Raw genomic sequence first — 113,899 nt, forward strand, 5'->3', positions numbered from 1 at the left:
CGCTGGCGCTGGCCTCGAAGCTGGAGTTATCCACAGCTGCTTGGGCGGTGGCGGTGGTGCGCGCAGCAATCTGCAACAACGGCTCACCGATCTTGACCGTCTTCAGCGCCACGGGCGTCAGCTCAAAGCGGTCACTGTTGGTCAGGATGATCAGGCTCACCAGGCTCTTGCACTGGCGCGCGATGCGGTCCAGATCAAACTGCACTAACGGCTGACCCTCGCTCACCCGTGCGCCGTCCTTCACCAGCAAGGCAAAGCCTTCGCCATTGAGTTCCACGGTGTCGATGCCCACGTGCATCAATACTTCTGCACCGTTATCGGCGCGGATGGTCAGCGCATGGCCGGTGCGCGCGACGTGGATGATCACGCCGTCACAGGGCGCGTGCAGGCAGTCGTTCAACGGGTCGATAGCGAGACCGTCGCCCATGGCGCCGCTGGCGAACACTTCGTCGGGGACGCGGTTCAGGTCCAGCACCGGCCCACTCAAGGGGGCGCTAAGGGTCAATGGATTATTGTTGTTGGGCATGGGCACGGTACTCATCAGGAAAACGCCGCTTTAGTGCGTGCGGGTGACTTTGCTCAGGTGGCGCGGCTGGTCCGGGTCCATGCCCCGTGCCTCAGCAAGGCCTGCGGCCATCACGTAGAAGCTCTGGATAGCCAGGATCGGGTCCAGGCTCGGGTGTTCGGCGCGGCTCAGCGTCAGGTCGCGTTCGGCGATATCGTCCGGCGCAGCCAGCAGCACGCGTGCGCCGCGTTGGCGCATATCGGCGGCCAGGCTCAACAGGCCGGCCTGCTCGGCGCCGCGGGGGGCGAACACCAGTAGGGGGTAGTTCTCGTCGATCAAGGCCATCGGCCCGTGGCGCACTTCGGCGCTGCTGAAGGCTTCGGCCTGGATCGCCGAGGTTTCCTTGAGCTTGAGCGCGGCTTCCTGGGCGATGGCAAACCCGGCGCCACGGCCGATCACCATCAAGCGCTGGCTGCCTTTGAGGGCGTCGACGGCCAGGCGCCAATCCTGTCTGGCGGCGTCACGCAGGCCCTCGGGCAAGGCCTGACAGGCTTGCAGCAAGTCGGCTTCTTGATTCCAGTGGCCGATCAACTGTGCACTGGCGCTGAGGGTGGCGATAAAGCTCTTGGTGGCGGCCACGCTGAGTTCCGGCCCGGCGCACAGCGGCACGTGGAACTCGCAGGCGGCTTCCAGCGGTGAGTCTTCGGCATTGACCAGGGAGATGCTCAAGGCACCACGCTTGCGCAACAAGCGCAGACTGTTGACCAGGTCCGGGCTCTGCCCCGATTGGGAGAAACCAAACGCTACCTGGCCGCTGACTTTCATCGGCGCCTGCAACAGGGTCACCACCGACATCGGCAGCGACGCCACCGGAATGCCCACGTGTTGCATGGCCAGGTAGGCGAAGTAACTGGCGGCGTGGTCGGAGCTGCCGCGGGCGATGGTCATCGCCACTTGCGGCGGCTGGCGGCGCAGGCGGCCGGCGACTTCTTCCAGCATCGGGTCCAGGCGCTGCAGTTGGGCCGCGACGGCGTCGCAGGAGGCCAGGGCCTCTTCAAGCATTTTTGAAGTCAATGGTGTCTCCTTCGACCATTACGTCGGTGAGTGTCAGGGAGCGGTCCAGGCGCACGCAGTCGGCAAAGCTGCCCGGTTGCAGGCGGCCGCGTTCTTCCAGGCCCAGGTAGTCCGCAGGAAATTGCGACAGGCGTTGCGAGGCTTCACTGATGGGCAGGCCGATTTTCACCAGGTTGCGCAGCGCCTGATCCATGGTCAGCGTGCTGCCGGCCAGGGTGCCGTCGGCCAGGCGCACGCCGCCCAGGCATTTGGTCACGGTGTGGCTGCCCAGCTTGTACTCTCCGTCGGGCATGCCGGCGGCGGCGGTGGAGTCGGTGACGCAATACAGGCACGGGATCGAGCGCAGGGCCACGCGCATGGCGCCGGGGTGCACGTGCAGCAAGTCCGGGATCAGCTCGGCGTACTGGGCGTGGGCCAGCGCGGCGCCGACGATGCCGGGTTCGCGGTGATGCAGCGGGCTCATGGCGTTGTACAAATGGGTGAAACTGGTGGCGCCAGCGGCCAGGGCGGCAACGCCTTCTTCATAGCTGCCCAGGGTGTGGCCGATCTGCATGCGCACGCCGCGTTGGCTGAGGGCGCGAATCAGGCCGTCGTGGCCGGCGATTTCCGGGGCGATGGTGATCACCCGGATTGGCGCCAGGCGCAGGTAGGCTTCCACTTCTTGCATCAACGCGGTGTGGGCGAAGTTGGGTTGGGCGCCGAGTTTTCCCGGATTGATGTAGGGGCCTTCCAGGTGCACGCCGAGTACGCGGGCGCTGCCGGCTGGCCGCTGTTCGCAGAACGTGCCGAGCTCACCGAGCACGCGGGAAATTTCTTCCACCGGCGCCGTCATGGTGGTGGCCAGCAGCGAGGTGGTGCCAAAACGCACGTGGGTACGGGTAATGGTCTCGAAGGCGCTCGCACCTTCCATGATGTCGGCGCCGCCACCGCCATGCACATGCAGGTCGATAAAGCCCGGCAACAGGTAGGGCAGGTCGTTGTCGGCCGGGTCGCACGGCGTGCCGTCAATGGCGACAACCTTGCCGTGCTCATGCACCAAGCGACCACGCATCCAGCCGCTGGGCGTGAGGATATTGTCTTCAGTCATGGGCAGTTCTCTAAGTTCGCATTCAGGCGGAGTAGTCATGGCGGCGCAGCTCTGCGACAAAGTCGTAGTAGTCGTTGCGGCAGTAGGTGTCGGTGATCTCAATCGGCGTGTTGTCGGCGGTGTAGCCCACGCGGGTCATCAGCAGCATGGCGGTGCCGGGGGCGATGCCGACCAGCGCGGCGAACTCATCCGAGGCATTGATCGCCTGGATATGCTGCAAGGCGCGCACGATGGGCTTGCCGATGCTTTCCAAGTATTCGTACAACGAATTGCCGATGGCCTGGGGATGGGGCAGCACCGAGGCCGGCATGGCGGTCATTTCAATCGCCATCACCGTGTCGTCGGCTTTGCGCAGGCGCTTGAGGCGCGCCACTTTGTCGGTGGGCGACAGGCCCAGGCGGATCAGTTCTTCATGGGTCGGCGGGGTGATGTCGCGCTCCAGCCACTGAGACGTCGGCACAAACCCCTTGAGCCGCAGCATCTCGCTGAACCCCGACAGGCGCGACAAGGGTTGTTCCAGGCGCGGCGTGATGAAAGTGCCGGAGCCTTGGCTGCGACGGATCAGCCCTTGAGCCAGCAACACTTCCAGCGCTTTACGGGCGGTGACCCGCGAGATGCTCAATTGCTCGCTGAGGGCGCGTTCCGAAGGCAGGGCCTGTTCGGATTTCCACTGGCCGGCATGGATCGCTGCTTCAAGGCTGCGGGCCAGTTGCAGGTACAGCGGCGTGGATTGCTTGTCGTCGGGGCGCAGGGCCAGGATGGGATTCATCTGTCAGGTTTCCGATGCGTTATTGGAATGTTGTCGCCCGGTAATGGCCGAAAACTAATACCACTTAAATACCATGTCAATGCTGCCAAAACGGTGAAAATCCCGGTTTCAGGGCACTTTAATGGGGCTTGGTATCAAGTGGTATTAGAGAGGTCTTTGTGGCGCGCACAAGTGCAGGGTCCCGCGCGGTGAACTGGTATTCACCGGCAGGCGCTGCCTGGGGCAGGAATTATTTTCGAATTATTTTACGAACGGCACGCGATTACGGCCGAATCTCGATGAGGGTGCCGTCTTTGACCAGGTTCCACACTTCGCGCATATCCACATTGCGCATGCCGATGCAGCCGTCGGTCCAGTCCAGGGTGTGGAACCACTGTTCCGGGTAGTCTTCGGTGTCGGGGGTGCCGTGGATCATGATCATGCTGCCCGGCTTTACGCCTTCGCGGCGGGCGCGGGCGGCGTCGCTGATGTTCGGGTAGGAAATGTGCATGGCCAGGTTGAAGCGGTCGCTGGTCTTGCGCCAGTCGATCCAGTAGAGGCCTTCGGGCGTGCGGCGGTCACCTTCGATCAGCTTGTGGCCCTTGGGGTTCTTGCCCAGGGAGATGCGATAGGTCTTGAACGGCTTGCCGTCGTTGATCAGCTGCAGCTGGTGGGCGGACTTGAGCACCAGGACTTTCTCGACCGTTTTACCGCCAAGGGTTTGCACCGTGGAGGCCGGGGACAGCGTGGCGAACGACAGGCAGATCAGAGCAAGCAACCAACGCATTGAAACGGTATCCCTTTGGCGACATTGGCCGGCTTGTTATTGGGCGGGCTTGGACAGCGGTGGCACAGATTCGCTACGTACCGGGTATGCCTGTTGGCGACGGTCAGCGAAGAAGCATTCTAAGGTACGCCCGACCGTGCGGAAAGCCAGCTCGGACCAAGGGATATCGGCTTCGTCGAACAACCTCACTTCCAGGCTTTCCTGGCCAGCGGCAAAGTCCAGGTCGATCAGTTCGGCGCGGTAGAAGATATGCACCTGGCTGATGTGCGGCACATTGATCAGGGTATAGAGGCTCAGGTTGCGCACCCGGGCGCAGGCTTCTTCCAGGGTTTCACGCATGGCCGCCTGCTCGACGGTTTCGCCGTTTTCCATAAAGCCTGCGGGCAGGGTCCAGTAACCCAGGCGTGGCTCGATGGCGCGGCGGCACAACAGCACTTGGTCGCCCCACACCGGCACGGTACCGGCGACGATATTGGGGTTCTGGTAATGAATGGTCGAGCAGTGGTCGCATACATAGCGCAGGCGTGCGTCGCCTTCGGGAATGCGTTGGGTCACCGGTTTGCCGCACTGGCTGCAGAAATTCATGCTGGGGTTCCTGGACAATGGGCACATCTTGGCTTGGTGCCGGGCGTTCCTGCAAGTTGTCGTTTAGCGACAGCCCTGCGGTTTTGGGGTTGGGCGCGTGCACGCTTTGGTGCATGATGCAAGGTAGCCAACAGACCGAGATGACTCATGCTGGACGAGCTACTTCGCCGGGTAAGCAACCACACCCCCCATACCCTGGAAACCGACGGGCGTTTCCCCGAGGCTGCGGTGCTGGTGCCGATTACCCGCAGTGACGAACCCGAGCTGATCCTGACCCTGCGCGCCAGCGGCCTGTCGACCCACGGTGGCGAAGTGGCCTTTCCCGGCGGGCGCCGCGACCCTGAAGACCCGGACCTGATCTTTACCGCCTTGCGCGAAGCCGAAGAAGAAATCGGCCTGCCGCCGGGGCTGGTTGAGGTCATAGGCCCGTTGAGCCCGCTGATTTCCCTGCACGGCATCCGCGTAACGCCCTATGTAGGTGTGATCCCCGATTACGTCGAATACCTGGCCAACGACGCCGAGATTGCCGCCGTTTTCAGCGTGCCTTTGGATTTTTTCCGACAGGACCCACGCGAACATACCCACCGCATTGATTACCAGGGCCGTAGTTGGTACGTGCCAAGCTACAGGTTCGGCGAATACAAAATCTGGGGGCTGACAGCGATCATGATCGTCGAGCTGATCAACCTGCTCTATGACGATGCCAAGATCAGCCTGCACCAGCCGCCCAAGAGCTTCATCAATCTATAAGCCATCGTTCAAATGGCATGCCGTGAGGAAAAACCATGAAATACCGCCTGGGCGACGCCCGCGTCGAGACCCATCCCGACAGTTGGGTTGCACCGAATGCCACGCTGGTGGGCAAGGTCAAGCTGGAGGAGGGCGCCAACGTCTGGTTCAACGCGGTGTTGCGTGGCGATAACGAGCTGATCCTGATCGGCAAGAACAGCAACGTGCAGGACGGCAGCGTGATGCACACCGACATGGGCTACCCGCTGACCCTCGGCACCGGCGTGACCATTGGCCATAACGCCATGCTGCATGGCTGCACCGTTGACGACTACAGCCTGATCGGTATCAACGCAGTGATCCTCAATGGCGCCAAGATCGGCAAGCACTGCATCATCGGCGCCAACTCGCTGATCGGTGAGGGCAAGGAAATTCCTGACGGCTCGCTGGTCATGGGCTCGCCAGGCAAGGTGGTGCGTGAGCTGACCGAGGCGCAAAAGCGCATGCTCGAAGCCAGCGCCGCGCACTATGTGCATAACTCGCAGCGTTACGCGCGGGATCTGGTTGAGCAGGAAGAATGAGTACGGTTGAACGGCCTGTTGCCTCGCCGTGCGTGAGTATTTGCGCACTGGACGACGACGATATCTGCACCGGCTGTCAGCGCAATGTGGATGAGATTACGCGCTGGAGCCGCATGGACAACGCCGAGCGCCGGCTGGTGCTGGGGTTGTGCCATGAGCGGGCGGTGGCGAGTGGGATAGTGTGGATGACCCCTGGGAAATCTGGCGCCTGACAGGCCGCCATCGCAGGCAAGCCAGCTCCCACCCTTGATGTGTGAATACCTTCAAATGTGGGAGCTGGCTTGCCTGCGATGAGGCCCTGCCAGACGACATCCTTGTAATTGTGTACCCTGTGCGGCATTGCCCACAGGTCCATCCTCCATGTTTTTCCTGATCGCCTATATCAGCAGCGTCGTGCTGATCAACTTCGCCTTCTCCACCGCCCCACACCTGGACGTCATCTGGTCCGCCTGGGGTGGCCTGGTATTTATCCTGCGCGACATGGTGCAAACCCGCTTCGGCCATGGCGCAATCATCGCCATGCTCGCGGCGCTGGTGCTCTCCTATATCACCTCCGACCCGTCCATTGCCCTGGCCAGTGCCACGGCGTTTGCGGTGTCCGAGTGCATCGACTGGCTGGTGTTCAGCATCACCAAGCGCCCGCTGCATGACCGCCTGTGGATAAGTTCGGCGCTGAGCATTCCCCTCGATACCTTTATCTTTTTCGGCCTGATCGGCGCACTGACCCCAGCGGTGGCGGGCACGGCGTTGGTGTCCAAGTTCGCCGGTGTCACCGTGGTCTGGCTGATCATGGCCTGGCGCATCCGCCGGCGGGCTGTCGCCAACTGAGGCCAATTTTTACAGTTCATGTAAAATGCCCGCCTTTCTCCCCCATGATCCGCTCCCCTGAGGACCTGAGATGACCCGAATCGGAACTCCATTGTCGCCAACCGCGACCCGCGTTTTGCTGTGTGGCTGCGGTGAGCTGGGCAAGGAAGTGGTAATCGAACTGCAGCGCCTGGGCGTTGAAGTGATTGCCGTGGATCGCTACGCCAATGCGCCGGCCATGCAGGTGGCGCACCGTAGCCATGTGATCAACATGCTCGACGGGGCCGCATTGCGTGCGGTGATCGAGGCGGAGAAGCCGCATTTCATCGTGCCGGAAATCGAAGCCATCGCCACCGCCACTCTGGTGGAACTGGAGGCCGAAGGCTTTACCGTCATCCCGACCGCCCGTGCCACGTCGCTGACCATGAACCGTGAAGGCATCCGTCGCCTGGCCGCCGAAGAACTGGACCTGCCGACCTCGCCGTACCACTTCGCCGATACCTTCGAAGATTACAGCAAGGCCGTCCAGGACCTGGGCTTTCCGTGCGTGGTCAAGCCGGTGATGAGTTCGTCGGGCAAGGGCCAGAGCCTGTTGCGCAGCGCCGACGACGTGCAGAAAGCCTGGGACTACGCCCAAGAAGGCGGGCGTGCCGGCAAGGGTCGGGTGATCATCGAAGGCTTTATCGACTTCGACTACGAAATCACCCTGCTGACCGTGCGTCACATCGGCGGTACCACTTTCTGCGCGCCGGTGGGCCATCGCCAGGAGAAGGGCGACTATCAGGAGTCCTGGCAGCCGCAGGCCATGAGCCCGATTGCCCTGGCAGAGTCCGAGCGCGTTGCCAAAGCCGTGACCGAAGCCTTGGGCGGCCGTGGCTTGTTTGGCGTGGAATTGTTCATCAAGGGCGATCAGGTGTGGTTCAGCGAAGTGTCGCCGCGCCCCCATGACACCGGCCTGGTGACCCTGATTTCCCAAGACCTGTCGCAGTTTGCCTTGCACGCACGCGCCATCCTCGGCCTGCCGATCCCGTTGATCCGTCAATTCGGGCCTTCGGCGTCGGCGGTGATCCTGGTGGAAGGGCAGTCGACCCAGACGGCGTTTGCCAACCTCGGCGCTGCGTTGAGCGAGCCGGATACGGCGTTGCGTCTGTTTGGCAAGCCTGAAGTGAATGGCCAGCGCCGTATGGGCGTGGCGCTGGCGCGGGACGAGTCGATTGAAGCGGCTCGTGCCAAGGCGACACGTGCTTCCCAAGCAGTTGTTGTAGAGCTCTAAGCCGCCACGCTCGTTCCCACGCTTTGCGTGGGAATGCCTCTTGTGACGCGCTGCGTCGCGCTTGGGGACGCAGAGCGTCCCTAACTGCATTCCCACGCAGAGCGTGGGAACGAGCATGGGGTCAGGCGACCTTGTTCAAGTCGTTATCCCGCGTCTCTTTCAGGCACAGCACCGCAATCAAACTCAGCAACGCTGCTGCCGATACATATCCCCCGACATAACTCAAACCACCCATCGCCACCAGCTTGGTCGCGAAGAACGGCGCCGCCGAGGCCCCCACGATCCCACCCAGGTTATACGCTGCCGATGCACCGGTATAACGCACGCGGGTCGGGAACAGTTCTGGCAGCAGCGCGCCCATCGGTGCGAAGGTCACGCCCATCAAAAACAGCTCCAACGCCAGAAACAGCGCCACGGCCCAGGTCGAGCCATGGGTCAGCAGAGGCTCCATGGTAAAGCCCGACAGAATCGCCAGGACCGCGCCGACGATCAGCACCGGCTTGCGCCCGTAGCGATCACTGGCCAAGGCGGCCAATGGCGTTGCCAGTCCCATGAACAGCACCGCAAAGCACAGCAGGCCGAGGAAGGTTTCACGGCTGTAGCCCAAGGTGGAAACGCCGTAGCTCAACGAAAACGCGGTGGTGATATAGAACAGCGCATAGCACACCACCATCGACGCGGCGCCCAGCAGTACCGGCAGCCAATGCTGGCTGAACAGTTCTACCAGCGGCACTTTCACTGGTTTTTCCTTGGCCACTGCATTGGCGAACACCGGCGTCTCATGCAACTTGAGGCGTGCGTACAGGCCCACCATCACCAGTGCGGCGCTGAGGATGAACGGAATGCGCCAGCCCCAGCTGCGAAATTGCTCGTCATTCAGGCTCATGGCCAAAATCAGGAACAAACCGTTGGCCGCCAGGAAGCCTATCGACGGGCCCAGTTGCGGGAACATGCCGAACCAGGCGCGCTTGCCCTTGGGAGCATTCTCGGTCGCCAGCAAGGCCGCGCCGCCCCATTCTCCGCCAAGGCCCAGGCCCTGGCCGAAGCGCAATACGCACAAGAGGATCGGTGCCCAGGCACCGATGCTGTCGTAGCCCGGCAGCAAGCCGATCAGGGTAGTACATACACCCATCAGTAGCAGTGAAGCCACCAGGGTTGATTTACGGCCGATACGGTCACCGAAGTGACCGAACAACGCCGACCCCAGAGGGCGGGCGATAAAAGCGATACCGAAGGTCAGGAACGATGCCAGCATCTGCGCGGTGCCGGAGGTCTGTGGGAAGAACACCGGGCCAATCACCAGGGCGGCAGCCGTGGCGTAGATGTAGAAATCGTAGAACTCAATGGCGGTGCCGACGATGCTCGCGGTGGCGACGCGGGCGGTCGAGTTGGCAGGTGCGGCGCTCGCAGCCTCTTGGTAGGTGGTGCTCATGACGTTATCCCTGACGGTTATTGCGCGTTTGGACGCGGATTATTATTGGTCGAACACCCATGGATCAGGGCTGTGCGCGGGGCGGCTCGGGATGGGAGCAAACACCGGTCGGACATGGTAAGGCGGTGCCAGGACACGCTGGGTGCGGGTAGCACGCGGTCGGGCGGGGCTTGGGTAAGCCGCTGGGATTATAGGAAGGGGGCTAAGGATCCAACAAGGGGCTGGTGAGGATCTATGGCCTGGAACTGGATCAATGTGGGAGCTGGCTTGCCTGCGATAGCATCACCTCGGTTCAACTGAAGGACCGAGTCGCCTGCATCGCAGGCAAGCCAGCTCCCACATTGACCGGGTTGAGCCTGCTGAGGTCAGGCGGCCACCGGCACACGGCTGGTATGCCAGATCAACACCTTGCTCACCCGGTTGTCCTCGGTCTCGAGGATTTCCAGGCGATAGCGGCCGACTTTCAGGCATACCGCGCAATCGGGAATGGTTTCCAGCGCTTCGGTCACCAGGCCGTTGAGGGTCTTGGGGCCGTCGCTGGGCAGGTGCCAGCCCAGGCTTTTGTTCAGTTCGCGGATCGAGGCGGCGCCGTCGATGATGTAGCGACCATCGGGCTGGGCTTCGATATGCGGGTTATCCACCGCCTGATCGCTTTCGAATTCGCCGACGATCTCTTCCAGAATATCTTCCAGAGTGACAATGCCCAGCACTTCACCGTACTCGTCCACCACCATGCCCAGGCGCCGCTGCTGTTTGTGGAAATTCAGCAGTTGCAGCTGCAACGGCGTGCTTTCCGGCACGAAGTAAGGCTCGTGGCAGGCGGCGAGCAGGGCCTCTTTGGTCAGGCTGGCGTCGGGCAGCAGGTGTTGGACCTGCCGGGTATTGAGCACGGCCTGCACCTGGTTGATGTCGCTGTGGAACACGGGCAGGCGGGTGCGCGGCGAGGTGCGCAACTGTTCGATGATGTCTTCTATCGACTCATCAAGGTTGATGCCGTCCACTTCGCTGCGCGGCACCAGGATGTCGTTGACCGTGATGTTGTCCAGGGCATGGATACCGGGCAGGCCGGGAGTGCGGTCGGCGTCGGTGTCGGGCTCTGGGTCGTCATCATGGTCGGGCAGGGGCTCGTCGCTGTTTTTCACCATGCCGGCTTTGCGCGCAAACGGGCGCAATAACAGCTGGCTGATGCCATTGAGCAGCCAGGCCAGCGGGTAAAGGATTTTCAGCGGCACGCCCAGCAAGGTATTGCCAAAGCCCAGCACTGCTTGGGGGTGACGGGTAGCCAGGGTGCGGGGCAGGTAGTCGGCCAGCACCAGCAGCCCTGCGCAGGAAATCAGCCAGCCTAGCCAGGGCCCGTTCTCTGCCCAGGCATAGATCGCCAGCAGGGTGCAGAGAATCACCACGGCGGCGCGGCACAGGCTGTTGCACAGGATCAGGCTATGGCGCGGGAAGCTCAGGCGTGCGGCCGCCTTGTCGCCCTGGCGTGTGCCAGGGCGTAGGGCCAGCAGGTGTTGTTGCGCGGCTTCAATGGCGGTAAACAGTGCTGCCCATAGAATCAGCAGGGCAATTACGGCGAGCATCGGCCCTAAGGGCAAGTTGTCCATGATCACTGCCCGTCAGATATGCAGGATGTATTCGCGAACCAGCTTGCTGCCGAAATAGGCCAGCATCAACAGGCAGAAACCAGCCAGGGTCCAGCGGATGGCCTTGTGCCCACGCCAGCCGAGGCGGTTGCGCCCCCACAGCAGCACGCTGAACACGACCCAGGCCAGGCACGCCAGCAAGGTTTTATGCACCAGGTGCTGGGCAAACAGGTTTTCGACGAACAGCCAGCCTGAGATCAGCGACAGTGACAGCAGGGTCCAGCCGGCCCACAGGAACCCGAACAGCAGGCTTTCCATGGTTTGCAGCGGCGGGAAGTTCTTGATCAGCCCGGACGGGTGCTTGTGCTTGAGCTGGTGATCCTGCAGCAGCAGGAGCAGGGCCTGGAACACCGCGATGGTGAACATGCCGTAGGCGAGGATCGACAGCAGGATGTGGGCGAGGATGCCCGGCTCCTCGTCGATCACCTGTACGGTGCCGGTGGGGGTGAACTGCGCCAGCAGCACCGTGAGCATTCCCAGGGGGAATAGCAGCACCAGCAGGTTCTCCACCGGAATCCGGTAGCAGGCCAGCAGCGTCAGCGCGATGACGGCCGCGGCGATCAGGCTGGCGGCGCTGAAAAAGTCCAGGCCCAGGCCGACCGGGGTCATCAGGTGGGTGAACAGGCTGGCGGCATGGGCCAGCAGGGCCAGCACGCCAAGGCCGACGAGCAGACGTTTGTCCGCTTTGGTGCCTTGGGCCAGACGAGTGCCCTGATAGAGAGTCGCAGCGGCATACAAAATGGCGGCGGCGAGGCTGGGTAGCAAACTGGGTGACAAGGGGAGCATAAATCCTGGTAGGCAAGCCCGAAAGGCGTTGAGTTTGGCACACACCTGCGTTGCACGAAAGACTCCCGGGCCAGACAGCGGGTGTGCATGGGCGCAGTCTTCGCTATAATCCGCGACCTGCCCACGCCGCAGGCTCGGCGAACGCTGTTTTTAATAGCGATTTCCCCCAGCCTGGGCCGCCATTACCTCGGTCTACCTGCATTTCGATGAATAGGGCCTGAAAGGATCGCGCATGTTTGAAAACTTGACTGACCGTCTCTCGCAGACGCTGCGCCACGTTACCGGCAAGGCCAAGCTGACCGAGGACAATATTAAAGACACCCTGCGTGAAGTGCGCATGGCGTTGCTGGAAGCCGACGTGGCTTTGCCGGTGGTGAAGGACTTCGTCAACTCGGTCAAGGAGCGTGCGGTCGGCACCGAAGTGTCCCGCAGCCTGACCCCGGGCCAGGCCTTTGTGAAGATCGTCCAGGCCGAACTCGAAAGCCTGATGGGCGCGGCCAACGAAGACCTGAACCTCAGTGCCGTGCCGCCAGCCGTCGTGCTGATGGCGGGTCTGCAAGGTGCGGGTAAAACCACCACCGCCGGCAAACTGGCGCGCTTCCTCAAAGAGCGCAAGAAGAAATCCGTGATGGTGGTATCGGCCGACGTGTACCGTCCGGCGGCCATCAAGCAGTTGGAAATGCTCGCGGGCGAAGTGGGCGTGACCTTCTTCCCGTCCGACCTGAGCCAGAAGCCGGTCGACATCGCCAACGCGGCTATTAAAGAAGCCAAGCTCAAGTTCATCGACGTGGTTATCGTCGATACCGCCGGTCGCCTGCACATCGACGAAGAGATGATGGGCGAGATCAAGGCGCTGCATGCCGCGATCAACCCGGTCGAGACCCTGTTCGTGGTCGACGCCATGACCGGCCAGGATGCGGCCAACACCGCCAAGGCTTTTGGTGACGCACTGCCGCTGACCGGCGTGATCCTCACCAAGGTCGACGGCGACGCCCGTGGCGGTGCCGCGCTGTCGGTACGTGCCATTACTGGCAAGCCGATCAAGTTCATCGGCATGGGCGAGAAGAGCGAAGCGCTCGAGCCGTTCCACCCTGAGCGTATCGCCTCGCGCATCCTCGGCATGGGTGACGTGCTCAGCCTGATCGAGCAGGCCGAAGCCACGCTCGACAAGGACAAGGCCGACAAACTGGCCAAGAAGCTGAAGAAGGGCAAGGGCTTCGATCTCGAAGACTTCCGCGACCAGCTGCAACAGATGAAGAGCATGGGCGGCCTCGGCGGCCTGATGGACAAGCTGCCCAACATCGGCGGTGTGAACCTGGCGCAAATGGGCAACGCCCAGGGCGCGGCAGAGAAACAGTTCAAGCAGATGGAAGCCATCATCAATTCCATGACCCCGGCCGAGCGCCGCGACCCTGAGCTGATCAGCGGTTCGCGCAAGCGCCGGATCGCCATGGGTTCCGGCACCCAGGTGCAGGACATCGGTCGCTTGATCAAGCAGCACAAGCAGATGCAGAAGATGATGAAGAAATTCTCCGCCAAGGGCGGTATGGCCAAGATGATGCGCGGCATGGGCGGTATGTTGCCCGGCGGCGGCATGCCTAAAATGTAAAGTATTCGAGCGCAAGCCTTGCTTGCGCTCCGCCCCACAAGGATGTGGGATCTCCAGCAAACCCGCCGTTGGCGGGCGCTGACTCGCCGTTTTAACCGACGGCTCTATAGCAGATCTGAATGGCACGCTGATAGGCGCCAGAAAAAGACATTTGCAAAAGTCCGGATATTCCTTAGAATATGCGGCCTTTCGGGCACCTATGCCCGCTGTGCATTTAGATTTGCAGCACCGACTACAGGAACGATGTTCACATGCTAACAATCCGTCTTGCCCTTGGCGGCTCCAAAAAGCGCCCGTTTTACCACTTGACCGTAACCGACAGCCGCAACCCGCGTGACGGTTCGCACAAGGAACAGGTTGGTTTCTTCAACCCTGTTGCTCGTGGTCAAGAAGTTCGTCTGTCCGTGAACCAAGAGCGCGTAGCCTACTGGCTGAGCGTTGGCGCACAGCCATCCGAGCGCGTTGCAAAACTGTTGAAGGACTCGGCTAAGGCCGCAGCCTGAGCAATATGAACGCGACGCCAGCTGTTGCTGATGATTTGATCGTTATCGGCAAGATTTACTCTGTTCATGGCGTTCGCGGCGAAGTGAAGGTGTATTCCTTTACTGATCCGACTGAAAACCTGTTGCAGTACAAAACCTGGACGCTCAAGCGCGAAGGGAGTGTGAAGCAGGTTGAGCTGGTCAGTGGACGCGGGAGCGACAAGTTCCTGGTCGCAAAGCTCAAGGGTCTTGATGATCGTGAAGAAGCTCGTCTTCTGGCCGGTTATGAGATCTGCGTGCCGCGCAACCTGTTCCCTGAATTGACCGACGGCGAGTACTACTGGTACCAGCTGGAAGGTCTGAAGGTTATTGATCAACTCGGGCAATTGCTGGGGAAAATCGATCATCTTCTGGAAACCGGCGCCAATGATGTAATGGTGGTCAAGCCTTGCGCTGGCAGCCTGGATGACCGTGAACGCCTGTTGCCCTATACCGAGCAATGCGTGTTGGCCGTCGACCTGGCCGCGGGCGAGATGAAGGTGGAATGGGACGCGGACTTCTAAGCGTGGCTAATTTGCGCATTGAAGTGATCAGTTTGTTTCCCGAGATGTTTTCCGCCATCAGCGAGTACGGCATCACCAGTCGGGCGGTGAAACAGGGGCTGTTGCAGCTCACCTGTTGGAACCCGCGAGACTACACGACGGATCGACATCACACTGTGGACGATCGCCCATTTGGCGGTGGCCCGGGCATGGTGATGAAGATCAAGCCCCTGGAAGACGCGTTGGTTCAGGCCAAGGCAGCCGCCGGGGAGAAGGCGAAGGTAATTTACCTGTCCCCTCAAGGCCGTCAGCTGAAACAGGCGGCGGTACGCGAACTGGCGAATGAGGAAAGTTTGATCCTGATTGCCGGTCGCTATGAAGGCATTGACGAGCGTTTTATTGAAGCTCATGTCGATGAAGAGTGGTCGATTGGGGACTATGTCCTGTCTGGCGGCGAGCTGCCGGCGATGGTCCTGATAGATGCGGTTACACGACTGCTGCCCGGAGCTTTAGGGCATGCGGACTCCGCGGAGGAAGATTCCTTCACGGATGGTTTGCTGGATTGCCCGCACTACACCCGTCCGGAGGTGTATGTGGATCAGCGTGTTCCCGACGTATTGCTAAGTGGCAATCACGCACACATCCGGCGTTGGCGTTTACAGCAGTCCCTTGGTCGGACCTATGAACGACGCGCCGATCTTCTGGAAAGCCGCTCGCTTTCTGGAGAAGAGAAGAAGCTGCTCGAGGAATACATCCTCGCGCGGGACGATAGTTAACAACGTATCGATGGTAGGTCCATTGACTTACCTTAGGAGCACAGCATGACTAACAAAATCATCCTTGCACTCGAAGCAGAGCAGATGACCAAAGAGATCCCTACCTTTGCCCCGGGCGACACCATTGTCGTTCAGGTGAAAGTGAAGGAAGGCGACCGTTCGCGTCTGCAAGCGTTCGAAGGCGTGGTAATCGCCAAACGTAACCGTGGTGTGAACAGTGCTTTCACTGTTCGTAAAATCTCCAACGGTGTTGGCGTAGAGCGTACTTTCCAGACCTACAGCCCGCAAATCGACAGCATGGCCGTCAAGCGTCGCGGTGACGTACGTAAAGCCAAGCTGTACTACCTGCGTGACCTGTCCGGTAAAGCAGCTCGCATCAAGGAAAAACTGGCTTAAGTCCAGCTTCCCGATGCAGAAAAAAGCAGCCTACGGGCTGCTTTTTTGTGCCTGAAATTTGCCTATACGCCGGTATTGACCCATGACCACCCGCCTCGAAGAAATCCAACGCCGTACCGACCTGTCCGTCACTCACGTGACCAAGGCCGTGTTCCCGCCCACCACCAACCACCACAACACCCTGTTCGGCGGCACCGCCCTGGCATGGATGGACGAAGTGTCGTTCATCACCGCCACGCGTTTCTGTCGCTTGCCTTTGGTGACGGTCTCCACCGACCGTATCGACTTCAACCACGCGATCCCGGCCGGCTCTATCGTTGAGCTGATCGGTCGGGTGATCAAGGTCGGCAACACTAGCCTCAAGGTCGAGGTTGAAGTGTTCGTCGAGAGCATGAGCGCTGATGGCCGTGAAAAGGCGATCCAGGGCGTGTTCAGCTTCGTCGCGATTGACGCAGATAAACGCCCTGTCCCGGTACTGCCTGGCTTTGTTGACTGACTACTCGGTGGTGCTGGCCTGCGGTTGAATGACCGCCAGCAAGGTCCAGCCCGCTACAGGCTTCAAATTGCTCTCGGGCGAGACCACATGCACCCAGCCGCTGGTGTCCCGGGCAAACAGCAAGGTAGCCCGCTCGCCGTGCAACGCCTGGTACTGCTCCCAGCCAAAGCCGTCGGTGAGGTTGGTGCTATACAGTTCGGCGCCCTGGCCCAACAGGCTGGCCAGTTTGGTGTAGCTCAAAGGTTGGCTGCCCAGCAAATGGCCACGGTGTTCACGGCTGGCCTTGTGCTTGTCGGTGCGACGGTTTTCCTGGCTGCTGGCCAGGGCGAACAGGCGATGGCCGAAGTCATGGCGAAAACGCATGGTGGCCAAGGCATTCAGTTCGCCAGAAGGCGAGAGCGCGAGCAGATGCCCCAGGCCGACCAGGTCCAGATGGGACTCGGCATGCTGGGAAGCCGGGTTGCCGAAGTACGTAGGCAAGCCTTCCATACGACTGGCGCGGATGTTTTCCCAGCTGGAATCCGTCAGTAACACGCGGCTGCCCAATTGCTGCAACGCTTTACCGAGTGCCCGCGCCGGGCCGTTCGCACCCACGATCAGGAAGCCGCTGGGCGCCGGCTCGGCGACTTTCAGCAGGCGGGCCAAGGGGCGTGCCGTGGCGCTTTGCAGCACCACGGTGCCGATGATTACCGCGAAGGTCAGCGGCACCAGCAACAACGCGCCGTCGTGGCCAGCCTCATCCAGACGGATCGCAAAGATCGCTGACACCGCCGCCGCCACAATGCCCCGTGGGGCGATCCAGGCCAGCAGTGCGCGCTCGCGCCAGCTCAACCCCGAGCCAAAGGTCGAAAACGCCACGTTCAACGGGCGTGCAATGAATTGGATGATCAACAGCAGGATCAACACGAACGGGCCCAGGGCGATCATGGCGTTCAGGTCCAGGCGTGCCGCCAGCAGGATAAACAGCCCGGAAATCAGCAACACACTGAGGTTTTCCTTGAAGTGCAGGATGTGCCGTACATCCACGCCCTTCATATTCGCCATCCACATGCCCATCAGCGTGACCGCCAGCAGGCCGGACTCATGCATCACCTGGTTGGAGGCGATGAAGATGCCCAGCACGCCCGCCAGTGTCGCCAGGTTATGCAGGTATTCCGGTAGCCACTGGCGGCGCATGATCTGCCCCAGTACCCAGCCACCGGCGATGCCGAACAGGCTGCCGCAAAGGATAACGCCGCCGAAGGTCAGCAGGCTGTGGCTCAAGCCGTCGCCTGATGCGCTGGCGATGATGAAGCTATACACCACTACCGCCAGCAGCGCGCCAATCGGGTCGATGACGATGCCTTCCCAACGCAGGATATTGGCGATGGAGGCTTTGGGGCGCACCACACGCAGCATGGGCACGATCACCGTCGGGCCGGTGACCAGTGTCAGGGTGCCGAACAGCAGCGCCAGCATCCAGTCGAAACCCAGCAGCCAGTGGGTGGCCAGGGTGATCACCGCCCAGGTCGAGAGTGCGCCGACGGTGACCAGCCGGTGGACGACGCTGCCGATTTCCTTCCATTCCGACAGGTGCAGGGTCAGGCTGCCCTCAAACAGGATCAGCGCCACTGCCAGCGACACCAATGGCATCAACAGAGGGCCGAACATTTCCTGCGGGTCGAGCCATCCGAGTATCGGCCCTGCCAGAATCCCGCTCAGCAGAAGAAACAGAATCGCTGGCAGTTTCAGGCGCCAGGCCAGCCACTGGCAGCCGAGTGCGGCCACGCCAATGCCGCCAAAAGCCAACAAAATCTGTTGTTCGTTCATTAAAGCTTCCTGTTCCTTGAAATAGCGGGCTATGAAAGACTAATGGCTCTTGTCACAGTTCCTTAAATAATACGCGTATTGCCTTGTGCTAAGTCGCTTGAGTGCCCATGCCTGCCATTGACCATCCCCTGATCGACCGCTTCCTCGACGCCCTCTGGTTGGAAAAAGGCCTGTCGGACAACACACGCCAGGCGTACCGCAGCGACCTGGCGCTGTTCAACGGCTGGCTGCAGGAGAAAAACCTCGAACTGATCAATGCCGGGCGCGAGTTGATCCTCGATCACCTGGCCTGGCGCCTGGAGCAGAACTACAAACCGCGCTCCACTGCGCGATTCCTCTCCGGCGTGCGTGGCTTCTATCGCTACCTGCTGCGGGAAAAACTCATCGCCGTCGACCCGACCCTGCAAATCGACATGCCGCAACTCGGCAGGCCGTTGCCCAAATCCCTGTCGGAAGCCGACGTCGATGCCTTGCTCGCGGCCCCGGACCTGAGCGAAGCCATCGGCCAGCGCGACCGTGCCATGCTGGAGGTGCTGTATGCCTGCGGCCTGCGCGTCACCGAACTGATCAGCCTGACCCTGGAGCAGGTCAACCTGCGCCAGGGCGTGTTGCGCGTGATGGGCAAGGGCAGCAAGGAGCGGCTGGTGCCGATGGGCGAGGAGGCGATTGTGTGGGTCGAGCGCTACATGCGCGATGCGCGCCACGAGCTGCTTGGGGGGCGCCCCAGCGACGTGCTGTTTCCCAGCCAGCGCGGCGAGCAGATGACCCGCCAGACCTTCTGGCACCGCATCAAGCACCAGGCCAAGGTGGCCGGGATCGGCAAAGCGCTGTCACCCCACACCTTGCGCCATGCGTTCGCCACCCATTTGCTCAACCACGGTGCGGATTTGCGCGTGGTGCAAATGCTGCTTGGGCACAGCGACTTATCCACAACCCAGATCTACACCCATGTGGCACGCGCACGTTTGCAGGACATGCACGCCAAGCACCACCCGCGCGGATAAAACCGTCAGAAATGGCCCATTTTAGCTGTCGCGGTCTGCCCTCCCGCCCAACTGTGGTAGGCTTTGCCGGTTCGCAAAGGGGACGGCACCCGTTGTGTTCCAGATCAGTATTCTGCTCCCGTCCCTGCCTCTGCCTTCAGGAGTTCCCATGCGCTTGACCCAGATTATTGCCGCCGCAGCCATTGCGTTGGTTTCCACCTTTGCGGTCGCCGATGATGCGGCCGAGCAAACCATTCGCAAGAGCCTGGCCAACCTGGCGCTCGACACGCCTATCGAAAGCATCAGCGCCAGCCCCATGGCCGGCCTGTATGAAGTCAAGCTCAAGGGCAGCCGTGTGCTGTACGCCAGCGCCGATGGCCAGTACATCGTGCAGGGCTACCTGTTCCAGCTCAAGGACGGCAAGCCGGTCAACCTGACCGAGAAGGCCGAGCGCCTGGGCGTGTCGAAGCTGATCAACGGTATCCCGGTGGCGGAAACCGTGGTGTACCCCGCCATTGGCGAGACCAAGACCCACATCACCGTGTTCACCGACACCACGTGCCCGTACTGCCACAAGCTGCACGCTGAAATCCCGGCACTGAACAAGTTGGGCGTGGAAGTGCGCTACGTCGCCTTCCCGCGCCAGGGCCTGGGTTCGCCGGGTGACGAGCAGTTGCAGGCGGTGTGGTGCTCGGCCGACAAGAAAGCGGCCATGGACAAGATGGTCGACGGCAAGGAAATCAAATCGGCCAAATGCGCCAACCCGGTTTCCAAGCAGTTCGCCCTGGGCCAGTCCATTGGTGTGAACGGTACACCGGCCATCGTTTTGGCCGACGGCCAGGTGATTCCGGGCTACCAGCCGGCGCCGCAAGTTGCCAAACTGGCACTGGGTGCCAAGTAAGCATTTATCGTTGAGCCTTTGACGATCATGGCCCGCCGAACCGTCGGCGAGTCATTAATTGAGAGCCGCAGTTGTGCGGCTGTTTTCACGGCCGACCTAGCGTCGGCCGTTTCATGGGGAGTTCTTCAGTGAAACCGGTCAAAGTAGGCATCTGTGGGTTAGGGACCGTCGGTGGCGGTACCTTCAACGTACTTCAGCGTAACGCTGAAGAAATTTCCCGCCGCGCAGGTCGCGGGATTGAAGTGGCGCAGATTGCCACGCGTTCGCCAAAGCCTCAGTTCGAAACGACCGGTATTGCGATTACCAACGATGTGTTCGCCGTAGCCACCAACCCTGAGATCGATATCGTTATCGAGCTGGTAGGCGGCTACACCGTGGCCCGCGAGCTGGTGCTCAAGGCCATCGAGAACGGCAAGCACGTGGTCACCGCCAACAAGGCGCTGATCGCCGTGCACGGCAACGAGATCTTCGCCAAGGCCCGCGAGAAGGGCGTGATCGTAGCGTTCGAAGCCGCGGTGGCCGGTGGTATCCCGGTGATCAAGGCGATCCGTGAAGGCCTGTCCGCCAACCGCATCAACTGGGTAGCCGGCATCATCAACGGCACCGGTAACTTCATCCTCACCGAAATGCGCGAGAAGGGCCGTACCTTCGAAGACGTGCTGGCCGAAGCCCAGGCCCTGGGTTACGCCGAAGCCGACCCGACCTTCGACGTGGAAGGCATCGACGCCGCCCACAAGCTGACCATCCTGGCCTCCATCGCCTTTGGTATCCCGCTGCAGTTCGACAAGGCCTACACCGAAGGCATCACCAAGCTGACCACCGCCGACGTCAACTACGCCGAAGCCCTGGGCTACCGTATCAAGCACCTGGGCGTGGCGCGCAGCACCCCGGCGGGCATCGAGTTGCGGGTTCACCCGACGCTGATCCCGGCCGACCGCCTGATCGCCAACGTCAATGGTGTGATGAACGCGGTGATGGTCAACGGCGACGCCGCCGGTTCTACCTTGTTCTACGGCGCCGGTGCCGGCATGGAGCCGACCGCGTCGTCGGTGATCGCCGACTTGGTGGACGTGGTTCGCGCCATGACCAGCGACCCGGAAAATCGCGTGCCGCACCTGGCCTTTCAGCCGGACTCGCTGTCGGCCCACCCGATCCTGCCGATCGAAGCCTGCGAAAGTGCCTACTACCTGCGCATCCAGGCCCAGGACCATCCAGGCGTGTTGGCCCAGGTAGCCAGCATCCTGTCGGAGCGCGGTATCAACATCGAGTCGATCATGCAGAAGGAAGTCGAGGAGCAAAACGGCCAGGTGCCTATGATCCTGCTGACCCACCGCGTGCTCGAACAGCACATCAACGATGCCATCCATGCCCTCGAAGCCCTGCAAGGCGTGGTCGGCCCGGTGGTGCGCATTCGCGTCGAGCACTTGAACTAACCGATTTGTTCCAGGGGCCCCGTCCATTCGGCGGCCCCTGTTCGAGAATGTTTTAGAGGAGCCAGTCATGCGTTACATCAGCACCCGCGGCCAGGCACCGGCCCTGAATTTCGAAGACGTTCTGCTGGCAGGCCTTGCCACCGACGGCGGCCTGTATGTGCCGGAAAACCTGCCACGCTTCACCCAGGAAGAAATCGCCTCCTGGGCCGGCCTGCCGTACCACGAGCTGGCTTTCCGAGTGATGCGCCCGTTCGTGACCGGCAGCATTCCGGATGCGGACTTCAAGAAGATTCTGGAAGAAACCTATGGCGTGTTTTCCCACAACGCCATCGCGCCCCTGCGCCAACTGAACGGCAATGAGTGGGTGCTGGAGCTGTTCCACGGCCCGACCCTGGCGTTCAAGGACTTCGCCCTGCAACTGCTCGGTCGCTTGCTCGACTACGTGCTGGAAAAACGTGGCGAGCGCGTGGTGATCATCGGCGCCACCTCCGGCGATACCGGCTCGGCGGCCATCGAAGGGTGCAAGCACTGCGAAAACGTCGACATCTTCATCCTGCACCCGCACAAGCGCGTGTCGGAAGTGCAACGTCGGCAGATGACCACCATCTTTGGTGAGAACATTCATAACATCGCCATCGAAGGCAACTTCGATGACTGCCAGGAAATGGTCAAGAACAGCTTCGCTGACCAGAGCTTCCTCAAGGGTACGCGTCTGGTGGCGGTCAACTCGATCAACTGGGCGCGGATCATGGCCCAGATCGTCTACTACTTCCACGCTTCGCTGCAGTTGGGCGGCCCGGCGCGTTCGGTGTCGTTCTCGGTGCCGACCGGCAACTTCGGCGACATTTTTGCCGGTTACCTGGCGCGCAACATGGGCCTGCCGATCAACCAGTTGATCGTCGCCACCAACCGCAACGACATCCTGCATCGCTTCATGAGCGGCAACCAGTATGTGAAGGAAACCCTGCACGCCACGCTGTCGCCGTCCATGGACATCATGGTGTCGTCGAACTTCGAGCGCCTGCTGTTCGACATGCACGGTCGTAACGGCGCAGCCCTGGCCGAGTTGATGAACAGCTTCAAGCAAGGTGGCGGTTTCAGCATCGAGCAAGAGCGCTGGACCGAAACCCGCAAGCTGTTCGATTCCCTGGCCGTGGACGATGCGCAGACCTGCGAAACCATCGCGCAGGTCTATGCCGAGACCGGCGAAGTGCTCGACCCGCACACGGCTATCGGCGTGAAAGCCGCCCGCGAATGCCGCCGCAGCCTGGATATTCCAATGGTGATCCTCGGTACCGCGCACCCGGTCAAGTTCCCGGAAGCGGTCGAGAAAGCCGGCATTGGCAAGGCGCTGGAACTGCCGGAACATTTGACCGACCTGTTCGAGCGCGAAGAGCGCTGCACGGTGTTGGCCAACGACCTGAAGGCGGTGCAGGCGTTCGTCAGCCAGCATGGCAATCGGGGCAAGCCGCTCTAATCAAGAATGGGGTAGCGGGTTTGTGTGGGAGCTGGCTTGCCTGCGATGCAGGCGCCTCGGTACGACTGAATACCGAGGCGTCTGCATCGCGGGCAAGCCCGGCTCCCACATTCAGCTAACTCACCCGCTGACCATGAGGCGGATATCAGGCTGCTACAGGTATGCATTCAGCTTTTTTGCAGTCGGCCAAGCCCGTCCTCGTGACGGGCTTTTTCATTCTGGCGAGCCATACTTGCCCAGTCGCCCAATCAAGGAAACCCAACCGGTGCAGGTTTTGATCCAATGGACGTTGAAGCTGGTGTGCCTGTTGTGGCTCATCCAGGTGCCCATGAGCCTGGCCGCCGTCAGCCTGCCGTTCAAACTGGTGCCGGCGTTTATCCCGCTTGAACCTATGCCGCTGGCGCCGACGGAGCAGCAGTGGTTGGCGGCGCATCGGACACTCAAAGTGGGCATCTCGATAGATGACTACCAGCCGATCGATATCACCCGCGACCGCAATCGCTACCAGGGCATCAGCGCCGATTATTTGAGCCTGGTTGGCGCGCGGCTGGGTGTGCCCATGCAAGTGCTGGGCTTTTCCGAGCGCGCCCAGGCGGTTGAAGCCCTGCGCAACGGCACCATCGACATTCTCACCAGTGCCAATGGTTACGAGCGTGACGTACCCGGCCTGCAATTCACCCCGGACTACATGCCCGACCGCTCGGTGGTGGTGCTGCGTCGCGACGATACCCAAGGCGACGATCTGGCCGGCAAGAAGCTGGTGTTGCTCGACGGCTACGCCAACGTGCAGAAGGTGCACGCGGCGTATCCCGACAGCCACATCATGCTCGCCCCCAACCTCTACAGCGGCCTCGAAGCCTTGAAGCAAGGTGACGTCGATGCGTTTATCGGCAACGAAGTGATTGTGCGCGCCTATAAATCGCTGCGGCCTTACCTGGGGTTGCAGATCAAGGAGCAGAGCCGGCTGGCGCCCATCGGTTTTGCCTTCGCCACCCGCCAGGCAGATCCGTTGCTGGGGACCATGATGAATCGCGCGCTGGCGAGCCTCGACGAGTCGGTGCAGCGCGAAATTCTCGCGCGCTGGACCACCGGGCTCGGCGTCGGTATCAGTGGTGAGCGCATTGCGTTGTCGGCGTCGGAACAGGCCTGGGTGCGCGAGCATCCCCATGTCGTGGTGGTGGCCCAGCAGATGTCTCCGTACATATTCAAGGATAAGGATGGCCACTGGGTTGGCTTGAATGTGGATTTGTTGCATCGCATCACGCGCATGACCGGTTTGCAATTTATCTTTGAAGAGGTGCACTCCACCGCGCAAACCCTGGAATGGCTGGAAACAGGCAGGGCGCAGATGAACACGACCCTGGCCGTTAACCGCGAGCGCAGCACAGTGCTCAACTTCAGCCATGGGTATGGCGGGTCCGGCTGGGTGTTTGTCGAGCGTGCCGATGCCGCGCCGCTCACCGGCTTGAAGCAGTTGGACGGCAAGGTGCTGGCGCTGCCGGCACGTCATGTATTGGAAAATGATATTCGCCATGCGCATCCGAACATCACGTTGCGCCTGGTGGACAATTACAACCAGGCCCGTGAGCTGGTACGACGGGGCGAGGCGGCCGCTACCATTCAAACTGAAGTGGAAGTGCAGAGTTACCCGGAAGATGGCCTGCGTATCGGACGCAGTGTCGATGGCAAGTGGTCGTCCAACTGCCTGTCGGTGCGCAAGGACCAGCCTGAGCTGCTGAGCATTCTGAACAAGGCCCTGGAGGCGCTGCCGGTGGCTGAGTTGAGTGCCTTGCGCTTGCGTTGGATCGGTGCCGTGGCGATTCCTCTGCCGGCCTGGCAACGGGTACCGGCATGGGCCTATTGGACGGTGGCCACGGCGCTGCTGTTTGTGTTGGTGTCGCTGGTGTGGAACAGCCGGCTCAAGCGCCAGATTCACCAACGGCTGGAGGCCGAGCAACGGCTCAATGACCAGTTGGCGTTCAAGCGCGCACTGCTCGACGGCATGCCCAACCCGCTGTTCGTCCGCGACCTGGACGGGCGCCTGGTGACCTGCAATAAAAGTTATGAACAGCAATTGGCGACCCGGCTGGAGCTGATCCAGGGCCTGACGCTGATGGAGAGCAAGGTCGTGCCCGACGCCACAGCGGCGCGGCTGCACGAAGGCCACATGGAGCAATTGGCCACGCAGCAGCCGTTGTTTGTCGACCGGCAATTGGAGCTCAACGGCGGCAGTTATCACGTCTACCAGTGGACCGTGCCTTTTTTTGATGCCCAGGGCCGTCTGCAGGGATTGTTGGGCGGTTGGATCGATATCAACGAACGCAAAGACCTGGAGCGCCAGTTGATGGACGCTCGCCAGGCCGCCGACGAAGCGAACTACGCCAAAAGTGCATTTCTCTCGGCCTTGAGCCACGAGATTCGCACCCCCATGACTGCCATCATTGGCTTGCTCGAACTGGAGCAAGAGCGTTGTCTGGCAAGCGGCCAGCCGGTTTCCGAGGCGCTGCAGGTGGCCCATCGTTCGGCGCGCGAGCTGATTGCGCTGATGGGCGACAGCCTGGACTTGGCCAAGATCGAAGCCGGCCACCTGCAACTGGCGCCACAGACCACTGAGTTGAAGCGCTTTTTCGAGGGTATCCAGAGCCTGTTCGAAGCCACGGCGCAAAAGAAGGGCCTGCATCTGACCCTGGCGTTTGATCCGGCTGCTCAGGGTTATTACTGGTTCGACCCGCTGCGGTTACGCCAGGTGATGCACAACCTGTTGGGCAATGCGCTCAAATTTACCGAGCGGGGCGGGGTTCACCTCAGCGTGACCTGCCAACGGGATGAGACCGATAGCGAATACCTGCACCTGTGCGTCAAGGACAGCGGCCCAGGCATCAGCGCCGAGCAACAGCCGCGGGTGTTCAAACCGTTTACCCAAGTGAGCGCCCTGACCGCTGCGCAACACGGCGGCACCGGTCTGGGCCTGAGTATCTGCAAGCAACTGGTGGAATTGATGGGCGGGAGCATTCACCTCGACAGCGTGGTGGGTGAGGGGACGGTGGTGTGCATTGACCTGCGCCTGGACCGGGTCAGCACCGATGATGTGCCGGCAACGCCCACCGCGACGTTGTCACCGACGGGGCGTAGCCTGTCGGTACTGGTGGTGGATGATTTGGCGGCCAACCGCCTGGTGCTGGCGCAGCAGTTGCAGTTCCTCGGTCACCAGGTTGTCGCTCTGGAGTCGGCCGAGGCCGCGTTGCAACGTTGGCGTGAGCAGCGTTTTGACGTGCTGGTCACCGATTGCCAGATGCCCGGCATGTCCGGTTATGCCTTGAGTGCGGCGATACGGCGCCTCGAAGCCGAGGAGCAACGGCCTCGTAGCGCGCTGGTGGGTTGCACCGCGAACGCCATGAAAGATGAACAACGCCGCTGCGAGGACGCCGGTATGGATGAGCTGCTGGTCAAGCCGGTGACCCTGGAACACTGGACCCAAGTGCTGGCCCGCGTGGCGCCCCAGCGTTCGTTCGATATCCAGGCCCTGCGCACCATGAGCCAGGCCGATGGCCCGGTGCTGCAAAGCATGTTGCAGGAACTGGCCAAGAGCCTGGACCACGAACACGAGGTATTGGCGGGAGCCCTGGCCGAGCGCGACGTGGCACGCTTGAATGCATCGCTGCACCGGCTCAAGGGCATTTGCTCGCTGGTGGACGCACTGCCACTGGCCAAGGCCTGTGTCGCCCTTGAGCAATGCGCCCGAGAGCAGCGCGGCGCCGAGCTTGAAGAACCCTGGTTGCGCTTGTCCGAGGTGCTCAAGGCGTTTCGTCGCGACCTGCAACCCTATCTGGATGCCTGACACCTTAATGCCGATCAGCTAAGCGAACGCAATGCTCAAGGCAACGACGATCAAATGTGGGAGCTGGCTTGCCTGCGATAGCGGTAGTGCAGTAACAGATGTAGCGACTGACACACCGCCTTCGCAGGCAAGCCAGCTCCCACAGGAGATCTGCGCTTGACCGACAAGACTTGCCCCTCCCACATTTAAGCAAGCTTTTAGGACACGTCCTATGGGGTACACCACAGCATGTGGCTACTGTGCAGGACTTTCCCTGTACCGACATCTTTACCCATGCGATCCCTGAACGTCCTGATCCTCGAAGACAACCCGTTTCAACTGATGGCTCTGCACCAGATGCTCAATGCCAACGGCGTGTTCAATGTACGGGCCGCGGAAACGGTCGAAACCGCCCGCCAGTCTCTGGACAGCAAAGGCCCGGTGGATATCGCCATCTGCGATTTGTACCTGGAGCAGGGCGATGGCCTGGAATTGATCCGCGAGTTGGCGGAACGCCGCCTGGCCCAAGTATTGATCCTGCTCAGCAACGCCGAGCCCGACGTGCTGGAAGGTGTGGCGAACATGGCCTGCCAATTGGGGCTCAAGGTCTTGGCGTGTTTGCCCAAGCCGGCTTCGGCCAAGTTGATCGGGCAACTCCTGAGCGATTGCCAGGTTCATTTTCGCCCGGGGCCACCGGTGCTGTCCTGGGAGCGCGTGCGCCAACTGTTGGGCTTGAGCGAGCGGGAACAACTGCCGCCCTCGGCGGATGTCAGCCAGGCGACTATCGCTGCCTGTGGCCGGGTCTGGTACCAGCCCATCGTCAGTCAGGCCGGTGTGTTGCAAGGGGTGGAGGCGCTGGCGCGTTGGCAGTTGCCGGACGGTGAGCTGTTGCTGCCTGACGAGTTCCTGCCGGTACTGGAGTTTGCCGGCATGGAAGAGGCGTTTACCTGGCACGTGCTGGAGCAGGCGCTTGGCCTGGCGAACCAGGTGATGGGCGAAAGCGGCCAGGTGCTGCCAGTGGCCGTGAACATCCCCGGGCGCATGCTGGAGCGCGAGCACTTTCCCCAGGTGCTGCAAGGTCTGCTGCAGTTGCACGGTGTACCCGCCCATAGCCTGACGCTGGAGCTGGTGGAAACCTCGACCTTGAAAACCGACAGCGCCCATGTCACCGGCTTGCTGCGCTTGCGCATGTTGGGTTGCCAGTTGTCCATCGGCGACTTCGGCATGGGCGGCACCAGCCTGCAGCATTTGCTGGAACTGCCTTTTACCGAGCTGAAAATTCCCCCGGCGTTTGCCTGTGGGATGGCCAATGATGACCGCAAGGCCGCTGTGGTAGCGGGCGCCATGAGCATGGCGGCGCGCCTGGACGTTGCCGTGGTGGTCACCGGCGTGGAAACCGCCGCCGACTATCACGCTGTGGGCGAACTGGGCGCGGCGTGGCTGCAAGGCTGCTTTATCGCCCGGCCGATGGACGCCGCGGCGCTCAAGCAATGGATCGCGTTCCAGGCTAGGCCAGCCCGTGTTCCTGCACGTAAATAAACAGGGCGGCATCGTTGGCCAGCCCCAGCTTGCGCATGGCGCTGACTTTTTGCGCGCTGACGGTCTGCTTGCTGCGATGCAGGTGCGCGGCGATCTCGCCCACCGTCATGCCACTGGCCAACAGGCGAATCACCTCCAGTTCCCGGGGTGACAGGTGCTCCTGGGAGTGCAGGCGATCAGCGCCGACTTCCCCGGCCAGGCTCAGCGCCTGGCGGATGGTCTGGGCCACATAGGTGCGTTGTTGGCGCACCTGGCGGATCGCCTGGGGCAGCTCATCGGCCAGGCTGGCCTTGCTCAGCAGGCCCATCACACCCAATGCCAGGATGGAATGAAACAACCCGGCATTGTTGAGCATGGTCACCACCACAATGGGCAGGTGCGGATAGTGCCGGCGCAGTTGCTCGATCAAGCGCAGCCCGTCGGCCTGGGGCTCGACGGGCATCATGAAGTCGGTCACCACCACATCGCAGGCACAGTGTTGCAACAACGCACTGAGGGCCTGGGGGGAATTGGCCTCGCCGACGATGCTGATGTGCGGGTCACGTTCGAGCACGGCGCGCAGGCCAATCAGGAAAATCGGGTGATCGTCGGCAATCACGATACGCAAGGGCGGTTCAGACGCAGCTCTCAAGGCAGGCTCCCGGGACAATCCAGGGATTCTAGCCTGTGCGCCGTTGTTTTTTCTCTGTCATCTTTTCCGTGCATGCTCGTTTTCCTCAAGCAGTGGATTACACAAAAGGTAGAACTTTCTGCTTTGAGCACGGGTCACTTGAATGTCAGCCTCTTCGTGACATTTTTGTTTTTCGAACCTTTTTCGAATGATTGAGTGGTGATCGAGATGGAAAGTATCAACCTATTGCTCAGCCAAGCACTGAGCCCTTATCAGGTTACGCTGACCTCTGCCGGTATGCGCGACGACTGCCTGGTAACCGTGAAGAACCCCGGTGGCGCCATCGTGGTTGAACGTGAAGTCGATCGTGCGCAATTGAGCGACAAGCGCGCGCTGGTGGATGTGGTGGATTGCCTGCTCCGCGACCTGAAAATCGCCGAAGGGCGCCTGGAACCTTCAGTCATCGCTGCCTTGCGCAACGCCTCCCAAACCCGTGGCGGCGCACTGGCATGAAACATTATTTTTCTTCGGAACCTTCCTACAAGGTGGTCAGTCAGAGTTTGTAACAGCAAGAGCAGGCATTGTGCTCCGGTGTTTGTCGCTTGCTGTGCGGGTCTTTTTGTAGACCACGTTTAACCCCGAGTTGTCTCCCCACTGCTCGGGGTTTCTTTTTGCCTGGGATTTGTCAGATCGCGCCATCCTCGCGCAGGCGAGTGATAGCCGCCGCGTCGTAGCCCAGGGCATTGAGCACCTGGCTGTTGTGTTCACCCAGTTGCGGGCCGACCCATTCGCAACTGCCCGGTGTGTCCGAGAGCTTGGGCACGATGCCGGGCATCTTGAAATCCTTGCCGCCCGGCAACTGCGCCTTGAGGAACATTTCCCGGGCCAGGAATTGCGGGTCGCCCAGCATGTCTTCGGCGCTGTAGATGCGGCTGGCGGGCACCTCGGCTTTATTCAGATGCTCAATCACCTGGTCGAGCGACAGCGAATTGACCCAGCGATCAATCACGCCGTACAGCTCGTCGCGGCGACTATCACGCCCGTCATTGCTGACCAGTGCAGGGTCGTTCGCCAAATCGTCACGGCCGATCACGCGCATGAAGCGCTTGAAGATTGCATCGCCATTGGCGCCGATCTGCACATGCTTGCCGTCTGCGGTGGTGTGGATCGAGGACGGGGTGATGCCGGGCATGATGTTGCCGGTGCGCTCACGGATAAAACCGAACACATCGAACTCGGGGATCATGCTTTCCATCATGGCGAAGATGGCTTCATACAGCGCCACATCCACCACCTGGCCCAGGCCGCCGTTGACTTCGCGGTGACGCAGCGCCATCAGCGCGCCGATCACTGCCCACAACGCGGCAATCGAATCGCCGATGGAAATCCCGGTGCGCACCGGCGGGCGGTCCTCGAAGCCGGTGATATAGCGCAAGCCGCCCATGGACTCACCCACTGCGCCAAACCCCGGCTGGTCTTTCATCGGCCCCGTCTGGCCGAAGCCCGAGAGGCGCACCATCACCAACTTGGGGTTGAGTGCGTGCAGGGTTTCCCAGCTCAGGCCGAGTTTTTCCAGCACGCCTGGGCGGAAGTTTTCGATCAGGATGTCGGCGTCGGCCAACAGTTGCTTGAGGATCGCCAGCCCCTCAGGGTGCTTGAGGTTGAGGGTCAGCGACTGCTTGTTGCGCGCCTGCACAAACCACCACAGCGAAGTGCCTTCATACAGCTTGCGCCATTTGCGCAGCGGGTCGCCGCCGTCCGGGGATTCGACCTTGATCACCTCGGCGCCGAATTCGGCGCAGATGCGCGAGGCAAACGGGCCGGCGATCAAGGTGCCCAGTTCGATGACTTTCAGGCCGGCAAGTGGTTTGGCAGTGAGCGACATGGGGATCCTTACAAGCGCGGGACGATGATGTACTGCTTTTTAACATAGGCGAGCCGCGCGGATGCAGCGCAGTATTCGTTCAATGCCCTCGCCATCGGTTAGACTGGCCGCCTTTCCTTGTCTTTAGAAGCCCGTTCATGGCCCAGCCGTCCACGACCTACAAATTCGAACTCAACCTCACCGACCTCGACCGCTCGGTGTACGAGAGCGTCAAACAGACCATCGCCCGCCACCCTTCGGAAACCGAAGAGCGCATGACTGTGCGCCTGCTGGCCTACGCCCTTTGGTACAACGAGCAATTGGCGTTCGGGCGTGGCCTGTCGGATGTAGACGAACCGGCCCTGTGGGAAAAAAGCCTGGATGATCGTGTTTTGCATTGGATCGAAGTCGGCCAGCCGGATGCCGACCGCCTCACCTGGTGCTCGCGCCGCACCGAGCGCACCAGCCTGCTGGCCTATGGCAGCCTGCGCGTGTGGGAAGGCAAGGTGGTGCCGGTGGCCAACAACCTGAAAAACGTGCATATCGCTGCCGTGCCCCAGGAAGTGCTGGAGACCCTGGCCAAGGACATGCCGCGGGTGATCAAGTGGGACGTGATGATCAGCGAAGGCACGATCTTTGTGACCGATGACCGTGGCCAGCATGAAGTGCAACTGCAATGGCTGGTCGGCGAACGCGGTTGAAAAGGTGGGAGCTGGCTTGCCTGCGATGGCATCCACTCGGCGTGCCTGATGTACCGAGTCGTATGCATCGCAGGCAAGCCAGCGCCCACATTTGATCTTGTTGCGTTCACTATCTGTGTTTAACCGATGTATTAGAAGAGAAGCTCCCGTCACCCCATGCGTATCGATCCCCGCCCATTGCCCGCCGTCCTGCCTTTTCTCGGTGAACTGCCACCGCTGTTGACCCGCCTTTACGCCGCACGCGGGGTGCAGTCGGAGGCCGAGCTGGACAAGAGCCTGGCGCGGTTGATTCCCTATCAGCAGCTCAAGGGCATCGACGCCGCTGTGGACTTGCTGGTGACGGCCTTGGAGCAGCGTCAGCGCATCCTGATCGTCGGTGACTTCGACGCCGATGGCGCCACAGCGAGCACCGTAGGCACCCTGGGCCTGCGTTTGCTCGGGGCGGCCCATGTCGACTACCTGGTGCCCAACCGCTTCGAATACGGCTACGGCCTGACCCCGGAAATCGTCGCGGTGGCGCTGCAGCGAGAGCCGCAGTTGCTGATCACCGTGGACAACGGTATCTCCAGCGTCGAAGGCGTGGCGGCGGCGAAAGCGGCAGGGTTGCAAGTGCTGGTCACCGACCATCACTTGCCCGGCGATGAACTGCCGGCCGCCGACGCCATCGTCAATCCGAACCAGCCGGGCTGCGGGTTTCCCAGCAAGGCCCTGGCCGGTGTCGGCGTGATCTTTTACGTGCTGATGGCCCTGCGCGCGCGCTTGCGCAGCCTGGGTTGGTATGACAGCAAGCCCCAGCCGAACATCGGTGAACTGCTCGACCTCGTGGCTCTGGGCAGCGTCGCTGACGTGGTGCCGCTGGACGCCAACAACCGCATCCTCGTGCATCAGGGGCTGGAGCGTATTCGGGCCGGTCGGGCGCGGCCGGGGATCAAGGCGATCCTGGAAGTGGCCAAGCGTGATCATGCGCGTATCACCTCCACCGACCTGGGTTTTATCCTCGGCCCGCGCCTGAATGCTGCCGGACGCCTGGATGATATGAGCCTGGGCATTGAATGCCTGCTTACCACAGACTTCGCCGCCGCACGAGAAATGGCCGCGCAACTGGACGGCATGAACCAGGACCGTAAGTCCATCGAGCAAGGCATGCAGCGCGAGGCCCTGGCCCAGCTCAAGGACCTGCCGGTGGAGTCGATGCCGTACGGCTTGTGCCTGTTTGATCCGGAGTGGCACCAAGGGGTGATCGGGATCCTCGCGTCACGTATGAAGGAGCGTTATTTCCGCCCGACCATCGCCTTCGCCGATGCCGGTGATGGCCTGCTCAAGGGCTCTGGACGCTCGGTGCAAGGCTTTCATATCCGCGATGCACTGGCGGTCGTCGCCAGCCAGCACCCCAACCTGATCACCAAGTACGGCGGCCACGCCATGGCGGCGGGGCTGACCTTGCCCGAGGCCAACTTCCCGTTGTTTGCGCAAGCCTTCGATGCCGAAGTGCGCCGGCAACTGCGCGAAGAAGACCTCACCGGTCGCCTGCTTTCAGACGGCACCCTGGCGGTGGAAGAGTTTCACCTGGAACTGGCCCGCGCCCTGCGCCATGCCGGCCCGTGGGGGCAGCACTTTCCCGAGCCGTTGTTTCACGGGGTATTCCAGTTGGTGGAGCAGCGGGTGGTGGGTGAGCGGCATTTGAAAGTGGTGCTCAAGAGCGAATGCGGGTCGGTGAAGCTCGATGGCATCGCCTTTGGTGTGGACCGCGAAGTGTGGCCAAACCCGACGGTGCGTTGGGTGGAATTGGCCTACAAGCTGGATGTGAATGAGTTTCGTGGCAATGAAACCGTGCAACTGATGATTGCGCACATCGAACCGCGCTAGTTTTCATCAACACCACGTACCACTGTGGGAGCGGGCTTGCCCGCGATGACGGAGTGTCAGTCAACGCTACTGTGACTGAGCCACCGCTATCGCGGGCAAGCCCGTTCCCACATTGGGTCTTAGGTTAAGCTGGGGTTATTCAGCTTTGGCCTGATGCTTGACGATAATATCCACCAACCGCTTGGCCAGCGCCGGGTAGTTCTCATCGAAGTGATGCCCGCCCGGCAGCTTCATGGCTTCGCCCACGGCGGTCTTGTCAGTGCAGCCACTCTCGTCGACTTCTTCGGCGCCGTAGATGCACACGACTTTCTCTGGTGGCAGCTTGGCCATTTCCGGGCCGGTGGCGGCTTCTTTGCCGGCGTTGCCCAGCCAGCCTTCCACTTCGATTTCAAAGCTGCCGGTGCGGGCGAAGGCCAGCAGGATGATCGCGTCCACCCGTTGCTGTTCGTTCTCTGGCATACGGTTGTAGATCGCCGGCAATACGTCGGCGCCGAACGAGTAACCGGTCAGCACGAAGCGCTTGGTGCCCCACTTTTGCCGGTAGTGTTGCATCAGCTCGGTGAGGTCCTTGGCACTTTGCTCCGGCGTCTTGTGCTGCCAGTAGTAGCGCAGGGTGTCGATGCCCACCACCGGGTAGCCGATCTTTGCCATCTCGCCCGCCACGTCGCGGTCCAGGTCGCGCCAGCCGCCGTCACCGGAGAGGAACAGGGTCACGGTGTCCTTGGCTTGGCCGGCAGGCACTTCCACCACCGGAATCGCCAGGCCGCCGTTGTCCGAACCGACCAGTTGCTTGCGCAGTTCGTTATTCAGCACCTGTGGGTAATGAATGTCGTAGTCGCTGATGCTGGTGGTGGCGCGCGGTGTGTCGCGTACGAAACTGGCGCTTTCATCGTCGGGGTTATCGTTCCACGCCACCAGCCAGCTGCCATGGGCGGCGGTTTTCGGCAGCGGGTCGTTGCAGCCTTCCTGTTTCAGGGCGAAGCCCACGGAGATGGCGTTGGCCTTGTCGTCGTTCTGGGTGGCCAGCCAGCGCCAGGCGAGTGCGGCGCCAGGGCCAATGCCGCTGACCAAGGTTGCCGGGCCTTTCAGCTGGGCCAGGGCGCCTTGCAGGGCTTTTTCCTGCAGTGCGCAGTCATCTTTTGGCAGCACCACCTGAACCAGTTGCGCTGAACCGCCCTGGCTCAGGGCAATCAGTTGGCTGTCGGTCAGGGTTTCGTCGGCCATCACCGCCACGGCCACGCGGGCTTTTGCGTTGCTGGCCGGGGTTACGCGGGTCATTACCGAACCGTCGGCCTGGGGCAAGTGCTCCAGGGTCGGTTGCGGAGCAGGGCGGTTCCAGTACCAGAAGCCACCCGCCGCGATCAGCGCAAGCAGCACCACTAAAGCCAATACATACCGCCAGGAGCGTCGAATCATCAGCGTTTCACCAATCCAGTCAAGCCGCCCGCGATCAGGGCGGCGGTATCGGCCAATGCCACCAGCGGATCCAGTCCTGCGGGCACGGCCATGTAACGGGGTTCCCAGTCGGGCTGGAACTTGTCTTTGAAGCGGCGCAAACCTTGGAAGTTATACAGTTGCTCGCCACGGCGGAACACCATCGAGCCCAGGCGCTGGGTCAGCGGTGCGCCACGGCGCGGTTGCAAGCCCGACAACGGCACCATGCCGAGGCTGAAGCGCGCGTAGTCGTGGCTCTTATAATGTTGAATCAGGCCCACCATCATGAACTCCATGGTCAACTTGGGCGCGTCCGGGTGGGCACGCATCAGGTCGAGGCTGGCCAGATCATGATTGTAGGTTTCGAGCAAATTGGCGAAGGCCACCGGGCGCCCTTCGAAGCGAATGATCGCGATACGAAAGTGCTTGAGGTAGTCATCGCTGAAACGGCCCAGGGAGAAGCCCTTTTCCCGCACATTCTTACCTGTAAGCCAGGCATCGGAGATGACTTTTAATTCATCCATCGGCGCCTTGCCCGGTTCGCAGATTTCCAGGGACAGGCCGTCCCGGGTGCCACGGTTCCAGGTGTAGCGCAAATCCTTCATTTCTTTGCCCTTGGCTTCCAGGTCAAAGCGCTTCAGGTCGACGCGGGCTTCTTCACCCAGTTTGATCGCGGTGAGGCCGATGTCCATGTAATACGGCAGGTTCTCGGCGCGTACCTGGTAAAACACCGGACGGGCGTGGTGGATGTCGCACAGGTCGCGGAACTGCCAGATCATCTCGGCGCGCGGTTGGGTCGGGCCGATCGGGTCGTACAAAGCCACCAGGCTACGCCCGCGACGGGCATACATCAGGAAGGCTTCATCGTTGGGATGAAACAGCAGCGCCTTGTCGCCGGTGAGCGCCAGGCCGCCGTCAGGTTGGGACGAGGCCATCAGGATCTTGCTCGCGCGCTCCAGTTCTTCCGGGGTCGGCAGGTGGATGACCGGGCGTGCCGTGCGCAGCAGCCAGGTCAGCGACACGATCACCAGCAACACGGCGGCGCCGAGCAGCGAACGCAAACCACGCGGGGCGTTGGCGTCGAGGGTGAACTGCCACCAGAGTTGGTGACTGTAGGGCACGTCCTGATAGGCAAACAGCAGCAGCCAGATCGAGGCGCCGAGCACACAGACACTGGCCACCAGGTACAGCGGCGAAAACGGCAACTCGGTCAGGCGACTGGCGCGGTAGAACGAGCGCCGGAAGATGGCCAGCAGCACTGCGGTCATGGTCATCAGGCTGGCTTCTTCCCAGTCGAAGCCTTTAAGCAGCGAGAGCAGGGCGCCAACCAGCAGCAACACCATAGTCAGCATCCAGGCGGCCGACAACCGCCGGCGCAGGCCCTGGGCGAGCAACAGGCACAACACACCGATCAGGCTGGCCCCGAAGTGCGACGCGTCAATCAGACGATGGGGAATCAGGAAGCCGATGTTTTCCAGGCGTGAGTCGATCTCTGGCGTGGCGCCGGAAAACAGCAGGACCACGCCGGACAAAAAAACCAGGACGGCCAATACTGGCGCTGCCAGCCCCGACGCTACACGCAGGCTTTGCTGGGTCTGGAACAGGCGCTGGGCCTCGTTGACCAGCAGGAATACACAAGCGATCAACAGTGGCAGCACCACGTAGATCATGCGGTACAGCAGCAAGGCAGCAGCCAGGGGCGCGGCACCGAGTTTGTCGGCAAAGGCCGCCAGCAGGATCGCTTCGAATACGCCCACGCCGCCCGGCACATGGCTGAGCACACCGGCGGCCAGGGCCAGCAGGTACACCAACAGGAACGGGCCGAAGGGCGGCGCTTCGGGCAACAGCAGATACAGCACGGTAGCGGCTGCGGCGACGTCCAGTGCGGTGATGATCAGTTGCAGGAAAGTCAGGCGTCGGCCAGGCAGGCGCAGGGTGCGGCGCCCGGCCTTGACCAGCAGGTTGTCGGGGTAGGGCTGTTCCGGCAGGCGGCGGCGATAGATGCCGATGCACAGCAGGGCCGACAACAGCAGCACGGCGCCGGCAATGCCGCCGAGCAGGCTTTGCGATAAATGCAGGTAAGTGGAGGCGGCTGGCAAGTTGCTCAACGTGGCCAGCGCGGCCAGCGGCGGCAGCGCACAGCCCAGGGCCAGGCTGGCGAACACGGTCATGTGCGCCACTTCCGAGGCGCCGATGCCATGGCGTGCATATAAACGGTAACGCACCGAACCGCCCGAGAGCATCGACAAACCAATGGCGTTGCCGATAGCAAAGGCGGTGAAGCCACCCAGGGCCAGGGTCTTGGCGGGCAATTGCACGCCGGCATAACGCGCGCCGGAGAATTCATAGCCGAGCAGGATCACAAAACCGGCGACTGCCGCCGCAAAGGCCCCCAATAGGGCAGGCTTGGGCACTTCCAAGATCGAATCGTGCAGGGCGTAGAGGTCCAGCTCCAGCAGCAGGTGCCGGCAGGCGATCAGGGCGATTGCAAACAGCAGGAGCGTCACGGCCAGGCCGATGGGCTGGCGGTACTTGCTCAACAGGTCCAGCCACCGCAAACGGGTGGGAGTGATCGGTTGTTCTGCTGTGACGGTGTCTTGTGGTTCAGACGAGTTGGCGCGCATCAATCACCTCGTGGATTGTGCGCGACAGGATGGAGGTATCCAGCCAAGTTACCAATCCCTATGGACAAAATAATTACAAATATTAACGCGGATCACCGGGCGCGGCGACTGCGGCCATTGGTCGTAGAGGGGTAGCGCTTGAGCATTGAGCATAGCGTGCAATGAGATGGACTCTGCAAACCGTCTACGGTTTCATGAAAGATGCCATGCCATTGTTTCAGAAGAACTTTTTCGCCAGATACAAAAAAGGCCACTCTTTCGAGTAGCCTTTTTTGATGTTTGGTTGCGGGAGCCGGATTTGAACCGACGACCTTCGGGTTATGAGCCCGACGAGCTACCAGACTGCTCCATCCCGCGTCTGTGGGCGGCATTCTACAGCCCAATGGCGGGGTGTCAACCGTTAATGAGCCGATCACTGAAATAAGCGCTAATTATTCTGAAATCAAGGTGTTGGGCGCATTCTGCAAGGGAAAACAAGCGCGCACAAAAAAGGCCACTCTTTCGAGTAGCCTTTTTTGATGTTTGGTTGCGGGAGCCGGATTTGAACCGACGACCTTCGGGTTATGAGCCCGACGAGCTACCAGACTGCTCCATCCCGCGTCTGTGTGTCGGCATTCTACAGAGGAACGCGAGTGTGTCAACCTGTGAATCGAAGAAAAGCGCTTTTGCTTCAATCGGTTAGCGCTTGATGAGGGGCTTCTTGAGGGCTTGAAGCCAGGCAGGGCAAGGCTTTCAGCTCTATTGGGATGCTCGATTCGATTGAGAAAATATATTCATCTACGAAATTTCCTACCGCTCAGACAGAAGATTCAAACTACTGGTGCTATATACAGGGGTGAGTGCGATACTGGCCACCCGTTGGTTAACACCCCGTTTATATGACGCAGCGCAAAATCATCCACGTCGACTGTGATTGCTTCTACGCCGCCATCGAGATGCGCGACGACCCGAGCCTGGCGCAAAAGCCCTTGGCTGTCGGTGGCTCGGCAGATCGGCGCGGCGTGATCGCCACCTGCAATTATGAGGCGCGGGCGTATGGGGTGCGTTCGGCGATGTCGTCACGTCACGCCCTGAAGCTGTGCCCGGACTTGACCATCGTCAAGCCGCGCATGGATGCCTATAAAGAAGCATCGAAAGAAATCCAGCTTATCTTCCGCGACTACACCGACTTGATTGAGCCGTTGTCGCTGGATGAGGCTTACCTTGATGTGTCTGACAGCCCGCATTTTGGCGGCAGCGCCACGCGTATTGCCCAGGACATTCGGCGCCGGGTCTCCAACCAGTTGCATATCACTGTGTCTGCCGGCGTGGCGCCCAACAAGTTTTTGGCCAAGATCGCCAGCGACTGGAAAAAGCCCAACGGCCTGTTTGTGATCACGCCGGATCAGGTTGAAGACTTTGTCTCGCAGTTGCGTGTCAGCAAGCTGCATGGCGTGGGCAAGGTCACCGCTGACAAGCTGGCGCGCCTGGGCATCGAAGACTGCCTGCAATTGCGCGACTGGAACAAACTGGCGCTGGTGCGCGAATTCGGCAGTTTTGGCGAGCGCCTCTGGAGCCTGGCCCGTGGGATTGATGATCGTGTAGTGCAAAACGACAGCCGGCGGCAATCCATCAGTGTAGAAAATACCTTCGACGTGGACTTGCCCGATCTTTCAAGTTGCCTGGCGAAACTGCCGGAGTTGATGGAGACCCTGGCCGGGCGCATGGCGCGTATCGACAGTAGCTACCGGGCGGGCAAGCCGTTCGTGAAAGTGAAGTTTCATGACTTTACCCAGACGACGCTGGAGCAGGCGGGGGCAGGGCGGGATCTGGAGAGTTATGAACAGTTGATGACCCAGGCGTTCAATCGCGGGGGCAAGCCGGTGCGGTTGTTGGGGATAGGCGTACGGTTGCTGGACCTGAGCGGCGGCAACGAACAGCTCGAGTTTTCCTGGTAAAAACCCGAAACAAATGTGGGAGCTGGCTTGCCTGCGATAGCAGTGTGTCAGTCACGAATGCTTTAACTGATACACCGCTATCGCAGGCAAGCCAGCACCCACAGTTTGATCTTCACAGGTATTGAGCGATCAGCGTGCGCCGGGATCCGCCACCAAACGCCCCCCGTCCTTGGTCAACGCCTGCACAAACTCCTGCTGCAACTCCGGATCATTGCGCGTCAGTTCGATCAGGCTTTGTTCCAGCTCGCTGGCTTCTTCTTCCAGGCCCAGCTCCGACAGGCGTTTGACCCGGTGTACCCACTGGTTCACTTCGTCATCTTCCAGGTCGTCATAGATCAGGGCATGGGCTTCGAGCAGCTTGCTGCGCAGCGTGTTGCTGACCGCCAGGGTCGAGTCGGTATGCACGTCGTCCTGGCCATCCGCCACAGTGATTTTCAGCGTGGTGACGCGGTTCAGGTCCTGCTCGGCAAAGGGGCTGTCCAACAGGTTAAGGCGCAGGATGCCGTTACGGTCGGTGGTCAGCTCATGGGTCTGCTTGCCGGCAGTGACTTGCACCGGGCGCTCGCTCCAGGGCAGGCTCGAATACTCCAGGCGCTTGTCACGCTGGACTTCATCGATAGCCGCCAGGTTCTGTTGTGCACGGCCGTGGGATTGCACGTTCATGAACGGGTTGATGCCGTCCACGCCGTAGCTCAACCAGTCATGGGTCACACTCGTGGGCAGGTTGCCGAGGGCGAAGATATTCGCCACGTTGGCACCCACGCCCGCCACCAGCGCCACGGCACCCAAGGGCATCTCGTAGAGTTTGCGCCAGGGCTGGTAGGGCGTGTAGCGGTCATAACGACGGGTGACTTCGAATTCGGTGACCTCGAAGGTCTTCTGCTCATGAATGCGAACCCGGCGTTGCGGCAGTTCCAGCACTGTGGGTTCGCCTACATCGATCTGCAGGCTGTGGTCGAGCAACTTACGCTCGACCCGCTCCTCGTGCTCACTGCGTTGCGACATCTGATTGGCGCAGCCGCTGACCAGCAGGGCGCCGCACAAGGCGGCGCCCCCCAGGGCTCTGGTGTTTCGCTTGAACATGACTTCTCTTGATCTGGTTTTCAGCGACGAATACGCGCCTGGAGGAAAGACAGCACGTCAGCCACCGGCAACGGTTGGGCTTCGGCTTCGGTCCGGCTCTTGTATTCCAGATTGCCATCCGCCAGGCCGCGGTCACTGACCACGATCCGGTGCGGGATGCCAATCAGCTCCATGTCGGCGAACTTGATGCCCGGGCTGGTTTTCTTGTCCCGATCATCGAGCAGCACTTCAAAACCGGCAGCGGTGAGTTCCGCATACAGTTTGTCGGTGGCTTCGCGTACTTGCTCGGTTTCATAGCGCAATGGCACCAGGGCTACCTGGAACGGCGCCAGCGCGTCACTCCAGATGATGCCTTTCTCGTCGTTGTTCTGCTCGATGGCAGCGGCAACCACGCGGGATACGCCAATGCCGTAGCAGCCCATGTCCAGGGTGATCGGCTTGCCGTTCTCACCCAGTACTTCGCACTTCATCGCCTTGCTGTACTTGTTGCCCAGCTGGAAGATGTGCCCGACTTCGATGCCGCGCTTGATCTCCAGGGTGCCCTTGCCATCCGGGCTCGGGTCGCCGGCCACGACGTTGCGCAGGTCGGCCACGGTCGGAACCGGCAGGTCACGCTCCCAGTTCACGCCGAAGTAGTGCTTGTCGTCGATGTTCGCGCCGATACCGAAGTCGCTCATCAGCTCGACCGAACGGTCGATGATGATCGGCAGCGGCAGGTTCAGCGGGCCCAGGGAGCCGGCACCGGCGCCAATGGCGTCGCGTAGTTCGGCATCGGTGGCCATGACCAGTGGGCTGGCCACGCCAGGTTGCTGGGCGGCCTTGATTTCGTTGAGCTCGTGGTCGCCACGGATCACCAGGGCGATCAGCTTGCCTTCTTCTTCGGCGCGCACGATCAGGGTCTTGATGGTCTTTTCAATCGGCAGATTGAATTTCTCCACCAGGGCCGCGATGGTCTTGGTGTCTGGCGTGTCGACCAGGCGCAGCTCCTCGGTGGGAGCAGGGCGCGAGGTTTCACGTGGTATGGCTTCGGCCTTCTCGATGTTCGCCGCGTAGTCGGAACCGTTGCTGAACACGATATCGTCTTCGCCGGACTCGGCCAGCACGTGGAATTCGTGGGAGCCGGCACCGCCGATGGAGCCGTTGTCCGCTTCAACCGGGCGGAACTTCAGGCCCAGGCGCGTGAACACGTTGCAGTAGGCCTGGTGCATCCGGTCGTAGGTCGCTTGCAGGGAAGCCTGGTCGGCGTGGAACGAATAGGCGTCCTTCATGATGAACTCGCGGCCACGCATCAGGCCGAAGCGTGGGCGGATCTCGTCACGAAACTTGGTCTGGATCTGATACAGGTTGAGCGGCAACTGCTTATAGCTGCTCAGCTCGTTGCGCATCAGGTCGGTGATGACTTCTTCGTGGGTCGGGCCGGCGCAGAAATCGCGGCCATGACGGTCTTTAAAGCGCAGCAACTCAGGGCCGTACTCTTCCCAGCGCCCGGATTCCTGCCACAACTCAGCCGGTTGGGTGCTCGGCATCAACACTTCCAGAGAGCCGGCCGCGTTCATTTCTTCACGAACGATGGCTTCGACCTTGCGCATCACCTTCAAGCCCATGGGCAACCAGGTGTACAGGCCCGAGGCCAGTTTGCGGATCATACCGGCGCGCAGCATCAGCTGATGGCTGATCACAACCGCGTCGGAAGGCGTTTCTTTCTGTGTGGCGAGCAAATATTGACTGGTACGCATGGTAGGCCGTTGTCGGTTGCTTGGACTTGAAATGACTTGGGATTGTACGGGCGCTTGTCGCCGGAGTACAGGCGTGAGGTAGCTGGGTGTATCTGTCGTAACCGTCGCTTGTGTGGGAGCTGGCTTGCCTGCGATAGCGATGGTGAACCCAACGCCGCTATCGCAGGCAAGCCAGCTCCCACATTGACCGAGTCGTATCAGTCTTCCGGCGGGGGATTCAGTCGGGCGCGGCGGTTCTCCTGGAACCAGTGCAGCGCAATCAGGAGCAGCGTCGGCACACCCAGCAGGCAGGTGATCATAAAGAAGTTGTGATAACCGAACTTCTCCACCATCACCCCTGAATAGCCGCCGATCAAACGCGGCAGCAACAGCATGATCGAACTGAGCAGCGCATATTGGGTGGCGGAGAACTTGAGGTTGGTGAGGCTCGACAGGTACGCCACGAACGCCGAAGTGGCCATGCCCGAACTGAAGTTGTCCAGGGAGATGGTGACGATCAACATCTGCAGGTCGGGGCCCATGTCGGCGAGCATCACGAACAGCAGGTTGGTACCGGCCGAGGCCACGCCGCCGATGAACAGGATCGGCAGTATCCCGAACCGCACGATCAACAGGCCGCCCATGCCGGCGCCGAGCAGGGTCATGATCAGGCCGAAGATCTTGCTCACCCCGGCAATCTGGTCCTTGGTGAATCCCTGGTCGATATAGAACACGTTGGCCATGACGCCCATCACCGTGTCGGACATGCGATAGGTGGCAATCAGCCCGAGCAGCAGCAGCGCCTGCCAACGGTAACGCAGGATAAAGTCGTTGACCGGCGTGAGCACGGGGGCCAGGCCCCGGCGGCCCATGGCTGAAAGGCACAGGGTAGTGAGGATGATATAGAGGATGGCGCGCAGGAACGCGCGGTCTTCCATCAGCAGTTCCCACAAACTCACGCCCTGGAACAGCACGCTGGCGAAGTCGGTGTTGTACAACTGGGTGAACATCGCCGGCACCGAGACCAACAGCACGATCAGTACAAACACCGACACCAACTGGTGCATGAAACTGTAGCGTCCGGCCTGCAACTGGGTGCGCAGTGGCACATCAGGTTCACGCATGAGTAAGGTGGTGAGCAACGCCGGCACCATCAACACGCCGAACAACACATAGGTGCCGGTCCAGGCCGAGTGTTTATAGTTGAAGCCGGTGGAGCCAAAGCCTTCGGCAAAGAACAGCGCACCGGCGGTAGCCAGTAGAGCGGCGATGCGATAACCGGACATGTAGCTTGCCGCCAGGGCGGCCTGACGGCTGTCGTCGGCGATTTCCAGGCGGTAGGCATCCACGGCAATGTCTTGCGTGGCCGACGCGAAGGCGACGACCACCGCAATGGCGATCAACCAGGACAGGTGTTTTTGCGGGTCACAAAAGCCCATGCCGATCAATCCGAGGATCACCAGCGACTGGGCCAGCACCAGCCAGGAGCGACGACGCCCCAGTTTGCCAAGCAACGGCAGGCGCCATTGGTCGAGCAGCGGCGACCAGACCCATTTGAAGGCGTAGGCCAGGCCGATCAGGCTCGCATAGCCAATGGTCTCGCGGGCCACACCGGCTTCACGCAGCCACACCGAAAGCGTCGAAAACACCAACATGTAAGGCATGCCGGCGGCGAAACCGAGCAACAACAGCACTAACGTCGAAGGGCTGGCATAGGCGGCGAGCGCGGCGCGCCAGGTTTTACGGGGCATGGGCTGGAGTCTGCCTCAGATTTGCGGAAACAAAGCGCGCACTCTAACCGCTGTGCTCTACCGGGCGCCAGCCATGACGCTGAATATCAACACGATTGTTCAGGATGGTGACGCCTTCGCTACGTAAACGCGCACGTTGTTCGTCACCCGAGGCACTGCCCACCGGCAAACTTATCCGACCACCGGCAGCCAGCACCCGATGCCAGGGCAACCGCGTGTCTTGCGGCAACTGGCTCAGGGTGCGCCCGACCCAGCGGGCAGCCCGCCCCAAACCGGCCAGGTGGGCCAGCTCGCCGTAACTCACCACGCAGCCTTCGGGCACCTGCGACAACGTCAGGTAGAGTGCGGTGCGGCGCATCTCGGCGGGGCTTTGTGGCGTATCGGCGGGTAGGATCACTGTGGGGATATCCGTTGAGATCGTCGTTGTTTTGTCAGAAACGTCTGTAAACATGACGATGAGTATTGAACTCAATATAAATCCTTGAGTCAGTTCTAGCCATGTAACACTATAACGCCCCTTATTTTCGCCAACCCCGAGTCCCGTACTTGCTTATGTTGTCCAGAACCCTGTTGTGCCTTGCTGTTTTCAGTGCTTCCACGCCCTTGCTCGCCGATACCGTCTGGTTGAAAAACGGTGACCGGCTCACCGGCAAGATCAAAGTCTTCGACGGTGGCAAGTTGCTGATCCAAACCGACTACGCAGGCTCCATTCCGGTGGACTGGAAGCAGGTCAAAACCCTGGAAAGTGACCAGGAGCTGCTGGTCAAGCAGGACGCCTACAGCGGTGAAAAGGCCAAGTCCTTGCAGGCATCGGATGACGGCAAGGTGGTGCTGGCCAATGGCGAGGCGCCCAAGACGGTGGAACTGGCAAGTATCCAACAGATCATGAAGCCCAAGCCCGTGATCGAAGACCTGGTGTGGAAGGGTAATGTCGACCTGGCGCTGGACTACAAACGCGCGGACAAAGACACCAACGACTACGACATCGACTTCAAGACCTCGGCCCGTCACGGCCAGTGGCGTCATACGGGCAAGGGCGAATATAACCGGGAGTTCCAGGACGACGTCACCACCACCGACAACTGGGCCCTGGAATACGACCTGGACCGTTTTATCACCGAGCACTGGTTCTGGCAGGGGGGCCTGACTTATAAGCGCGACAAGGTCGAAGACCTGGCGCGCCAGCGCACCGTGGGTACCGGCCCGGGCTACCAGTTCTGGGACGATGAGTTGGGCGCGTTCTCCCTCGGATCGCTGGTCAACCGTACCGATTACGAATATGCCGACGGCGGCAAGGACAACTTCTACTCTCTGGCCATGAAGTGGAACTACAACCGCTACTTGGTGGGCAAGACCGTGGAGTTCTTCACCAACGGCGAATTGGGCAAGCCTCTGGACGGTCCGGCCGATTACTCCCTGGATGCCGAGATGGGCCTGCGCTACAAAGTCACCGAATGGGCGTCCCTCAATCTCAAGGCCGAGCGTGACGTCATCAGCGGCGACTCCGATAGCAGCTTGAGCAAGACCCGTTACACCGCAGGCTTCGGCGTGGCCTGGTAAACCGGCGTCGGCCACTCTGGCAACCTGCGCAGATATTGATTACCTTGTGTTGAGATCCATTCCCATATGCCATGGGCGGCGGAACACCCGAGGAGTCATCTATTGAGCACGCAGGTTGCCAAGAACGCCCGAGAGCTGTTGCTCAAGGAATACCGTGGGGCGCTCGCCACACAGTCCAAAGCCATGCCCGGCTTTCCCTTTGGCTCGGTGGTGCCCTACTGCCTGGACGAGCAGGGCCGCCCGCTGATCCTGATCAGCCGCATTGCCCAGCACACCCACAACCTGCAAAGAGATCCCAAGTGTTCGCTGTTGGTGGGTGAGCGCGAGGCCGATGATGTGCAAGCCGTGGGGCGCCTGACCTACCTGGCCGAAGCCGAGAAGCTGGAAGACCCGGCCGTCATCGAAGCTGCGGCCGAGCGCTACTACCGCTACTTCCCTGATTCGGCCAACTACCACAAGGCCCACGATTTCGATTTCTGGGTGCTCAACCCCGTCCGTCACCGTTACATCGGTGGGTTTGGCGCGATCCATTGGGTCGACCAGTTAACCTTGGCCAACCCGTTTGCGGGCAAGGCCGAGCGCAGCATGATCGAGCACATGAACAGCGATCACACCAAGGCCATCGCCCATTACGTCGACCTCGGCGGTTTGCCGACCAGCGAGCCGGCACAGCTGGCCGGCATCGACAGCGAAGGCATGCACTTGCGTATCGGCCAATCCTTGCACTGGTTGCCTTTCGAGACGCCTTGCAACACACCGACACAAGTACGCGAAGCCCTGGTTTCATTGGCTCACGCCGAGGTGTGGCCGAAAAAAACCACGGTTGACGCTTGAATTTACACAACGGCGACGTCATCTAAGGTGGACTGGCAAGGCATTCTTGCGTTGAGGAACCATTTGATGCGCCCTTTTTTATTGCTCTTTCTGCTGTTCCCGGTGCTGGAGCTGTTCGTATTCGTTAAAGTCAGCGGTGCGATCGGGTTTTTCCCGGCGCTGTTGCTGATCATCGTAGGCTCCATGCTCGGCGTCCTGGTGCTGCGTGTCGCCGGCCTGGCGACCGCGCTGCGTGCCCGTGAAAGCCTGAACCGCGGCGAACTGCCGGCCCAGACCATGCTTGAGGGCCTGATGATGGCCCTGGCCGGTGGCTTGCTGATCCTGCCGGGCTTTATCAGCGACGTGCTTGGCCTGGTGCTGTTGCTGCCATTCACCCGCAAGCTGCTGGCCGGCAAAATGCGCCAGCGTGCTGAAGAGGCCGCCATGCGCCAGCGTGCGTTCGCCGACGACCTGCAACCCCGTGGCGGTCCGGCTCCGCGCCAACCCCTGGGGCGTGAAGGTGATGTGATCGAAGGCGAATTCGAACACCGCGACAACAAATAACCGCTTCACCGGCACGGCACCTTCGGGTGCCGTGTTGCATTTACCCTTGAGCCGACACAAAAAATTTCATCCTCGGCCCCTTGTAATAAGCCTGGGCGCCCTTATGTAACGGTCACCGCAAGGTTTCTGGTGGTGACACTAGACAGACTTCCGCGTCTCGCCCAGCGAGCCGCGACCGGCACCGCCGGAATTTAACCCGCCGGATTGAACCGGCCGATGAAAAACACAATTAGGAGAGATCGACAATGAGCAAGCTTCGTCCTCTGCACGACCGCGTCGTCATCCGTCGCAGCGAAGAAGAAAAGAAAACCGCTGGCGGGATCGTTCTGCCAGGTTCGGCTGCTGAAAAAGCCAACCACGGTGTGATCGTCGCTGCTGGCCCAGGCAAGACCCTGGAAAACGGTGAAGTACGTGCGCTGGCCGTGAAAGTGGGTGACAAGGTTGTTTTCGGCCCTTACTCCGGCAGCAACACTGTGAAAGTCGACGGCGAAGACCTGCTGGTAATGGCTGAGAACGAAATTCTCGCTGTACTGGAAGGCTGATTTCCCCGCTCATTTTCCCGTTACTACAAAGTATTTAAGGAATATCGATCATGGCTGCTAAAGAAGTTAAATTCGGCGACTCCGCCCGCAAGAAAATGCTCACTGGCGTCAACGTGCTGGCTGACGCAGTAAAAGCGACCCTGGGCCCGAAAGGCCGTAACGTGATCATCGAGAAGAGCTTCGGCGCTCCGACCATCACCAAGGACGGCGTTTCCGTAGCCAAAGAGATCGAACTGGAAGACCGTTTCGAAAACATGGGCGCGCAGCTGGTCAAAGACGTTGCCTCCCGTGCCAACGATGACGCAGGTGACGGTACTACCACCGCAACCGTACTGGCTCAGTCGATCGTCAACGAAGGCCTGAAGGCCGTTGCTGCCGGCATGAACCCGATGGACCTCAAGCGCGGCATCGACAAGGCGACCATCGCCATCGTCAAAGAGCTGAAGAACCTGTCCAAGCCATGCGCCGACACCAAGGCCATCGCTCAGGTAGGCACCATCTCTGCCAACTCCGACAGCTCCATCGGCGACATCATTGCCGAAGCCATGGAAAAAGTCGGTAAAGAAGGCGTGATCACCGTTGAAGAAGGCTCGGGCCTGGAAAACGAACTGTCGGTTGTAGAAGGCATGCAGTTCGACCGTGGCTACCTGTCCCCGTACTTCGTCAACAAGCCGGACACCATGGTTGCCGAACTGGACAGCCCGCTGATCCTGCTGGTCGACAAAAAGATCTCCAACATCCGCGAAATGCTGCCAGTGCTGGAAGCCGTTGCCAAAGCCGGCCGCCCACTGCTGATCGTGGCTGAAGACGTTGAAGGCGAAGCCCTGGCGACTCTGGTTGTGAACAACATGCGTGGCATCGTCAAGGTTGCAGCCGTCAAGGCTCCAGGCTTCGGCGACCGTCGCAAGGCCATGCTGCAGGACATCGCCGTTCTGACCGGCGGTACCGTTATCTCCGAAGAGATCGGCCTGAGCCTGGAAAGCGCCACCCTGGAAAACCTGGGTAGTGCCAAGCGCGTGACCCTGTCCAAGGAAAACACCATCATCGTTGACGGTGCTGGCGTTGAAGGCGACATCGAGTCCCGTATCGCTCAGATCCGTGCCCAGGTTGCCGAGACTTCCTCGGACTACGACCGTGAAAAACTGCAAGAGCGCCTGGCCAAGCTGTCTGGCGGTGTTGCAGTGATCAAGGTTGGCGCTGGCTCCGAAGTTGAAATGAAAGAGAAGAAGGCCCGCGTTGAAGACGCCCTGCACGCAACCCGTGCAGCCGTTGAAGAAGGCGTGGTACCTGGCGGTGGCGTTGCGCTGATCCGTGCTCTGGAAGCCCTGACTGACCTGACCGGCGACAACGCTGACCAGAACGTCGGTATCGCTGTACTGCGCCGTGCCGTTGAAGCTCCGCTGCGCCAGATCGCTGCTAACTCCGGCGACGAGCCAAGCGTTGTGGTCAACGAAGTCAAGAACGGCAAAGGTAACTACGGTTACAACGCTGCGACTGGCGTGTACGGCGACATGATCGAAATGGGCATCCTGGATCCAACCAAGGTGACTCGTTCCGCGCTGCAAGCAGCATCCTCCATCGGCGGTCTGATCCTGACCACCGAAGCTGCGATCGCTGAAGCACCGAAGAAAGAAGGCTCGGCTGGCGGCGGTATGCCAGACATGGGCGGCATGGGTGGCATGGGCGGCATGATGTAAGCCAGCCTACCCGGCGCTTTAAAAAGCCCCGCCTGCAGTGATGCAGGCGGGGCTTTTTTATGAGCGGCTTGCCTTCCTCTGTAGGAGCGAGCTTGCTCGCGAAAAACGTCAACGGTAAAGCGTGCTTGCTGAGTAAACGCGGCGCCTGTGCGTTTTTCGCGAGCAAGCTCGCTCCTACAGGAGAATGCGATTAGGTCGGTACAGCAACAAGCAATACAGCCCGAGGCAGATCAGCCAGCAAAAGATCGCTGTCCATACATTGTGGGAAAAGAAATGCGCCCCTTGCAGCATACGGCTGACTGAAAACACGCTGCCCAGGCTGACGGCAAAGATGAACGCATATCGGGCTAGCCGCGGCCGTCGATCCCGCAAGGCAAAGAACCAGGCGAACAAGGCGAACCCGGTGGCGGCATGTCCGCCGGGCCAGCAACGGCCGGGTTTATCGGTAGGTGGGCGCGGGCTGAGCAGTTCGCTGTAGGTTTCCTGGCCGCCGAACTCCTTGAGGCTCCAGGGGCATTGCACGGCGGTGATGGTTTTCAATGGCGACACGAACGCCGTCGCCATTCCCAGCGACAGCACCAGGCACACCAGTTCACGGCGGTACGGTTTGAGTCGCTGCAGGATGAAGCTGCCGACCAGGCCCAGAATCGCCAGCACCGAAAACAGGATCACCAGTTGCTTGGCACGGTCATGCAGGATGTCTTCAAGGAAGAAGCTATAGCGGCCAATGAAGCCGCCAGCCTCTGCGCTGTAGAAAAGCCTGGCCAGGTCCATGTCCAGTGACGTCAGCTCCAGCAACAGCAAGGCCACTGCAGCGCTGGCAGGCAGGCCCAGGCACAGCCAAAAATCAAGCGGTTTGGAAACCGGTAAAGAGGAGGGGGATTTCATCTCGAACCTTGGTAAAAAAGCCCCGCGCTCACCTGCGCGGGGCTTTTTGATTAGCGTTTGCTTAAGACTGGTGCCTCTTCCTTGGGCGCTTTCCAGCTCAGCAGTTGCTGTTTGTAGTCATAACTGGCGGCCTGGTAGTAGGTGATCGCCCGTTGAATCAAGGGGTCATCGCTACCAACGCGCAGCTCCTGGCTCTCGCCCAGGGCCTGGTCGTGGCGACGCAAGCCTTGGCGCGGGCTGAGGATTGCCAGGTCCTTGCCATCAAACAGACCCAGGTGCTGGTAATTGCCCACCACCACCCGTGGAGGTAATGGGTTGTCTTGCAGCAGGTTGCGGCCAAAGAATGTCGATTCGTAGCTCAGGTTGAGCAGGCCCAACAAGGTTGGCGCCAGGTCGATCTGGCTGGACAGTTGGGCGGATTCCCGTGCGTCGATCAGCTTGGGCGCGTAGATAAACAGCGGGATCTGGTAGTTGGTGATCGGCAGGTCTTCCTTGCCCGCGCTGCCGGCGGTGTGGTCGGCAACGAACACGAAAATCGTGTTATCGAACCACGGCTTCTGGCGCGCTGCCTCAAGGAACTGGCCGATGGCGTAGTCGGTGTATTTCACCGCGCCGTCGCGACCCTTGCCGGATTTGATGTCGATGCGCCCGTCCGGGTAGGTATAAGGACGGTGGTTGGAGGTGGTCATCAGTTGCAGCAGGAACGGCTGTTGCTTGGCGTAGTCGGCGTCGGCCAGTTTCAAGGTCTGTTTGAACAGGTCTTCGTCGGCCATGCCCCAGGCGTTTTTGAACGAGATCTCCGACTCTGGCACGCTGCTCTGGTCCACCACCCGATAGCCGTTGCCGCTGAAGAACGCGTTCATATTGTCGAAGTAACCGCGCCCGCCATAGACAAACACGCTGTCATAACCGATGGCCGAGAGCTGTTGCCCCAGGCTGGCGAACCCGCTTTCGCGGCCGATGCGCTTGACGATCGAACGCCCCGGCGTCGGCGGGACTGCCAGGGTAATGGCTTCCAGGCCGCGGTCGGTGCGTGTACCGGTGGCGTAGAAGTTATTGAAGTACAGGCTCTGTTGGCGCAACGCATCCAGATTGGGCGTGAGGTTGCGCGTATCGCCATTACTGCCCATGTACTTGGCGCTGAAGCTCTCGATGGTCACCAGTACGATGTTGGGCTTGCGCAGTGTGCCGGGGTTGGTGATGGCACGGCGAATATCCAGCGGGTCCTGGTCGATAAAGCGGGCGTTGGGTTCACTCAGTTCGGCGCGCAACTGCTTGGCGACGACGTCGGTCGGCAGGCTTTTGTAAAACTGGGTGTAGTCCAGTTCGTTGTTACGGAACGCGGCAAAGAACTGATAGGGGCCATTGCTGGCCAATTCGTTGTTGTACGCGTTGCCGCCTTGGGTGCGCGGGCTGTCCTGGCTGACCAGTTGCAGGCTGAGGCCGGCGAGCACCAGCAGGCCCAGGGCGTTGATCACACGGCCACGCAATGGAGGCAATGGCGCTGCCATCGCGGCATTGAAGGGTTTGCGCAGAGCCACGCTCAGAATCAACGCCAGCATTGCCAGCAGGCTCAGCAGCTTGCCGATCGGATAAGACTCCAGCAGGTTGTTCAGTACCTCATCGGAGTACACCAGGTAATCGACAGCGATAAAGTTGAAGCGCACGCCAAACTCATCCCAGAACAACCATTCGGCTACAGAGGTGAACAGCATGGCGAACAGGCTGACGGTCAGCACCGCTTGCAGGAACCAGCGATGGCCACGGCGGCGCCATAGGGCGGGTGGGCAGAGCAGCAGATACAGGCCAAGCGGCAAGGCTGCATAGGCCAGGAAACCCAAGTCGTAGAGCAAACCCACGCCAAACACGGACAACAGGTTGCCGCTGACCTCATTGAGGTGGGTAATGAGCAGCACGCTGCGGGTGAGCAGGAAAACCAGTAACCAGGCACCGGTAATCAACAGCAAATAGCGCATTGGCGCTGTTTTGAAAAAACCCATGTCCAAGTTCCTTATATCAATGGGGGGCGATCTTCGTCCTGACACTGTAGTTAGTTTGTGAAGCTATAGTGAAAAACTTGTTTGGCTCTAAAAACAGTTGAAAAGCTTTATCGGCGGGGCTCTGCGCTCTATCCCTGAGCCCCGCTTGGCCTTAAGCTGCGCGAGCCAACACGGCCGTTACCGCGTACGGAGACACTGCCCATGCGAATTCTATTGGTTGAAGACAACCGCGATATCCTCGCCAACCTGGCCGACTACCTGGGGCTCAAAGGCTACACAGTGGACTGTGCGCAGGACGGTTTGTCGGGCCTGCACCTCGCGGCCACCGAGCATTACGACCTGATCGTGCTCGACATCATGTTGCCCGGCATCGATGGCTACACCCTGTGCAAACGCCTGCGCGAAGACGCGCGCCGCGACACGCCGGTGATCATGCTTACCGCTCGCGATCAACTGGACGACCGGCTGCAGGGCTTCAAGTCCGGCGCCGATGATTACCTGCTCAAACCCTTCGCCTTGTCGGAACTGGCCGCCCGTATCGAAGCGGTGTTGCGCCGTGCCCAGGGCGGCGGGCGTCGTGCCCTGCAAGTGGGTGACCTGAACTACGACCTCGATACGCTGGAAGTCACTCGCGAAGGGCGCTTGCTCAAGCTCAACCCCGTAGGCCTGAAACTGCTCGCCGTGCTGATGCAAAAAAGCCCGCACGTTCTGCGCCGGGAAATTCTCGAAGAAGCCCTGTGGGGCGACGACTGCCCGGACAGCGACAGCCTGCGCAGCCACGTTCATCAATTGCGTCAAGTGATCGACAAGCCCTTCGCCAAACCGCTACTGCAAACGGTGCACGGTGTGGGTTATCGCCTGGCCGAGGGTCGTGATGGAGTTTAAGCAAAGCCTTGCCCAGCGCATCATCATCGCCTTCGCCTTGATGAGTGCGTTGGTGGCGGGGGCCTTCGCCATCGGCATCATCGCGACGGTGCACCTGGTGGAGGAGAAGTTGATCTCGGCTGGCCTGGGGGGTGACCTGCAGCGCCTGTTGCTGATGGACAGCGTTGAAGACTGGAGCCACCGGCCAGAACCGGACCAGCTGTTCTATTTCAGCGGCGGGCGTGGCGATTTTGAACTGCCCAAGGATCTGCGCCATCTGGACCCGGGGTTCCATGAGGTGTTTCGCGAGGCGCTGTCGTACCACGCCATGGTCGAAGTGGTCGACGGCCGGCGTTATGTATTGCTGCAAGACCAGAGCGATTTCGAAGAGCGTGAGCGCGTGCTGTTTGCGGTGGTGCTGGTGGGGTTCGTACTCAGCCTGGCGCTGGCGGCGTTCCTCGGCTGGGTGCTGGCCCGCAAGGTGATGGCGCCGGTGGTACGCCTGGCCCGTCAGGTCCGTCATCGTGACCAACTGTTGGGCCTGGCACCGCCCCTGGCGCCGGATTACGCCGCCGATGAAGTGGGCGAACTGGCGGTGGCGTTCGACGCCACCTTGGGTCGTTTACGCCAGGCGCTGTCACGTGAGCAATTGTTTACCAGCGATGTGAGCCATGAGTTGCGCACGCCCTTGATGGTCCTGGCCAGCTCCTGCGAACTGTTGCGCGAAAACCCGGCCATCGATCAGCGCGGTCGCAATCAGGTAGAACGAATTGCCCGTGCCTGTGAAGAAATGCGCGAACTGGTGCAAACCTTCCTGATGCTGGCCCGCGCCAAACACGACGACGCCGCCAGTTCGCCCCAAGGCAACCTCACCCAGGTGGCCGAAGACCTGCTCGGTATCTGGCGCGAGCCCATCGAGAAAAAAGGCCTGACGTTGATCTACCTGCCAGGCAACCCCCTGGACACCTGCTACAACACCACCTTCTTGCATGCGGTGATGGGCAACCTGCTGCGCAACGCACTGCATTACACCGAGCACGGGTTTATCCGCCTGACCCTGGAGCCCAGTGGTTTCACGGTGGAGGACTCCGGTGTCGGCATCCCCGAAGAGAAGCGCGAAGCGATGTTCGAGCCGTTCGTGCGCGGTAGCGAGAAGCGTGGCGAGGGCCTTGGCCTCGGCCTGTCACTGGTGCAGCGGATCTGCGAAAGCCAGGGTTGGAGCGTGAGCCTGAGCACCATGGAGCCTAATGGCTGCCGTTTTCATGTGGAGCTCAACCCAGTCAAAACCTGACCACTCAGTCTGTCGTTTTGCTGATGCAGACTGCGTGCTTTTCGGCGAAGATGGCCCGGTGCTACTGAATGTTTCTGTAAAGTCTTGAAATGTATGCAATTGGACAGGACAAGATTTTCACAACGAGTTGACCTGTTGATCACAGTTCGCTGCTTAAGGTCGTAGGCATCAGTTACTGGAGACGTAAGATGCCTTCCCCGATCAAGCTGGAATTTTCTGATAAGTACGACGATCAACACGCCCAGAAATATTTGCTCAAGCATCAGGACAATCTGGCTCGCCGGTTGTCCCACAAGCGCGACGAGCAGTTGGCGCGCGGTGCGCTGGCCATGGCCGGCGAGCCGGGGCTGGTGTTGGACCTGCCGTGTGGTGCTGGACGTTTCTGGCCGTTGCTGGCCGAAAAACCCAACCGTGTGATTATCGGAGCTGACAATTCGGCGTCGATGTTGAAGATCGCCACAGCTGCCCAACCGGCAGAGGTGGTGAAACGGGTACGCCCTTTGCAGACCTCTGCCTTTGATATCGATTTGCCAGATAACTCCGTCGACAGTATTTTTTGCATGCGCTTGATGCACCACATCGGTGAGCCAGAGCACAGGCTGACAATACTTCGCGAGTTTCAACGTGTTACCCGCGACAGCGTGATTATTTCGCTGTGGGTAGACGGCAATTTCAAGGCTTGGAAGCGCAAGCGCAGCGAAGTGCGTCGTCGCAAAAAAGGTGAGCAAGAAGGTTACCAAAACCGGTTTGTGTTACCGGCTGCTACTGTCGAGGCAGAATTCGAGCAGGCCGGTTTCCGTGTTCAGGAATCCCTGGACTTCATACCGCTCTACGCCATGTGGCGAGTGTATGTATTGCGCAAGAGGTAACAGGATGGCAGTTGAGTGCGTAGTAGGCAGTCATGTAGCTCCCGAAGAACGATTTGATTTTTTCTGGCGTCAACAGGGTGAGTGGGTCGAAGAACCCAACCGCCGACGTGGTGGTGAAAGTGGCGTGCAACGGGTCATAAGCCCTAATGGCCGTTTGCTCTATTGCAAGCGCCAGACCGGCCACATTTACCGTAGCTGGCTGCACCCCTTTGGGCGTCCGACCGTGCTGCGTGAACGCGATGCCCTCAAAGGCCTGCGTTTGCTGGATGTGCGTGTGCCGGAACTGGTGTTTTGCGAAGCACGTCGCGACCCGGAGCACCAATGGAAAGCCCTGTTGGTCACCGCGTCTCTGGACGGTTTCGACGAGATTGAAAACTGGTACGCCGCCGGTGGCCGCGAACAGTATGGCGAGGCGGTCCACGAGCGCCTGCTGCAAGAGTTGGCCGGCACCTTGGCCCGTATGCACAAAGGCCGCTGGCAACACGGTTGCCTGTATATCAAGCACATTTTCGTGCGGGTGACCGGTGAGCCTGATGCGGCGACTGTGGAAGTGGCCCTGCTGGACTTTGAGAAATGCCGCCAGCGCCTGACCGCTTATCGGGCCGCGTCCCACGACATGCTGCAATTGCGTCGCCATTCGTCGTGGAATGATACCGACTGGAAAAAACTCAGCTACTTTTACGAGACGGCGTTTGGCAGCGCTATCAAGGGTTTAACCAGATGAAGCTAGAAATAGCACGAGGTTTGTTTCTGGTCGGGGCATTGGGTGTTGCAGCCCTGGCCCTGGCGGTATGGGAACAACCTCGTACACAAGTGTTGAGTGCGGTAGACGGTGGCGGGCAATGCCTGCTGCCACGCATTGCCAAGACGAGTGTGGCGGCCAAGCCCGACCATGAACTGTTGTTATTCATGTTCGGCATGTCTCAAGCGATGAGGCCGCAAAGTTGAGGTGTCAGACACAAAAAAGGGCCTTGCGATGCAAGGCCCTTTTTTGTGTCTGACACCTCAACTGTTGTAGGAGCGAGCTTGCTCGCGAAAAAACCGCAGACGACACGTTCATCCAGGATGGGCGCGTTCATGATCGTTCCCACGCTCTGCGTGGGAATGCCTCTTGAGACGCTCTGCGTCTCGTCCGTTAGCGCCAGTGACGCAGAGCGTCACGGGTCGCATTCCCACGCAGAGCGTGGGAACGATCAGCCATTTTGATGTCGTCGGTCTTTAGACCAGGTGCAGGTGGTTATCCCAGAACCCCGCCGGTAACTCCAGTGGTGTTGCCAGTAACTTTTCCTGGCGGCAATCATAGAAGCGGCAACGGCCCTGACCGGATGTCACCACAAATCCATCCGCCACCGCACCCACCCCCGCACAGTCAGGCAAGGGCCCATCCAGGCGCAGTTCGGCGGTGTCCATGTCCCAGATAAAAAAGCGATTGCCACGAGGTGCTGTCAACGCCACCAGGCGCAGTTCGCTGTGCACTGCCACGCTGGCGGTGTAATGCCCCATCGCCTGCAACTGTTCATCAGCCACCGGGAACGCCACGAACGGCTGCCCCGGTCGCTTGATCGCCAGCAACTCGGAACGCTCGTGGGACGGGCCCATGAACTGTTGCCCGGTGAGGATGGTGCCATCGCTGGCGATGCCCATGTGCCGCACGCTGTTCATCTGCTGGGCCAGGGTTTCCTTGCTGATCAGGCTGCCGTCACGGCGCATCAGCACCAGGCTCGGCTCCATGGCGTTGAGGTTCATTTCTACCCGGCTTTCGGCTTCGGTGCGAATGCCACCGTTGGCCACGATCAGCGTCTCGCCGTCGGGCATCCACGAGACTTGATGCGGGCCGATGCCGTGAGTGGATATCTCGCCGCTGTGCACCAGCCGCTCACCTTCGAACTTATACACACCCAACAGGCCGCGGCCAGGGTCGGAGGTGTCGTTCTCGGTGGCGTACAGCCAGTCACCGCTCTTGTGGATCACCGCATGGCCATAGAAATGGCGGTTGGCGTTGGAGGTGATGGTTTGCAGCAGCCTGCCATCGCGCAGGTCGATCAGGTAACTCTCGGTGCCTGGGCGACGGGCGACGAACAACGCAATCGGCAACGTCGGGTGGTTGATGATGTCATGGCAGCGCTGGCCGACCTGGGTTGCAAATACCGGCTTGCCGTCCAGGCGATAGCCGACAGCGTAGTGCTTGCCGTCGGCGTCATCGCGCGCCGACAGCAGCAGCGGGCCTTTGTCTTTGTGCTTGAACAGCGTCCAGCCACCCAAGGTGATAGCGCTGAGCAGCACGCTGCCCACCGCCAAAGCCTGTCGCCTGAGCATCATCAGTCACCGTCGTTGGCGTTAAAGCCCAGTTGTACGCCCAGCGCCTTGGCCAGTTCACCTTCATGCAGGCGGTGGACTACGTTGAGGCTGTCGTAGATGTCGTTGAGTTGCTGGCGCCCGGCGTCGTCGTTCAACAGTTCGTTGAGGGTGCGCTGGTTGCTGGCGAACAGTTTCAGCGACGCTGCGTAGGCGGCGTCGATTTTCTCGGCCAGTGGCTTCTGGTCCGCCGGCAGCAGGCCACGCAGGCCTTTGTTATCCACGCCCACCCACACGGTCTGAGCCGCGGCGAGGCTGGCTTCCAGGCTCTGCAGGGACGACTGGCTGCGCCAGGCATCGGCCTGGAACGGTTGCGGGATGCCCTTGGTCTGGCGGCCCATTGGGGTGCCGAGTTTTTTCTTCAGGGTGTCCAGGGCGGTCACTTGCACGCGCAGCAGATCGGCGATGGCTTCGTGGGAATCAGCGTAGCGCTGGTTCGGAAACTTGGTCATTTGCGCGAGCATGCCGTCGGTGCTGTTCCAGCTGGCCAGGATCTCTTCGGCCAGGACTTTCTGGCGCTCGCCGATGGCCATCAGCAGTGGGCAATAACGTGCTTTCTGGGCTTCGTCGGCGACGTCGGGCTTGGCGTCGTAGAGGATGTATTCGTAGGCCGACAGGCCCTGCACCACCACGCTGGATTTCGCCAGGGCCGCGGCGTCGATCTGCGGCTGGGCACTGACCAGTTGCTCGACCTGGCGGCCGACCAGGTTCTTCTTGTCTGGCCAGAATTGCACCTGCCACGCCCGGTTGCCTTCGGCCAGCGGGCCGATCAGCAGCGGTTGCAGCTCGGCCCAGGCTTTTTGTGCGTGCAGGAAGTCAGCGCGGGCGGTGTCCAGGCTTTCCTTGCCTTGGCAGTAGGCCAAGGCGCTGACGGCCAACTGACGGTCGGCCTCAACCCAGCGGCTGTAGGTCGGCAGGATCACTTGCTTGGCGATGGCTGCCGAGGTCACTGCTTGCGGGTCTTGGGGCGAGCAGGCACCCAAGGCCAGGGCGGCGAGGCTGGTGAACAACAACTTGGGACGAAACATGTCGAGCTCCCTTCTGTAAGTGGGGCAAAGCTTATAAAGAATTCAGGAACGCCAGCAACGCGGCACGCTGCTCGGCATTGAACGACAACACATGTTGCTGCGCCGCTTGGGCTTCACCGCCATGCCACAGCACGGCTTCAAGCAGGTTGCGGGCGCGGCCGTCATGCAGGAACTGGGTGTGGCCACTCACGGTTTGCGTCAGGCCGATACCCCACAGCGGCGGGGTGCGCCAGTCGCGGCCGGTGGCTTTGAATTCGCTACGGTTGTCGGCCAGGCCTTCGCCCATATCGTGCAGCAGCAGGTCGCTGTAAGGGCGGATCAACTGGTTGGCCAGTTCAGGTTCGGCGGCATTGGCGGCGGTGGTGAAGCTGGGCTTGTGACAGCCCTGGCAACCGGCCTGGTAGAACAGGTTCTTGCCGGCCAGCACTTGCGGCGTATCAACGTCCCGACGTGCGGGCACCGCGAGGTTGCGGGTGTAGAACAGCACCAAGCGCAGGATGTTATCGCTGACTTCCGGTTCACCCTGCGGGCCATTGCCGTTGGGCGCCTGCTTGCAGGCCACTTGGGCGTCGGTGCAGTCATCAAAGGGTCTCAGGGACGTGGTGAGGCCCATATCACCAGAAAACGCGTGAACGTTTTGTTGATTGAGGTTGGGCTGCCCGGCTTTCCAGCCAAAACGCCCGAGGACAGTTTTGGCCTCAGCGTCATCCCAGACCCAATTGGCGCGGCCGACAATAGCCTCTTTGTCGGCGGTCTTGGGGTCTGTGTTGCGCAGGATATCGGCATCGCTGATCGCTTCGAGCAGGCCCAGGCCAATCATCGGCGGGGCGATACGCGCCGAGAAGCGTGTGTCGGGGTGCATCGGGCCGTAGCCGAGTTGGGTGATCTGCAGGTCGGGCTTGCGTAATTGAACGAGCGTGCCGTCCTTGAACCTGACGTTGACCGGTGTGTAGTCGACCCGCACTTTGCCTTCCGGCGCAACGCCGGGCACGGCCATGTCCTGGAGTTGCCCGCCGTAGACCGGCTCGGGTACCACGCCGATCTGTTCGATGAGCTTGGCGTAGGCTGGCTGCTCTGTAATAGAGGGATGGATGGACAGGCGCACCAGCATCGATACGGCATTGGGCGCGTCGGGCAGCGGCGGGTGGCCACGGCCATCCTTGATATGGCAGTTCTGGCAGGCGTTGGTATTGAACAGTGGGCCCAGGCCATCGCGCGCCGTGGTGGTGGACGGCGCAATCACCCACGGGTTGCGAAAGAAACTGTTGCCGACGCTGAAGTCCAGGCGCCGCGTCGGCGCCAGGTTGGCCGAGGGCAAGGAAAAGGCGTTCTGGTCGCGCTTGTTTACCGTCGCCGCGCCACCGGCCCGCGATTCACCCGGCTCTGCTTTCGTGAAGCGAGAGGCGTCATCGCAAGCAGTCAGGCTTAAAGCCATCAACGCTGCAGGCAGGTACAAAAGCGCACGGAACATCGAGATTCCTGGACGAGGGCAGAAAATTAAGGCGCAAAGTCTAACAGGGCAGGGCAGATTGAATAAGAGCAATTATCGTTTGGTGGCATCCCGATTCTTTCCCGCTAGAATGGCTGCACATTTTTTTATGGAGGTGGCCAATGCAGGCTCTCGACGCTTTGCTCAACCGTGTTTCCGTGCCCCGTTTGCTCGACCCGGCACCGACCCAGGAGCAGCGCGACCTGCTGTTCGCCGCCGCCATGCGCGCGCCCGACCACGGTCAACTGCGCCCGTGGCGTTTCCTCACCGTCGAAGGCGCAGCCCGTGAACAGATGGGCACGCTGTTGGCCGAAGCCGCTCGTCTGCAAGACGCCGACGCACCGCAAGCCGCCATCGACAAGGCCCAGAACGGCCCGCTGCGTGCGCCGCTGGTGGTGGTGGTGATTGCACGTGTGCAAGAGCATTTCAAAGTGCCCAAGTCCGAGCAGTTGCTGGCCGCCGCCTGTGCGGCCCACGGCATTCTGCTGGCGGCGTATGCCCAGGGTATTGGTGCGGTGTGGCGTACCGGCGAATTGTCCTACTCAGCCCATGTCGCTAAAGGCCTGGGGTTGGCGGCGAATGAAGAAGTGATTGGCTTTCTCTACCTGGGCACGCCGCAGAACCCACCGCGTACGGCGCCGAAGGAAGACCTGACGCCGTTCGTCCAGGCCTGGCCCGGCCGGTAATTCACCACTGCCCTGCTCTATATGTAGGAGCGAGCTTGCTCGCGAAGAACTCAAAGGCGCCGCGTTTATTCAGGAAGCACGCGTTATCGTTGACGTTTTTCGCGAGCAAGCTCGCTCCTACAGGGGGCAATGTTTCAGAACCGAGTCAGACCCTGAACTGATCCATCAACTTCATCTGCTGGCTGGCCAGCGCATTGAGCTGGCTACTGATCGCCGCCGACTCGGTAGCCTGGCCGGTCAGGGTTTCGGTCACGGTGCGAATCGCCGAGACGTTGCGGTTGACCTCTTCGGCCACCGCGCTCTGCTGTTCGGCCGCGCTGGCGATTTGCAGGTTCATGTCGCTGATCACGGTGACCGCGTCGCTGATCTTGCCCAGGGCTTGCACGGCTTGATGGATCTGCCCGGCATTGCTCTGCGCCTGGTGCTGACTGGAGTGCATGGTCGCCACTACGCCACGGGTGCCGCTCTGGATACGCTCGATCACCAGGCGGATTTCTTCCACCGAGTCCTGGGTGCGTTTGGCCAGGTTGCGCACCTCGTCGGCCACCACCGCAAAACCACGTCCGCTTTCCCCGGCACGTGCCGCTTCAATCGCCGCATTCAACGCCAGCAGGTTGGTCTGTTCGGCAATGCTGCGGATCACCTCCAGCACTGAACCGATTTGCTCGCTGTTGACCGCCAGGGCTTCGACTTCGCCCACGGCTTTGCTGACTTCGTCGGCCAGGGTGGTGATATCGCGGGTGCTCTGCTCGATGATCGACATGCCTTCGCGGGCCGACTGGTCGGCACCGCGTGCCGCGCTGGCGGCATTGGAGGCGCTGTTGGCCACGTCGTGGGCGGTGGCGCTCATTTCGTTCGACGCGGTGGCGACCTGGTCGATTTCACGGAACTGCACCTGCATGCCTTCGCTGGTCTGGCGCGCAATGGCGGACGACTGATCGGCCGTCCCACGAGCTTCGGTGATGCTTTGCTTGATCTGTGCAATGGTCGGCTGCAGCTTGTCGAGGAAGCGGTTGAACCAGTTCACCAGCTCGCCCAGTTCGTCTTTCTTGGCGTAGGCCAGGCGCTGGGTGAGGTCGCCGTCACCGCTGGCGATGTCCTTGAGCATGGCGGCCACGCTATTGATAGGGCGGGTCACCCCAGTAGCGGTCAGCCAGATCAACAGCAAGCCCAGCAGGCCAGCGGCGGCGGCCACCAGCAAGGCTTTGAGCGTGCCCGTGGCCTGGGCCTCGTCGAGCACGGCTTGCAGTTTTTCGTTGTCGGCAAGCATTACCGCTTTGGGCAGCTTGATCACCACGCCCCAGGATTTGGCACCGGCAATCGGCTTGAGGGGGTACACGGCACGAATGGTGTCGTCCTGTTCACGGATAACCGGCCGGTCATTGGCCAGCAGTTGCACGATCTCCTTGCCTTCGGCGCCGATGCTGTCGATCAGGTTCTTGCCAACTTTGCCCGGCTCACCACTGTAGGCGGCGATCAGGCCGGTGCTGGACAGAATCTCCAGGTGGGCGGCGCCGTTGAACAGGTCTTTCTGTGCAGCATCGGTGCTCGCTTGCAGGGCGGTGAGGGCGATGTCTACGCCGACCACACCGATGACTTTGCCGTCGACGATCAGCGGCAGGGAAATGGTAGTCATCAGTACCGGTTTGTCGGCCACGGTGTCTTCGTACGGGTCCAGCAGGCAAGTGCTGCGCGTGTCCCGTGGGCAGGTGTACCAGATGTTGTAGGGCGTACCGCTGAGGTTGAGGGTGGTCTTGGTCAGGTCATCTTCGACCATGACGGTATTCAGGCTTTCGCCGCCAGCCCGGCTCCAGTAGCTGGAAAACCGGCCTTTTTCGTTGGAGACACGCGCCTTGTCGCCGATGAATTCGCTGTCTTTACCATCCAGCCCGTTGGGCTCGAACGACAACCAGATGCCCAGCACCTTGGTGTTGCGCTCGAAAGCGGTTTTGACGCTGCGGTTGAGTTCTTCACGCAGGGCTCCGGCTTCCAGGGAACGCTGGGTGCCCAACTGACGCAGGTCTTTGATCTGGTCGGCAAGGGCGGTGACCACCAGCAGGTTTTCGCCGAAGGTCTTCTGCAGTTGCGTGGCCTGTTCGGCCGCTTTGGATTGCAGCAACTGCTCAACGCTGGCGGTGAGCATTCGTGAGCTTGAATCACTGACCAACCGATCGTTCTGGTTGGTGTTATAGATATTGATGCCGACCACCAGTGCAATCACACCCAGCAGACACAGGCCGGACAGCAACACGATTTTCAAGCGGATGGAGAAGGTGTCGAACATAGGTTCACTCACGAATGGACTTGTTGGAATGCACGCAGAAGAGCCAAGTCCATTCGGCGCCGTACCTGAAACATCGGCGTCACAAATCAATTCATGAGCAATAGGCGATGAGCGGTAGGAAAATGCCTACACCGGCCGTTATACGGGGCGTTCGAGCTGCTCGGGGCGGGACCAGATCCACAGGTTGCCCAGGCTCATCCCGGCAATTGCCAGGTACACCGGCCAGCCGTGATCGAGCATCACCAGCATCAGCACGGCGCACAGCAACATACTCAGCGTGGCGCTGACCTTGGCGCGGCGGGCGATGATCTTGCCATTGCGCCAGTTGGACAGGATCGGCCCGAACAGGCGGTGGTTTTCCAGCCAGGCGCTGAGGCGCGGCGAGCTTTTGGTGGCGGCCCAGGCGGCGAGCAAGATGAATTCGGTGGTGGGCAACCCCGGTATCACAATCGCAACCAAGCCGATCCCCAGGCTGACGTAGGCCAGCAGGCCAAAGAGGACTTGGGCGATTTTGGAGGAGGATTGGGGTTTGCCGGTCATGCTGCAGTTTTCTGGTGGGAAGGTTTACACATTATCAGCCATGAAATGCACCCAAGTGTGGGAGCTGGCTTGCCTGTGATTGCGGTGTATCAGGTTAAACATCTGGCGCTGACCCACCGCCATCGCAGGCAAGCCAGCTCCCACATTGAACCGCTGTCTACCAGAACACTTACGCCAGTTCTGGGGCGCTAGCGTACGCCTGTTCCAGCAACACGGTGAAGCGCACAAACGCATCAATCGCGCCTTTTTCCACGGCAGCTTCTTCTTCGGCACTGAATGCCAGGCCGTCGAGGGTGCGGGTGAAGCTTTTCCAGCCCTCGGCGCGACCACCGGCCGGCTCGCCCAGGTGGCGGGCACCGAAGGTTTCGCTCAGGCCCAGGCCCACGGCGCGCTTGATCAGGAACGCAGCGCCCAGCTTGGAGCCTTCGGAAACGAACAGCCAGCCCAAAGCTTCGGCTTTGCTGGGGTTGTTCACCGCACCGGCAACCGGGGCCGGGGTTTCGGTGTCCAGGTCTGCCAGGTCGAGCTTGGCGGCTTCGGCGCGGCAGCGGGCGGCCAGGTCAGGGATGACCTGGTTCAGTTCGGCATCGTTGTACAAGGCCACCAGTTCCGATTGGAACAGGTACTGGGCCACTACGAAGCGGGCGAAGTTGGCTTGGGTTTCGAACGGCGCGTGAGCCTTCACCAATGCGTCGAGCTTGGTGTGCGGCTCGTTGGTGATCTGGTTCAGGCGTTGGGAGCGCAGGCTTGGACGTTCTGCGGTGGAAGAAGTGGTCATGAAAAAAATCCTTGAGAAGAGAAGCGCCTGGGCGCCCTGAAGAGAGCTGTTATCAACTAGACGAACAAGAAGACGCGGCACAGTAAAAAATCCTCACCTCGCCGCGGATGCAATGGGGGCGAGGTGAGGCGGATGGGTCAGATGTCCCAGATCACGTTGATCGCAAAGTTGCGACCGGGCTGGGTCAGGCGGTCGAGGTTGGCCGGGCCGGTCACACCGGCTTCGCCGACGCTGTCGTAGCTGCGCACGTCATCCCAGTTCCAGTACTTCTTGTCGGTGAGGTTGTAGAGGCCACCGTTGACGGTCACGTCTTTGCTCACCTTGTAATAAGCGGTCAGGTCGAGGATGCCGAAGCCCGGGGTCTTGAACGGGCCGTCGGTGCCGCCGTCGGGCGCGTGGAAGGTCGTGCTGTCGACGCGGTCCTGTTTTTTCACCAGGGTCCAGCTCACCAGGCCACCGTAGTTGTCCTGGTCGTAGCCCAGGCCAAACACGCCCTTGAGCGGGTTGACGCTGTTCAACGGCTCGCCATTGTCGTCGTTGCGACCGTAGGTGTAGGCAACCGAGCCCTGGGTATACAGGCCCTTCGGCGCGCCGAAGGTATCCAGGTTCAGGCGGCCCTTGGCTTCCACGCCCTTGACGGTGGCGCGCTTGATGTTGACCGCCTTGAATTGCTCCACGGTGCCGCCGACCACGGCGTTGTCTTCGTCGATAAAGTCACGGTACTTGTTGTAGTACACCGCAATATCGAAGGAGCCTTCGTCGAATTTGCCGCGAATCCCGGTTTCGATGCCTTTGCTGGTTTCTGGCTTGAGGTCGGGGTTGGGTTCGACGGTGTAGCCCAGGTTGAGGTTTTCGAAGCGACCGTACAGCGCTTTGGCAGACGGCGTACGGAAGCCCTCGGCGTATTGACCGAACCAGGTGTAGTTGTCGGTCAGGGCATAGGTGAGGCCGAACTTGGGTGTTACGCGGTTCCAGGTCTTGTCTTTGCCATCGACGGTATAGGCGCCGGTCGGGTTGACGGTGTTGAGGAATTCCTGGGTCAGCTTGGGCTTGAGCCGGGTGTAGTCATAACGCACGGCAGGCAGGAAAGTCCATTTGTCCCAGGTGATCTGGTCCTGGGCGAACAGCGAGTAGGTGTTGATGGTTGGGTCGGGGAAGTCGCTGGCCTTCTTCACGCTGTCGCTCGCTTGCGGGCTTGGCGCGCCGATGGCGGTGCAGCCGGCGCCAATGGCCAGGCACGAGGCCGAGCCTTCGCGTGAGCCGGTGACTTTCTGCTGCTTGAGGGTGGTGCCGTAGGTCACTTGGTGGTCGGTTTCGCCGAGGCTGAATGCCTTGTCCAGTTGCGCGTCGAAGACCCACTGTTTCTCTTCGTAAAGGGTGTCGCGGGTACGCAGGACGCGACGGCCGGCCTGGTAGATTTCGGCGGTGGTCTGGTCGGTCTTGGCGATCTGGTAGTTGAGGCTGGTCTTGATGCGGTCGGCAATCGGCGACTCCAGAGCGAAGGTGTTTTCCAGGCCGAAGCGCTCGCGGGTAATGGTGTCGTTGCCCCGACGGTCGCGGTACAGGTTCATGCCCCGGCCACCGATGAACGGGCCGCCCACTGCGTTTTTCAGATTGACGTCGCGGTCATCCTTGAACTTCTCGTAGGTCAGGCCCAGGCGGTTGTCATCGCCATAGTTCCAGCCCAGCTTGGCCAGCACGTTGGTGGTGCGCGCATCTTCCGGGTTGGCGCCGGTACGGGCCAGGCCGGTGGCGTTGTTGCCATCGTAGGATTCGGTTTCGTGGCCATTGCGCTGGCTCAGGTGCAGCAAACCGTCGAAGTCTTGCACACGCCCGGCGAAGGTGCCGGAGGTCAGCCAGCTCTCGTCGGCGGAGCTGTAGCCGGTCTTCAGGCGGGCACCGACGTCCTGGCCTGGCTTGATGATGTCATCCGGGTCGAGGGTGAAATAACTCACCGCGCCGCCGATGGCGCTGCTGCCGTACAGGGCCGAGGCCGGGCCGCGCAAGATCTCCACGCGCTTGACGATTTCCGGGTCGACGTAATTGCGGCGGGTCTTGGCGTAAGGGCCGTTGAAGAAATTGTCCGGCACTTCGACGCCATCCACCTGGGTGAGGACGCGGTCGCCGTCGATGCCACGAATGTTGTAGCCCGCGTTACCCGAGCGCGTACCGGCGCCGCCGACGGAGACGCCGGGTTCGTAGCGCACCAGTTCACGGATGTTGTTGACGTTCTGGCGGTCCAGTTCTGCGCGGTCGTGCACGCTGACGGTGCTCGGTACGCTGTTCACATCCTGTTCATTGCGGGTGGCGCTGATGGTCACCTGTTGCAGGGCGAGGGCGCTGCCGGCGCTACGTTTTTCCAGCACGATGTTGTTGGTGCCCAGTTTGCGATAGCTCAGGTTGGTCCCCACCAACAGCCGGTCCAGGGCTTTTTCCGCTGGCAGCGGGCCGCGCACGCCAGGGGACGATACGCCCTGGCCCAGTTCGGCCGGCAGGCCGACTTGCCAACCGGTCACTGCGGTAAAGGCGTTAAGTGCCGAAACCAGTGGCTGCTGTTCGATGCTGAACGTGTAATTGGCGTGGCTGCGAGCGGCAGGTTCCGCGGCGGTGGCGCTCATGACGGGCGCACCAGCCAGCAGGATCGCGGCGGTCAGCAAGGACAAAACGGGCGAAGCAGACCGGCGGTTGAAACGAGAGGACATCGAGAGCGCTCCGGGATACGAATCTTATAGTTGCGAACCGAACCAAATAGGAATCAGTTGCATTGGCTATAACGAGACGTATCGCCGGTTAACATTGAGTAAAAATAATTCTCATTTAGTTCAGGATCACCAGCGCCGGGTACTCCGACAGCTTGGCCGAGGTGATGTGGGCCAGGGAGCGCACCACGTCCAGGGGCTGGTCGAGGCGGTAGTTGCCGGTGACGGCGACGCTGGCCAACTGCTCGTTGTTGTTGACGATCCAGCCGGGGTAATAGCGGCGCAGCTCAGCCAGCACTTCGCTCAGCGGGCAGTTTTCGAATACCAGCCGGCCCTGGACCCAGGCCAGGTCCTTGCTGGGGTCGAGCTTGGCCGGTTGGCCGAAACCCTTGGGGCCGATGCGGATGCTTTCACCGGCGCTCAGGCGCACACGGGCATCGTCGAACGTGTTGCTCAAGTCAACATCGCCGCGCTGCACTTGAACCTGGGCTTCGCCATTGAGGTAGCGCACGGCAAAGGCGGTGTCACGCACGCTGGCGCGCACCGGGCCGGCGTCTATTTCCAGGGGCAGGCCACGGGTGGGCGCTATTTCAAAGAACGCTTCGCCCTGGTACAGGCGGGCAATGCGCTGGTGGTGGTTGATGGTGCTGGAAAATGCCGAGTTGGTGTTCAACAGTACCTTGGAGCCATCGTCCAGTTGCAGGCGCTGGCGCTCGCCGACCACCGTCAGATGGTCGGCCTGCAAACGCACCGGCAGGTTGCTGAAACTGAACAGGCCGACCAGTAACACGGCGGCGGTGGCCAGGGGTTTCCAGTGCGGTCTGATCCGGCGCCAGCCGCTGGGCTTGCGCGGTGCGGCGAGGGCCACGGCGGCGCTGTGTACCGGCGCGTCACCCCAGGCGGCCTGGGCCTTGCTGAAGGCGTGGACATGCGCCGGGTCCTGGGCCAGCCAGGCGTCGAACGCGGCCTGCTGCCCAGGTTGCGGGCACTGCAAGGCGATCAGCCAATCGAGGGCTTGGTCCATGGCCGCGTCTTGCAACACCTCATGAGCCAACGCATGGGGGCGCAGTTTATTCGGGTCCGTCACGGTGTTCCTCGGGTCTTCGCCACGTTCTATTCATTTTTCCTACAGCTTGGATCGACACCTCTGTCGGGTGAAGCTTAAGGCTGATCCAGCCGTTCGGCCACACCCACACAGATAGCCATGATCAATTTGAGTTCCTTTTGCACCGTGCTCAAGGACACACCCAACTGATCGGCAATCTCCTGGTAGCTGCAACCGTGCAGACGGCTGAGGATGAAAATCCGCTGCTGGCGGGCGCTCAACTGGCCGAGGCTGACACTCAGGTGCTCCAGTAGCTGCTCGGCCTGGGTAGCTTCCTCCGGCGTGCTGGCCGGCGCGGCGACGCTTTGCAGGACATCCAGCGGGACATCCTCCTGCAGGGTACGCGCCTGAATCCTGCGCGAACGCAAGTGATCCAGCGCCAGGTTGCGGGCTGTCTGGTAGACAAAGGGTTCAAGGTGGTCGATTGGCCGCTCGCTGAGGGCCCGAGTCACGCGCAGGTAGGTTTCCTGCAACAGGTCCTCGGCGGTGCTGTGGTTATGCACCATGCGTTGCAGAGTTCGTAGCAGGATCACCCGTTGGGTGAGGAAGACGTGGTTGAAGCGAGATTGGCTCACAGTGATACCAGACCGATTTGCAGTGAATGATAATGCTTATCATCAACTGAAATGGCAAGTGGCACTTTGAGATGCCTTGGAGATTGTGCCGCTCGTTCCCATGCTCTGCGTGGGAACACATCCTGTGACGCTCCGCGTCACAACTTTAAGAGCAGGACGCGGAGCGTCCAGGGTGGCATTCCCACGCAGAGCGTGGGAACGATCTGGTCGATCTTGTGGAGTTACTCGGCGTTGCACAACGCCAGGCAGTTATCCAGCATACGGTTGGAGAAGCCCCACTCGTTGTCATACCACGCCAATACTTTGAGCAATTTGCCACTGACCTTGGTGTGATTGGCATCGAAGATCGACGACAGCGGGTTATGGTTGAAGTCGCTGGAAACCAGCGGCAGGGTGTTGTAGCCGAGGATCTTCGAATGCTGGCTGGCGTGTTTGAGCAGGGCGTTGACTTCATCGGCCGTGGCTTCTTTCTTCAACTGCACGGTGAGGTCTACCAGCGACACGTTGATCACGGGCACACGCACCGCCATGCCGGTCAGCTTGCCTGCCAGTTCCGGCAGCACCAGGCCCACCGCTTCAGCGGCGCCGGTCTTGCTCGGGATCATGTTCTGGGTGGCCGAGCGCGCGCGGTACGGGTCGGTGTGGTACACGTCGGTAAGGTTCTGGTCGTTGGTGTAGGCGTGGATGGTGGTCATCAGGCCGCTTTCGATACCCAGCTCGCGGTGCAGCACCTGGGCCACCGGCGCCAGGCAGTTGGTGGTGCACGATGCGTTGGAAATGATCTGGTGGGATTGACGCAAGATGTCATGGTTTACGCCATAAACCACAGTGGCATCCGCGCCTTTGGCCGGGGCCGAAATGATCACCTTGCGCGCGCCGGCGCTAATATGGGCGGCAGCCTTGTCACGGTCGGTGAACAGACCGGTGCATTCGAACACCACGTCAATCTTGTGCGCAGCCCACGGCAGGTCGGCGGGGTTGCGAATGGCACTCACGGCAATCCGGTCACCATTGACGGTCAGGCTTTCCTGATCGTGGGCAACCTCTGCGTCGAAAGTGCCGTGTACGGTGTCGTACTTGAGCAGGTGAGCATTGATCGAGCTGTCGCCCAAATCGTTGATGGCGACGATCTGCAGATCCTGGCGATAGCCTTGGGTATACAGTGCGCGCAGGACATTACGGCCGATACGGCCAAAACCATTGATTGCGATACGAAGAGTCATTGGAAGGTGCCTGTCGTCGATTTGTTGTAAGAATTACAAGATTATTCGCATAAAAATAGAAAACAAGCCTTTTTAGTGGCAATATTTTGTTCAATCTACAACGAGTGACCTGAATCAACTGGTCCGATGATCCAAACGACCCCCTGCCATCCCATGAGCCGTGGGCGTTTGATCAGCATAGACACTCAGGTCGCCACATCCGTTAGCCTGGAGTTCTATACATGCATCCCCGCGTTCTTGAGGTCACCGAACGGCTTATCGCCCGCAGCCGCGCCACCCGCGAGGCTTACCTTGCGCTCATTCGCGGCGCAGCCAGCGACGGTCCGATGCGCGGCAAGCTGCAATGCGCCAACTTCGCCCACGGCGTGGCCGGTTGCGGCACCGAAGACAAAAACAGCCTGCGCATGATGAATGCCGCCAACGTGGCAATTGTTTCTTCTTATAACGACATGCTCTCGGCGCATCAGCCCTACGAGCATTTCCCCGAACAAATCAAAAAGGCTCTGCGCGAAGTCGGCTCGGTCGGTCAGTTCGCCGGCGGGACCCCCGCCATGTGCGACGGCGTGACCCAGGGCGAGCCAGGCATGGAGCTGAGCCTGCTCAGCCGTGAAGTCATTGCCATGTCCACGGCGGTAGCGCTGTCCCACAACATGTTCGACGCCGCGCTGATGCTGGGCATCTGCGACAAGATCGTCCCTGGCCTGATGATGGGCGCGCTGCGCTACGGCCACCTGCCGATGATCTTCGTGCCGGGCGGGCCGATGCCGTCGGGTATCTCCAACAAGCAGAAGGCCGATGTGCGCCAGCGCTATGCCGAAGGCAAGGCCAGCCGCGAAGAACTGCTGGAATCGGAGATGAAGTCCTACCACAGCCCTGGTACCTGCACCTTCTACGGCACCGCCAACACCAACCAGTTGCTGATGGAAGTCATGGGCCTGCACTTGCCCGGCGCTTCGTTCGTCAACCCGTACACGCCGCTGCGGGATGCGTTGACCCGTGAAGCTGCGCACCAGGTCACGCGTTTGACCAAGGCCAATGGCAACTTCACGCCGATTGGCGAGATTGTCGACGAGAAGTCCATCGTCAACTCCATCGTTGCGCTCAACGCCACTGGCGGCTCCACCAACCACACCCTGCACATGCCGGCCATTGCCATGTCGGCAGGCATCATCCTGACCTGGCAGGACATGGCCGACCTCTCCGAGGTGGTGCCGACCCTGTCCCACGTGTATCCAAATGGCAAGGCTGACATCAACCACTTCCAGGCGGCGGGCGGTATGTCGTTCCTGATCCGCGAACTGCTGGAAGCCGGCCTGCTCCACGAAGACGTCAATACCGTGGCCGGCAAGGGCCTGAGCCGCTATATCCAGGAACCTTTCCTGGTGGATGGCGAACTGGTCTGGCGCGACGGCCCGATCGAAAGCCTCGACGAAACCATCCTGCGCCCGGTGGCCCGTGCGTTCTCGCCGGAAGGCGGCTTGCGCGTGATGGAAGGCAACCTTGGCCGTGGCGTGATGAAGGTTTCGGCGGTAGCGCCGGAGCATCAGGTTGTCGAAGCGCCCGCGGTGGTGTTCCAGGACCAGCAGGACCTGGCCGATGCCTTCAAGGCTGGCCTGTTGGAAAAAGACTTTGTCGCGGTGATGCGCTTCCAGGGGCCGCGCTCCAACGGCATGCCGGAACTGCACAAGATGACCCCGTTCCTGGGCGTGTTGCAGGACCGTGGTTTCAAAGTGGCGCTGGTGACAGATGGGCGAATGTCCGGCGCGTCGGGTAAGATCCCTGCCGCGATCCACGTCAACCCCGAAGCCCAGAGCGGCGGGCCGCTGGCGCGGGTCCAGGATGGCGATATCATCCGTGTGGATGGCGTTACCGGCACCCTGGAGCTTAAGGTGGACGCCGAAGTATTTGCAGCGCGCACGCCTGCCACGGGCCTGTTGGGCAATAACGTGGGGGCCGGTCGCGAGTTGTTTGCATTCATGCGCTTGGCCGCAAGCTCCGCAGAGCAGGGCGCCAGCGCCTTTACCTCTGCCTTGGAGACGCTTAAGTGAAGCTTGCGCTGGTCGGTGACATCGGGGGGACTAACGCCCGTTTTGCGTTATGGCGGGATCAGGAACTGCATTCGATCCGCGTGCATGCCACGGCGGATCACGGCAGCCCTGAAGAGGCGATCAAGGTCTATCTCAAAGAAGAAGGCCTGCAAATCGGGGACATCGGTGCGGTGTGCCTGTCGGTGGCCGGGCCGGTGAGCGGCGATGAATTCAAGTTCACCAACAACCACTGGCGCCTGAGCAAAACCGCGTTTTGCCAGGCCCTGCAGGTGGATGAACTGTTGCTGGTCAACGACTTCTCGGCCATGGCCCTGGGCATGACCCGGCTCAAGCCCGACGAGTTCCGCGTGGTCTGCGAAGGCACGCCGGAGCCCTTGCGTCCGGCCGTGGTGATCGGCCCGGGTACGGGTCTCGGCGTCGGCACCTTGCTGGACCTCGGCGCAGGCCGTTGGGCAGCATTGCCGGGGGAGGGTGGGCATGTCGACCTGCCCCTGAGCAGCCCACGGGAAACCCAGCTGTGGCAACACATCTACAGCGAGATCGGGCATGTCAGCGCCGAAACGGCGTTAAGCGGTGGTGGCCTGCCACGGCTGTACCGGGCGATTTGTGCGGTGGATGGGCATGAGCCGGTGCTCGACACCCCCGAAGCCATCACGGCGGCGGGCCTGGCCGGCGATCCGGTGGCCATGGAAGTATTGGACCAGTTCAGCATCTGGCTGGGCCGAGTGGCGGGCAATAACGTCTTGACCACCGGTGGACGCGGTGGCGTGTACATCGTGGGTGGGGTGATACCGAGGTTTGCCGACTTCTTTATCAACAGTGGCTTTGCCCAGAGTTTTCGCGACAAAGGCTGCATGAGCGACTACTTCAAAGGTATTCCGGTGTGGCTGGTGACAGCGCCGTATTCCGGGTTGACTGGGGCTGGTGTGGCGCTTGAGCAAGCTTTTGCATAGGTCATAATGGCGCCATCGCAGGCAAGCCAGCTCCCACAGTCTGGAATGCATTCCAAGTGTGGGAGCTGGCTTGCCTGCGATGACGGCCTAAAGGGCAACCGATGATTTAAGCCAGGCCATAACAACAAGGAGGCCCCGTGAGCGTAATCAGTAAATCCATTCTCCTCGTCGACGACGACCAGGAAATCCGCGAATTGCTGCAAACCTACCTCAGTCGTGCCGGCTTCCAGGTCCGTGGCGTGTCCGACGGCGCGGGGTTCCGCCAGGCGATGAACGAGGCGCCGTGCGACCTGGTCATCCTCGATGTCATGTTGCCAGACGAAGACGGCTTCAGCCTGTGCCGCTGGATCCGCCAGCACCCGCGCCAGGCGCAGGTGCCGATCATCATGCTCACCGCCAGTTCCGACGAAGCCGACCGCGTGATCGGCCTGGAGCTAGGCGCCGATGACTATATCGGCAAACCATTCAGCCCCCGCGAGTTGCAGGCGCGCATCAAGGCACTGCTGCGCCGCTGCCAATTCGGCCAGGAGCGCAGCAGCGGCGGTGATGTGTGGGTGTTCGATGAATGGCGCCTGGATATGATCAGCCACCGCTTGTTTCATGTGGATGGTGAAGAGGTGATCCTCTCCGGTGCCGACTTCGCCTTGCTCAAGTTGTTTCTCGACCACCCGCAACAGATCCTCGACCGCGACACCATCGGCAACGCCACCCGTGGCCGCGACCTGATGCCCTTGGACCGTATCGTCGACATGGCCGTCAGCCGCTTGCGCCAGCGCCTGCGCGACACCGAGAAACCTCCGCGGCTGATCCGCACCGTGCGTGGCAGCGGCTATCAACTGGCAGCCAGCGTGGTTGCCGGCAATGCCCACTGAACCGCTGAACGAACGTCGCCGCCGCTTCCCGGTACCCCGCTCGCTGCTGGGGCGCATGTTACTGCTGACCTTGCTGGCGGTGCTGTTTGCCCAAGCGCTGTCCAGCGTGATCTGGGTGTCGCAACTGCGCGCCACCCAGCTTGAGGGCTTGGTGACCAGCGCCCGTAGCCTGGCGCATTCAATGACCGCCAGCGTGAGTTACTTCCGGTCGCTGCCGGTGGCCTATCGCCCGTTAGTGCTGGACCAATTGCGCAGCATGGGCGGCACGCGTTTTGTGGTGACCCTCAATGATCGCCCGCTGGACATGCAAATACTGCCCGAAACCCCGCGCAAGCAAGCGGTGCTGGTGGCGGTGGACGAAGTGCTGCGCCAGACCCTGGGTGCCGACGTGCATATCTCGGTGGAGTTTGTCAGCGCCGAAGACCTGCGCATCTTCAATGCCGGCCTGAAGCTCGACGAACTGCCGCGCTCCTGGGCCCATTACGCGCTGACCCTGGAACCGGTGAACCCGCCGGTGCTGGTCACCCAGATCCAACTGGCACCCGGTGAATGGCTGTACATCGCCTCGTTATTGCCCGAGCCCTACACCAGCCTGGAAGAGCAAGGCCTGCCGTCCCAGCAGGTGTGGTTCATCGTGCTCACCAGCGGTTTTCTGCTTCTGTTCATCGGCCTGCTGGTGCACTGGCAAAGCCGACCGCTCAAGCGCCTGGCGCGAGCGGCGCGGGACATGTCCCTGGGCGCCGATGTGGAACCGGTGGCTGAAGGCGGCGGCAGTGAAGTGGTGGAAGTGGGCCGTGCATTCAATGCCATGCGTGAACGCATCAGCCGTTACCTGACCGAGCGCAGCCAGTTGTTCAGCGCGATTTCCCATGACCTGCGCACGCCCATCACCCGCCTGCGCCTGCGTGTGGAATTGCTGGAAGACGAGAACCTGCAAAACAAATTCGGCCGTGACCTGGATGAACTGGAATTGCTGGTCAAGGGGGCGCTGCAATGCGTGAAAGACACCGACATCCACGAAAACATCCAGCCGGTGGATCTCAACCACGTCCTCGAATGCCTGGTGGAGCCGTACCTGGCACCCCATGGCAATGGCCGAGTGACCCTTGATGGCGCGGCCCTGTCAGCCTACCCAGGCAAGCCGCTGGCGCTCAAGCGTTGCATCGGCAACCTGATCGACAACGCGCTCAAGTACGGGCAGAACGCGCATTTGCATATCGAGGACGATGGCGTGCAGTTCATCCTGCATGTGGATGACGAGGGGCCCGGCGTGCCGCAGCAGCGACTGGAGCAGGTGTTTGAACCGCACTTCCGCCTGGCCGGCCAGCAGCAGGGTTACGGATTGGGGTTGGGGATTGCGCGCAATATTGCCCACAGCCATGGGGGCGAAGTGAGTTTGCAGAACCTGCGTGAAGGCGGCCTGCGCGTTACCCTGCAACTACCAAGAACCTTGGACTAACAAACACCTGAGATCAAATGTGGGAGCTGGCTTGCCTGCGATAGCGGTGGTTCAGTGGACTCATTAGTGACTGACACACCGCCATCGCAGGCAAGCCAGCTCCCACATGTTGCTCTGCGTACATCAGATGCTCTGGCGCAACCGGGCCAGGTCGCGCAGCGGCGGCGCACCAAACAACCGGCTGTACTCCCGGCTGAACTGGGACGGGCTTTCATACCCCACCCGATAGCCCGCCGCCGAGGCCTCCAGCCCTTCGGCAATCATCAGCCGCCGGGCTTCCTGCAAGCGCAGTTGCTTCTGGTATTGCAGCGGGCTCATGGCCGTGATCGCTTTGAAGCGATGGTGCAGGGTCGAGACGCTCAGGTTCACTTCTTTGGCCAGGTCGTCAATACGCAGCGGCTGTTCGTAGTTACCGTTCAACCAGGTGATCGCCTGGCTCACCCGATGGCTCTGGCTGTTAGCCACAGCGATTTCATACAGGCGATAACCCTGCGGGCCACGCAGCAAGCGGTAGAGAATTTCACGGTTGATCAAGGGCGCGAGCATCGCGATGTCTTTAGGGGTGTCCAGCAAGCGGGTCAGGCGCAGCACCGCGTCGAGCAGTGCGTGATCGATGCGGTCGACGTACATGCCTCGCGAGGTCGGGCGCGAGGGCACGCCCATCGGCCCGGCCTCTGCGATCAGCGCTGTGAGCTGCGCCGGGTCGATATTGATACGCACCGAGAGGTTCGGGTCCTCGGCGGTGGCGTCGATGATGCGGCCGGCTACCGGCATCGCCACCGAGAACACCAAGTAGTTGAGCGGGTCGTAGGCAAAGATCTCGTCGGCCAGGCGCACTTCCTTACTGCCACTGGCGAGGATGCACAGCGCGGGTTCCACCAGCACCGGCATGAAATCCCGCGGCGCGTTGTGGCGGTTCAGGTACAGCGAGGTGATCGCCGTGCCGTAGGAGCCGTCCTCCCAGGTATGGCGGTGCACGATACTGGCCAGCTCGGCGCGTTGTTTCTCCATCTCGGCATCGAGGGGAATGAACTTGGATTCGGGCGACGGCATGGGGCGTCCTCTACACGCTGCTTTGATGGGCTCAGCTTAGCGGCGGCTTTTCAAAAAGTGTTACGTCGATTCTGCAGCATCCTTGCCTGATCCTGCGAGATAGCGTGAATCAGGCAAGTGCGCAGCCTGTCATCACCCTGAAACATGAGGCCTGGGCCTGGAATAAATCCTGGGGCAGAACGTCCTCCCTACGCTTCTCGCAGGATTGTGCAATAAGCCTGCAGGAATTGACTAACCGCGCCCACCCCCGCGCCGTTATCTTTGATCCTGTGGCAACACGCCCTCATTGTGCTTGCCGAGCATCACTTCTCAACGGGAGAGTCGAACATGTCCACCCCCATTCCCGCGAGCCATATGGCCTTTATCCGCGCCCGTAGCGGGTGCAGCACCGAACTCGGTGCACGCTTGAGCAGTTTGATCGAACCAGGTCGCCAGGCCCAGGGTTGCCTGCAATTCTCGTTGCAGCACTCCCAGGTCGATCCCGATGTCTGGCTGGTGTCCGGGTTCTGGAGCAGCGAGCAGGCCATGAGCGCCTACTTCAACTCTCCGGCCCTGATGATCTTCACCGAGCTTCTGAACGACATGGTCGTGCGCAGCATGGACTTCCAGACCTTCACCGACGCATCGGCGGCACAGGCCTACGGCGAGTACCTGCAACTGGCCGGTTAACGGTTAGAATGGCCGACTTTCCATTGGCCAGGACCTGCAACATGGCACGTAAACAATTTGCCCACCACGAAGCCGTTTCCGCCGTAGTACCGGGCGAAGGTGGCTACAGCGCCGCCGTCGCCGTCAAGGCACTGGATGGCATGGGCGCACCCAGGTTTCACAAGATCCTTGATGGGCAGACGTTCAAGACTGCGTCCGATGCCGATGATGCGGCGACGTTGCAACTCGAGCATCTGGTCGATGTGGATGCAGAAGGCCAACTGACCTGGGCGACTGCTGAACGCTGAGGCAGCACACCTAACCAATGTGGTAGCTGGCTTGCCTGCGATAGCGGTGTATCAGTCACTCCTGAGTTAACTGACCCACCGTCATCGCAGGCAAGCCAGCTCCCACAGTTTTGATTGCATTTTAGTCAGGGTTTGGTGGCGCCTGGTCTGTGCATTTTGAACAGGGCCTCAGGCCCCAGCTGGAAATAATCCGCCGGGCCACCCCCGCGCAAAATAGGCTCGGCGGCAGCGGTGTCGTAGATCCCATCCTTGAGCAACCATTTGGCGATGTGCACCGCAACCACCTCGCCCAGCACCAGCCAGCTTGGCACCAACTGTTGGTCGGCACGTTGCAGTTGGATGATCTGCGTCACCTTGCACTCGAACGACACCGGGCTCTCGCCCACCCGTGGTACGCCAACGATTTTCGAAGCCACCGGCGTCAGCCCGGAGAGTTCGAATTCATTTACCTCGGGCGATACGGCCGCGCAGCTTTGGTTCATCTGCTCGGCCAGCGGGCGGGTGGCCAGGTTCCAGACGAATTCTCCAGTCTGTTCGATATTGTTCAGGCTGTCTTTACGCCCGACACTGGAAAACCCAATGATCGGCGGAATGTAGTTGAACGCATTGAAGAAGCTGTAGGGCGCCAGGTTCAGGCGGCCTTCGCGATCGTGCGAGGAGATCCAGCCAATCGGGCGTGGGCCGACGATCGCATTGAACGGGTCATGGGGCAGGCCGTGGCCGTTGGCGGGTTCGTAATAGTGGATGTCGTCAGGCATGGCCGGGGTTCCTGCTACGCGGTTTGGGAGGCGGTCATAGTGCAATTCATGGCGGTGAATTTCCATCGTGCCCATGGATTTTTCATACATCTGCCACCTATTTTTCACAGTTTCCCCTTCAGTCTGCGCCCAAGGTCAATACCCCCTATAAGACTGAGCCTTGGAGCTATCCACTGCATGAACAAACTTCCTCAGATCACCCTGGCGTTCTGGGTCATGAAAATCTGCGCAACTACCTTGGGCGAAACTGCCGGGGACTTGCTGTCGATGACCTTGAATGTTGGCTACGCCATCAGCTCCATGATCCTCATCAGCGTGTTCCTGGTGACCCTGGTGACGCAACTCTGGTCGAAAACCTACAACCCGGTGCTGTACTGGATCGTGATTTTGTCTACCAGCACGGCGGGTACCACAATGTCCGACTTCATGGACCGCACGCTGGGGCTGGGCTACGCCACCGGGTCGATGATCCTGATCGTGATCCTGATGATCATCTTTGCATTGTGGCACCTCAGTGGTGACTCGCTGAACGTGAACAAGGTGCAGACCTTCCGAGGGGAGTTGTTTTACTGGATGGCGATCCTGTTCTCCAACACCTTGGGCACCGCATTGGGCGATTTCCTCGCGGACGATTCGGGGCTGGGCTTCGCCGGTGGCGCATTGTTGATCGGCTCAACCATCGCCGCGGTGGTGGTACTCAAGTACTTCACCCGCATCTCGTCGGTATTGTTGTTCTGGGTGGCGTTTGTACTGACACGGCCGTTTGGCGCGACCTTGGGGGATTTCCTGACCAAACCCCATGAAAAAGGCGGCTTGGATTTCGGCACCATCGGTTCATCCGCGGTATTGGCTGCGGTGCTGGTGGTGATGATTGCTGGCGCGTCGTATGCGCAGCGGCGCTATGGGCGCAATGAGGCCGCAGAGTTGTCCTAAGGCTAAATAAATGAGGGAGCGGGCTTGCTGTGGCGAGGTAGCTTGCTCCCGTTCGACAGCGTAGCTGGAGCCAGCTTTTTGGGGGCGCTTCGCACCCCAGCGCAAGCAAGCTTGCTCGCCACAGCAAGCCCGCTCCCACATTTTTTAGTCGGTGGTGATGCGTGAGTGTTTACGCGTGTCTTTCATGGTCACGTACACCATCAACGACACGGCGATACACGCGGTCACGTACCAGTAGTAGCCAGTTTCCATACCGATGCTCTTGAACCACAGCGCGATGTATTCAGCGGTACCGCCGAAGATCGACACGGTCAGGGCATACGGCAGGCCCACGCCCAGTGCGCGGATTTCGGTCGGGAACAGCTCGGCCTTCACCACGGCGTTGATAGAGGTGTAGCCGCTGACGATGATCAGCGCCGCCATGATCAGGAAGAACGCGCCCCACCAGCTCTGGATGGTGTGCAGGGTAGTAAGGATCGGCACGGTGAACAGGGTGCCAAGCACGCCGAAGGCGATCAGGATCGGGCGGCGGCCGATTTTATCCGACAACCCGCCGATGATCGGTTGCAGGCACATGAACAGGAACAGCGTCGCCGCCGAGATGGTGGTGGAGTCGGAGATGCTCATGCCGACCGTGTTCACCAGGTATTTCTGCATGTAGGTGGTGTAGGTGTAGAACGCCAGGGTGCCGCCCATGGTCAGGCCGACCACGGTCATCAGCTCCTTGGGATGGCGCATCAAGGTGCGCATTGCGCTTTCCTTGGCTTTTTCTTTCTTGGTGAACGACTCGGTTTCTTCCATGCCGCGACGCAGGTACAGCGCGACCACTGCACACAATGCACCGATGGCGAACGGGATACGCCAGCCCCAGGCATACAACTGCTCGGTGGTGAGCACCTGTTGCAGAACGATCAGCACCGCCAGCGCGATGAGCTGGCCGGAGATCAGGGTCACGTATTGGAAGCTGGAGTAGAAACCGCGGCGTTCCTTGGTGGCCATCTCACTCAGGTAAGTGGCAGAGGTACCGTATTCGCCGCCGACCGACAGGCCCTGCAGCAGGCGGGCAAATACCAGCAGGATCGGCGCACCGATACCAATGATTTCATAGCCGGGGCTCAGGGCAATCAGCAGCGAGCCGAAGCACATCAGGTACACCGAGGCCATCAAGGCTTTTTTACGCCCCACTTTGTCGGCGTACAGGCCCATCAGCCAGCCACCGATCGGGCGCATCAGGAAGCCCACGGCGAAGATCGCGGCGGTGTTGAGCAGTTGGGCAGTGGTGTCGCCTTTGGGGAAGAAGGCTTTGGCGAAGTACAGCGAGAAGGCGGCGTAGACGTACCAGTCGTACCATTCGACCATGTTGCCGACCGATCCGCTGAAGATCGACTTGATGCGGCTGGAGGTGGTGCGCTCCTGCGCTTTGACGGCCGTCGATCCCAGAGGCACGGTGTTGGAGTTATCCATTGAAGGATCCTTCATCTAGTTGTTTTTATGGAGCGGCGCGTGCGCAGCCTGTTGGGGCTATAGCAGGAGCTGTGCCAGGTAGAGGAAGGCCCGGAATAGAAGGGTTGCGGGATTTTATTGAGCGGAAATTCGCTGATGGTTTTGGGGTGGTGAGCGGAAATCCGCTTATGGCTGCAGTAGTCGTTCCCGCGCTCTGCGTGGAAACGCCTGTTGTGACGCTCCGCGTCGCGCCTTTAAAAAGCGACGCAGAGCGGCCTAGGCTGCGTTCCCACTCGGAGCGTGGGAACGATCAGTGTGGGAGCGGGCTTGCCCGCGATGGCGATCCATAGGTCGCTACACAAACATTTCCCTTACCAACCTATGCCGCTGCATCTTCTCATTGAAGGTGCGACGCGGCAGTTGCAACTCGGCCAGCACCGCCTTGATATCGCCCTTGTGACGCGTCAACGCGGCCTTCAGGCAGTGTGCCTCGAACGCCTCCTGCTGCGCCGCCAACGACTGCCCGGCTTCGATCCCTTGCGGTTCCGGCTCGTCCAGCCCCAACACCTGGCGCTCGGCGACGTTGGCCAGTTCGCGCACATTGCCCGGCCAGTCATGGCTGAGCAGGCGCCCCAACTGTGGGCCACTCAAAGGCTCGACCTGGCGGCCCAGACGCTCGGCGGCGCTTTGCGCAAAATGCTCGTACAACAGCGGAATATCTTCGCGACGTTCACGCAATGGCGCCAGGCGCAGTTGCGCGACGTTGAGCCGATAGGCCAGGTCTTCGCGAAAGCGCCCGGCACGGGCTTCTTCCAGCAGGTCGGGCTTGGTGGCAGCGATGATGCGCAGGTCCACTTGGATACTCTGGTTGGAGCCCAGCCGCTCCAGCTTCTGCTCTTGCAATACGCGCAGCAATTTCACTTGCTGGGCCAGGGGCATGCTTTCGATTTCATCCAGGAACAAGGTGCCGCCGTGGGCATATTCCAGTTTGCCGATGCGTTTGCCGTGGGCGCCGGTGAAGGCGCCGCTTTCATGTCCGAACAGTTCGGCTTCGAACAACTGCTCGGGGATTGCCGCGCAATTGAGGGCCACAAACGGCTTCTTGGCGCGTGGGCCGAAGTCGTGCAGGCAGCGGGCGACCAACTCCTTGCCGCTGCCGGTCTCACCGCGAATCAGCACATTGACCGGCAAACTCGCCAGGTCCAGCACTTGGCGGCGCAAGCTTTGAAGGCCCTTGGACACACCCAGCAGGCTGGACTCCAACTGCGCGCGATGATCGGCCTGTTGATGCAGGCGGCGGTTTTCCAGGATCAGGCCACGCTTGTCCAACGCCCGGCGCAGGCTGTTGAGCAAGGCGTCGGGGCTGAAGGGTTTTTCCAGGAAGTCGTAGGCGCCGTCGCGCATGGCTTCGACGGCCATTGGCACGTCGCCATGGCCGGTGAGCAAAATCACCGGCAAATCGGCATCGCGGCGCTGCACCTCGGCCAACAGTTCAAGGCCGCTGAGCCCCGGCATGCGCACGTCGCTCAGAATCACCCCGGCAAAGTCCTTGGGCAGTTGCGCCAGGCACTCTTCGGCGCGGCTGAACAACTGCACGTCAAACCCCGACAGGCTCAGCCATTGCTCGACGGCCGTGCGAATACTGGCTTCGTCATCGACCACAATCACCGCGTTCAACATAGGTCTGGCGTCTCCAGGGCGATAGGCAGGGTCAAGGTGAAAATCGCGCCATCGCCACGGTTGGCGGCACTCAGGCGTCCGCCCAGTTCATGCACGATAGCGTAGGACACCGCGAGCCCCAAGCCGAGCCCGTCGCCCACCGGTTTAGTGGTGAAAAACGGGTCGAATACGCTGCTCAAATGTTCCTCGGCAATCCCGCCGCCACTGTCGCAGACGCTCAACTGCCATAGTTGCTGATCGGCGTGCAGGCGGATTTCCAGGCGCTTGCGCGGTTTATCGGCCATGGCGTCGAGGGCGTTGCGCAGCAGGTTGATCAGCACTTGTTCCAGGCGGATCGCGTCGCCACGTACCCAGGCCGGGCGAGTGAGGTCCAGCACCACGCCGATGGCTTCGTCACGCAGGCGCGCGTCGAGCAGGTGCAAGGATTGGTCGACCACCGTCGCCAGGTCCAGCTTTTCGCGCAGGCCACTGGGGCTCTTGCGCGCGAACGTCTTGAGATGGCCGGTGAGCGCGGCCATGCGCGTGAGCATGTCATCCAATGGCGTGAGAGCCCTGTAGGCATCGTCCACGCGACCATGGTCGAGTAACAGCCGCAGCGTCGCCAGTTGCATGCGCTGGGCGGTCAGCGGCTGGTTGATTTCATGGGCGAGGGCGGCCGACATCTGCCCCAATGCCGCCAGCTTGGCCGACTGCACCAGGCCATCCTGGGCGGTGCGCAGCGCCTGGGTGCGTTCTTCGACCAATTGCTCCAGTTCTTCACGGCTGCGCTGGCGCAAGCGGGCCAGGCGCCAACGCTGGCTGAGGAACAGCCCCAGGAACACCAATGCCAGCCACGAACCCGCAGCGGCAAGGCCCGCGTTACGTTGGTCTTCAAAGGCAAACTGGGGTTTGCGCAACAGGTGCAGGGTCCAGCCTTCGCGCTTGAGCGGCAGCGACTCCCAGATGTAATTGGCGTTGCCGTCGGGGCCGTTGACGCGGATCAAGTGGCTGTTTTCGTCAAAGCGTTGCAGGGGCTGGGTGTCCAGCGGCTGCAGTTGCTTCTTGTCGTATTGGCGGGTGGCCTTGAGTTCAGCCAGGTCATTTTCGGACAACGGCCGCAGGTTGCGATAACGCCAGCCCGGCTGGTTGGCGATAAACACGATGCCCCGCGCATCGCTGACCAACAGCAGGTCATTGCCCTGGGCCCATTCGCGCTCCAGTTCCGGGAACTCCAGCTTGACCACCATGGCACCGAGGAACTGCTCGTGCTCATCCACGACCGCGCTGGAAAGAAAATAACCCGGAATACCCGTGGTCACGCCCACTGCATAAAAGCGCCCGGTGCCCTGGCTCAAGGTCTGGCTGAAATACGGCCTGAACGCGTAATTGTGGCCGACATAACTGCTGGGCAGGTTCCAGTTGCTGGCGGCCACGGCCAGGCCGGTGCGGTCCATCAGTTCCAGGGTCGAAGACTGCGCAGCGCCGTTGATGCGCTCCAGCTTGCGGTTGAGCCGGTCTTGCGTGGCGGCGTCCAGCGGGCCCTTCAAGGCGCTGATCATCTCCGAATCCAGCGCCAGTACGGCGGGCAGGGCACGGTAGCGTTCGATCAGGGTGTGCAGCGAGTTGGCATACAGCGCGAGCTGCTGATTGGCACGGGCGGCGTCGTCCACCAGGGCCTGGCGTTCGGCATGGCGCGTGGCCAAGGCGGCAGCCAGCACCGCACCGGCGATGATCAACAGAGAATAGAAGGTCAGGCGCAGGGGGCGAGGGATCACGATCATACGATGATGAACAGGCACGGTAAGGGGCGAGCACCATAGCATGGGCAGCTCATATCTTGTGACCAAGGAGCTTGTGGGGGAGCTGGCTTGCCTGCGATGACGGCTTGCCAGCCGACGGCTATCTACCTGACACCCCACGATCGCAATGTGGGAGCGGGCTTGCTCGCGAAGGGGGCCTGACAGGCGACACAGTTGGATTGTGTGCATATCCATTGCTGCGGTAACGGCCACTTAGGGTTCCGCCCTGACGGCGGGTCACTTTGGAAAAGCCCCAAAGTAACCAAAGGGCTCTTGCCCCACCACTCGGCACCTCGCCTAGGCTCGGTGTGCCCGAACGCAGGCTTGAATCCGTGGGCCGCCGCCACGCGCCATCCATGGCGCGGGGCGGCTAACCCGGCGTCCTGCCGGGTTACCCACGAATTCAAGCCTGCGTTCGGCCAGCGTGGTTTAACGGGGCGCCTGGGATCAAGATCAAAAGCAGGGCAAGAGCAAGAGCAAGAGCAGTTCCCTTGCTTCAGGCATAAAAAAGGCGACTGGGCCATGGGGCCGCAGTCGCCTTTATTCTTTTGGATGAGGTGCTTACTGCACTTCTACCGCCAGGCTGTCACTGATCTTTTTCTGCCAGATGGCAGGACCGGTGATGTGGACGGACTCACCTTTGCTGTCCACTGCAACGGTGACCGGCATGTCTTTCACGTCGAACTCGTAGATGGCTTCCATACCCAGTTCGGCGAAGGCAACCACGCGCGACTTCTTGATGGCCTGGGCCACCAGGTAAGCGGCGCCGCCCACGGCCATCAGGTACACGGCCTTGTGGTCCTTGATCGCTTCGATGGCGGTCGGGCCGCGCTCGGACTTGCCGATCATGCCCAACAGGCCGGTTTGCTCGAGGATCTGACGGGTGAACTTGTCCATCCGCGTCGCGGTGGTCGGGCCCGCCGGGCCAACCACTTCTTCGCGCACCGGATCAACCGGGCCGACGTAGTAGATAAAGCGGCCCTTGAGGTCCACCGGCAAGGTTTCGCCCTTGTTCAGCATCTCGACCATGCGCTTGTGCGCCGCGTCGCGACCGGTAAGCATCTTGCCGTTGAGCAGTACGGTTTCGCCCGGCTTCCAGCTCTGCACTTCTTCCGGAGTCAGGGTGTCGAGGTTGACGCGACGGGCCGATGGGCCGGCTTCCCAGACGATTTCCGGGTAGGCGTCCAACGATGGCGCTTCCAGCGACGCCGGGCCCGAGCCGTCCAGCACGAAGTGCGCGTGACGGGTGGCGGCGCAGTTGGGGATCATGCACACCGGCAGTGAGGCTGCGTGCGTCGGGTAGTCCATGATTTTCACGTCGAGCACGGTGGTCAGGCCACCCAGGCCCTGGGCGCCGATGCCCAGTTGGTTGACCTTCTCGAACAGCTCCAGGCGCATTTCTTCGATACGGTTCTGCGGGCCGCGCTTTTTCAGCTCGTGGATGTCGATGGACTCCATCAACACTTCCTTGGCCATTACCGCGGCTTTCTCGGCGGTACCGCCGATGCCGATGCCGAGCATGCCCGGTGGGCACCAGCCGGCGCCCATGGTCGGAACAGTCTTGAGCACCCAGTCGACGATCGAGTCGGACGGGTTGAGCATGGCCATTTTCGACTTGTTCTCGGAGCCGCCACCCTTGGCCGCCACGTCCACTTCCACGGTGTTGCCCGGGACGATGGAGTAGTGGATGACCGCGGGGGTGTTGTCCTTGGTGTTCTTGCGGGCGCCTGCCGGGTCGGCGAGGATCGAGGCGCGCAGGACGTTTTCTGGCAGGTTGTAGGCGCGACGCACGCCTTCGTTGATCATGTCGTCCAGGCCCATGGTGGCGCCGTCCCAACGCACGTCCATACCCACGCGCACGAACACGGTGACGATACCGGTGTCCTGGCAGATTGGGCGATGGCCGGTGGCGCACATGCGCGAGTTGATCAGGATCTGGGCGATGGAGTCACGGGCTGCCGGCGATTCTTCGCGCAGGTAGGCTTCGTGCATGGCCTGGATGAAGTCAACGGGGTGGTAATAGGAAATGAATTGCAGGGCGTCGGCAACGCTCTGAATCAGGTCGTCTTGCTTGATCACGGTCATGAGTCGCGCTCCTCTATAAGGGAACATTCAATAAAGATGGCGCCAGTGTTGCATCGGTCGGCTGAAGCCATCTTTCCAAGGCACGCCAGAATGGTGCAGGCGCGACGCTAAAAAGGCGCGGCAGTATAACCCGGCACGGTGGCCGATACACCCGACTATGGTCAAACTGTCGCAGGCATGATTCCCTGTGCGCGCTCCTTATGATTGAGTCTTTATATGCCTGAACTGTACGTCGGCGAACGCCACTGGTCTGTATCCCTCGGCAGCAACCTGCTGGATGCCTTGAATCAGGCCGGCGTGGCCGTGCCCTTCAGTTGCAGGGCCGGCAGTTGCCATGCGTGCCTGGTGCGTTGCGAGGGTGAGGTTGACGACCAGCAGCCCGAAGCCTTGAGCCCGACGCAGCGCCAGCAAGGTTGGCGCCTGGCGTGCCAGTGCCGGGTCAGTGCGGACCTGAAGGTCGAAGCGTTTGACCCTCAGCGCGATGGCCTGCCCGCCCAGGTGGTGGGCGCCGATTGGCTGAGTTCGACGGTACTGCGCCTGCGCCTGCAACCGGAACGTGCCCTGCGGTACAACGCCGGGCAGCATCTGGTGCTGTGGGCGGGGCAGGTGGCGCGCCCCTATTCTCTGGCGGGCTTGCCCCAGGAAGAGCCGTACCTGGAGTTTCATATCGACTGCCGTCAACCCGGTGCATTCAGCGATGCGGCGCGACAGTTGAAGGTCGGTGATCCTTTGCGCCTGGGTGAACTGCGGGGTGGAGCACTGCACTATGACCCTGACTGGCAATCGCGGCCGTTGTGGCTGCTGGCTTCCGGTACTGGCCTGGGGCCCTTGTGGGGGGTGTTGCGCGAGGCGCTGCGCCAGGATCACCAGGGCGACATTCGCGTGATTCACCTGGCCCATGAGGCCGAAGGTCATTATCTGGCTGACCCCCTGGCAGCCCTTGCCGCCCGGCATGGGAACCTGACCGTGGAGCTATGGACCGCGGCGCAGTTGCAGCCGGCATTGGCGCAACTGCGGCTGGTTTCCCGGCATACCCTGGCCTTGCTTTGCGGGCACCCTGCCAGCGTCGAGGCCTTTTCCAAGCGCTTGTTCCTGGCGGGACTGCCGCGTAATCAATTGCTGGCGGATGTGTTTCTATCCCGCCCTTTCACTTTATGAAAAGCCTGCTGAAGTCGGTATCGGAGTTTAACGCCGGGTGCTGATGACGCCATCGCAGGCAAGCCAGCTCCCATAGTAGACCGAGTTGTCTAACTATTGTGGGAGCTGGCTTGCCTGCGATGAGGTGCTGAAATTCAACACAGTGGCCTGCACTGAAATGCAAAAAGCCCCGCCATTCACAGGGCGGGGCTTTTGTTTTTCAGCCTGTCACTCAGACCTGCGGGTCGCCCACATGCAGGATCTTCATGCCATTGGTGCCACCGGTGGTGTGGTAGCTGTCGCCCTTGGTCAGGATGACCCAGTCGCCTTTCTCCACGACGCCGCGTTTGACCAGCTCGTCGATCGCCTTCTGGCTGACTTCGTTCGGTGCCAGCGACGCCGGGTCGAACGGGATGGTGTACACGCCACGGAACATGGCCGCGCGGGCCTGGGCTTCGCGGTGTGGGGTGAACGCGTAGATAGGCACCGAGGAGCGGATGCGCGACATGATCAACGGCGTGTAGCCACTTTCGGTCAAGGCGATGATGGCCTTGACACCCGGGAAGTGGTTGGCGGTGTACATGGCAGCCAGGGCGATGCTCTGGTCGCAGCTTTCGAAGACTTTGCCGATGCGATGGCTGGAGGTCTTGCTGGTCGGGTGCTTTTCGGCACCGACGCAGATACGCGCCATGGCCTGTACGGCCTCCAGCGGGTAAGGGCCGGCGGCACTTTCAGCCGAGAGCATCACGGCGTCGGTGTAGTCGAGTACGGCGTTGGCCACGTCGGACACTTCGGCACGGGTCGGCATCGGGTTCTGGATCATCGACTCCATCATCTGGGTCGCAACGATCACCGCTTTGTTGTGACGGCGTGCGTGCAGGATGATCTTCTTCTGGATACCGATCAGCTCGGCGTCACCGATTTCAACGCCCAGGTCGCCACGGGCAACCATCACGGCATCGGAGGCCTTGATCAGGCCGTCGAGGGTTTCATCATCGGCCACGGCTTCAGCACGTTCGATCTTCGCTACCAGCCAGGCGGTACCGCCGGCTTCGTCGCGCAGCTTACGGGCGTATTCCATGTCGGCTGCGTCGCGCGGGAAGGACACGGCGAGGTAGTCCACTTCCATTTCGGCGGCGAGCTTGATGTCGGCCTTGTCTTTTTCAGTCAGGGCCGGCGCCGTCAGGCCACCACCGCGACGGTTGATGCCTTTGTGGTCGGACAGCGGGCCGCCGATGATCACGGTGCAGTTCAGTTCGGTCGGCGTGGCAGTGTCAACGCGCATCACCACACGGCCGTCGTCCAGCAGCAGTTCGTCACCGACGCCGCAGTCCTTGACCAGGTCCGGGTAGTCGATGCCCACCACGTCCTGGGTGCCTTCGGTCAGCGGGTGGCTGGTGGAGAAGGTGAACTTGTCACCGATCTTCAGCTCGATCCGCTTGTTGGTGAATTTGGCGATACGGATTTTCGGGCCTTGCAGGTCGCCCAAGAGTGCAACGAAGCGGCCATGCTTGGCGGCGAGGTCACGCACCAGCTTGGCGCGAGCCTTGTGCTCGTCCGGGGTGCCGTGGGAGAAGTTCAGACGGGCGACGTCCAAACCAGCCAGAATCAGCTGTTCGAGGACTTCCGGCGAGTTACTGGCCGGGCCAAGGGTGGCGACGATTTTGGTACGACGGACGGACATGCACGGACTCCTGAGTTCAAGCGCTGGGGAAGGCTACTATGCTCTTTCGTTGTAGTCATTGTTCGTTTGCACTACTTATCGACGATTGGCTTGTTTTGGCTGCGGTTGAATGGGCAAACGCCTTGAAGATTTTCGACCAGGGGTCGATACACTGCACAAGACAGGAGAACCCCATGCGAATTTTGCTCGTTGCTGCCCTGGCCGTCAGTGTTGTCGGCTGTACCCGCTGGTCGATGGACCACCATTTGAACAACGCTTACCGCGCCTATGGGGTCGGTGATTGCCAGCGTGTCACCCTGGAGTTGTCCCAGGTCGATCGCGAGAGCCGAACTCGCCGCTACGTGCAACCGGAGGTTTCGATGTTGCGCGGGCAGTGCCTGGAACGCCAGAAACTGTTTGTCGATGCCGCACAGACCTATCAGTTCATCATCGGCCACTACCCGTCGAGCGAGTACGCCTATCGAGCCCGTGCGCGGCTCGATACCTTGCAGCAACTGGGGCATCTGCCGGCTGCAGGCCTGGCAAAACCAAGGCCTGCGTCGTTGTAAGGGTATTTGTCGCTTCATGGCTGGCCTGTCGCCAGTCTTGCGCTATTCTTTGAATGTCTGTTTGTGCAGTACCCATTCGAACGGATGCAATGCCCGGATTCGGCAGCTGTTTGGTGACAAGCGGTAGCTGTTGTCACACCGAGATCCAGGGAGAGCGAGCGATTGCTTGTTCCGAATCACTGGCACGGCCAGATTTTTGGCTATTGGATGGCGACTTCACCATGTTTACCGAACGACGGATCGAGCGGCATCAACTGCCGTATTTTCTGCAGGTGTTCAATCGTATTACTGACAAGCCAATCGGCTATCTTGGAAATGTGTCTGAAAACGGTCTGATGCTGATCAGCTCGTTACCCATGATGACCGACGTGGATTTCGAGCTGCGCTTGAAAGTGCCGGTGGCGCAGGGCGAGTTCAAGGCAATTGACCTCACGGCAACCTGCTTGTGGAGCCATGAAGATGTCACCCCGCAGCATTACGACTCGGGGTTCAGCGTGCTTGAGGCGCCCGAAGAGTACCGGCACCTGATCAACGCGCTGTTGCAGTACTTCAGCTTTTATCCTTTGCAGGCCTCTGTCTGAATTATGCGTGGGGTCGTGGCCGTTTCCTGGCCATGCCCCTGCGCAGTCATCCTCAGAATACCCCGGCCTTTTTCCACTCCAGATAGCGCGTGACCAGCCCGGCACCCAGCGCCGATGGCAAGGTATCCAGCACCGACAGGCCATGAGCACTCAAGCGATCATGGCGTTGGTTGCGGGTGTTGAGGTAATCGATCGTGCCGCTGTAAGCCAGCGCTTCGGGCAGTGTCTGCACAGGCGCCTGGCGTAGTTGGTCGAGGACCTCTTCCCTCAGGCTGGCCACCAGTACCCGGTGATGCCTGCCGATACGCTGGACGGCAGCCATCAGCGCTTCATCCTCCTCATCCCGCAGGTTGGTGACGATGATCACCAGCGCCCGGCGTTTTTGACGTGCCAACAACTGGCTGGCGGCCGCCTGGTAGTCGGCGGTTTTTCGCGTGGTCTGCAGGTCATAGACCGCATTGAGCAACAGGTTCAATTGGCCACTGCCCTTGACCGGCTTCAGGTAGCGCGGCTGGTCGCTGGCAAACGTGCACAGCCCTACGGCATCGCCCTGTCTCAAGGCAACGTAGCTCAGCAGCAGGCAGGCATTGAGCGCGTGGTCAAAATGGGACAGTTCATCATCCTGGCTGCGCATGTGCTGGCCGCAATCGAGCATGAACACGATTTGCTGGTCGCGTTCGTCCTGGTATTCCCGGGCAATGGGCGTTCGTTGGCGGGCGGTGGCTTTCCAGTCGATCTGGCGCAGGCTGTCACCTTCACGAAACTCCCGCAGTTGATGAAACTCCAGGCCTAATCCTCGCCGCTGATGTTGGCGCACGCCCAGTTGGCTGAGCCAGTTATCCACACCCCGCAACTGCGCACCGTATAAACGTGCGAAATCCGGGTAAACACGAGTGGCATCGTGAGTCTCGACCCAGCGTCGTGCCGACCACAGCCCCAATGGGCTGGGCAGCAGCAGTTCGCAGCGACTGAAATGGAAGTGCCCGCGCCGCAAGGGGCGCACGCGATAGCCCAGCTCGGCACGCTCACCGGGGCGTAGTTGAATGGATTGAGGCAGGTTCTCCACAGCCAGGCCATCGGGCACGTGATCGAACACCTGCACGGTCAGAGGTTGCGGGTAGTCGTGCTCCAGGCACAGGCGTATTTCTTCCCAGCGCCCCAGCGCCAGGCTACCAGGCAATGTTCTGTACACGCGGGCCGAAGGGCGGCGACGCAAGCGTGCAGCATCCAGCATCGCCAGCAGCAACAGGGCCAGCAGCAGGCCCCAGGCTACCGAATGAAAGGTGGCGGGCACTTTGAACTGCAACGCTGCCGAGGCGCCCAACAAGATGTTCAAACCGAGCAGAACGCCCAGCCAGGTCAGCAGCAGACGAGTCGGTTTCATGGCCGCGTCATTGCCTTGGTGCTGCAATCTGGTCGAGTAACTGCTGGAGCACCTGGTCGACTTCCAAGCCGTCGATGTCCAGTTCTGGTGCGATGCGTACCCGGTGACGCAGTACCGCCAGGGCGCAGCCCTTGATGTCATCGGGGGTGACGAATTCGCCACCGCGCAACAGCGCACGGGCACGTGCCCCGCGTACCAGGGCGATGGAGGCCCTGGGGCCGGCACCGATGGCCAGCCCCGGCCAACTGCGCGTGGCACGGGCCAGGCGCACGGCGTAGTCGAGCACCTGCTCATCGAGTGGCAGGTCACTGGCAATTTGCTGCATCGTTACTACGTCCGCGGCTTGCAGCACCGTACGCAACGGCTGTACCTCCAGCATGTCGGCCTTGGACGAGCGCGTCACTTCGCGGACCATATCCAGCTCTTGTAGAGCATCTGGGTAGTCCATTCGCACCTTGAGCATGAACCGGTCCAGCTCGGCCTCGGGCAGTGGGTAGGTGCCTTCCTGTTCGATGGGGTTCTGGGTCGCCAGCACCATGAAGGGCTGGCCGATGGGCAACGCCTCGCCCTCCAGGGTCACTTGACGTTCCTGCATGGCTTCCAGCAGCGCTGCCTGGGTCTTGGCGGGGGCACGGTTGATCTCATCGGCCAGCAACAGGTGGGTGAATATCGGCCCCTTGCGCAGTTTGAACTGTTCGGTCTGCAGGTCGTAAACGGCGTGGCCGGTGACATCGCTGGGCATCAGGTCCGGGGTGAACTGGATACGGGCGAAATCACCGCCAAAGCAGCGGGCCAGGGCTCGTACCAGCAAGGTCTTGCCCAGGCCTGGCACGCCTTCCAGCAATACGTGGCCGCCTGCGATCAGGGCGGTGAGCACGTCGTCAATCACAAGGTCCTGGCCAATCACGGCCTTGCGCAACTCCACGCGCAGCGCCTGGGCCTGCTGGCTGGCGTGCTGAAGCTTTTCGGCGGTCAGGGTGGTGGCCAGTGGAGAGTCGCTCACGACTTCTGGTGCCCTGCTAACGGTTAAATTTGTTTTATCTTCCATAAATCAGTTACTTACCTAATTTAACGTTTTTCACGTGTTTTCACGTGTGGACCGAGTGAGTGAAGGCCAGCATGCACAATTGCAATCCTAAGAACCTTCTCATTTTGAGCTCGTCTGGAGTGGAGGTTAGGCTAGAGCAACCAGTAACGTTTCAGGTAGTGCACCCCAAGGCAGGTTGGTGACTTTGTTAGGAGAGTGTTGTAGAGGACGGGGTCTCGTCTGAAGGCCAGAATAGCCCTTTTCTGGAGAATCGAGCATATGCAACCTTGATGAGAAATGCCTATAACTGTAGTGGTCTAATGAAACCGGACACCCATTTTGACGAGAATGCTCGCCAGATCGAGGTGTCAGCTGACCAAACAACGCCGCTCCTTTACTCCTGAATTCAAGCGCGAGGCTGCCGATCTTGTGCTCAAGCAAAACTACAGCTACACCGAAGCCAGCCGTTCACTCGGCATTGGTGAATCGGCATTGCGTCGCTGGGTTGACCAGATTCAGAAAGAACATAAAGGCGTCACCCCGCAGAGCAAAGCACTGACTCCGGAACAGCAAAAAATTCAGGAGCTGGAAGCCCGGATTGCTCGGCTTGAGCGAGAGAAATCAATACTAAAAAAGGCTACCGCGCTCTTGATGTCGGAAGATCACGAGCGTTCGCGCTGATTGCCCAGTTGAGCACCCATGAGCCGGTTGATTGGCTGTGCAAGGTGTTTGACGTCACTCGCTCGTGTTACTACGCCCAGCGCCTGCAGCGCCGCACGCCCGATGTTGAACGGCTTCGATTGCGTAGTCGCGTCAGTGCGCTGTTCTCGAAAAGTCGTAGCGCTGCGGGCATTCGCAGCATCCTGTCGCTGATGCGTGAAGACGGTGAGCAGGTCGGTCGATTCAAATTGCGCAGCTTGATGCGCGAGCTTGATTTAGTCAGCAAACAACCCTGCTCCCATGCCTACAAACTAGCAACAGTAGAAAGACTGGATATCCCGAACACATTGAACCGCGAGTTCGACGTGCCAGCGCCCAATCAAGTCTGGTGCGGCGATACCACCCACATTTGGGCGCAAGGAAAGTGGCATTACCTGGCTGTCGTCCTGGATCTTTGTACGCGTCGGATCGTGGGCTGGGCGCTGTCGGAAAAGCCAGACGCTGAGCTGGTGATCTAAGCGCTGGATATGGCTTACGAGCAGCGTGGCAGGCCTTCGGACCTGCTATTCCACTCGGACCAGGGATCGCAATATGCAAGCCGACTCTTTCGCCAGCGGTTGTGGCGATACCGCATGCGCCAGAGCATGAGTCGACGAGGAAACTGCTGGGATAACGCACCGATGGAGCGCGTATTTCGCAGCTTGAAAACAGAATGGATACCGACCGTGGGTTATCGAACTGCGCAGGAAGCATAGCGCGATATCAGCCATTTTTGATGCATTGCTACAACTGGATTAGGCCTCATCAATTCAACGATGGGTTGGCTCCAGCGCGAGCCGAGGAAAAACTTAACGTCGTGTCTGGGATTAGTTGACCATTACAATTTGGAATAGGAACGGCGTTATGACTGCATGAAAGACCCGCTTAAAAGGCTGGAAATGGGGCCCACTTAATTAGGTGGACACCAAGGCCTTCGGCGGTTGCGTCAGGAAAGTGTGTTGGCCGGACAGATACATAAGAGCTTCGTTGGCGCATGGAAATCCTAGCGATAAGGGCAATCGCGTCCGCTTATGAATACGCGGACACCATCGCCCTTAATGCTGGAGTTCGGTAGGTGTGTTCGCCGCCCGCTTATTGCTCACCAGCGGAAAGCATCATCGATGCGTAGGTGTGAAGAGTTTGATAAGAGCGGCGATATCTGACGCCGGCGCTTTTTAGAGCTGGTAGGCGCAGTGCGGCTTCGCCGCACCAAATACCGCGACCACGCGTGCCCGTGCAGTGTCAGTGCCGGCCCGCATGTCCATGGGCTGGGTGGCGATCCAGATGGAGTCGATACGAATCACGTTGGCGTTGATGCCGTGATTGACGGCTACGCTGGAAATCGTCGCTTCAGGTTGCAGGCATTCCTGGACGACCTGGGGTTTGAACGATTTGGGGTAAGAGCTACGTTGGCCCATGGAAATCCTGGCGATAAGAGTAATCGCGTCCGCTTAAAATACGCGGACACCATCATCCTAAATACTGGAGTTCGGTAGGTGTGTTCGCCATCTGCTTACCATGGTCTTGATGTAAGCTCGACTCAAGGAACGGCGCACCTTCTCGATCAGCATCACTATAGATCGTGACGTGGGAAATGTGCCATCCAGCTTCGAATTTCTGTACCGTGAGCGTCGTGTTCGCTGACCACCGACGCGTCCAATAAGTAAGCTTGAAATCCATAAGTGTCCCTTAGCTTAAGGGGGTAGAGGCCAACGCGGCGTTCCTCTACCGCCTCAGCCCCGCAGGTGCTGGGCTTGGGCGTTGCTGAGCGACTTTTCCTGAAATTCAGTGTTCTGTTTTCAATGCCGCAAGATGGCATCTTGCAGCATCTTCGGATACGCCCTGAAACGCTCGATCAACAACGTTTCCTCCACAGGTGATTTACCTGATAAGACAAAGTGGGCGTTGCATCCCGCCTTCAAGAAGGCTTGCAGCACTTCGCTCCCTGGAAGCCCCTTGCCTTGCTCGTAGCGACACCAAATCTCGCGAGATATGCCGCAACGTTCAGTCATTACAGCTTGCGTAAGAGCCAGCCGCTTGCGTTCACTTCTGAGTCGTCTTTCTTTTGTTTTCGCGGATGCGAAAATGGGCGTCCTTCTACGAACCCGCCCCGCTGCGAGGCTAGGACTTGGTCGTACCTAGGCCTTTTCCCTCAATTGATCGAAGGCGCAGACACTTTCGGCGCTTCACCGAAAGCGTCCATCAGTGCTGCTCGGGTTTCTTCTAGGGGGATCAGCAATTTATGTCCTGCCTGTTTGTTGATCCCTCCACTCAATGCCGCACCACAAATCAGCCCGAAAACCAGTGCGTAATGGAGGTGTGCCTCGGATTTATCATGGCGCTCGACAGCGGCCTTGAAGTCCAGCAAGGCCCCGGCGAATAGGGCCCTTGGAGATATTACCCCCAAACAGAAACTGGCCCCAACGGACAAGCCTATACTTCTAGCAAGCATTAAAAGCGGGGGTGAATTACCGTAACAGTCTATGATTTACACCGCAGCGACGGAAGCACTCGAGTGAGCGCCTGCTAGTCGACATCCTGCAAACATAAAAATTCGACACGTAAGGGTGATGAGCCATCCCGTATTATTTAAATTTGACATATGCCGTATCTTCGGATCCGAAACAAATATCGTAATAATATCTTTTTAGCTTAGGCAGGCAACCATTAGAAAAAGCCTCAGCATTTTCATCCGTTGCATATTTTACATCTGGAAGACCAAGTCTTTTAATGACGTATAGACCTCCGTCATATTGATATGAAAATGCTTTAGGCAAAATATTTTTTACCAGGGGATACGCAGTCACTATGACTTCAGTGCCAGAGGAATTTTTTAGCACACCATCGACGCGTATATATTTTATATCATCATATCCGCTTCTATTTATGTCATCAATAATGCTGATAGCCGTTCGTTCAATATGGTCGTTTTCTAGTTTAAAAGCGTTATGCGCAGCATAGACAAAACCAACCATATAAATATAAGGAATAACCAGAATATATCTAAGCGCCCTAACCGAAGCCCAGCACAAAGGTATAAGCATTGCCGAGATAAATCCACCAAAGCCTATATAGCCTCTAGCAAAGAATAGTGGTTGCTCGCTAAAAATCATAACCCCAGGAATTAGCAATACAAACGTGAAGAATGCCAAAACGCTTGACAAAGCCAAAGCAAATGGACTTATAGATTTGTAGTTTGATATCAATAAATTTGTAATTGTCAAGACATAAGCAGAAACTAGACATAAGACGAAAATCTCAAAGCCCAAGCTTTGACTGTTAGTGAATATCGAAAATGAAGATGTAAAATTATCGAATACTTTCAAAGCACCAGACTTATCCAGCCCCACAGTAGTGCTGTATTCTAAGAAGTATTTATTGACCTGCACAAAGTGGATTATTATTTTGGAGTAAACAAAATATCCAACAATGAAACCGAAACCCCGGTTAACAAGTCTTAATACGGCTACTCTGAAATCTCCTTTTGTAGCGAAATACAAGAACTCAACAACTGTCAGCACAGCAAAAATATTTACTGAAACTTGATAGGTTGACAATGTCAGCGTCACAAATGTTGCCGTAATCAGAACACACGCAACTGTTCTTTTGAATTCAAAACAAAACGACAGCAAGGCAAATGCAACAGAAAGCACCATAAAAGGTGAATCATATTTAAAATGTAAGTTTGAGCTAAACAGAGGGCTAAGGATTAAGGGGCATATACAAAAAGCAAATAAAATATCCCTCCCGTTAGAAAGTCTCTTGGACAACATAGAAAAAACAAAGCACAAGAAAACCACTGCCAATATTAATGGTGCTGGATATAAATCAGGCACAATATCGCTTTGCAAAGTTAATACATTGTAGAAGATCTCTGCGAATGGTCTTGCATCGCCAGACCATCCTTTAATACCTAGGACAACCCTATACAAGTCATCCATATAGTAAACATTCGAACTAAAAATGGGAATTAACGCCACTCCCAATATCAGCAGGCATGAAATAAAACAGTTTTTGCTATAAGTCATTTTCTGTGCCTTTTGAGGATATACCGCGGTCTTTGTTTTACCTCAGTGTATATGCGCCCGATATATTCACCCAGCACACCAATACCTATCAATTGAATGCCACCAAGAAACAGAATGGAGACGAGTAGCGATGGATAACCAGGCACAGCATTACCCCAGATAACTTTATCAATTACCATGAAGCTACCATACAAAAATGAGCAGGTAGCCACAAACAACCCTAAATATGTCCATACTCTTAGAGGTACAGATGAAAAGCTGGTTATTCCTTCAATCGCCAGATTCCATAATTTCCAGCCATTAAACTTTGAATCCCCAGCAGACCTTTCTGCTCTAGAGTATTCAACCAGTTCAATATTTCCGCTTGCCCATGACAATATCCCTTTCATAAACAAATTGCGCTCAGGCAGCAGCTTAACATTTTCGACTGCCTCTCTTGACATTAGTCGGAAATCACCTACATTCTCTTCAATTCTCGGCGTACTGATTTTATTGTGGCATCTATAAAACCACTCGGCTGTTTTCCTTTTCAACCAGTTTTCTTTAGAGCGATCAGTACGCTTGGCTAACACTACATCAGCCCCTAACTGCCATTTTCTAATAAGCTCTGGAATTACTTCAATGGGATCCTGAAGATCTACATCAATTGGAATTACAGCATCTCCAGTCGCATATTCTATACCAGCAAATAGCGCTGGCTCTTTACCGAAATTTCGGGTGAAGCTTAGCGCCATCACTAGACAATCTGCAGTCGCATATTTATTAATAATCAACTCTGTTGCATCGTGACTACCGTCATTTATGAAGATTATTTCTACTTCATACTCGCTCAACTCTTTGTTTTCACGAACGGCTTTATAGAAGATAGGTATTGCATCTTCTTCATTGAAAACAGGTACAACCAATGATATTTTCATTTTTTATCTTTAAAAACAATCAGTTTTGAGTAAAAGAATCCCACAATCAAGCTAATTGCAGAAAATGTTATCAGCGTTAAAATTGGCGTCAAGCTTATTCGATCGGCTAACAAACCAGACGCATAGCTTAATGCACCCATAAAAGCAACGAACGCAATATACCTGAGTGTCGTAGGCTTTTTCTCGAACGTCATATACGAATTAGCAAAATAAGAAAATGTAACCGCGATACTGAAAGCATACAAATTTGACGTGGCTTGACTGAAGTCTTCCTTATAAACCAGCCATGCAAATACAACCCAATGCAGCATAGTATTGACTATACCCACAGACAAATATTTAAAAAAAAGCTTACTCATTTTCTAAAACCCTACAGCTTTTTTATAAACATTGGACTTGCAATCTACCACAACTGGCAAGCTGTGAATAATACCCATCAAACAGTTACTTGGTTGCAGGAACTAAGTGCTACACGATTATTCTGTTGGTTCCAGATTGCACTATTCCTACGGTAGTTTCTGTGTGGACGTCATTCCGTTGCTAGCGCAGTGGACTGGCACTCTTTCTGATAGCTCAAACCTGAGCCATCTCCGGTATTACTTCAGCAGCTTGCGGGCAGCCATCGTTGGTTAACGCCTAGCTGGTCTGCAATCTCTTAGCTGCTCATCCCCTCACTTTTCAGCTTCAGAGCCTGACGGCGTAGCTCGCTCATTTCATCCTCTGTACGGGTGCGGCTAGTCTTTGGCTTGGCTGCGATCTGAGGGATCATATCGGCCTATTCTTCGGCTGGAGCTGGCTTTACTGGTGCGAGGGAGTGAATAGGTGCCATAGAATTCTCTGATGGCTCACTGTCGGTAAACTGGGCCAGACCTTCGCGGATCAGATCTGCCAGTGTCACCGCCACGCCTGTCGCCATCATCCTGCGCTTGGCGATTAACTCTAGCTTTACCCTGGTCTCTTGTTCCAATCGAACGCTGACGTGTTTCTTTGCTGTCATGTCATGCCTCATGTGTTACGCGTATTACTTGACTCAATGTATGCGAATTTCGTAGACATGTCAACAGTCTGCATCCTATCCACAGAGGGTGGCTGGGCTGGGAATCAGCTCATTTCACTCCCAATCAGTCAGCACCTGATTCATTGGTTTTCAGGCTAATTATCTTGTCAGTTAGAAAATTGAACACGGCCTCGGGGCGACCTATCCTGTATTTAGGATTTGGGGAGCAACGGAATAAAAAGTGCACCTAAGGCCAGTGAGGGTCTTGGGTGGCTGGTAGCCTGCAAAGGGGAGCCTACAGAATTCGTAAAAAACGTACGCTAAGGTTTTCTGAGCCTTGGTAGGCCATCCATTCACCTATCTGCGCGGGTTTGCCACAGGCGCAGAAGGTAGATAGTCGAATCCACTATCACGTAGCGCATCTCGTAATGGCCGACCTGGATTCGGCGAACATCCCTTGGTTCAAACCCTTCTACCCGCTCTACATTCTTATTCCCCCCTGTCCCACACCCTCCCGCTATGCACCAACCCCCCTGCAATACTGAACAAGCTCCAATCCCTTCTGATCCCCGCTATTCCTTTTGTGTCCTCTTATCCTTGATTCTGTGTATGGCGCCATATATGGTTCGCGCAACATCGAACCTAACCATACAAGAATCCAGCATGAAACGATCCGAGATAAAGCGCCGGCCACTGGCCGACACGGTGCTGGCATCCCTTGAGCCAGGGGAGAGGAATACCGCGAAAACTATGGAATAGACCGGCTTTATTTCGTGGTCAGCAGCACGGGCTGTAAACGCAGGGAGCTTCGTTTCAAGAAGTCTGATGGCAAATGGGGATGGCACGGACTGGGCGCCTACCCGGACGTGACCGCCAAAAAGGCCAGGGAGAAAACTCAGGAAGTGCAGCGGCTCAATGCTGAAGGCGTAGACCCTATCACCCATAAGGCAACGTTGAAATTTTCCAAGAATGCCGTCGAGGCGAACACGTTCAAAGCTGCAGCCGATCTATGGCTTGATAAAAAGATCAGGGACGGTCGGGCTGAAAAGACCCTGTCCGGAATCAAAGGCGCGCTGACCAACGACATACTCCCGGCCCTTGGTAGCAAGCCCCTGAGCAGGATCACCAGGTCGGATTGCGCCAACCTCCAGGCGAGCATCGAGAGCCGCGGTGCCCACAACACCGCAGAGAAGGTGCGCGTGTGGGTGAATCAGATATTTGGACTGGCCATTGCCAAGGGCATGAATGAGAACAATCCGGCCAGCAACTTGATAGACATTGCCGAAAAGGCACCAGAGGAATCGCAGTACCCACACCTTTTGGAGTCGGAGCTGCCAAAGTTCTTGCGGGCGCTGGTTGAATCACGCAGCGGCACCATTGTCCGCACTGCCGCATGGCTGACTCTGCTGACCGCTCAAAGCCAGGCATGACGCGCTGGGCGGAATGGGCCGAACAGGCTGTCAAGATGAAAATGCGGCGTGACAACGTCGTACTGCTGCCCACCCAGATAGTGGAGCTGATCAGTGATCTGCAACGGCTTACTGGCCGGTCCCGCTACCTGATCCCATCATCGGGCGAGAAGGTGCCGGAAATTTCAGATGCGTCGATCAATAAGTGCTTTGCACTGATCGGGTACAAAGGGCGGATGACGGGCCACGGCAGTCGGCACAACTGCGAAACTTTGCTATCCGAATTTGGCTGGGATGAAAACTGGCGGCACATGCATCTGGCCCACAAGAAGGCCGGACTCAAAGGCGTGTATGGCAAAGCGATCTACCTGCCGCAGCGCAAGAAGATGGTGCAGTGGTATGCGGACTATCTTGATGCGCTTCGGGAAGCGCATGACCGAGCAACAGCGGGCCGAGTTCGTCTCACGAATCAAAAATATATAAGGACGCTTTATGAAACCAGTAATGGCAACTATCTTTTCTTTCGTGCTGTCTATGACAAGCATCACAGGCGTGGCACAGGCCGGCCAAGTAGATCCTACCGACGTCAGCGAGCAAGCTTGTTCCAGGGATTTGTCATGCTGGGGAAAGCTAAACTATCCCTACTATGTTGACGGTTGCCAACAAGCAATACAGAAAACAGCTAAAAACGCTTTCAAATGGACTGGTGGCAGTGGGGGCATAGCAATAAAGGATATCGCCTGGCTGGATTACAACAAATCGACGATAACCATAAAGGGCGAAAACTTTGAAACCTTGGAGGACGTTGGTGTTTTTCAAGATTCTCACGGCAAGGTCGCGTATCAGCATGGAGCGGGAGTATATAAGAAGGCCAGCTTTGAGTGTGACTATGACGCAGGATCAAAGAAGGTGCTTTCGGTTAGACTGACCGTCTTAGATATATGAGGTCCGCCTAAAAGACGGGCCCTATATTTCTATACTCCCGTGCGCTTCAAAAACGCTGAAGTCTCCGTTGCGGGAATTGTGATGTTTGCAGTAGTAGGGTTTGAAATTTTGACGTGAACCACGCCGTTAGCGACCCACCCGACGCCGATGTTCCGGCGCAAATTCTTCGGCGCAAAAAGAGCCATCGTCAAGCTTTAAGGCTTACCCGCAACGAAATTGGCCGACCATGAGAATCAAATCGCCTTCGTCCGGCATTACCCGCACACGGGAAATGGTTCGGTCAAGGCGAATGGGTAGTGGTACACGTAAGATGGAGGACATGTCCGCATAGGGGCCGAGTGGTTGGTAGCTCCCGTAGGGCGTTAATCGGCTTTCGTCGAAACTTGCCGGTCCTGCAACCTCACAGTAAATCAGTGCCCTGAAACCCTCTGTCTCATCTAAATCGGGCATGATCCGTCGGCGCGGAAGGTCGAAAGATCAAAGGAACTGGCGTAGCGCTCAGACACCATTGACAACAGCTTTTCAAGGGCCTCTTTAGGCCATTTTTCAAAGAGCAAGGATTCTCCAGGCAGCAACTCGGCGCCGATCATCCCTTCGATGCCTTTGAAGATGCAGAGCAGCAGTGGTCCAATGTCGCGAGACAAGCGAGTCGGTCTTATATGACGAATGTTGACATTTGAGTCAACCGGCCATAGAGTTCTAAAGGTAGCCCTTGAGGCACTTGATTTTTAACCCCTTGAGGGATTTGCAGAGCCCGGTTGATTACCGGGCTTTTGCCATTCTGAGACTTCTGCTCACGCAGCTAGCAGTTACCAAACTAGTGGGTACCGGCCTGACTTACTCAAGGTGAGTTGGTCGGACGTTTACTCCTTATAAGCCAGATCGATCACCTTATGATCGTTCATCTTACTCTTGAGCACACGGTTCTCGTCCAATAGCACCTCATTGACGGATGCGAGTTGGGCGATCTTGGCCCGCAGTTCCTCTATCTCCTGACGATGTGCTGCTGACTTTATGCGTTCAGCAAGCAAGTCTTGGTGTTTCACATCACGCATGGCGCGACTGGAGCGCCCTTGAGCCTCGCGGATAGCCTCGGCAATTCCTGGGTAGTAGTTGTGAATTAGCGCCGTTGATACGCCTGCTTCGCGGGCGACTGCGGTGATCGTAACCTTGGTTTCCCCAGAGCGGGTACGTCCCTTCTGGATGCGGTAAAGCGCGAGCCGCAGATCCTTTTCACGATCGTCAGCCGGCTTGTAGTTAGTTGCCTTGTCGATCGGCTTCATGCTATCAGGCTCTCCGGGTCCATGCCTAACTTGTCCAGTACGTCTCGGCACCGATTCAGGTCGCGTTCAACGCGCTGTCGTCCGCTCTCGCCAATGTCCGGGCAATGCAGCAGCCCTTTCAGATCATCGTAGAGTCGCTGGTATATGGCCGCGTGGCGACGTCCAATCACGGCATTGTTGCAGTTGCTGCAGCGGGTACGTTCTAAAGTATTGCCGACGCAACCGTCGTTGTCCGCCGTGCACCAGGCATGACCGTTGCTGCGAATCGCAGTGCTTTCAGCAATAGAGTTCAGCATAGAAGCGTGATCCTTGAATATCAGCAGGTTCTGGGGTTCTCGCTGCCACTGCTTGAGCGCACGACCATAGCCGCCAGCCATGGGTTCGTCTCCCAACCAGTAATCAACGATGCCGAGTTTTACATCTTGCAATTCCGTCTGAATATCGGCGTAAAGGTCTAGGTCCAAGTGCTGTCCCCAACTGTCGTCTAGCGCGTAGCCCAAGGTCATGTCCAGTGACCAGTGCGCGTAATGCTCCTTGAGATAACGTAGGTCACCGAAGCGGCTATGCGCAGCGTAGTTGGCAAACTTGCGGCGGAACTGGTGGCTGGTGAGACTCCAGTTCAACCCGCAATCCTTGACGAATATGTTTAAGTTGAAACCCAAACCCCACGTGGTAAGCGTGCGTACTTGGTTACCCTCTTTTGGATATACGCCGAGAAATAACGCATGCCGGTGCTTTTGCGCCTCTACAATTCGCGGATCATGTGGGTTGGCGCGGCGGCGGCGCACGATCTCTGCAGCAATCATGGCCTGATAGGGCGCGCACCAGCGTTCCATCACCCGCAGGCTAAGCACGGCTGCCTCAGGGATCATCCAGTCATGAATTCCTACGTCAGTCTTGTCCGACCGCGAGCGCATCCAATGATAGATGGTGCCCTCATCGTCTTGGGTACGGTGGTGCGCACCCAACCGCAAGTTTGCCAACTCATGGTGGCGACAGCCGGAGGTGCTGGCCAGGATGATGTAGCAGGCCGTACGCAGGTCGCTCAGCGCCCGGTTGAATGCTCTCAGACCTCCCTTCCGACCACTATCGCTCAGAAGGCGATTCTTGGCCGCTATGACTGCTTCGCGACATTGCCCCTTTCGCTCCTTCGCGATGACTTCCAACTTATCGCGAAGGTCTAACAGTTGATGGCCGCGTTCAACCTGCAGGTAGGCCCGTTCGAACAGGATGCAGAACACATCATCGGGGATCAGCGGCGTCTTGCTGTCTTTCTTCTGACGGGAGCCGCTACCGGTAAGCCCTGCCATTGCTAAAGAGGACGTCTCTGGCCAGGGATGCTTTGGCATTGGATCATTGGTGTACTGGCTCAGTTCATAGAGCGCTTCGACGGCCGCTAAACGTCTACGTAGTCCCTCTTGCGACAGCGGTTTTCCCTTAGACCGGTGGGGTTGCCGGTACGCTTTGCAGGCGGTCACATAGCTCGCACATACCAGAGGTGTCACCGCGCCCAGATGGTCGAGCTTGAGCACCTTCAAATGCCGAAGGAATATCATTGCATTAAAGAAAAGTTGTCGCACTATGCTGCCTTTAGGCCGACCCGAATCTGTGCGCCCACTCCGGAGATAACGATACAGCGCCGCCTTCATTACCGCCCGAAATACCGGTGGCACGATGCTGAAGTCCAGTCGTGTTTTACTGGTAGAGATGTTGTTGGGGAAGCCGTCGAGTTGCCAGGTGTCATCGCCGTAGCAACTGAGGATGACCCAGTGTTCACCGACCTTGGTCGCGCTGATGATCAGAGCGTCGCGCTCGGATTCGGCGAGCTCATACACATCGTTCGGCTGGGTGGGAAGAGGTACTTGGGGTGGTACCGTCAGGAGGTTGCCGTTCATGAAAATGTCTCCAGGCTGTCAATCAAATCAATCGACCAGAACTGGTGTGGCTGGGTTCGGGCGCGCTCACGGGCGGCTTCCACTGCTGTGGCCTTAAAGGTGCCGCGGCGCAGCCCCTCGGCAACGATGTAATGCTCAATCAGCCGTGGAATGTGGGCGTATTCCCGTGCCCAGCGCCGCTTGTCCATGCGCGAGCGCTCGGTCAGTACGCGGAAATAGAAACTGAACAGTTTGTACAGATCTTCTGCCGTCACCGCGTAGTGCTTGCAGCGCAGACAGTTCATGAAATTCATGCAAGTCGCGCCTTCGCGCGCCGGGGCGTACTGTCCGTATACCAAGTCGGAGCAGTGGCCCATGGGGGTGTCCTTGTAGGTCGTACCGATGGTGTTAGTCAGCAACTCCTGCACCAGTACCTCACCCATGAACTGCCAGTTGCGACGGGCATCTTCGCCGGGCGCCAAGTAGTTCTGGTCGGCCACCTGGGGAGTGTTGCCGAGCGCCGCGGCGGAAGTCGTTAAATCGCCATCGGTCAACTCGAAGATACGATTAGCGAAGGTCTTGCGAAGGCGCGAGACGTTGATGCGTAGTGCCTTCCCGTCGCTGTCGGTCAAGCTATATTTGGTTACGAGGCTACTTGTCGCCTTAGCTAGCACATTTTGATTCAAAGCCGAGACTCGACTGGCACCCTTATCGCTACCATATCGATATAGCCATACTCTGCCCTTCAGGTCGTCCGGGGCATCTGCATCCAGAGACTCGGTCAGCGACATCACGCGGCGGATTAGTCGCTCCACGTTGGTTCTCACACTCGGTGTTGATTCCAGGAGGCGATTGGCGTTCGAGTCTGAGCGTAGCGCCACTTTGCTGGTGTTGTAACCACGCCGCTTCCATAGCACCAGAAATACGGCGTTGTCTTTGGGGTGCGGCCGCAGGCAGTCCCGGCCCATTTCCAGCAGTGGAGTTGTATTGCGTCCGGTGTGCAGCGCAATGACCAACAGAGCGAAGACCAGTAGCTCCTTGGTCACTGGTGCGTCGTCATCCCAGATCGGCTTAAGAGCCTGCCTGAGTGCTATTTTGAATGCTTGTCGCTCGCGTTTAGATAGCGCTGTCTCGCCCTTGCCCTTGAGGTTGCTGTTTGGGAAAGGGTTGCGCGGAAAGGTGGCTGCATTGCCGGAGTCGATAAGAGTGATCAGCCCACGCCGACCCAAGGCGAGCAGCACAGGCTTGGTCTTCGAATAGACGCTCTTCTGAGTATTAGTAACCCAGCCCCGCCCCGCCAGATGTGCAAGGTAGCCGTCGATCAGATCCCGATGTAAATCAGACAAAGCTAAGTTACGACTAAAAGCCATCCCACGTAGCACACAGTAGTCAAGGAAGTTGCACAGGCCAGTGTTGCAATAGCTAATAATTGTGGTGACTGAGGCGGCTTGGTCCTGGCCGGCGAGGAACCGCTCGATTTGGCGCTGACAGGCGTAGGTAACGTGGTCGATGCCGACACCGTACCAGCGGCCAAACTTAAAGCGACGGGCGTTAATAGAGTTCCGCCCGAACTCGATCGTAGTGTTAGTCGGCGGGATGACCTCGGGGAGAATGACCACATTGCCTGCCGCGTTGTGACAGTGCTCGACTTGCGGGACGCTGAGATCGGTTTTAGTAAATACCTTGCGCTTGCCCATCAAGTCCCCCCACTAGCGCGTTCAACTCATCGTCATAGGCCAGCACAGCCTCGTCGGCTATTTCGTTGACCAGATGCAGGTACACCATGGTTGTTTGAATCGAACTGTGGCCAAGTTGCCGTTGGATGAATACTAGTGGTTCCAGTCCGCTCGCTGGATTGCGTTGAAGACTGATCAGGGTATGTGTGGCATAGGTATGTCGGAGCATATGCGTATGGACCTTGATCCCCGCCCGCTTGCCTACCTTGCTGATGATCCGATTGATGCTCTTGCCGTCCCCACCGTACGGTCGTCCGAACTGGTTGAGGAGCAGCGCCCTTTGCGGGGTCTTGCTCAGCGACGCACGCTCGCTGCGGAACTTCGTCACATAGCGGTAGAGTTCAGCCATAAACTCGCGACTAACGTAGATACCTCGCGGTTTGCTGCCCTTGGTCACCATGCCGCTGCCGTCGAATGGATCGAGGTAGATGCGAAGGTTGCGCTCGGTTCGTAACGCCTTGTCTGGATCGAAGACATAGGACAGCGGAAAGGCGGCGAGTTCCTCGCGGCGCAGACCCGTATGCAGCGCCAGGCGCATCATCATGCGGTGATGCGGATTCTCCGCAGCGGTCAGTAGCGCCTTGACGTCGGCCATGTTCAGGAACTTGGGCAGAGTCTTATGCCTACGCGGCATCACATCGTTTGCCATAGCCTTGCCGCCACTTGCATCAATATGTGCAAGAAAACGTCTCCCGTGCCTCACGCTGCGTTCCTCATAGGCGAAGGGCAGGCGCTTCACCCACCCTTCCTTTTGCGCGAACTCGTAGAACTTGCAGATGTAATGCAGACGCTGGCGAGTGGTGTTCGATGCCAGTTCGCACGCAATCAGGCTGTAGTCCCGATAGGCCGCCACAAGGCTCTTTGCCTCGCCACGATCAACGTCGCACCAGTCCAGCTCATGAGCCTGGATGAAGCTGAAAAAGTCGTAGAGCGCGCGTCCGGTGCTGGGCCAGGATCGCTTAGAGCCAATGACCCCGCGAAACAGGTAGTGACGAAAGAACTGATTGGCCGGGACACAACTTTCCATTGAGTCCCATAGCAGAATGGGGAATCCAGGATAGGGTTGCCCAGCGATCACCAAATCGTCAGTAGCCCACACAAGCTCCATCTGCCATCCCCTGTACTGACTAGGCAGCCAATCCCTTTGTCTGCTCTGGCAGAGCTAGGGCTATTAGATCGACCCTCAAGCACATCGTGGAACTATGAAATCGTGAGGGTCTGTTTCTTTTAGACGGAATATTTAACGGTTGCAAGGTGCCGGATCATAAGGCATTCCTGAGGGTTTGCAGGTGCGCCACCTGTCGGCTGAAGTCGGCGTTGGAGAGCCGCTTCAGCGCAACGGGCTCAAGCGCCTGGCTGATGATGTGAGGGGGTTGTCGCGTAAGGTGTTCCAGCACCTGCCGTTGCCTTGGCGCATCGAGGTGTTCGAACCCGGGATGACGTCGCCGGGCTGCGCGCAGAATGTCGTGTCGCAAGGCTTGCAACAACGTGCCCTGGCCGCTGCGGCGCAATAGGAAGTCCGCGCTGGCCTGCAAGTGTTCCCGCAGTTGGCGACGTGCCTTGGGCGCCGGTGCCTGGATCGGGCCCTGGCGGATGCCTGCCTGCCACAGCCCCAGAACAAGCAGTGCAACCAGGGCGACGAGGGCCTGGGGGAAATAACGGAACAGCAGAGTAAACAGATCGTCCGTGTCGCTGTTGAACAGCAAGGTGACCTCAGTGCCCTGGTTCAGGTACCACAGCAACCAGGCGTTATCATGGTTGCCGATATTGGCGGTTTTCCACAGGTCGCTGTCGGTGATCACCGTTACGTGGCCTTGCCCAAGGTCAAGTTGCATCAGGTGGCTGGACTTGGCGCTGTTGGCGGAAAACTGCGCCAGGTGCTTGGGGTCGGTGAGGTTGAAGTCGGTGTCAAAACTGAAGTACGCCGGGGCGGTTTCGTTGTCGACATAGAGCTTGGTCAGGTCCGGCTTGGTTTTTTTACGCGGTGGCGCGGGTTCGTCGAAGGTGTCGCTCAAGGTTTGACGGATAGTGAGGCGATCAAGCAGCAGGTCACCGCTTGTGCCGGATTCCTCATCCCATAATGCCTCGGCGACCAGTAGCAGGTGGCCACCGGCTTTTGCCCAGCCCAGTAGTTGTTCGACCTGGCGCGGGGTCATGTTGCTGCGCTCCCCCAGCAGCAACAGGCTATGGCCTTTGGCAGGCAGGTCGGCGAGTCGTTCAAGGCCATTGGCGTGCGCCACAACCACGCCTTGCTGGCGTAGAAAGTGCTCGGCGGCCAGGTAAGGGTTGGCGCGTGCCTCTGGCGACGGGCCCCGGTCAACCACTTCGTCGTAGGGAATTGCTTTGTGCCAGGCATATAAGCCGCCCGCACCCAGCAGGCACGCCAACAACAGCGCTGTCCACAATAGCGCGCGATTCATTGGCTCGCTCCTTCACCGAAAAGAGCACGCCAGTCGCTGCACAGTTTTTGTTGGGCTGAAGAGGGCGGCAGACTGTGACCATAGGCCAGGTTTTGCCAGTGGCGCGTCAGTTCGTCGCTGAACGCCAGTAATTGCGGTTGTTGCAAACGATGAACGTGCTCCAGCACCTGCCCCTCGGTATCGGCGCTTGTCAGTGGCAGGTCGAACTCGTGCAACAGCCGGCTGAGCAACCCGCGATACAGCAGGCCAAGGGCTTCCCGGGGCTGGGTGGGCCATAGTTGTTCGGCGGTACTGGCGATGTCTTCGGGCAATGTCTCGGCGCCCAGCTCCAAGCCGAACAACTGAGCGGGAACGGGCGAGGGGGCGGTAGTGCGAGTGGGTCCGAGGCGGCTGACGAACGTGAGCAACCATTCACGGTAACGCCAGAACACCAGGGCCAGGCCGCCAATCACAAGGCTCCAGAGCAGTATTTCCAAGGTTTTGGCGACGTATTTGAAGGTGTCGCTGTTAAGGTTGTCGAGCAGTGCCTGGAGCCAGCCGGGTAATTTGCCGTCGCCCTTGGCCTTGTTTTCAACCGGCGCTTTTTCTTCGCCAAACCGATAGCGTGTGACGGTTTCCGGGTTCTTGAAAGGTGGCTTTTCCAGCAATGCCTGGATGGATTGGCTGGCGGCCTGGGTACTGAGTGGCTTATGGGCTGTGGTTTCATCTGCCATGGTCGGTGGGCTGATTTGTAGCAGTGCCAGGCCAACGACCAGCAACAGCAGCGGTGCAACGTTGTTCAGGCGCTGGCGCAGGCGACGGAATACCAGTTCCAGGTCCCAGGCCTCCAGCACCGTGCGGCGGTTGAGGTACAGGCTGAAGCCACAGGCGACGTAGATGGGTTCCCAGAACACCAGGACCAGGGCATAGAAGGCATTGCTCAGGTGCTCAAGCCAAAGCACGTCCGAGCCTGATGCCAATACCAGTCGTTGCCAGTCCCAGTCCAGTTCAACCTGTTGCGGGATGAAGAGATAGAACAGGGCCATGCCGCCAAACCACAGGCCGATTTCCAGGTGAACGCCGATCGTCGTCAGCCAGCGTGCGGCGCCAGCGTTACGTTGCAGCAACACCCCAAGGCGTCGTTGACGTGCGTCACCGTCCAGGCCTTCCAGTTGGCTGACGGGCAGGGTGAAGCTGCGACTCATGCTCAGCCGCCGCCAGGTCAGGCTGGCGAACAGTTGCCCTTTGAGCAACTGCGGCCAATGGCGAACGGCCTGTTTGAGGCTGGGGGGCTCAGCAAACAGGGCCTGGGAAAGAATGTACAGCGGCAAGCGGTCGAAGGCCGGCTTGAGCCACCAGAACAGGAACATGACCAGAGACGGGTAACTCCAAAGCAGCACCGTCAACAGGCTGAATATCGGAAGGCTCACCAGCGCCCAACTGCTCATCAGCAAGAAACGGCGTTCCCGGGCCATCAGCACACCCAAGTCCATGGCTTCCCAGGAAGTGCGCGGGCAAATGACTACGCTGGCGTCAGTCAGGCGCATGGCGACTCCGCCCGGCCAGGGTCAGGTAAGCGGCCACCAGCAGCCAGAGGGCGGCGCCTACCGCGTACTTGATCCAGGGCTCAATGCGAGTGGTTGAGGACCAGTAGGCTTCGATAAAGGCGGCGATCAACAGGAACACCATGACACCACAGAGCATCCTTACGCTTTTGCGCGCGGCCAGGCGCAGGGCTTCGCTGCGCGCCAAGCGCCCGGGGGCGACCAGTGACCAGCCCAGTTGCAAGCCTGCGGCACCGGCCAGTGTGATGGCGCTCAACTCGAATGCGCCGTGACCAATGACAAACGACCAGAAGGTCTGGCCATAGCCAATGTCGGTAAGGTGCCCGGAGACCGCACCTATGACCAAACCGTTGAAAATCAGGAAGAACACACTGCCCAGGCCAAACAACAGGCCGGCGGCGAAGGTCTGGAAGGCGATGCCGATGTTGTGCATCACGTAATAGCCAAACATCATCCAGTCTTCGCTGGCGGCACGCTCGGCAGCGCGGCCCAGGCGGCTGGCATCGGGGTTGTACATGCCCTGCATCTCGGCCACCTGCTGGGAGCTGATGATGCTGTAGACCAGGTCGGGGAACAGGTACACCAGCAGGGCTATCCCCACCAGGCTGCCAAAGAACAGCAGGCCGGCGATCAGCACGAAGCGCCATTGTTCGCGTACCAGGCGCGGGAAGTCGGCGAGAAGAAACGCCAGTATGTTTGCCGTCAGTTGGCTGCGATGGCGATACAGTTGTTGATGGCCGCGCAATGCCAGCTGTTGCAACGGATCGACCAGGTAACTGCTGTAGCCGCGCTGCTGAGCCAGGGCCAGATGTTGGCACAGGCGTCGATATTGATGCGGGAAGTCGGCGACATCGGCGGCCTTGGCTTTACCTTGCTCCAGTTGCTTCAACTGCTCGGCGAAGGTTTGCCATTGATGCTGGTGGCGGCTTTCAAAAAGGCTTTGCTTCATGTCGGCCCCAACAAACCACGGGCTACACCGTTGAGTTGCTCCACGGCACGCGGTGCAGGCACTTGCAGGGGCCCTGCGAGGATGGCGGCCAGTTCATGCACCCGTTCGGCCGAGAGTTCCGCCTGGCGTTCGGCGAAACCGAGGATGGCCCGCTGTTCGCTCAGCTCCAGTGCGAATGACAGGCGCAGGGCGGGTGCTTGAGGGATGCTCGGGCGTACCAGCGGCAGATCGCGGTAGACCACCAGCGTGCCTGCCGCCAGGTCGCCGAGCCGCTTGAAGTGCGGATGCTGCAGGCAACTGATCGCGCCGAGGAAATAACCGAAGGGCAGCATGTCGACAAAACGCAGCAGGTTGCGGATCAATGATGCCGACCAGCCAATGGGCGTGCCGTCATCCTGTACCACGCGCAGGCCCATGACCTGCTTGCCCGGCGAGCAGCCGTGGTTGAGCACTTCGAACAACACCATGTACCACCAGCTCACCACGAACAGCAGCAGCGAACCCAGCCCGATCCCCACATTGCCGAGCAGCGCCAGCGGCACTAGCAGGATCCCCATGATGATCCCTCGCGCGCCCAGGTCGAATGCAAAGGCCAATGCCCGAGAGGGCAGGCCAGCAGGACGCAGGGGCAGGTCGATGCCCTCCGGCGTTTCTATCTGATAGTGGGTATCCAAAGGCGTTGATGGCATTGCGATCCTTGGCAGTGCGAGGCGACTTGAGAGACACGGATGCTAGCAGTGTCAACGGTGGAAGCAACCATTCGAGGGTTTTCTGGATATTTATACAGTCAGGTATCGCTGGCTCCCAACGCCTTGCAGCGCCTAGACTTTGTCGATCTTCAGCACAGGAATAGCCCGTGACCTCGATTTTCTGGTACGACTATGAAACCACTGGCATCAACCCGCGCAATGATCGCCCGCTCCAGGTAGCCGGGATCCGCACCGACCTTGAGCTCAATGAGATCGGTGCGCCGATCAATCTTTATTGCCAGCCCAGCGACGATATCCTGCCTCACCCGGCAGCGTGCGCGATCACGGGCATCACGCCGGGTGTCCTCGCCGAGAAGGGCCTTGCCGAAGCCGATTTCATGACTCGGGTGCACGCCGAACTGGCCGCGCCAGGTACCTGCGGCGCCGGCTACAACACCCTGCGATTCGACGATGAAATGACGCGCTACAGTCTGTACCGCAATTTTTTCGACCCGTATGCGCGCGAGTGGCAGGGCGGCAACAGCCGGTGGGACTTGATCGATGTGATGCGCACTGCCTACGCCCTGCGGCCGGAGGGGATCAACTGGCCCGAGCAGGACGGGCGTGTGACCCTCAAGCTCGAACGCTTGACCGAGGCCAACGGCATCGACCATGGCCAGGCCCATGATGCGTTGTCGGATGTGCGTGCAACCATCGCCCTGGCGCGGTTGGTCCGGGAGAAACAACCGAAGTTGTATGAATGGTTGTTTCAATTGCGCAGCAAGCAGCGGGTCATGGATCAGGTGCGGTTGCTGCAACCGATGGTGCATATCTCGGGGCGTTTTTCCGCCGAGCGCCATTATCTGGGCGTGGTCTTGCCCCTGGCCTGGCACCCGCGCAATCGCAATGCCTTGATCGTCTGTGACCTGGGGCTCGATCCACAAGGGCTGTTGGACCTGGATGCGACGACGCTGCGTCAGCGTCTTTACACGCGCCGCGATGAGCTAGCCGAAGGTGAACTACCGGTTCCGCTCAAGTTGCTGCATATCAACCGCTGCCCGGTGGTTGCGCCGTTGAAGGTGCTGCGCCCTCAAGACCTCGAGCGCCTTCAATTGGATAAGGAAGCTTGCCTCGCGCGGGCGCTGCGGCTAACTGACGCACAGGAAGTTTGGCGGGACAAGTTAGCGGCCATTTATGCCGAGGAAGACTTTGCGTCAAACTCGGACCCGGAGCAGCAGCTCTACGAGGGTTTTATTGGTGACCGTGACCGCCGTTTATGTGAGCAAGTTCGCATGGCAGAGCCCGCGCAATTAGCCCGTCAGCAGTGGCCGTTCGATGATCATCGTTTGCCGGAATTATTATTTCGCTACCGGGCGCGTAACTTTCCTGAAACCTTGAACAATGAGGAGCAACAACGCTGGAAACTTTTCTGTCAGCAACGTTTGTCGGATGCACAGTGGGGGGCGCCGAATACCCTCTTGGCATTTAAGCAGGCGCGTGAGGAGTTGGCGGTTAGTGCTACATCGTTTCAGTGCCAGGTACTGGCGCAATGGCAGGACTATGTGGATTCCTTAGCGGCGCGCCTGAATCTGTAGGCGCATAACTACAGAATATTCAGACAATAAAAAACGCCAGCAAGCTGGCGTTTTTCATGTGTGACGTATCGGGTGAACGTCCGACCGGGCTTAGCCCAGCAGGGTTGCCCAACCTTCAACTACGTCACCGCCCCACTTGGCTTTCCACTCTTTCAGAGTTTTGTGGTTGCCACCTTTGGTTTCAATTACTTCGCCGTTGTGCGGGTTTTTGTACTGCTTGACCTTGCGAGCACGCTTGGTGCCGGTAGTTTTCACAGCGCCACGCGGTGCTTTAACTTTCGACTCTGGATCCAGCAGCGCGATGATGTCACGCAGGGATTTGGAGTATTCACCCATCAGGGTGCGCAATTTGCCTTCGAATTCCAGCTCGGTTTTCAGCTTGTCGTCTTCGGACAGGTTCTTCAAACGGGCTTGCAGCTCTTTGATAGCTTCTTCGGTGGCGCGGTATTCGTTGATCAGTGACATGTGGACTACCTTATGTAGAACGCTGATTGACAGGGTGAGTGGCCTAATAATAGTCAGGCAATTTCATCAAGTAAACATTTAAGACGGTATTCAGGCGAATGACATTGAATGTGTGGGAGAAAACCTGGCCGATGAGTTAATTAGTGAGCGTTATGCGCAAAAGATAATCACCTTAATTTTTTGCTACTGGCCTGAGCATGCCGTTGTATCGTCATATAGCGCTGGTAAAACCTTACAC

General features: G+C 59.6%; 101 protein-coding genes, 2 tRNA genes and 4 pseudogenes (1 of these 107 running past the window's edge). 46 read left to right on the top strand and 61 right to left on the bottom strand.

Annotated elements, in window-relative coordinates:
• The 6 genes from ptsP to FXO12_RS24480 all read right to left on the bottom strand — a co-directional run.
• Nucleotides 1-526, bottom strand: partial view of a phosphoenolpyruvate--protein phosphotransferase gene (ptsP, locus tag FXO12_RS24455; RefSeq protein WP_057975072.1) — the beginning only. Its footprint begins 1,988 nt before the window's first position; only the first 526 of its 2,514 coding nucleotides appear in the window; its start codon is at nucleotides 524-526; the stop codon falls past the left edge of the window.
• Nucleotides 527-556: 30 nt separating this feature from the next.
• Nucleotides 557-1,579, bottom strand: a complete 1,023-nt coding sequence (locus FXO12_RS24460) for an SIS domain-containing protein (protein WP_087149524.1) — start codon at nucleotides 1,577-1,579, stop codon at nucleotides 557-559.
• Complete coding sequence (gene nagA / locus FXO12_RS24465) at nucleotides 1,560-2,666, bottom strand: N-acetylglucosamine-6-phosphate deacetylase (RefSeq protein ID WP_054898909.1); 1,107 nt, start codon at nucleotides 2,664-2,666, stop codon at nucleotides 1,560-1,562. Before nagA ends, FXO12_RS24460 begins: the two co-directional genes overlap by 20 nt.
• 22 nt (nucleotides 2,667-2,688) lie before the next feature.
• A complete protein-coding gene (locus FXO12_RS24470) occupies nucleotides 2,689-3,435 on the bottom strand; it encodes a GntR family transcriptional regulator (RefSeq protein WP_032895423.1) in 747 nt (248 codons plus the stop codon).
• A gap of 262 nt (nucleotides 3,436-3,697) precedes the next feature.
• Entirely contained in the window at nucleotides 3,698-4,201 is a 504-nt protein-coding gene (locus FXO12_RS24475; RefSeq protein WP_014719790.1) for a murein L,D-transpeptidase family protein, read from the bottom strand.
• A gap of 36 nt (nucleotides 4,202-4,237) precedes the next feature.
• Nucleotides 4,238-4,786 (bottom strand): NUDIX hydrolase, encoded by a 549-nt coding sequence (locus tag FXO12_RS24480; protein ID WP_057975073.1) that lies wholly within the window; start codon nucleotides 4,784-4,786, stop codon nucleotides 4,238-4,240.
• Between the two features lie 147 nt (nucleotides 4,787-4,933).
• Between FXO12_RS24480 and FXO12_RS24485 the strand changes: the two genes are divergently transcribed.
• The 5 genes from FXO12_RS24485 to purT all read left to right on the top strand — a co-directional run bounded on the left by FXO12_RS24485 (nucleotide 4,934) and on the right by purT (nucleotide 8,176).
• Nucleotides 4,934-5,536 (top strand): CoA pyrophosphatase, encoded by a 603-nt coding sequence (locus FXO12_RS24485; RefSeq protein WP_032895425.1) that lies wholly within the window; start codon nucleotides 4,934-4,936, stop codon nucleotides 5,534-5,536.
• A 35-nt stretch (nucleotides 5,537-5,571) separates the two neighbouring features.
• The gene (locus FXO12_RS24490; RefSeq protein WP_034115859.1) at nucleotides 5,572-6,096 is read left to right on the top strand and encodes a gamma carbonic anhydrase family protein; all 525 of its coding nucleotides are present in this window, start codon (nucleotides 5,572-5,574) and stop codon (nucleotides 6,094-6,096) included.
• A complete protein-coding gene (locus FXO12_RS24495; RefSeq protein WP_054898907.1) occupies nucleotides 6,093-6,308 on the top strand; it encodes a DUF1289 domain-containing protein in 216 nt (71 codons plus the stop codon). Before FXO12_RS24490 ends, FXO12_RS24495 begins: the two co-directional genes overlap by 4 nt.
• 148 nt (nucleotides 6,309-6,456) lie before the next feature.
• Complete coding sequence (locus tag FXO12_RS24500; protein WP_003193971.1) at nucleotides 6,457-6,924, top strand: preQ0 transporter; 468 nt, start codon at nucleotides 6,457-6,459, stop codon at nucleotides 6,922-6,924.
• Nucleotides 6,925-6,994: 70 nt separating this feature from the next.
• A complete protein-coding gene (purT, locus tag FXO12_RS24505) occupies nucleotides 6,995-8,176 on the top strand; it encodes a formate-dependent phosphoribosylglycinamide formyltransferase (protein WP_054918313.1) in 1,182 nt (393 codons plus the stop codon).
• 121 nt (nucleotides 8,177-8,297) lie between these two features.
• Here purT and FXO12_RS24510 read toward each other — a convergent pair whose 3' ends face one another.
• From FXO12_RS24510 to FXO12_RS24520, 3 genes are all read right to left on the bottom strand, one after another.
• Complete coding sequence (locus FXO12_RS24510) at nucleotides 8,298-9,608, bottom strand: MFS transporter (RefSeq protein WP_003193968.1); 1,311 nt, start codon at nucleotides 9,606-9,608, stop codon at nucleotides 8,298-8,300.
• Between the two features lie 365 nt (nucleotides 9,609-9,973).
• Nucleotides 9,974-11,212, bottom strand: coding sequence for a transporter associated domain-containing protein (locus FXO12_RS24515; RefSeq protein ID WP_057975074.1), 1,239 nt, complete (start codon nucleotides 11,210-11,212; stop codon nucleotides 9,974-9,976).
• Between the two features lie 12 nt (nucleotides 11,213-11,224).
• Nucleotides 11,225-12,037: an inner membrane protein YpjD gene (locus FXO12_RS24520; RefSeq protein ID WP_034115853.1), complete on the bottom strand. Its 813-nt coding sequence runs from the start codon at nucleotides 12,035-12,037 to the stop codon at nucleotides 11,225-11,227.
• Between the two features lie 232 nt (nucleotides 12,038-12,269).
• On the opposite strand from FXO12_RS24520, the gene ffh reads away from it, so the two are divergent.
• The 6 genes from ffh (at nucleotide 12,270) to FXO12_RS24550 (ending at nucleotide 16,338) form a co-directional block, all read left to right on the top strand.
• The gene (gene ffh, locus FXO12_RS24525) at nucleotides 12,270-13,646 is read left to right on the top strand and encodes a signal recognition particle protein (RefSeq protein WP_057975075.1); all 1,377 of its coding nucleotides are present in this window, start codon (nucleotides 12,270-12,272) and stop codon (nucleotides 13,644-13,646) included.
• Nucleotides 13,647-13,897: 251 nt separating this feature from the next.
• Complete coding sequence (gene rpsP / locus FXO12_RS24530; RefSeq protein ID WP_003175899.1) at nucleotides 13,898-14,149, top strand: 30S ribosomal protein S16; 252 nt, start codon at nucleotides 13,898-13,900, stop codon at nucleotides 14,147-14,149.
• Between the two features lie 5 nt (nucleotides 14,150-14,154).
• Complete coding sequence (gene rimM / locus FXO12_RS24535; protein ID WP_003175898.1) at nucleotides 14,155-14,691, top strand: ribosome maturation factor RimM; 537 nt, start codon at nucleotides 14,155-14,157, stop codon at nucleotides 14,689-14,691.
• Nucleotides 14,673-15,446 carry a tRNA (guanosine(37)-N1)-methyltransferase TrmD gene (trmD, locus tag FXO12_RS24540; RefSeq protein ID WP_153475158.1) on the top strand — a complete coding sequence of 258 codons (774 nt, stop codon included), beginning with the start codon at nucleotides 14,673-14,675 and terminating at the stop codon, nucleotides 15,444-15,446. Before rimM ends, trmD begins: the two co-directional genes overlap by 19 nt.
• 45 nt (nucleotides 15,447-15,491) lie before the next feature.
• Entirely contained in the window at nucleotides 15,492-15,842 is a 351-nt protein-coding gene (rplS, locus tag FXO12_RS24545) for a 50S ribosomal protein L19 (RefSeq protein ID WP_003175895.1), read from the top strand.
• Between the two features lie 82 nt (nucleotides 15,843-15,924).
• Entirely contained in the window at nucleotides 15,925-16,338 is a 414-nt protein-coding gene (locus FXO12_RS24550; protein WP_003193963.1) for an acyl-CoA thioesterase, read from the top strand.
• Here the strand turns inward: FXO12_RS24550 and FXO12_RS24555 are convergent, their stop codons facing one another.
• Nucleotides 16,339-18,147, bottom strand: coding sequence for a sodium:proton antiporter (locus FXO12_RS24555; protein ID WP_057975076.1), 1,809 nt, complete (start codon nucleotides 18,145-18,147; stop codon nucleotides 16,339-16,341).
• Nucleotides 18,148-18,254: 107 nt separating this feature from the next.
• Between FXO12_RS24555 and xerD the strand changes: the two genes are divergently transcribed.
• The 6 genes from xerD to FXO12_RS24585 all read left to right on the top strand — a co-directional run bounded on the left by xerD (nucleotide 18,255) and on the right by FXO12_RS24585 (nucleotide 28,297).
• A complete protein-coding gene (xerD, locus tag FXO12_RS24560; RefSeq protein ID WP_020301360.1) occupies nucleotides 18,255-19,151 on the top strand; it encodes a site-specific tyrosine recombinase XerD in 897 nt (298 codons plus the stop codon).
• A gap of 148 nt (nucleotides 19,152-19,299) precedes the next feature.
• Entirely contained in the window at nucleotides 19,300-20,031 is a 732-nt protein-coding gene (locus tag FXO12_RS24565) for a thioredoxin fold domain-containing protein (RefSeq protein ID WP_005791088.1), read from the top strand.
• A 128-nt stretch (nucleotides 20,032-20,159) separates the two neighbouring features.
• A complete protein-coding gene (locus tag FXO12_RS24570; protein WP_003193959.1) occupies nucleotides 20,160-21,464 on the top strand; it encodes a homoserine dehydrogenase in 1,305 nt (434 codons plus the stop codon).
• A gap of 67 nt (nucleotides 21,465-21,531) precedes the next feature.
• The gene (thrC, locus tag FXO12_RS24575) at nucleotides 21,532-22,941 is read left to right on the top strand and encodes a threonine synthase (RefSeq protein WP_057975077.1); all 1,410 of its coding nucleotides are present in this window, start codon (nucleotides 21,532-21,534) and stop codon (nucleotides 22,939-22,941) included.
• Between the two features lie 265 nt (nucleotides 22,942-23,206).
• Nucleotides 23,207-26,779 (top strand): transporter substrate-binding domain-containing protein, encoded by a 3,573-nt coding sequence (locus FXO12_RS24580; protein ID WP_057975078.1) that lies wholly within the window; start codon nucleotides 23,207-23,209, stop codon nucleotides 26,777-26,779.
• A gap of 273 nt (nucleotides 26,780-27,052) precedes the next feature.
• Nucleotides 27,053-28,297, top strand: coding sequence for an EAL domain-containing protein (locus tag FXO12_RS24585; RefSeq protein ID WP_054918325.1), 1,245 nt, complete (start codon nucleotides 27,053-27,055; stop codon nucleotides 28,295-28,297).
• On the opposite strand, the gene FXO12_RS24590 is transcribed toward FXO12_RS24585, so the two are convergent.
• Nucleotides 28,266-28,928 (bottom strand): response regulator transcription factor, encoded by a 663-nt coding sequence (locus FXO12_RS24590; RefSeq protein ID WP_034128635.1) that lies wholly within the window; start codon nucleotides 28,926-28,928, stop codon nucleotides 28,266-28,268. The genes FXO12_RS24585 and FXO12_RS24590 overlap by 32 nt on opposite strands.
• 207 nt (nucleotides 28,929-29,135) lie before the next feature.
• Between FXO12_RS24590 and FXO12_RS24595 the strand changes: the two genes are divergently transcribed.
• Nucleotides 29,136-29,420, top strand: a complete 285-nt coding sequence (locus FXO12_RS24595; protein ID WP_020301357.1) for a DUF3509 domain-containing protein — start codon at nucleotides 29,136-29,138, stop codon at nucleotides 29,418-29,420.
• 172 nt (nucleotides 29,421-29,592) lie between these two features.
• Here the strand turns inward: FXO12_RS24595 and FXO12_RS24600 are convergent, their stop codons facing one another.
• On the bottom strand, nucleotides 29,593-30,792 hold the full coding sequence (locus FXO12_RS24600; RefSeq protein WP_057975079.1) for a CaiB/BaiF CoA-transferase family protein: 1,200 nt from the start codon (nucleotides 30,790-30,792) through the stop codon (nucleotides 29,593-29,595).
• 137 nt (nucleotides 30,793-30,929) lie between these two features.
• Here FXO12_RS24600 and FXO12_RS24605 point away from each other — a divergent pair, with 137 nt between their 5' ends.
• Both FXO12_RS24605 and recJ read left to right on the top strand, forming a co-directional pair.
• Nucleotides 30,930-31,472 (top strand): YaeQ family protein, encoded by a 543-nt coding sequence (locus tag FXO12_RS24605; protein WP_003193952.1) that lies wholly within the window; start codon nucleotides 30,930-30,932, stop codon nucleotides 31,470-31,472.
• Nucleotides 31,473-31,628: 156 nt separating this feature from the next.
• On the top strand, nucleotides 31,629-33,338 hold the full coding sequence (recJ, locus tag FXO12_RS24610) for a single-stranded-DNA-specific exonuclease RecJ (RefSeq protein ID WP_054897673.1): 1,710 nt from the start codon (nucleotides 31,629-31,631) through the stop codon (nucleotides 33,336-33,338).
• A gap of 135 nt (nucleotides 33,339-33,473) precedes the next feature.
• On the opposite strand, the gene FXO12_RS24615 is transcribed toward recJ, so the two are convergent.
• The 4 genes from FXO12_RS24615 to FXO12_RS24630 all read right to left on the bottom strand — a co-directional run bounded on the left by FXO12_RS24615 (nucleotide 33,474) and on the right by FXO12_RS24630 (nucleotide 37,996).
• A complete protein-coding gene (locus FXO12_RS24615; protein ID WP_034128631.1) occupies nucleotides 33,474-34,754 on the bottom strand; it encodes a virulence factor family protein in 1,281 nt (426 codons plus the stop codon).
• Entirely contained in the window at nucleotides 34,754-37,396 is a 2,643-nt protein-coding gene (mprF, locus tag FXO12_RS24620; RefSeq protein ID WP_014719775.1) for a bifunctional lysylphosphatidylglycerol flippase/synthetase MprF, read from the bottom strand. Before mprF ends, FXO12_RS24615 begins: the two co-directional genes overlap by 1 nt.
• Before the next feature lie 280 nt (nucleotides 37,397-37,676).
• A tRNA-Met gene (locus FXO12_RS24625) sits at nucleotides 37,677-37,753 on the bottom strand.
• Nucleotides 37,754-37,919: 166 nt separating this feature from the next.
• Nucleotides 37,920-37,996 (bottom strand) — tRNA-Met (locus tag FXO12_RS24630).
• A gap of 278 nt (nucleotides 37,997-38,274) precedes the next feature.
• Between FXO12_RS24630 and dinB the strand changes: the two genes are divergently transcribed.
• A complete protein-coding gene (dinB, locus tag FXO12_RS24635) occupies nucleotides 38,275-39,333 on the top strand; it encodes a DNA polymerase IV (RefSeq protein ID WP_003193948.1) in 1,059 nt (352 codons plus the stop codon).
• Nucleotides 39,334-39,462: 129 nt separating this feature from the next.
• On the opposite strand, the gene FXO12_RS24640 is transcribed toward dinB, so the two are convergent.
• The 4 genes from FXO12_RS24640 to FXO12_RS24655 all read right to left on the bottom strand — a co-directional run bounded on the left by FXO12_RS24640 (nucleotide 39,463) and on the right by FXO12_RS24655 (nucleotide 44,240).
• Nucleotides 39,463-40,416, bottom strand: coding sequence for a hypothetical protein (locus FXO12_RS24640; protein WP_057975080.1), 954 nt, complete (start codon nucleotides 40,414-40,416; stop codon nucleotides 39,463-39,465).
• Nucleotides 40,417-40,436: 20 nt separating this feature from the next.
• On the bottom strand, nucleotides 40,437-42,152 hold the full coding sequence (locus FXO12_RS24645) for a proline--tRNA ligase (protein ID WP_034128629.1): 1,716 nt from the start codon (nucleotides 42,150-42,152) through the stop codon (nucleotides 40,437-40,439).
• 197 nt (nucleotides 42,153-42,349) lie between these two features.
• A complete protein-coding gene (locus FXO12_RS24650) occupies nucleotides 42,350-43,882 on the bottom strand; it encodes an AmpG family muropeptide MFS transporter (RefSeq protein ID WP_057975081.1) in 1,533 nt (510 codons plus the stop codon).
• A 43-nt stretch (nucleotides 43,883-43,925) separates the two neighbouring features.
• Entirely contained in the window at nucleotides 43,926-44,240 is a 315-nt protein-coding gene (locus FXO12_RS24655) for an MGMT family protein (RefSeq protein ID WP_054897670.1), read from the bottom strand.
• A 194-nt stretch (nucleotides 44,241-44,434) separates the two neighbouring features.
• Between FXO12_RS24655 and FXO12_RS24660 the strand changes: the two genes are divergently transcribed.
• From FXO12_RS24660 to groL, 5 genes are all read left to right on the top strand, one after another.
• Nucleotides 44,435-45,442: a DUF481 domain-containing protein gene (locus tag FXO12_RS24660; RefSeq protein WP_160049774.1), complete on the top strand. Its 1,008-nt coding sequence runs from the start codon at nucleotides 44,435-44,437 to the stop codon at nucleotides 45,440-45,442.
• 102 nt (nucleotides 45,443-45,544) lie between these two features.
• Entirely contained in the window at nucleotides 45,545-46,276 is a 732-nt protein-coding gene (locus tag FXO12_RS24665; RefSeq protein ID WP_057975083.1) for a HugZ family protein, read from the top strand.
• 66 nt (nucleotides 46,277-46,342) lie between these two features.
• A complete protein-coding gene (locus FXO12_RS24670; protein ID WP_034128625.1) occupies nucleotides 46,343-46,819 on the top strand; it encodes an FxsA family protein in 477 nt (158 codons plus the stop codon).
• 245 nt (nucleotides 46,820-47,064) lie between these two features.
• Entirely contained in the window at nucleotides 47,065-47,361 is a 297-nt protein-coding gene (gene groES, locus FXO12_RS24675; RefSeq protein WP_017846112.1) for a co-chaperone GroES, read from the top strand.
• Nucleotides 47,362-47,411: 50 nt separating this feature from the next.
• On the top strand, nucleotides 47,412-49,058 hold the full coding sequence (groL, locus tag FXO12_RS24680) for a chaperonin GroEL (protein ID WP_034128624.1): 1,647 nt from the start codon (nucleotides 47,412-47,414) through the stop codon (nucleotides 49,056-49,058).
• 174 nt (nucleotides 49,059-49,232) lie between these two features.
• On the opposite strand, the gene FXO12_RS24685 is transcribed toward groL, so the two are convergent.
• Together FXO12_RS24685 and FXO12_RS24690 are read right to left on the bottom strand one after the other, a co-directional pair.
• The gene (locus tag FXO12_RS24685) at nucleotides 49,233-49,946 is read right to left on the bottom strand and encodes a phosphatase PAP2 family protein (protein ID WP_034128623.1); all 714 of its coding nucleotides are present in this window, start codon (nucleotides 49,944-49,946) and stop codon (nucleotides 49,233-49,235) included.
• Nucleotides 49,947-49,996: 50 nt separating this feature from the next.
• Nucleotides 49,997-51,946 carry an LTA synthase family protein gene (locus FXO12_RS24690; protein WP_057975084.1) on the bottom strand — a complete coding sequence of 650 codons (1,950 nt, stop codon included), beginning with the start codon at nucleotides 51,944-51,946 and terminating at the stop codon, nucleotides 49,997-49,999.
• Between the two features lie 201 nt (nucleotides 51,947-52,147).
• On the opposite strand from FXO12_RS24690, the gene colR reads away from it, so the two are divergent.
• From colR to FXO12_RS24715, 5 genes are all read left to right on the top strand, one after another.
• Nucleotides 52,148-52,831, top strand: coding sequence for a two-component system response regulator ColR (colR, locus tag FXO12_RS24695; RefSeq protein WP_003208587.1), 684 nt, complete (start codon nucleotides 52,148-52,150; stop codon nucleotides 52,829-52,831).
• On the top strand, nucleotides 52,821-54,101 hold the full coding sequence (locus tag FXO12_RS24700) for a HAMP domain-containing sensor histidine kinase (protein WP_054897666.1): 1,281 nt from the start codon (nucleotides 52,821-52,823) through the stop codon (nucleotides 54,099-54,101). The genes colR and FXO12_RS24700 overlap by 11 nt, the downstream gene beginning before the upstream one ends.
• A 188-nt stretch (nucleotides 54,102-54,289) precedes the next feature.
• Complete coding sequence (locus tag FXO12_RS24705; protein ID WP_003193934.1) at nucleotides 54,290-54,970, top strand: class I SAM-dependent methyltransferase; 681 nt, start codon at nucleotides 54,290-54,292, stop codon at nucleotides 54,968-54,970.
• Between the two features lie 4 nt (nucleotides 54,971-54,974).
• Nucleotides 54,975-55,694 carry a lipopolysaccharide kinase InaA family protein gene (locus FXO12_RS24710; RefSeq protein ID WP_019817333.1) on the top strand — a complete coding sequence of 240 codons (720 nt, stop codon included), beginning with the start codon at nucleotides 54,975-54,977 and terminating at the stop codon, nucleotides 55,692-55,694.
• Nucleotides 55,691-55,918 (top strand): hypothetical protein, encoded by a 228-nt coding sequence (locus FXO12_RS24715; RefSeq protein WP_003193932.1) that lies wholly within the window; start codon nucleotides 55,691-55,693, stop codon nucleotides 55,916-55,918. Before FXO12_RS24710 ends, FXO12_RS24715 begins: the two co-directional genes overlap by 4 nt.
• A gap of 270 nt (nucleotides 55,919-56,188) precedes the next feature.
• On the opposite strand, the gene FXO12_RS24720 is transcribed toward FXO12_RS24715, so the two are convergent.
• Genes FXO12_RS24720 through FXO12_RS24730 form a run of 3 tightly spaced genes read right to left on the bottom strand, consistent with a single transcriptional unit; the run spans nucleotide 56,189 to nucleotide 59,824 of the window.
• A complete protein-coding gene (locus tag FXO12_RS24720) occupies nucleotides 56,189-57,286 on the bottom strand; it encodes a DUF1513 domain-containing protein (protein WP_057975085.1) in 1,098 nt (365 codons plus the stop codon).
• A gap of 2 nt (nucleotides 57,287-57,288) precedes the next feature.
• A complete protein-coding gene (locus FXO12_RS24725; RefSeq protein WP_020301348.1) occupies nucleotides 57,289-58,353 on the bottom strand; it encodes an imelysin family protein in 1,065 nt (354 codons plus the stop codon).
• Nucleotides 58,354-58,384: 31 nt separating this feature from the next.
• Entirely contained in the window at nucleotides 58,385-59,824 is a 1,440-nt protein-coding gene (locus FXO12_RS24730) for a di-heme oxidoredictase family protein (protein WP_057975086.1), read from the bottom strand.
• A gap of 140 nt (nucleotides 59,825-59,964) precedes the next feature.
• On the opposite strand from FXO12_RS24730, the gene FXO12_RS24735 reads away from it, so the two are divergent.
• Complete coding sequence (locus FXO12_RS24735; protein WP_038451385.1) at nucleotides 59,965-60,528, top strand: NAD(P)H nitroreductase; 564 nt, start codon at nucleotides 59,965-59,967, stop codon at nucleotides 60,526-60,528.
• A gap of 145 nt (nucleotides 60,529-60,673) precedes the next feature.
• Here the strand turns inward: FXO12_RS24735 and FXO12_RS29475 are convergent, their stop codons facing one another.
• From FXO12_RS29475 to gap, 8 genes and pseudogenes are all read right to left on the bottom strand, one after another.
• Nucleotides 60,674-61,429 carry a methyl-accepting chemotaxis protein gene (locus tag FXO12_RS29475; protein ID WP_370706227.1) on the bottom strand — a complete coding sequence of 252 codons (756 nt, stop codon included), beginning with the start codon at nucleotides 61,427-61,429 and terminating at the stop codon, nucleotides 60,674-60,676.
• A gap of 150 nt (nucleotides 61,430-61,579) precedes the next feature.
• Nucleotides 61,580-62,812: pseudogene (locus tag FXO12_RS29480) on the bottom strand (cache domain-containing protein); the annotation flags it as partial.
• A 138-nt stretch (nucleotides 62,813-62,950) separates the two neighbouring features.
• Nucleotides 62,951-63,352 (bottom strand): YbaN family protein, encoded by a 402-nt coding sequence (locus FXO12_RS24745; protein ID WP_057975088.1) that lies wholly within the window; start codon nucleotides 63,350-63,352, stop codon nucleotides 62,951-62,953.
• Between the two features lie 169 nt (nucleotides 63,353-63,521).
• Nucleotides 63,522-64,130 (bottom strand): biliverdin-producing heme oxygenase, encoded by a 609-nt coding sequence (locus FXO12_RS24750; RefSeq protein WP_054897661.1) that lies wholly within the window; start codon nucleotides 64,128-64,130, stop codon nucleotides 63,522-63,524.
• 137 nt (nucleotides 64,131-64,267) lie between these two features.
• Complete coding sequence (locus FXO12_RS24755) at nucleotides 64,268-66,832, bottom strand: TonB-dependent receptor (RefSeq protein WP_034128615.1); 2,565 nt, start codon at nucleotides 66,830-66,832, stop codon at nucleotides 64,268-64,270.
• Nucleotides 66,833-66,947: 115 nt separating this feature from the next.
• Nucleotides 66,948-67,916 (bottom strand): FecR domain-containing protein, encoded by a 969-nt coding sequence (locus tag FXO12_RS24760; RefSeq protein ID WP_057975089.1) that lies wholly within the window; start codon nucleotides 67,914-67,916, stop codon nucleotides 66,948-66,950.
• A 74-nt stretch (nucleotides 67,917-67,990) separates the two neighbouring features.
• Nucleotides 67,991-68,509 (bottom strand): RNA polymerase sigma factor, encoded by a 519-nt coding sequence (locus tag FXO12_RS24765; protein ID WP_003193922.1) that lies wholly within the window; start codon nucleotides 68,507-68,509, stop codon nucleotides 67,991-67,993.
• A 221-nt stretch (nucleotides 68,510-68,730) separates the two neighbouring features.
• Nucleotides 68,731-69,732 carry a type I glyceraldehyde-3-phosphate dehydrogenase gene (gap, locus tag FXO12_RS24770; protein ID WP_003193921.1) on the bottom strand — a complete coding sequence of 334 codons (1,002 nt, stop codon included), beginning with the start codon at nucleotides 69,730-69,732 and terminating at the stop codon, nucleotides 68,731-68,733.
• Nucleotides 69,733-69,953: 221 nt separating this feature from the next.
• Here gap and edd point away from each other — a divergent pair, with 221 nt between their 5' ends.
• From edd to FXO12_RS24790, 4 genes are all read left to right on the top strand, one after another.
• A complete protein-coding gene (gene edd, locus FXO12_RS24775; protein ID WP_014719752.1) occupies nucleotides 69,954-71,780 on the top strand; it encodes a phosphogluconate dehydratase in 1,827 nt (608 codons plus the stop codon).
• Nucleotides 71,777-72,733, top strand: a complete 957-nt coding sequence (locus tag FXO12_RS24780; RefSeq protein ID WP_034128613.1) for a glucokinase — start codon at nucleotides 71,777-71,779, stop codon at nucleotides 72,731-72,733. The genes edd and FXO12_RS24780 overlap by 4 nt, the downstream gene beginning before the upstream one ends.
• Nucleotides 72,734-72,870: 137 nt before the next feature.
• Nucleotides 72,871-73,605 (top strand): response regulator, encoded by a 735-nt coding sequence (locus tag FXO12_RS24785; RefSeq protein ID WP_003193918.1) that lies wholly within the window; start codon nucleotides 72,871-72,873, stop codon nucleotides 73,603-73,605.
• Entirely contained in the window at nucleotides 73,595-75,064 is a 1,470-nt protein-coding gene (locus FXO12_RS24790) for an ATP-binding protein (RefSeq protein WP_034128612.1), read from the top strand. Before FXO12_RS24785 ends, FXO12_RS24790 begins: the two co-directional genes overlap by 11 nt.
• 123 nt (nucleotides 75,065-75,187) lie before the next feature.
• Here FXO12_RS24790 and FXO12_RS24795 read toward each other — a convergent pair whose 3' ends face one another.
• The gene (locus tag FXO12_RS24795) at nucleotides 75,188-76,117 is read right to left on the bottom strand and encodes an AraC family transcriptional regulator (protein ID WP_057975091.1); all 930 of its coding nucleotides are present in this window, start codon (nucleotides 76,115-76,117) and stop codon (nucleotides 75,188-75,190) included.
• 327 nt (nucleotides 76,118-76,444) lie between these two features.
• Between FXO12_RS24795 and FXO12_RS24800 the strand changes: the two genes are divergently transcribed.
• Nucleotides 76,445-76,786, top strand: a complete 342-nt coding sequence (locus tag FXO12_RS24800; RefSeq protein WP_003193915.1) for an antibiotic biosynthesis monooxygenase family protein — start codon at nucleotides 76,445-76,447, stop codon at nucleotides 76,784-76,786.
• Nucleotides 76,787-76,827: 41 nt separating this feature from the next.
• Complete coding sequence (locus tag FXO12_RS24805) at nucleotides 76,828-77,073, top strand: hypothetical protein (protein WP_019817340.1); 246 nt, start codon at nucleotides 76,828-76,830, stop codon at nucleotides 77,071-77,073.
• A gap of 125 nt (nucleotides 77,074-77,198) precedes the next feature.
• Here FXO12_RS24805 and FXO12_RS24810 read toward each other — a convergent pair whose 3' ends face one another.
• The gene (locus FXO12_RS24810) at nucleotides 77,199-77,831 is read right to left on the bottom strand and encodes a flavin reductase family protein (RefSeq protein WP_054897657.1); all 633 of its coding nucleotides are present in this window, start codon (nucleotides 77,829-77,831) and stop codon (nucleotides 77,199-77,201) included.
• Nucleotides 77,832-78,008: 177 nt separating this feature from the next.
• On the opposite strand from FXO12_RS24810, the gene FXO12_RS24815 reads away from it, so the two are divergent.
• Nucleotides 78,009-78,764: a hypothetical protein gene (locus tag FXO12_RS24815; protein ID WP_019817341.1), complete on the top strand. Its 756-nt coding sequence runs from the start codon at nucleotides 78,009-78,011 to the stop codon at nucleotides 78,762-78,764.
• Between the two features lie 144 nt (nucleotides 78,765-78,908).
• Here FXO12_RS24815 and FXO12_RS24820 read toward each other — a convergent pair whose 3' ends face one another.
• From FXO12_RS24820 to FXO12_RS24835, 4 genes are all read right to left on the bottom strand, one after another.
• Entirely contained in the window at nucleotides 78,909-80,228 is a 1,320-nt protein-coding gene (locus FXO12_RS24820; protein WP_034128609.1) for an MFS transporter, read from the bottom strand.
• A 333-nt stretch (nucleotides 80,229-80,561) separates the two neighbouring features.
• On the bottom strand, nucleotides 80,562-81,887 hold the full coding sequence (locus FXO12_RS24825) for a sigma-54 dependent transcriptional regulator (RefSeq protein ID WP_057975092.1): 1,326 nt from the start codon (nucleotides 81,885-81,887) through the stop codon (nucleotides 80,562-80,564).
• Nucleotides 81,881-83,647, bottom strand: coding sequence for an ATP-binding protein (locus FXO12_RS24830; protein ID WP_057975093.1), 1,767 nt, complete (start codon nucleotides 83,645-83,647; stop codon nucleotides 81,881-81,883). The genes FXO12_RS24825 and FXO12_RS24830 overlap by 7 nt, the downstream gene beginning before the upstream one ends.
• A gap of 579 nt (nucleotides 83,648-84,226) precedes the next feature.
• Entirely contained in the window at nucleotides 84,227-85,750 is a 1,524-nt protein-coding gene (locus FXO12_RS24835; protein ID WP_034128606.1) for a fumarate hydratase, read from the bottom strand.
• Nucleotides 85,751-85,966: 216 nt separating this feature from the next.
• Between FXO12_RS24835 and FXO12_RS24840 the strand changes: the two genes are divergently transcribed.
• Nucleotides 85,967-86,908: an iron-sulfur-binding ferredoxin reductase gene (locus FXO12_RS24840; protein WP_057975094.1), complete on the top strand. Its 942-nt coding sequence runs from the start codon at nucleotides 85,967-85,969 to the stop codon at nucleotides 86,906-86,908.
• Nucleotides 86,909-87,119: 211 nt separating this feature from the next.
• Here the strand turns inward: FXO12_RS24840 and pyk are convergent, their stop codons facing one another.
• Nucleotides 87,120-88,571, bottom strand: a complete 1,452-nt coding sequence (gene pyk, locus FXO12_RS24845) for a pyruvate kinase (RefSeq protein WP_003193904.1) — start codon at nucleotides 88,569-88,571, stop codon at nucleotides 87,120-87,122.
• Nucleotides 88,572-88,744: 173 nt separating this feature from the next.
• Between pyk and FXO12_RS24850 the strand changes: the two genes are divergently transcribed.
• The gene (locus FXO12_RS24850; RefSeq protein WP_003193903.1) at nucleotides 88,745-89,119 is read left to right on the top strand and encodes a tol-pal system YbgF family protein; all 375 of its coding nucleotides are present in this window, start codon (nucleotides 88,745-88,747) and stop codon (nucleotides 89,117-89,119) included.
• Between the two features lie 221 nt (nucleotides 89,120-89,340).
• Nucleotides 89,341-89,700, top strand: a complete 360-nt coding sequence (locus tag FXO12_RS24855; RefSeq protein WP_034134388.1) for a PilZ domain-containing protein — start codon at nucleotides 89,341-89,343, stop codon at nucleotides 89,698-89,700.
• Nucleotides 89,701-89,752: 52 nt separating this feature from the next.
• On the opposite strand, the gene FXO12_RS24860 is transcribed toward FXO12_RS24855, so the two are convergent.
• Together FXO12_RS24860 and FXO12_RS24865 are read right to left on the bottom strand one after the other, a co-directional pair.
• Nucleotides 89,753-91,084 carry a DUF58 domain-containing protein gene (locus FXO12_RS24860; RefSeq protein ID WP_057975095.1) on the bottom strand — a complete coding sequence of 444 codons (1,332 nt, stop codon included), beginning with the start codon at nucleotides 91,082-91,084 and terminating at the stop codon, nucleotides 89,753-89,755.
• Nucleotides 91,085-91,091: 7 nt separating this feature from the next.
• The gene (locus FXO12_RS24865) at nucleotides 91,092-92,087 is read right to left on the bottom strand and encodes a MoxR family ATPase (RefSeq protein WP_057975096.1); all 996 of its coding nucleotides are present in this window, start codon (nucleotides 92,085-92,087) and stop codon (nucleotides 91,092-91,094) included.
• A 396-nt stretch (nucleotides 92,088-92,483) separates the two neighbouring features.
• Here FXO12_RS24865 and FXO12_RS24870 point away from each other — a divergent pair.
• Nucleotides 92,484-93,645 (top strand): annotated as a pseudogene (locus tag FXO12_RS24870) (IS3 family transposase).
• A gap of 263 nt (nucleotides 93,646-93,908) precedes the next feature.
• Here FXO12_RS24870 and FXO12_RS29180 read toward each other — a convergent pair.
• The 9 genes and pseudogenes from FXO12_RS29180 to FXO12_RS24910 all read right to left on the bottom strand — a co-directional run.
• Nucleotides 93,909-93,995: pseudogene (locus FXO12_RS29180) on the bottom strand (site-specific integrase); the annotation flags it as partial.
• On the bottom strand, nucleotides 93,986-94,228 hold the full coding sequence (locus FXO12_RS29185; protein ID WP_056791085.1) for a transposase: 243 nt from the start codon (nucleotides 94,226-94,228) through the stop codon (nucleotides 93,986-93,988). The pseudogene FXO12_RS29180 and the gene FXO12_RS29185, both read right to left, overlap by 10 nt.
• Before the next feature lie 381 nt (nucleotides 94,229-94,609).
• Nucleotides 94,610-94,822 (bottom strand): hypothetical protein, encoded by a 213-nt coding sequence (locus tag FXO12_RS29485; protein ID WP_372241957.1) that lies wholly within the window; start codon nucleotides 94,820-94,822, stop codon nucleotides 94,610-94,612.
• A 140-nt stretch (nucleotides 94,823-94,962) separates the two neighbouring features.
• Nucleotides 94,963-95,178: a hypothetical protein gene (locus FXO12_RS24885; protein ID WP_223816856.1), complete on the bottom strand. Its 216-nt coding sequence runs from the start codon at nucleotides 95,176-95,178 to the stop codon at nucleotides 94,963-94,965.
• A 217-nt stretch (nucleotides 95,179-95,395) separates the two neighbouring features.
• Nucleotides 95,396-96,838 carry a glucosyltransferase domain-containing protein gene (locus FXO12_RS24890; protein WP_096001721.1) on the bottom strand — a complete coding sequence of 481 codons (1,443 nt, stop codon included), beginning with the start codon at nucleotides 96,836-96,838 and terminating at the stop codon, nucleotides 95,396-95,398.
• Nucleotides 96,835-97,755, bottom strand: coding sequence for a glycosyltransferase family 2 protein (locus FXO12_RS24895; RefSeq protein ID WP_054899054.1), 921 nt, complete (start codon nucleotides 97,753-97,755; stop codon nucleotides 96,835-96,837). The genes FXO12_RS24890 and FXO12_RS24895 overlap by 4 nt, the downstream gene beginning before the upstream one ends.
• Entirely contained in the window at nucleotides 97,752-98,114 is a 363-nt protein-coding gene (locus FXO12_RS24900) for a GtrA family protein (protein ID WP_056791091.1), read from the bottom strand. Before FXO12_RS24900 ends, FXO12_RS24895 begins: the two co-directional genes overlap by 4 nt.
• Nucleotides 98,115-98,530: 416 nt before the next feature.
• Complete coding sequence (locus tag FXO12_RS24905) at nucleotides 98,531-98,752, bottom strand: hypothetical protein (protein ID WP_060772710.1); 222 nt, start codon at nucleotides 98,750-98,752, stop codon at nucleotides 98,531-98,533.
• A 353-nt stretch (nucleotides 98,753-99,105) separates the two neighbouring features.
• Nucleotides 99,106-99,234, bottom strand: a pseudogene (locus tag FXO12_RS24910) (type II toxin-antitoxin system RelE/ParE family toxin); the annotation flags it as partial.
• Nucleotides 99,235-99,525: 291 nt separating this feature from the next.
• Here FXO12_RS24910 and FXO12_RS29190 point away from each other — a divergent pair.
• Nucleotides 99,526-100,182: an integrase arm-type DNA-binding domain-containing protein gene (locus tag FXO12_RS29190; RefSeq protein WP_256678906.1), complete on the top strand. Its 657-nt coding sequence runs from the start codon at nucleotides 99,526-99,528 to the stop codon at nucleotides 100,180-100,182.
• The gene (locus tag FXO12_RS29195; protein ID WP_131672132.1) at nucleotides 100,146-100,814 is read left to right on the top strand and encodes a hypothetical protein; all 669 of its coding nucleotides are present in this window, start codon (nucleotides 100,146-100,148) and stop codon (nucleotides 100,812-100,814) included. Before FXO12_RS29190 ends, FXO12_RS29195 begins: the two co-directional genes overlap by 37 nt.
• A gap of 729 nt (nucleotides 100,815-101,543) precedes the next feature.
• On the opposite strand, the gene FXO12_RS24925 is transcribed toward FXO12_RS29195, so the two are convergent.
• The 9 genes from FXO12_RS24925 to FXO12_RS24965 form a co-directional block, all read right to left on the bottom strand.
• The gene (locus FXO12_RS24925) at nucleotides 101,544-101,750 is read right to left on the bottom strand and encodes a hypothetical protein (RefSeq protein WP_131672133.1); all 207 of its coding nucleotides are present in this window, start codon (nucleotides 101,748-101,750) and stop codon (nucleotides 101,544-101,546) included.
• Between the two features lie 219 nt (nucleotides 101,751-101,969).
• Nucleotides 101,970-102,389, bottom strand: a complete 420-nt coding sequence (locus tag FXO12_RS24930) for a hypothetical protein (RefSeq protein WP_054899051.1) — start codon at nucleotides 102,387-102,389, stop codon at nucleotides 101,970-101,972.
• Complete coding sequence (locus tag FXO12_RS24935; RefSeq protein ID WP_054899050.1) at nucleotides 102,386-104,284, bottom strand: hypothetical protein; 1,899 nt, start codon at nucleotides 104,282-104,284, stop codon at nucleotides 102,386-102,388. Before FXO12_RS24935 ends, FXO12_RS24930 begins: the two co-directional genes overlap by 4 nt.
• Nucleotides 104,281-105,960 (bottom strand): hypothetical protein, encoded by a 1,680-nt coding sequence (locus FXO12_RS24940; RefSeq protein ID WP_131672134.1) that lies wholly within the window; start codon nucleotides 105,958-105,960, stop codon nucleotides 104,281-104,283. The genes FXO12_RS24935 and FXO12_RS24940 overlap by 4 nt, the downstream gene beginning before the upstream one ends.
• Nucleotides 105,935-107,107: a site-specific integrase gene (locus tag FXO12_RS24945; protein WP_056791103.1), complete on the bottom strand. Its 1,173-nt coding sequence runs from the start codon at nucleotides 107,105-107,107 to the stop codon at nucleotides 105,935-105,937. The genes FXO12_RS24940 and FXO12_RS24945 overlap by 26 nt, the downstream gene beginning before the upstream one ends.
• 154 nt (nucleotides 107,108-107,261) lie before the next feature.
• Nucleotides 107,262-108,419: a DUF4350 domain-containing protein gene (locus FXO12_RS24950; RefSeq protein WP_057975097.1), complete on the bottom strand. Its 1,158-nt coding sequence runs from the start codon at nucleotides 108,417-108,419 to the stop codon at nucleotides 107,262-107,264.
• Nucleotides 108,416-109,945, bottom strand: a complete 1,530-nt coding sequence (locus FXO12_RS24955; RefSeq protein ID WP_057975098.1) for a DUF4129 domain-containing protein — start codon at nucleotides 109,943-109,945, stop codon at nucleotides 108,416-108,418. Before FXO12_RS24955 ends, FXO12_RS24950 begins: the two co-directional genes overlap by 4 nt.
• On the bottom strand, nucleotides 109,932-110,912 hold the full coding sequence (locus FXO12_RS24960) for a stage II sporulation protein M (RefSeq protein ID WP_057975099.1): 981 nt from the start codon (nucleotides 110,910-110,912) through the stop codon (nucleotides 109,932-109,934). Before FXO12_RS24960 ends, FXO12_RS24955 begins: the two co-directional genes overlap by 14 nt.
• Complete coding sequence (locus FXO12_RS24965) at nucleotides 110,909-111,601, bottom strand: RDD family protein (RefSeq protein ID WP_057975100.1); 693 nt, start codon at nucleotides 111,599-111,601, stop codon at nucleotides 110,909-110,911. The genes FXO12_RS24960 and FXO12_RS24965 overlap by 4 nt, the downstream gene beginning before the upstream one ends.
• A 167-nt stretch (nucleotides 111,602-111,768) precedes the next feature.
• Between FXO12_RS24965 and sbcB the strand changes: the two genes are divergently transcribed.
• A complete protein-coding gene (gene sbcB, locus FXO12_RS24970; RefSeq protein ID WP_054918405.1) occupies nucleotides 111,769-113,196 on the top strand; it encodes an exodeoxyribonuclease I in 1,428 nt (475 codons plus the stop codon).
• A gap of 90 nt (nucleotides 113,197-113,286) precedes the next feature.
• Here the strand turns inward: sbcB and mvaT are convergent, their stop codons facing one another.
• Nucleotides 113,287-113,661, bottom strand: coding sequence for a histone-like nucleoid-structuring protein MvaT (mvaT, locus tag FXO12_RS24975; RefSeq protein ID WP_019821235.1), 375 nt, complete (start codon nucleotides 113,659-113,661; stop codon nucleotides 113,287-113,289).
• Nucleotides 113,662-113,899: the final 238 nt, after the last annotated feature.

It is taken from the genome of Pseudomonas sp. J380, from assembly GCF_009827115.1.
GTDB classification, from domain to species: Bacteria; Pseudomonadota; Gammaproteobacteria; order Pseudomonadales; family Pseudomonadaceae; genus Aquipseudomonas; species Aquipseudomonas paracarnis.

What these genes read in the sequence shown, in the direction of transcription:
- nagA (WP_054898909.1), bottom strand. Translation starts at nt 2,666, where the DNA reads ATGACTGAAGACAATATCCTCACGCCCAGCGGCTGGATGCGTGGTCGC.
- FXO12_RS24470 (WP_032895423.1), bottom strand. Translation starts at nt 3,435, where the DNA reads ATGAATCCCATCCTGGCCCTGCGCCCCGACGACAAGCAATCCACGCCG.
- FXO12_RS24475 (WP_014719790.1), bottom strand. Translation starts at nt 4,201, where the DNA reads ATGCGTTGGTTGCTTGCTCTGATCTGCCTGTCGTTCGCCACGCTGTCC.
- FXO12_RS24480 (WP_057975073.1), bottom strand. Translation starts at nt 4,786, where the DNA reads ATGAATTTCTGCAGCCAGTGCGGCAAACCGGTGACCCAACGCATTCCC.
- FXO12_RS24485 (WP_032895425.1), top strand. Translation starts at nt 4,934, where the DNA reads ATGCTGGACGAGCTACTTCGCCGGGTAAGCAACCACACCCCCCATACC.
- FXO12_RS24490 (WP_034115859.1), top strand. Translation starts at nt 5,572, where the DNA reads ATGAAATACCGCCTGGGCGACGCCCGCGTCGAGACCCATCCCGACAGT.
- FXO12_RS24495 (WP_054898907.1), top strand. Translation starts at nt 6,093, where the DNA reads ATGAGTACGGTTGAACGGCCTGTTGCCTCGCCGTGCGTGAGTATTTGC.
- FXO12_RS24500 (WP_003193971.1), top strand. Translation starts at nt 6,457, where the DNA reads ATGTTTTTCCTGATCGCCTATATCAGCAGCGTCGTGCTGATCAACTTC.
- purT (WP_054918313.1), top strand. Translation starts at nt 6,995, where the DNA reads ATGACCCGAATCGGAACTCCATTGTCGCCAACCGCGACCCGCGTTTTG.
- FXO12_RS24510 (WP_003193968.1), bottom strand. Translation starts at nt 9,608, where the DNA reads ATGAGCACCACCTACCAAGAGGCTGCGAGCGCCGCACCTGCCAACTCG.
- FXO12_RS24515 (WP_057975074.1), bottom strand. Translation starts at nt 11,212, where the DNA reads ATGGACAACTTGCCCTTAGGGCCGATGCTCGCCGTAATTGCCCTGCTG.
- FXO12_RS24520 (WP_034115853.1), bottom strand. Translation starts at nt 12,037, where the DNA reads ATGCTCCCCTTGTCACCCAGTTTGCTACCCAGCCTCGCCGCCGCCATT.
- ffh (WP_057975075.1), top strand. Translation starts at nt 12,270, where the DNA reads ATGTTTGAAAACTTGACTGACCGTCTCTCGCAGACGCTGCGCCACGTT.
- rpsP (WP_003175899.1), top strand. Translation starts at nt 13,898, where the DNA reads ATGCTAACAATCCGTCTTGCCCTTGGCGGCTCCAAAAAGCGCCCGTTT.
- rimM (WP_003175898.1), top strand. Translation starts at nt 14,155, where the DNA reads ATGAACGCGACGCCAGCTGTTGCTGATGATTTGATCGTTATCGGCAAG.
- trmD (WP_153475158.1), top strand. Translation starts at nt 14,673, where the DNA reads ATGGGACGCGGACTTCTAAGCGTGGCTAATTTGCGCATTGAAGTGATC.
- rplS (WP_003175895.1), top strand. Translation starts at nt 15,492, where the DNA reads ATGACTAACAAAATCATCCTTGCACTCGAAGCAGAGCAGATGACCAAA.
- FXO12_RS24550 (WP_003193963.1), top strand. Translation starts at nt 15,925, where the DNA reads ATGACCACCCGCCTCGAAGAAATCCAACGCCGTACCGACCTGTCCGTC.
- FXO12_RS24555 (WP_057975076.1), bottom strand. Translation starts at nt 18,147, where the DNA reads ATGAACGAACAACAGATTTTGTTGGCTTTTGGCGGCATTGGCGTGGCC.
- xerD (WP_020301360.1), top strand. Translation starts at nt 18,255, where the DNA reads ATGCCTGCCATTGACCATCCCCTGATCGACCGCTTCCTCGACGCCCTC.
- FXO12_RS24565 (WP_005791088.1), top strand. Translation starts at nt 19,300, where the DNA reads ATGCGCTTGACCCAGATTATTGCCGCCGCAGCCATTGCGTTGGTTTCC.
- thrC (WP_057975077.1), top strand. Translation starts at nt 21,532, where the DNA reads ATGCGTTACATCAGCACCCGCGGCCAGGCACCGGCCCTGAATTTCGAA.
- FXO12_RS24585 (WP_054918325.1), top strand. Translation starts at nt 27,053, where the DNA reads ATGCGATCCCTGAACGTCCTGATCCTCGAAGACAACCCGTTTCAACTG.
- FXO12_RS24595 (WP_020301357.1), top strand. Translation starts at nt 29,136, where the DNA reads ATGGAAAGTATCAACCTATTGCTCAGCCAAGCACTGAGCCCTTATCAG.
- FXO12_RS24600 (WP_057975079.1), bottom strand. Translation starts at nt 30,792, where the DNA reads ATGTCGCTCACTGCCAAACCACTTGCCGGCCTGAAAGTCATCGAACTG.
- FXO12_RS24605 (WP_003193952.1), top strand. Translation starts at nt 30,930, where the DNA reads ATGGCCCAGCCGTCCACGACCTACAAATTCGAACTCAACCTCACCGAC.
- recJ (WP_054897673.1), top strand. Translation starts at nt 31,629, where the DNA reads ATGCGTATCGATCCCCGCCCATTGCCCGCCGTCCTGCCTTTTCTCGGT.
- FXO12_RS24615 (WP_034128631.1), bottom strand. Translation starts at nt 34,754, where the DNA reads ATGATTCGACGCTCCTGGCGGTATGTATTGGCTTTAGTGGTGCTGCTT.
- mprF (WP_014719775.1), bottom strand. Translation starts at nt 37,396, where the DNA reads ATGCGCGCCAACTCGTCTGAACCACAAGACACCGTCACAGCAGAACAA.
- dinB (WP_003193948.1), top strand. Translation starts at nt 38,275, where the DNA reads ATGACGCAGCGCAAAATCATCCACGTCGACTGTGATTGCTTCTACGCC.
- FXO12_RS24640 (WP_057975080.1), bottom strand. Translation starts at nt 40,416, where the DNA reads ATGTTCAAGCGAAACACCAGAGCCCTGGGGGGCGCCGCCTTGTGCGGC.
- FXO12_RS24645 (WP_034128629.1), bottom strand. Translation starts at nt 42,152, where the DNA reads ATGCGTACCAGTCAATATTTGCTCGCCACACAGAAAGAAACGCCTTCC.
- FXO12_RS24650 (WP_057975081.1), bottom strand. Translation starts at nt 43,882, where the DNA reads ATGCCCCGTAAAACCTGGCGCGCCGCGCTCGCCGCCTATGCCAGCCCT.
- FXO12_RS24655 (WP_054897670.1), bottom strand. Translation starts at nt 44,240, where the DNA reads ATGCGCCGCACCGCACTCTACCTGACGTTGTCGCAGGTGCCCGAAGGC.
- FXO12_RS24660 (WP_160049774.1), top strand. Translation starts at nt 44,435, where the DNA reads ATGTTGTCCAGAACCCTGTTGTGCCTTGCTGTTTTCAGTGCTTCCACG.
- FXO12_RS24670 (WP_034128625.1), top strand. Translation starts at nt 46,343, where the DNA reads ATGCGCCCTTTTTTATTGCTCTTTCTGCTGTTCCCGGTGCTGGAGCTG.
- groES (WP_017846112.1), top strand. Translation starts at nt 47,065, where the DNA reads ATGAGCAAGCTTCGTCCTCTGCACGACCGCGTCGTCATCCGTCGCAGC.
- groL (WP_034128624.1), top strand. Translation starts at nt 47,412, where the DNA reads ATGGCTGCTAAAGAAGTTAAATTCGGCGACTCCGCCCGCAAGAAAATG.
- FXO12_RS24685 (WP_034128623.1), bottom strand. Translation starts at nt 49,946, where the DNA reads ATGAAATCCCCCTCCTCTTTACCGGTTTCCAAACCGCTTGATTTTTGG.
- FXO12_RS24690 (WP_057975084.1), bottom strand. Translation starts at nt 51,946, where the DNA reads ATGGGTTTTTTCAAAACAGCGCCAATGCGCTATTTGCTGTTGATTACC.
- colR (WP_003208587.1), top strand. Translation starts at nt 52,148, where the DNA reads ATGCGAATTCTATTGGTTGAAGACAACCGCGATATCCTCGCCAACCTG.
- FXO12_RS24700 (WP_054897666.1), top strand. Translation starts at nt 52,821, where the DNA reads ATGGAGTTTAAGCAAAGCCTTGCCCAGCGCATCATCATCGCCTTCGCC.
- FXO12_RS24705 (WP_003193934.1), top strand. Translation starts at nt 54,290, where the DNA reads ATGCCTTCCCCGATCAAGCTGGAATTTTCTGATAAGTACGACGATCAA.
- FXO12_RS24710 (WP_019817333.1), top strand. Translation starts at nt 54,975, where the DNA reads ATGGCAGTTGAGTGCGTAGTAGGCAGTCATGTAGCTCCCGAAGAACGA.
- FXO12_RS24715 (WP_003193932.1), top strand. Translation starts at nt 55,691, where the DNA reads ATGAAGCTAGAAATAGCACGAGGTTTGTTTCTGGTCGGGGCATTGGGT.
- FXO12_RS24720 (WP_057975085.1), bottom strand. Translation starts at nt 57,286, where the DNA reads ATGCTCAGGCGACAGGCTTTGGCGGTGGGCAGCGTGCTGCTCAGCGCT.
- FXO12_RS24725 (WP_020301348.1), bottom strand. Translation starts at nt 58,353, where the DNA reads ATGTTTCGTCCCAAGTTGTTGTTCACCAGCCTCGCCGCCCTGGCCTTG.
- FXO12_RS24730 (WP_057975086.1), bottom strand. Translation starts at nt 59,824, where the DNA reads ATGTTCCGTGCGCTTTTGTACCTGCCTGCAGCGTTGATGGCTTTAAGC.
- FXO12_RS24735 (WP_038451385.1), top strand. Translation starts at nt 59,965, where the DNA reads ATGCAGGCTCTCGACGCTTTGCTCAACCGTGTTTCCGTGCCCCGTTTG.
- FXO12_RS29475 (WP_370706227.1), bottom strand. Translation starts at nt 61,429, where the DNA reads ATGCAGGTGCAGTTCCGTGAAATCGACCAGGTCGCCACCGCGTCGAAC.
- FXO12_RS24745 (WP_057975088.1), bottom strand. Translation starts at nt 63,352, where the DNA reads ATGACCGGCAAACCCCAATCCTCCTCCAAAATCGCCCAAGTCCTCTTT.
- FXO12_RS24750 (WP_054897661.1), bottom strand. Translation starts at nt 64,130, where the DNA reads ATGACCACTTCTTCCACCGCAGAACGTCCAAGCCTGCGCTCCCAACGC.
- FXO12_RS24755 (WP_034128615.1), bottom strand. Translation starts at nt 66,832, where the DNA reads ATGTCCTCTCGTTTCAACCGCCGGTCTGCTTCGCCCGTTTTGTCCTTG.
- gap (WP_003193921.1), bottom strand. Translation starts at nt 69,732, where the DNA reads ATGACTCTTCGTATCGCAATCAATGGTTTTGGCCGTATCGGCCGTAAT.
- edd (WP_014719752.1), top strand. Translation starts at nt 69,954, where the DNA reads ATGCATCCCCGCGTTCTTGAGGTCACCGAACGGCTTATCGCCCGCAGC.
- FXO12_RS24790 (WP_034128612.1), top strand. Translation starts at nt 73,595, where the DNA reads ATGCCCACTGAACCGCTGAACGAACGTCGCCGCCGCTTCCCGGTACCC.
- FXO12_RS24795 (WP_057975091.1), bottom strand. Translation starts at nt 76,117, where the DNA reads ATGCCGTCGCCCGAATCCAAGTTCATTCCCCTCGATGCCGAGATGGAG.
- FXO12_RS24800 (WP_003193915.1), top strand. Translation starts at nt 76,445, where the DNA reads ATGTCCACCCCCATTCCCGCGAGCCATATGGCCTTTATCCGCGCCCGT.
- FXO12_RS24805 (WP_019817340.1), top strand. Translation starts at nt 76,828, where the DNA reads ATGGCACGTAAACAATTTGCCCACCACGAAGCCGTTTCCGCCGTAGTA.
- FXO12_RS24810 (WP_054897657.1), bottom strand. Translation starts at nt 77,831, where the DNA reads ATGCCTGACGACATCCACTATTACGAACCCGCCAACGGCCACGGCCTG.
- FXO12_RS24815 (WP_019817341.1), top strand. Translation starts at nt 78,009, where the DNA reads ATGAACAAACTTCCTCAGATCACCCTGGCGTTCTGGGTCATGAAAATC.
- FXO12_RS24820 (WP_034128609.1), bottom strand. Translation starts at nt 80,228, where the DNA reads ATGGATAACTCCAACACCGTGCCTCTGGGATCGACGGCCGTCAAAGCG.
- FXO12_RS24825 (WP_057975092.1), bottom strand. Translation starts at nt 81,887, where the DNA reads ATGTTGAACGCGGTGATTGTGGTCGATGACGAAGCCAGTATTCGCACG.
- FXO12_RS24830 (WP_057975093.1), bottom strand. Translation starts at nt 83,647, where the DNA reads ATGATCGTGATCCCTCGCCCCCTGCGCCTGACCTTCTATTCTCTGTTG.
- FXO12_RS24835 (WP_034128606.1), bottom strand. Translation starts at nt 85,750, where the DNA reads ATGACCGTGATCAAGCAAGACGACCTGATTCAGAGCGTTGCCGACGCC.
- FXO12_RS24840 (WP_057975094.1), top strand. Translation starts at nt 85,967, where the DNA reads ATGCCTGAACTGTACGTCGGCGAACGCCACTGGTCTGTATCCCTCGGC.
- pyk (WP_003193904.1), bottom strand. Translation starts at nt 88,571, where the DNA reads ATGTCCGTCCGTCGTACCAAAATCGTCGCCACCCTTGGCCCGGCCAGT.
- FXO12_RS24850 (WP_003193903.1), top strand. Translation starts at nt 88,745, where the DNA reads ATGCGAATTTTGCTCGTTGCTGCCCTGGCCGTCAGTGTTGTCGGCTGT.
- FXO12_RS24855 (WP_034134388.1), top strand. Translation starts at nt 89,341, where the DNA reads ATGTTTACCGAACGACGGATCGAGCGGCATCAACTGCCGTATTTTCTG.
- FXO12_RS24860 (WP_057975095.1), bottom strand. Translation starts at nt 91,084, where the DNA reads ATGAAACCGACTCGTCTGCTGCTGACCTGGCTGGGCGTTCTGCTCGGT.
- FXO12_RS29185 (WP_056791085.1), bottom strand. Translation starts at nt 94,228, where the DNA reads ATGGGCCAACGTAGCTCTTACCCCAAATCGTTCAAACCCCAGGTCGTC.
- FXO12_RS29485 (WP_372241957.1), bottom strand. Translation starts at nt 94,822, where the DNA reads ATGACTGAACGTTGCGGCATATCTCGCGAGATTTGGTGTCGCTACGAG.
- FXO12_RS24890 (WP_096001721.1), bottom strand. Translation starts at nt 96,838, where the DNA reads ATGACTTATAGCAAAAACTGTTTTATTTCATGCCTGCTGATATTGGGA.
- FXO12_RS24895 (WP_054899054.1), bottom strand. Translation starts at nt 97,755, where the DNA reads ATGAAAATATCATTGGTTGTACCTGTTTTCAATGAAGAAGATGCAATA.
- FXO12_RS24900 (WP_056791091.1), bottom strand. Translation starts at nt 98,114, where the DNA reads ATGAGTAAGCTTTTTTTTAAATATTTGTCTGTGGGTATAGTCAATACT.
- FXO12_RS24905 (WP_060772710.1), bottom strand. Translation starts at nt 98,752, where the DNA reads ATGACAGCAAAGAAACACGTCAGCGTTCGATTGGAACAAGAGACCAGG.
- FXO12_RS29195 (WP_131672132.1), top strand. Translation starts at nt 100,146, where the DNA reads ATGGCTGACTCTGCTGACCGCTCAAAGCCAGGCATGACGCGCTGGGCG.
- FXO12_RS24930 (WP_054899051.1), bottom strand. Translation starts at nt 102,389, where the DNA reads ATGAAGCCGATCGACAAGGCAACTAACTACAAGCCGGCTGACGATCGT.
- FXO12_RS24935 (WP_054899050.1), bottom strand. Translation starts at nt 104,284, where the DNA reads ATGAACGGCAACCTCCTGACGGTACCACCCCAAGTACCTCTTCCCACC.
- FXO12_RS24940 (WP_131672134.1), bottom strand. Translation starts at nt 105,960, where the DNA reads ATGGGCAAGCGCAAGGTATTTACTAAAACCGATCTCAGCGTCCCGCAA.
- FXO12_RS24945 (WP_056791103.1), bottom strand. Translation starts at nt 107,107, where the DNA reads ATGGAGCTTGTGTGGGCTACTGACGATTTGGTGATCGCTGGGCAACCC.
- FXO12_RS24950 (WP_057975097.1), bottom strand. Translation starts at nt 108,419, where the DNA reads ATGAATCGCGCGCTATTGTGGACAGCGCTGTTGTTGGCGTGCCTGCTG.
- FXO12_RS24955 (WP_057975098.1), bottom strand. Translation starts at nt 109,945, where the DNA reads ATGCGCCTGACTGACGCCAGCGTAGTCATTTGCCCGCGCACTTCCTGG.
- FXO12_RS24960 (WP_057975099.1), bottom strand. Translation starts at nt 110,912, where the DNA reads ATGAAGCAAAGCCTTTTTGAAAGCCGCCACCAGCATCAATGGCAAACC.
- FXO12_RS24965 (WP_057975100.1), bottom strand. Translation starts at nt 111,601, where the DNA reads ATGCCATCAACGCCTTTGGATACCCACTATCAGATAGAAACGCCGGAG.
- mvaT (WP_019821235.1), bottom strand. Translation starts at nt 113,661, where the DNA reads ATGTCACTGATCAACGAATACCGCGCCACCGAAGAAGCTATCAAAGAG.